Genomic DNA, 115,343 nt, shown 5'->3' with positions numbered 1-115,343 from the left:
TCACTGAAAAATGTGTTGAAGAATATGCCTGGTTAAGCTTACGGACAGAGGTTTCACCTCTATTAAAAGTCACATCTGAATTTTGACAGTGAAACACACAGGTTTACAAGGATCGATGACCCATATTTATGGGCACCCTCTTTGGCAGGGTACTCATAATTTTTTACACCAGCCAAACAGGTTTAGTTATTGTCGACGTGCCCTTTACTCCTTGAAGTTATGCCTTAACCATTCTCCTATTGTCTTTAAATCTACCCAATCATAGCCTTTTGAATGGTTAAATACGTCATCCGGCTTTTTATACTTATCTACTCTTTTTTTAGATACGGGATCAGCGCAATCAATGACCATTATGAACCTTGAGTTCAAATGATGAAAGCTGCCGTATAGCAGATATATCCTCATCAGGGGGGATTTTAGCTCGTTAAAACGCTGAAAATCTGTTATTTTTAGCGGCTTAATTTTGGGGGTGACTGTATAACCATCAAGTTTTTATTGCCAGCAAGCGCTTTATTTGCATAACCTTTGGAGCATAGATAGCCCCAGAGAAGCACTTTACGGTAATAAAAACTTGATAACATCTCGTGCGTTAACATGCCCAAATCCAACTAATGATCGGCCAAATGGAAATTAAATCATGCGTGTTGCTGTCTGTCAGTTTGCCACCAGTTTAAATGTTCAAGAGAACCTGGAAACCTGCATTCGTGTCGTGGATGAGGCGGCCATGTGCAAGCCTGATCTCATCGTGCTTCCGGAGTTTTGCAATAGCCTTTCCTGGTACGTCGATCATAACCAGGCATGGCATGCAGCCTTAACAACGGACGGTATGTTTCTACAGCGCATAGGTGAGCAAGCTAAAAAACATGATTGTTATATAGTGCTCAATGTTACGTTAAGACGAGACCCGTCACGTGAACATCAAGATCCCAGGGTCAGGTCAAATATCAGTGTGACCTCGTGTTTATTTTCACCGCTGGGCAAGCTCATGCTCCAAGCCGATAAGCAAACCTTGTTCGGTCATGAACATGATTTTTTTATTCCCGGCAATAAAGTCTCTGAAGTTACCGCAACACCGTTTGGAAATCTAGGCTTATTCAGCGGTTATGAAGGGATGACCTTTGAAGCACCGCGTGAACTGGCCTTAACAGGGGCGCAGTTGCTCTGTCATTCCCTGAGCACATTTGCACGCGACCAGGCCGGTTTGCATGGCCCTGCCCGGGCGTGTGAAAACAAGGTTTTTTTAGCAGCGGCAAATAAAGTCGGTCCGCTTATTCCCCCGGAACATATGAGCGCTTTTTCTGAGCAATACTTTATTCCCGAAAAATTTCTTTTTGGCGGCGGTAAAAGCCAAATCGTCTCTGCTGACGGCAAAATATTAGCAACAATTGCGCACAATGAAGAAGGCTTTGCTTTTGCTGATATAGATGTGATCCTGGCTGAAGACAAGCGCCGCCCCGATGGCAGCGAACTTTTTCAGCAACGCCGCCCTGAGCTTTACCAAGCGTTAAAACAATCGTCTAAATCCCGGGTAAGTGATGACATTAACAGCAATGTCCCGGCAAGTGTTAATGCGGCACTATTTGCGACCTATAAAACTTATGAGCAAGCCATTGAAGATGTTTGTCATTATATTGAAAATAATCTCAGTGACATTATTCAACTACCGGAGTTATTTTTCCTTGGCGATAAAGAAATCACCCATGATGTAAAACAACGCACTCAGTTAGCATACCTGAGCCGGCAGTTAATCGAGCAAATTAGCGCCAAGCTAAGGCCCTTTCAATACGTATGCACCAGTTTGGTCATTGATGATATGCATCAGGCGGTATTAATCAGTGAACATGGCCTGTTGGCCGCCCAACAGCAATTGCATTTTTGCCAACGATATCGATGGACGCCTTTGGGGGATAAGTTAAATATTATCCAGCTGCCCTTAGAGCAAGGCAATATTAATGTGGCGATGTTGACGGCAGATGACGCGAATATGCCTGAAATGGTCCAAGTGGCGGCGTTAAATAACATTCACGTGTTATTGCTGCCTTTTGATATCCAGGAAGCTGGCGAGGTTGACTATAGCCTGTTGGCTCGCGCTGCTGAAAACAGGATTTGTATCCTTGCCGCCAGTCGCGAGAAAAACTTTGCCCAGGACTCATCTGGCAAGCATAATGCCCGGATAACAGCTAAAAAATCTACCGGCTTTATTGCCAATCTAACCACGGATTTCACTTTATTTACGCCGTGGAAATCCCGAAAGTTTGATGGTTATGTCAATCAACCTGTTGTTAGGCATCAGCATGGCAAGATCACCAAAGCTTTGCTTCACCCTCTTGCCGCCGCGAATAAACTTATGGCCGTAAAAACGGGCTGATAACAGGGAAGCCCGTGTTTATCCGCTGTGCGTTAGCCAATTCAACCGTGTTGATAACTTGCACGCAGCTTTACAGAGTTAACCATTTTATCGTAGCCCTTGTATCATTGGGCTAAAGTTATCGCCGGTTGCACCCTTTTCTTTTGAAGTGCCTCCTGATTTACCATGCCCGAATGTGAATACCTCATCGCTGCCCATATATTTTGCTGATCGGCTAAGACGAGGTGTCTTTGGCTACGGATTGAATGAGTGAAATGATCTCGTCTGTCATAGCTTGAGGGTCGATCGACTCAGGAGTGAATGAAGATCTCAGCAGTGTTATTGCCGGCGTGAGCTCGCTAAGCAGATCAAGGTGTGGGTGATCGTCGCCGATTATGCGTGCGATGGCATTTCGCATATATTCGTGGCTATAACCTTCCTTGACGACTTTTTCGATACCCACATCGGAGCGCATTGCTGAAATAAGGCCCGGCACCAGATCAGGTTTTTCCGCTGAGCTGATGCACCTGGGAGCAACAATTGCCCGTAAGTCTGCCACAGGATCATCAGTTACCGGTGCCTCGGGCACGGGCATGTTCCTGATTGCTTCGATGATAAGTGATTCTTTCGTAGGCCAGCGCCGATAAATTGCACCAGTGCCTGAACCGGCACGGGTTGCTACATCCTGGATGCGGAATCGGTCAAAGCCGACCTCTAACAGTAACGAAGCCGCTGCTTTGAGTATGGCATCGGTACGGGTCGTATCGCGCTTTCGGCCCCTGGTATTATCGGGGCGTCTGGGTGTCTTTTGTGTCATGGCGCGATCTTAACAGATATTTCTTCATAGGGTAAACGTCTATTGCGGAAATATATAATTCCGAAATTGTTATATGGAAATGTTGACTTCCGGAATTAAAGGTTCCACAATGCCGGCTCACCGTTTATGAAAAACATTGGAGAAAACGAATGACTCTTGAATTAACATTAAAATCTGACACCTTGCTTGATTTTGCTTTTGGAAAAGTGATTAAAGGCAAAGAAATGCAGGTATTCGGGGAGTATTTCCCTATCGTCGCACCTGTACTGGAAGAATGTGGCATCCAATCTCTGCGCTCTTTTGCCGTGCTTGCCACCAACAACCCTGGCATGGTGCCGGAACAAGGGGCACTAACCCAGATCCCAAATACGGAAAGCTTCGACAAATTTCATCATGATCCGCGTTTCATTGAGGCAAAACCCCTGCGTGATGATGCGATGGAATTTCTTACCGACGGCAATTTTTTCAAGCCGTCGGAGCAGGTTGTTATATTGGAAGCACAGACGGACTATGCACTGACCATCACAGAGGACAATCCCCTGGAGACAAACCCGTTATTGGAAATTCCGGCAGCAGAAGACAGCCCGAAACAAACCTATTGCGGTAAAATGATGAGACTTCACCTATGGAATGATGAGGCAGAGAAGCTGATGAGTGCCTCTTCTGGCGAAGTCGTGGTGTTTCGTATTCGCTTTTTTCCATCCGGTGATTAAACCGATGAATCTGCTGAATTAAGCTTAAAGTGCTATGTACCTGGTCAAGAAATAAAGATGCCGCTATTAAAACTTGATGGCGGCACTGTCGTTTGGCTGCTGTAAAAAGAGGAACTTGTCGCTAGTCTGAGATCTACCAGATCCTCTAATTTCTGTTACAGGCACATGTTCTGTCATGTAAGTCTCCTGAATTGACGATATCTCTTTCTGTCTTTTTAAAACGTAATGTTGGCATATTTCTTAAGTGAGTGTGATTACCAAGGAAAACTGACGTTCTTAGAACCTGAGTTGAGTGATTTTTGTTCAAAATTTTATCTGCATTATCCTGAATGACTTTTGCCGTATCGGCCTTTGCCTTGTCGCTTAGTCAGCTAAGCAATGAAACATCATCATCGCTGGCATGGTATTTTCTATCCGCGCAATGGTTGAAAATGCCTTTAAAGGCAGGTGGTTACCTTTGTGTTGTGCTTGTTCATCGAGCTCAAATGCCAATATTCTCCCCATAATCTATACTCTATAGTTAACGATTTATCGGATCGGACGTTCAATTAGCTTTTAGTTTATGCATCGACGGATTGAGTAACAAACTCAGAGTGATGTCCCTTCATAACTGGAGTAAAGCCATGGTGAAGAATGTTTTAGTGATTGCGGATATCAAAGATGATGAAACCTTTGCATTGGAAAAGGCTTATGATCTCAGCCTGCCAATAGGTACCAGATTGGAAATCATTAAATTCATTCATTGTGGAGATGACTCACAATTTACTGTTGCACAGCAAATGGATCAAGCCAGAGAGTTACTGGCGAATAATATTCAAAAAATTTTTCAGGATGTTAGTGAGATCACCAGTAAAGTGGTTAACAGCGATAATATTGCCGACTGGGTGCTCGAACATTGCCGGCAAAAAAACGTAGACCTTGTGGTTAAAACCCGTCACCGCACTGAGTCCCTGTTTCATACCCCGACCGACTGGCAGTTGCTGCGCCAATTATCCTGTCCTATTTTGATCGCCTCTCATATCAAATGGAAACCTGAGGCCAATATTTTATTGTCCCTGGATTTATCAACCGATGAAAGTCAGCACCAGCAACTGAACAAGTCGGTACTGGGCTGGGGAAATTTCTGGTCATTAGCTTATGATCATCAGCTACATGCCGCATACAGTATTCCCATTGCCAAACCTTTGCTGGAGTTAGAGCTGGTGGACAGGCACGAAATCGAGCAGAAAAAATCCCCAAAAGCAAAAGAGAAAATGGCTGCGTTATTGGCCGAGTTTGAGATGGATACAGTTCCCGGGCATATCGGCTCGGGACCTCCGGAAAAAACCATTCCCCATCTAGCCGGAGAGTTACACTGTGACTTGGTGATCATGGGCTGTATGGGTCATCATGGGATCAGTAGTTATTTTCACGGTAATACCACAGAAAAAGTCCTGCATAATCTGCGCGCCGATTGTTTGGTGGTCAAGCTGGAACAAGATTAAAGCCGGTTGTTTTATCGATCGGCTAACAGCCGACAGATCACATAGAGAATAACTTTATGCGTTATACCTTTAGTTTATTTTTGCTATTGCTCGCTTTTTGGGCATCTAATTCAGAGATTCATACCGGGTTACTGTTTTTCCTGGGCTTTGTGTCGATTATGCTGGTGTTGCTCATTACCCGGCGTATGCGTTTGCTTGACCGGGAGTCATTACCCCTGCACCTGTTCAGCCGCATTGTTCCCTTCTATGCCTGGCTGCTCAAAGAAATTGTTTACAGTAGCTTTTATGTGTTGAAGTTAATCTTTCGGGGAGAAAAAGCCTTAAGTCCGACCATCATCACCATTCCGCTTGATTTTAAAGACGATCTTAGTAAGGTTATTTTTGCCAACTCAATTACTTTAACCCCCGGCACCTTAAGCCTGCACCTTGATCGGGACTCGATTCAGGTGCATGCCCTTACCCGGGAGTTGGCCGAGGCGTTATTAAACGGTGAAATGGCCAAGCGTATCAAAGAGCTGGAAAGCTAATGTTGTTGGCGTCTATCCTGGCCATTTTTATTATTATGTTTCTTGCCCTGTTGCGCGCTTATATCGGGCCGAGCCTTTATGACCGGATTTTGGCGGCTAACCTGTTTGGTACTAAAACCGTGTTACTCATTGCTGTGCTGGGATTTTTATCCGGGCACTCCTATTTTCTCGATATTGCCATGCTTTACGCTTTGCTGAATTTTGTCAGCATTGTCGGCGTCTTGCGTTTTGTTGAATACCAGCAACCGGCACAGGAACAAGAAAGGGATAGGGAAAAGCGATGACAGAGATTTTTAATACCCTGAGCTTTATTTGTTTATTGCTCGGCAGCCTTTGTAACCTGATTGTCGGCATTGGTCTTTTCCGTTTTCCTGACTTTTATAGCCGTATGCATGCAACGGGCATTACCGATAGCCTGGGTACAGCCTTTATTTTAGTGGGTTTAATGCTGCAAAGCGGCTGGGATATCAGTTTGACCAAATTAATCCTGATCTTGGTCTTTATCCTGCTTACCGGACCGACCATCACTTACAGTCTGGCAAATGCCGCCAAACAGGAAGGCCTGGCGGCCAAATTAACCAAAACAGCGGGCACGGCAGCAAGCAATAACGGAGAAGCCTCATCGAATCATTAATCCATATTGTTTTATTATGCTTTTTACTGCTTACTGTGTTTGCCATTGTCCGCATGCACGACTTGTTCGCGATCGTGATGTTATTAAGCATTTATGGGTTTTTATGTGCCAGTTTTTTTATGGTGATGGACGCGGTCGATGTTGCTTTCACCGAGGCGGCGGTGGGGATCGGCATTTCGACTTTATTATTGCTTTCGGCATTAACCCTAACGGGGCGTTTTGAAAAAAAGCAGCGTCATAAGCCGCTATTGGCAGTTTTCTCTGTAGCTATAACAGCAAGTTTATTGATTTACGGCACCTTGCAAATGCCTCCTTTTGGCTCGGCTTACGCCCCTGCGCATCAGCACATAGCAACGCACTATATTACCCAATCGCTCGGTGAAACCGGCATTATCAATATCGTGACCAGCGTATTAGCCAGCTACCGGGGCTATGATACCCTGGGAGAGCTGATCGTTATTTTTACCGCCGGTATGGGAGTATTGGTGTTATTAAGGGGAGCAACATCACCAGCCAAGGACAGCGAGGGTAAAAGCAAACGGGTAACAAGCAAGCAACCGGTGCCGATGAAGCAACATGCTATCTTACGCATTGTCTCCAAGATGCTTATTCCCCTGATTTTATTATTCGCCTTATATGTACAGTTTCATGCGGATTTTGGCCCCGGCGGCGGCTTCCAGGCGGGGGTGATTTTCGCTTCGGTGATCATCCTCTATGTCATGATTTTCGGACTCAGGGCAACCCAAAAAACCATCAGTCTTGCCTGGCTGGAATTTTTGTCGGCGCTGGGGGTGTTGATTTTCGGCAGTGTCGGTCTGCTTTCGCTTTTGTTTGGCGAAAATTTTCTCGATTACAATATGTTGTCATCCGATCCCGTGCAGGCCCAGCACCTGGGCATTTTTGTGGTTGAGATCGGGGTGGGTATTACCGTGGCGGCGACCATTATATTGATTTTTATGACCTTTACCGGACGCATGGCAGATCGGGGAGGTCAGCAATGAATTTTTTTGAGCTCTTTAATTACTGGGTGGTGATGTTGCTGATGATGACCGGCTTATATATCTTGATCGCCCACGGTAACTTCGTAAAAAAAATTATCGGCCTGAGCATTTTCCAGACTTCCCTTTATATTTTTTACATCAGCATGGCCAAAGTTACCGGGGCAATCGCACCTATTATCCAACAGGGAGTTGAACTTTATTCCAACCCCCTGCCCCATGTGTTGATCTTAACCGCCATAGTCGTCGGCATTTCCACAACAGCCCTTGCGCTTGCTTTAGTGATCCGCATTAAACAAGCCTACGGTACGATTGAAGAAGACGAAATACAGGCTATGGATGAAGAGCCGTGATCGCACAATTACCTATTTTACAGGTCATTGTGCCGTTGCTGGCGGCCCCCTGTTGCCTGCTGGTTGGCCGCAGCAAATTGCTATGGTTTTTTGCCTTGCTGGCAAGCGCAATGACCTTTGTCATCAGCTTGGTTTTACTGCAGCAAGTGCAAGAAAGCGGCACTATCCACTACAGCCTTGGCGGCTGGAGTGCTCCCTTTGGCATTGAGTATCGGATAGATCTGCTTAATGCCTACCTGCTGTTGATCGTATCCAGTATTACCAGCATTATTTTGCTGACCGCCCATGCCAGTATTACCGCTGAATTAAATGAAAATAAGCACAAGTTATTTTACGTCGTTTTTTTATTATGCCTGGCGGGTATGTTGGGCATAATTGCCACCGGCGATGCTTTTAACTTATTTGTTTTTTTAGAGATTTCTGCACTCTCCTCTTACACCTTGATCGCTCTGGGGCAAAAACGCCAGGCGTTAACCGCGGCGTTTCGTTATTTACTGGTGGGTACCCTGGGAGCCAGTTTTATTTTGATCGGCATTGGCCTGATGTATATGGTTACCGGTACCCTGAACATGTTTGATTTGTCCGAGCGTTTGCCCCAAGTAGAAGAATCCCGAACTGTGGTGACCGCCTTTTCTTTTCTTATCCTTGGGGTTTGCCTGAAACTAGCATTGTTTCCACTGCACTGGTGGCTGCCAAATGCCTATGCCTATGCGCCTTCTGTGGTCAGCGCGCTGCTTGCGGCAACGGCTACTAAAGTGGCGATTTATATTTTGCTGCGTTTTATATTTACTGTTTTTGGCGGGGAGTTTTCTTTTACTACCCTGCCCCTTCAGGAAATTTTATCTGTGCTCGGTATTGCCGGTGTTTTGACTGCTTCAGTGATGGCCATCTACCAGCAAAATGTCAAACAACTCTTTGCTTATTCCAGTGTCGCGCAAATTGCCTACATGATGTTGGCACTTGCCATGAACAGTACCAATGGTTTGATCGCGACCTTATTACATCTTTTCAATCATGCTTTGATGAAAGGGGCGCTTTTTTTAGCTTTGGCCGGAGTCATGTACCGGCTGGGCAGCGTCGAGTTAACGCAATTTGCCGGTCTGGGTAAACGTATGCCCTGGACGATGGCAGCGATAGTGATCGGCGGTTTAAGTTTAATTGGCCTTCCGCTCACCGTTGGCTTTATCAGTAAATGGTATCTTTTACGTGCCGCTTTGGAAAACGGTTGGTGGCCGCTGGCTATCTTTATTCTACTTGGCTCGCTATTGGCCGTGGTTTATGTCTGGCGCATCGTAGAAACGGCTTACTTTTCCCCGGCTAAAGCCGGGCATAACCAGATTAAAGAGGCGCCGTTACGCTTATTGCTGCCCACCTGGATCCTGGTGTTGGCTAACCTGTATTTTGGCTGTGATGCCAGTTTCACCATAGCGGTAACAGAATTAACGGCGCAAGCTTTACTTGGAGGTGCGCCATGATAACAGGCAATGTATTATCGGCCTTTATCAGTAATGAATGGCAGCTGCAACTCACCATTTTATTGCCTTTAGCCGCTACTTTGGCCATTCGCCTGGCACATAAGCGTCCCAACGTCCGCGAAGCCATTTCCCTGGTCACCAGCGCTATGCTGGTGCTGCTTAGCTATAGCCTGTACCGTAATCTCAGCCTGGGGTTTGAGTTAAAGCTTGTCTGGTTTGAAGTTATTCCCGGGCTGGAGTTAAGTTTTACTACCGAACCTTTGGCTTTGTTATTTGCGTTAATGGCGAGTTTTTTATGGCTGGTGACCAGTATTTATTCGATAGGTTATATGAGAGGGCTGAGAGAATCAGGACAAACCCGGTTTTATCAGTTTTTTGCCATCGCTATTGCCACCGTGATGGGCATAGCCTTTGCTGCCAACCTTTTTACCCTGTTCGTTTTTTATGAATTGTTAACCTTGTCGACCTATCCCCTGGTCACCCATGCAGGTGATGATAAGGCTAAAAGTGGCGGACGTACTTATCTGGCGCTATTACTTTCAACCTCGTTTATCTTTTTTATGCTCGCCATTATGGGTACCTGGTTAGTTGCCGGAACCCTGGATTTTGCCCCGGGAGGTATCTTTGGCCACCAGGCTGCCCCCGGCACTTGTGCTGTGCTTCTGGTGTTGTTTATTTTGGGCATAGGTAAAGCAGCTGTTGTGCCCTTTCACCGCTGGTTGCCGGCGGCCATGGTCGCCCCTACCCCGGTCAGTGCGCTGTTACATGCGGTGGCTGTGGTAAAAGGCGGTGTCTTTACCATATTAAAAGTGTGCAGCTATATTTTTGGATTGGAATTAATGCCGGACCTGGTCAGTAGCCAGGCGCTGCTCTATCTGGCCGGTGCGTCTGTTTTTCTGGCCTCATTGGTGGCGATGCGCCAGGATAACCTTAAAAAGCGCCTGGCTTATTCAACCATCAGCCAGCTGGGCTATGTCACCATAGCAGCACTGCTGGCCAATAATGCCGGTGTTATTGCCGGGGGCATGCATATGGTCATTCATGCCTTTGGTAAAATTACCTTGTTTTTTTGCGCCGGAGCCATTGTGATAAGAACCGGAAAAAAGCAAATCAGTCAGATGGCGGGCCTTGGCCGGCAGATGCCTTTTACCATGGTCGCCTTTTTTATTGCCAGTTTGGCCATTATCGGTCTCCCGCCGACAGCGGGTGTATGGAGTAAATGGTTTTTATTGCAGGGGGTGTTAGATGCTCAGCAATGGTTGCTACTGCTGGTATTATGTTTGAGCTCCTTGATGAGTATTTTTTATTTATTGGCGATCCCGGTGCGCGCTTTTTTCCCGGGTAGTGAACCCGGCCCCAGAAGTTCGGTGCGCCAGGAAGCGCCTTTACCGGTTTTAATCGCCATAGGTATTTCAACCCTGGCGTGTTTGCTGTTGTTCTTATTCCCACAACCGCTGTTTGACCTGGCTGCTGCTGTCACTACCACGCAAGGAGGAGAGGTAAGATGACACAGAAAAAAGCTATGCCGTCAAAGGTCGGGGCGCAAGAGAAAAAGTACCTTTTTGATAAGCCGGAAAATGTCAGGCGGGTGATTGGTTTGCTAGCTGGCATTTGTATACTTCTATTTGCCCTGGACTTTGTTTTGCATCGCCATAGCAGTCATCCCTGGGAGCATATACCGGGTTTTTATGCGTTTTACGGTTTTATCGGTTGTGTGTTATTGGTGATCGTTGCCAAGTGGATGCGGATATTTTTAAAACGTCCGCCGGATTATTACCTCAAAGAAAAGCAAGGTGATGAGACAAACCCGGAGCAAACGGGTAAGGCAGGAGGAAAAGATGTGGCTCCCTGAACTTCCTCCGTTTATGCCTTTTATGATCATAGCCTTGTTTGTTTTTTTTAGCAGGGGGCCCTTGGTAACTGTGTTAATGTTAGCGGCTCCATTGTGGGGGGCGCTAAATTTATGGCAACTCGAGCAAGGCCTGCTCTGGCAAGTTACTTTAGTCGACTTGCAGCTGATGCCGTTAAGAGTTGATAAGCTCAGCACCTTTTTTGGCTATCTTTTTCATCTTGCCTCTTTTTTCTGCATTGTTTATGCGCTGCATGTGCGTGATAAGGTGCAGCAGCTTGCCTGTTTGCTTTATACCGCAGCGGCGCTGGGAGCGGTCTTTTCCGGTGATTTATTGTCCCTGTTTATTTTTTGGGAAATGATGGCGCTTTCTTCTGTTTTTCTTATCTGGGCGCGGCGCAGTGCCGATTCATATGCCAGCGGATTACGCTACCTGGCTTATCAGGTCATCTCAGGTTTGTTGCTTTTGCTCGGTACGCTCTTTTACTGGCAAGAGCACGGCAGCTTAGCTTTTACTTATATGTCATTGCAGGGTACAGGCGCCTGGTTGATATTTTTCGCTTTCGGTATCAAATGCGCTTTTCCTATGCTGCACACCTGGCTTACTGACGGCTACCCGAATGCAACTGCCAGCGGTACCGTTTTTTTAAGCGCCTTTACCACTAAAGTGGCGGTTTATGGGTTGGCCAGAGGCTTTCCCGGCAGTGAGATCCTGATCTATATCGGCGCGGTGATGACCTGTTTTCCTATCTTTTATGCGGTGATTGAAAATGACCTGCGCCAGGTGTTGGCCTACAGTTTGATCAACCAACTCGGTTTTATGGTGGTGGGGATCGGTATAGGCACTGAACTTGCCCTCAATGGCGCCGTAGCCCATGCCTTTAATGATGTGCTGTTTAAAGGCCTGTTGTTTATGTCTATGGGGGCGGTGCTGCAGATGACAGGACGTATCAACGGCTCTGAACTGGGGGGCTTGTATAAAACCATGCCGAAAACCACCTTGCTGTGCCTGGTCGGCGCGGCATCAATTTCCGCTTTTCCTTTGTTTAACGGTTTTGTCAGCAAGTCTATGGTGATGACTGCTGCGCTCAATCAGGGCCACGAGTGGATTTGGCTGGCGCTGCTTTTTGCATCGGCGGGGGTCTTTCATCATGCCGGGATCAAGATCCCCTATTTTGCCTTTTTTGCCCACGATAGCGGTATCCGTAGCCAGGATCCGCCAAATAATATGCTGCTGGCCATGGTTATTGCCGCCACCTTATGCCTGGCAATCGGCATTTATCCGAATTTGTTGTATCAGCTACTGCCCTTTACTAGCGCGTACCAGCCTTATGATGTCTCCCATGTCTTGGCACAAACGCAACTGCTGTGTTTTGCTGCCCTGGCTTTTCTCTGGTTAAATCTCAAGGGGCTTTATCCGCCAGAATTACCTTCGGTAAACCTGGATGTCGATTGGTTCTATCGGCGTCTGCTGGCTAATGTTTGGTCAAAGTTAAGCAATATAATTTGGCAAACAGATCAGCATATCCGGCAAGTCTTTCTCGCTAAACTCAAACAGCTGTTAGCCCTGGTAGCTAAATATCACAGGCCGAGCGGCATTTTGGCGCGTGCGCAAACGGTAGGCAATATGGCGTTATGGATTGCCATTTTACTGGCATGCTCTTTAGGGCTAAGTTTTATTGGCCTTTAAGGAAGTGAAGCGGTTGAACTTCAGACTGCTCCGTGGTTTATGGTAAATAAATCAATCATTCACGTCAATAAACAATAATTGGAATCCCTCGTGGTGTGCCAAGTAAGGGAAGCAAATACAACGACTTTCCGGGCATTTTTCCCCGGTATTTAGCTCGGCTTCACATCTGCCTCCGGTGCAAACATCTTTTCTGGCAAGGTAATTCATTTCATCGCAAAAAATCACATCAAGAGCTGGCGCCAATTGCTGTGCTTGTCGGCGCCATTGATTTAATAAGTGTTCCTTGTCGGTTAATGACTCTGGCAGGGTTTGCCTGGTAACAATAAAAAAGCTTGGTTTTGATGGGGCTAAGTTGTCGTTAATAAGGTATATGCCGGTTAGTTCATATTGTTGTAAATCTTTGAGGCTGCACTTGATGATGTAGCTGATCAGATCGGGAGGCGCGTTTTCAGGCAACTCGGTGATAATATTGCCATAGATATGGGGGATATGGAGGGCATCTAACGCATTGACGAAATTTTTATCTATGCATTTATAAGCATCGCTATACAAGGTTTTTATTTTCTTTTCATATTGCGATTTCTTGCTCATATCTAACGGTTTTCCTGTTATCTAAGGCGCATTGTTGATTTCAGTCATTTGAATATTAGCAGATAACGCCCTGGCGCCTTGTAATACCGGAAAAGAGATGCCGGCAGGTGAATGTTATTTGTGCTTCTTTTACATGGTGTTAACATAAGGCTTGGTGTTGCCTGATTATTTTTCGGGTAGTGGATATTAAAAACTATATAAGGATCATTATGTTAAAAACACTATTTTCACCTCGGCTGCTCCCGCTGCTGCTGGCCTTGCCACTTGTCAGCCAGGCTGGTGTTTCCCGATTAGATCAGGTTATATCAGCTGATTTTAGCGATGGCTTTACCGGTCATGCGATGGCGATGGGGGATTTTGATGGCGACGGTATTGATGAGTACGCCTTTTACGATAAAGAAGCTAAAATATTAAAAATTAACAGCTCTCCTCATACTTATTTAAGTGACGATAAAGAAGGTCAAGCAAGTAAAAATACCAGTTTTACCTTAGCGGATCTGCCGGAGCAAGATTTTATCGCAATAACATCGGGTAACCTGGCAACTGAAGGCAGTTCATGCGGTTTTGCCAAGGGAGATAGCGCCTTATGTAAAGATGAGATCGCCATCTTACGAAACTCTACCGATGGCAGCTCTCCCAACATTATTGTTTATCAATATCAGAATAATCAGTTAATTGAAGTCAGCACTTTAAAAATTGGCGGTGGTAATTATCCCTGGGTTGATATTACTGCAGGAGATTTTAACGGCAACGGCATGGATGAGCTGGTGGTGGCGAAAAAATCCTGGTCGCAATTTATTTTGCTGGCAACGGACACCGCTACCAATAGCCTGAAAATAAAGTCGTCTAAAAATATCAGTACCGTTACCAGTGAAAATGATTGGCGCAGCCTGTCAACCGGCGATTATAACAATGACGGCAGGGACGAAGTACTGGCGGTAAGACAAGCTGTCGGTGACATGAAAGATGTGCTGATCTGGGATATATACAGTGATAACAATTGGGATTTTGATGAAATTGCCGCCTATAACCATGCCTACGGCGACAACCATTATAGCTGGCTGGATGTGGCATCCGGGGAATTTGACGGTAACCCGGACAACGGTGAAGAATTCGTACTGTTTAAAAACAGCCATAGCTATTTAATTTATTACGGTTTTGACAAGGGTGTAGTTTCCGTGCTCTACGGCGCCAATTATACCAGCGACAGCCTATATCCCTGGAACGGCATTGAGGCGGGGAATGCCATTTTAAATAATGATCGCGATGAACTTGTTTCCTTTAGAAGCGCCAGCCCGGGAAACGACGGAGATATTGTGGTTTATGCCAATAAGGACTTTTTTAGCCAAAAGATAAGCCGGGTGCAAAAAAATGGTTATATCTGGGGCAGTTATGCCCAGGGAAAAGGCTTTTTACGCACGGCAACAACAAACGGAACACAATTAGACCCGGGCTTATTGCAAACCTATATGGAAGATACCTCTCACCGGGTTTACAACTTTCTACTCTCCGACGCTTATATCAACGGCAGCAACCCATGGCAAAGCAACATTCGCGGAAGGGAATATCTGAGCTTAGTGGAATTTCTGGAACAGACTAAAAACACCGATCTTAAGGTGATGGTGACCCTGATCAACCCTAATCAGGCATATCAATATGAATATGTGGATCAAGGGGGACAAACCGTGACAAGAAAAATGCTCGAATTGGGTCCGCATAAAGGTTCGATTCCGGCTGACTCAAGCAGAACCGACTGGGATGAAACTGCTTTGTTCAGCCGCTTCAGCGATTATGGTTTTAATGAAATAAATCCCCTGGATTATACCGCCTGGTTCACCTTACTCGGGAAACTGGCTAAGCAGTATCCTAACCTCATCGCCATTAATGTTGACGATTTTTCCCATAACCCCAATGTGTTTACAGAACAATACCTGGGACAAATGCTCTCGGCTTTAAGGCATGAAAACCCGGATATCTTATTCACACCTACGGCTTATTACGACATCCTGCAAAACCATGTTGCGCAGGAGCAAAAAACCAAGGCCTATAGCCGAAATTATGTTGATGGTTTTATTTTTTATTACCGCAATGAAAAAAGCAAAGATGAGTGTGCAGGCTCATCCGGCAGCTGGAACATGCATGGTGTCGGCACCGAAGATAATTATGCCGGTGAACTTAATGACTTTAAAAACTGGTTATGGCCTCAGGCAAATAAAGCAACAGATAAATTACTGATGACAGGGATTTATGCATCATCTCACTCTACCAGCTGTGAGGCGCCTAATGCCACCACGACCGGTGATGTGATGGACCAGGCTAAAGCCAGCAGTGACGGAGTGATGATCTATACTTCGCAAACCATAGGCACAGATATCGGCAATGCGGTGCATCAACGTTTTCAGAACTGGAATTATTGATTGCTATCAGGTTAATGCTGACAGTCGTTTAGCTTTAGCTATTCGGGCGCTTGTATGAACAAGCGCCTTGTTATCAGGGATATGTTATGTGAAAGAAAATACACCGGCAGGAATATCTACAGCTCGATGTTTAAATGCCGAAGTAGAAAAGATTAATCTCCTGTTATTCCACTTCACTTTGTGCCAGCCCTAACATCAGCCCTTTCTCTAACCATAACTCCACCTTTACCCCGGCATCATAGCCATAATGGTTAGCGGGGATAACCGGCGAGTGCTGTGGCAATTTAGTCTGATAAAGGGTCATCACTTTACCTGTTTGCTTGTTTTTGATACGCAACTGAGCCGCCAGATTGCCCTGAATCGAGCAGTAGCGCCCCCCCTGCAATTCCCACTCAGACGAAGCAAAGCGCTCGGAATTAATCAGGCTGAAGTCCAGTTTAGTCAGATAATTACCGACATCTGCTAAAGTGGCAGATTTTACTTCTAGTGCTGTCTGTTTATTATGGTTATAGGCAATTTCACTGACGATTCTCTCATCTACAGAAGGCTGCAAACCGGCCCGAATACCAAGAACCAATATAAATGTCACGGCCAAGGCACTGATTGACCAGGAAAGCTTTAATGAACTTGCCTTGTCGCCTTGGTAGAAGTAGTTAAGCATTTTCACCGGCAGCTGTAGTAAGGTTTTAAACCAGGAAGCTTTGCCCTGCCCTGCCAGTTGATTATTACCGGCTTTAGCCTGTATCTGCTGCAAGCTCTCAAGCTGCTTCTGCGAAAGTTTCTTATCCCGGTAAAAATTCGCTAGATCTTGTTTAAGTGTTTTTTTCATCACCAAGTCTCCGACTTTGTTTCAAGAAAACTCGCAAACTTTGTTGTTAATCTTTGCTTAAGGCGATGAATTTTAGACAGCAATGTACCTTTAGGTTTACCCTGCATATTAGCAACCTCCTGAACTGAATATTCTTCTACCGCCCATAAAAACATTAACTCCCTTTCTTCATCATCTAATTCATTTAACAGGTGCCGGATTTGATCCTGTTCGATATAAATATCTTCCAGCGATTTAAAGGCATCCCGGTTGTCTTGGAGATCATTTTGCTTCACCAGATGCAATTTCTGGTGACGCTGCTCGTCAAAATACTGATTGCGCATCATAGTTCGCAAGTAGGCCATCGGATGTTCAATCGAAATATTTTTACTCAAGTATTTTTCCAGTGATGATTGCAGTAAATCATATGCCCGATCTTCACTTTGACACAGCGAAAGTCCGTACCGGTATAGTTTGTTAAATTGCTCGTTACTCAGCATGCGAACTATCGCTTTTTACAGTTAATAACCGCTCCAGATGTTTGGCCAAATCATCCGGCACCTCGACCGCGCGGTATTGGATCACGCCATTGATATCAATTACCAGCTGGGTCGGCGTACCCATTACTCTATAAAGTTTAGTTACTCTACGCTCAGTATCGTAGGCCACAGGATAGGTTAATGCGTGTTTTTCTATATAGTGTTTTACTTTTTTGAGTGAGTCGTTGATGCTGGTATTGATGGCCAGTACCTTGATATCGCCACCATAGCTGGCATGGATCTCTTTTAGTTTAGGGATCTCCCGCTTGCAGTTAGGACACCAGGTTGCCCAAAAAATTAGATACACCGCTTGTTTACCTTTATAGTCCGACAGCTGAAATTTACTGCCGTCAATTTCACTGATGGTAAAATCGGCCGCGGTATCACCCTTATAGGCCGTTGCTGCTGCCGGCAGGTTAACCAGAAGGCAAAAGCAAAAAATCATTAAAATCTTCATCACAATACTCCTTAAAACAGTAACATGCCCATTTGTATGAAAAAGTACTCCGCCGCGCCCAGCATCAGCAGTGCCAATAAGCGTTCTGTCCATAACATCCAGGCGCCTGACTTAGGGATTCTGGCGGCGAGGGAGGAAAAGGTGCCGATAAGGATCAAAAGCGTCCCCAAACCAAAGGCAAAGACAAATAACAACAAGCCGCCGTAGAGCAATTCTCCGCTGGTGGCGGCAAAGGTTAATAAAGTTGCCAGCACAGGCGCGGTACAGGGGCCGGCAACCAAACCGGATGCCATGCCTGCCAGTAATATTTTTCCTTTACCCAACGAAGTGTTAGTGCCGGGACTGGCCATAAATCCCAGTTGCGGCAAATTTACCCAACCCATCATCCAAGCGGCAAAAAACAGGCATAAATTGGCGACCAGGAAATAGCCCCAGGGATGAGTGGATATTTCGCCAAACAAACTGCCGGTTGCCGCTGCTAGCACGCCCAGTCCGCCATATACCAGGGCTAATCCCGCGACATAGATGACAGAATTAATGAAACCGCTAAAGCGCCTGCTGCCGCTGTTACCGCCGATCACACTGATGGTGATCGGGATCATCGGATAAACGCAGGGGGTTGCACTGGTGAGCAAGCCGCCGAGAAAGGCCAAGGCGATGGCGGCAAAAACACCGCCTTGCAAGCTGGCAGTTAATAGTTCATTGATATTTTCCATTTAACCCCCGCAAAGCTTGATAAGCCACGGACACGAAACTAATGATGGTCTTTGCCATGGTTGTGCTCCGGTGCCTGACCCACCTTGCGACTGGCAAGTGCCTTGGCAATCTTTTGATCTTCTTGCCATGCCGTCTTGGCTATCTCATCTGCATTGACTCCTTCAACCTTGATATCAGCTATTTCAATTTGGTGGGCATTTGGATATAACCAGCCGCTGATGCTGGCCTTTTTATGCAATACCGTATGATGCGCCCGGATAATGTCATGGCCTTTTTCGTTATTGACAAAACTCCACAAGGTACCGTCCGCCAGTTTTAACCCGACATCATGCAGGCTGTATAACGAACACTGGGCATTTGCCCCCGAGAGTTTCTTTAAGCTACAACCGATGCAGACCAGTTCACCTTCAATATTCATTTGCTCCATGCCTTTACTGCTGTCAAAACTACCGGCATTAGCCGTGGCAGCCAATAATAAGCCGCAGGTGAGTAACAGAGCTTTTATAGATTTCATCGCAATTTCTCTTTTGATTAATGACAAACTAATAACGTATGAGTCGGGTAATTGATTGCAGAAAAATTTAAATAACGGTGACGGGCATCAAGTAAGCCCGTTTGCGGGAAAAGCGGAAAAATGACGGGCTATGGCACAGAGCAAGAGGGGAAATAAAGAAAGAAGAAGAACTCAGGGCCAATTCGGCCCTGTGTTAAGCTAGCGTGAGATCTATCAGCTGTTTTGTCGCGCTGTTAATGTTTCTTCGATAAAATCTAACCTGTCCTGACCAAAATACATGTCATCGCCAATAAACATGGTCGGAACACCGAAAAGACCCCGGGCAACGGCCTCATCGGTTAAACGGATAAGCGTTTGTTTAATTTCATTTCCCTGGCTTAACGCCATTAAGGTGTTAACATCGATATCTCCGGCCGCCAATTCCCGGGCAAGAATATCCATATCTCCCAGATTTAAGCCCTTTTGCCAGATGGCGGTAAAAACCACTTGGCAATAACGGTCAAAACACCCTGACTTCTCTGCCGCCAGTGCGCCGCGCATTAAAGGTAAGGTATTGATGGGAAAATACGGGTTGAGTTTAAAGTCGATAACATAGCGCTTGGCGAACCTGGGCAGGTCATGTTGCATCATATAGCGGGCTTTGGCCGGGATCATAGCCGGTGAGGCATTCTCTGTCTGCTTAAAAATACCTCCCAGCAATACAGGCTTATAGTGTATTTGGGCTGAATATTTTCGGCTAAGTTGTTGCAGGCGGTAATAGGCTAAATAGGACGTGGGACTGCCGAAGTCAAAATAAAAATCAATTGCTGTATTCATTATTTTTTCCTTTAATATTAACGATGTTATCCAAATATCCTGGCCTGTTAAGCCTGCTGTTTTTGCAGAATAAAAAAGTGATTTTTATTCTGCAAGGCTAATGAGAGTACTGGCTTGAACTAATCGCTGTCAAGATTGCGCCGGGGTAAAAAATCAAATTAATCTACTTGTCTACAGTTGTGGCTGAAAACTTTCGCGCAAAGCCACAAATTTATAGGCTCACCAAGGAGTCGTTTCGCTGATTGGGATGAATTTCATACCATTTCTATACAAAAAAAGTACAAATTTGTTGGTTGAGGGCTTGCTTGTGGCGAATAACCTCTATAGGATAATTGTTAATTCTTTGATGCAAGCATGTTATAGCAGGCACCAAGAATTACAGGGATGAGTGCTTTACACAAGCACTGTGATGCACAAGGAACAGTGCGTTAAGCTAGATACGCTTACTTACTCTTCTTAAAATCTGCCGCCCCATTCCTGGCAAAAAAACAACAATAATAATAAAAAGAAGTAAGTGTATTAGATGTATAAATTTAATCCTATTTTAAGCCGAATAGTTATATTCGCTTTGCTGCCAATAGTACTCTTCGTTTGTTATATCTATTTTCATATGGCTGAAAGTTTACCTCAGCTGTCTGGGGAAACCTCGGTAACCGGGATCCAGGCAAAGGTTGCCATAGCAAGAAGTCCAAGCGGTATTGTCAATATTAGCGCGCAAAGTGATAACGATGCCTATTTCGGCCTGGGTTACGCACATGCTCAAGATCGCTTGTGGCAATTGGAGGTTCAGCGACGAATCGTCCAGGGAAGACTAAGTGAAGTTTTCGGAAAAAGTAGTGTTAACCGGGATATCTGGTTTAGAACCTTATCACTTTATGAAAAAGCCGCCGATGACTGGCAGGTGTTAACCCCCAAAGCCCAACAAGCCCTTATTGCCTACTCTGACGGCATAAATGCCTGGCTGAACCAGACCGGGATACTTCCGCCGGAGTTTGCATTGCTCGATATTCAACCTGAGCCCTGGACTCCGCAAGATTCGTTGGCGTGGATCAAGGTCTTTGCCCTGAATTTAAGCGGCAATTTCAGAAAGGAAATCAGCCGCCATTTAGCCTCACAACAATTAACGCCTGAGCAAGTGGCTACCCTGTTTTCGGATTATCCCGGCAACGGGCCCGTTACCGCAGAATATGACCCCGCCGGACAGGAAAATATGGCGGCTATGCTGGAGTTGCAGCTGGACATTGAACAGCATCTGCAAATCGGCGGCAAATACGTGGGCACTAATGTCTGGGCGGTTTCCGGCCAACATTCGGCAAATGGCGGGGCTATCTTGGCCAATGACCCTCATTTGGGATTACAAATCCCTTCTTTGTGGTATATCGCGAACCTTCGGGGGGATAAGCTGAACGCCAGTGGCATGACCTTGGTGGGGTTACCCCTAGTGATTTTCGGGCGAAATGGCCATATCGCCTGGGGTGGATCTTCCATGATGGGAGACAACCAGGATCTGTTTTTTGAGCAAATAAACCATGTCGACAACAACCTGTATCTTGCCGATGGCCAGTGGTTGCCTTTTGATGTTAAAAAAGAAATTATTCATGTTAAACAAGACTTTCCTGCCGGTTTGCGCAAGGACATACAACCGATAGAAGTCAATATTCGCACCGGCCGTCACGGACCTGTTATATCGGATGTTTTTAAAACTTCTGAGCAGGCTGTTTCCCTGCGTTGGACCGCTTTGGATGATAAGGATACTTCGTTTCAGGCCTTTTTTGACCTGAACTATGCGCAGGATTGGGCGCAATTTAACGCGGCATTAAAACAGCATGTAGCCCCAAACCTGAACATGCTCTATGCCGATACACAAGGAAACATAGGTTACCTGGGGATCGGCCATATTCCGCTTCGACAAACCGGCAAAGGCAATCTCCCGGTTCCGGGATGGGACAATCAATACCAGTGGCTCGGATATATTCCGGTTGATGAATGGCCGAGCAGCTATAACCCTCCCGAAGGCTATATTATTAATGCCAACAACAAAGCGGTCTCTGCAGATTATCCCTATTTTATTTCACAAGACTGGGCGCCACCGGCCCGCGCTGTCCGCATTCAGGATATGCTTAAACAGGCGTTGCAACAAGGCAAATTAAGCGCCGAGCAAATGCAAACCATCCAGGCAGATACCCTTAATCTTTCCTCTCTGGCGTTATTGCCGGTTTTTACAAAAGTCACACCGGCAACACAAACCCAGGAAAAAGCGCTTGAATACCTGCGCAGCTGGAACGGGGATATGGCTCGGGACAGCTATGGCGCCACCCTTTACAACACCTGGCTCGGCTTTCTCAGAGAAGCGTTGTTTTCTGATGAGTTAACCATGCAATGGGGTAAAGGCGCCCGGGACAGCTTTCTGCGAACGGTGCGTGGCTTTATTTCGGTTGAGGACATCAAAGCTATCCTCGAAGCAAAGCATAGCAGCGACTATAACTGGTGTGACAAGGTTAATACCCAGGCAACGGAAAGCTGTGAGCAGATTTTACAGTCATCCCTGGTATCGGCGATATCCCGCTTGTCCAAACTTCAGGGAAGCGATACCAAGGATTGGCAATGGGGTGAAGTCCACCATACCTCATATCAGCATACCCCCTTTAGTTCCGCAAAACTGTTAGATGCAGTTTTCGAGCGCAGGATCAGCAATGGCGGTTCACCGGACTCCATTAATGTCGCGGTTTCATCTTTTGAGCAGGCGCAAGGCTACCTGCAAACTTTTGGCGCAGGCTTTCGGCAAATCATTGACTTAAGCAAAGCCGACACACGCCATCTTGTGATGAACTCCACCGGGCAGTCAGGCAATATTATGAGCCGCCACTACGACGACATGGTGAAACCGTTTCGTAATGTTGAAATGCTCGAGATGTCCGCTGAAAAACCGGTTGACACACTTGTGCTTTTGCCTGCCAAACCGGGAACTGAGAGTAAGCTGCAATGAAGTTATTTGATGCATTTATAGAAAAAGCGCCTAACCGACTTTTTATTTCCGTCATTCTTGGGGCATTGGCGGGGATCAGTTATGCCCTGATGATCCCCCTGGTGTTAAGTGCGCTCCAGGAGGAAGAGGCGCAATTTAAGCTGGTGCAACAGCCGCCGGAAATGTTGCTGGGTTTTGAAATTGCCCAAGCGCCATTTGCTCAGATGTTCCTGTTTTTATGTGCCTTTATCCTGACGGCAAGAACCCTTTCCCAGGTGATCCTGACGCGCGTGTCCATGGATGTAACCACTGAGCTGCGGATAAAAATGTACAACCGTATTGCCAGGGCACCTATTTTGGCTCTGGAAAAAATGGGCTCAGCCAAGTTGATAGCAACACTGACAACCGATGTCCCGCGTATCGTGATGGGAGCCCGCATTCTGCCTGATATCTTGGTGAATATGGTTACCCTTGCCGGCATGCTGAGCTATCTCTGGTATTTGAGCAGCGATATTTTCTGGTTTGTGGTGCAATGTATTTTTTGGGGCATGGTCACCTATCAGCTGCCAACCTGGTGGGGACGGAGTTATTTTAAAAAATCCCGTGTTCACGTCGATAAATTACACGGTGCGATACATGGCCTGATCAACGGCGCCAAAGAGCTTAAGCTTAACCAGTTAAAACGTGAAGACTTCTTTAAAGAAGAATTGATCAAAGAAGAATATCAGGTACTTGGCTATGACAAAAAAGGCCATACCATAGTGCGTGTGGCCATTAACTACAGTGATTTGATCAGCTTCTTTGTGATTGGCGCCGTCAGTTTTATCTTTGTTAATTACAATGCCATTTCCAGCCAGGACCTGATAGGCGTGATCATGGTGTTGTTATACATCACCGGCCCTATCGCCATCATTCTCGGTTATTTCCCGCAATTATCTGTCGCCAGGGTTTCCCTGGGCCGGGTGAATAAACTGTTTAGGGATTTGCCTGAAGAACAGGTTAACCGGGCACAAACCAGCATCAAAAACTGGCAGCAACTGCACCTTAAAGACGTGGTATACACATACAGCAAACAGCCGGGAAGCTTTGCTGTGGGTCCGCTTAACCTGACGATTAACCGCGGCGAGATCACTTTTATCATCGGCGGCAACGGTTCAGGGAAATCGACCCTATCTAAGCTTATCACTCAGCATTATGTGCCCAGCTCAGGTGAAATTTGTTTTGATGATGTCAAAGTCAACGAGAGTACCCTTAACGCGGTTCGCCAATGTATCGGAGCGATTTATTCTGATTATCATTTGTTTGAACGCTTGCTCGGGGCTGAGCAGCAAGGGGTCAAAGAAACGGTGGAAAGGTATTTGCTTGCCCTGGGGCTGGAAAATAAAGTCACCTTCGACGATGGCCGTTTTTCTACCCTGTCCCTTTCCGACGGGCAAAAGCGTCGGCTCGCTTTGCTGGTTGCCTGCATTGAAGATAAAGATCTTTATCTGTTTGACGAATGGGCGGCGGATCAGGACCCCACTTTTAAAGATATTTTTTACCGTAATATTCTTCCCGAATTACGGGCGCAAGGCAAAGCTGTGGTGGTGATTTCCCATGATGATCGTTATTTCGATCTTGCCGACCAGCTTGTGGTGATGAACGAAGGCCAGATTGTCAAAGACATAGGTCAGGATCATCAAAAGCTCCTTGAGACTTATGTGTCGAAAGCAACGGCAAATGCCAAACAAGTTTTCGCTGAAGAAAAGCTATCTATATAAAGCAGGGGAATGCTGTTATGTCTGCATGTCACACTTTTGGGCTGACCTTAACTCAACAAGATATCTATTTCGATCAAATCAAGCACCCCGACAACCCGCATTATAATGTCGGCGGCTGTATTAAAATGGCTGAGCTTGATATTAAAAAATTTATCTTTGCCCACCAAAAGGTCGTCAGCTCCAACCAGGCCTTTGGCATTCGCATTGTTGTCGGGGATGGCGGCGTTAGCCAATATATCAGTGAGCACCGTACCTTAGCGCTCGATTTGATTGACTTTTCCGGGCATCAAGATCCAGAAGCCGCAGCGAACCAATGGCTGAGGGAGCGCTTTGAGTCTGTTATCGACTTTCGCGGCGGCGAACTTTTTCAGGCAGCCTTGTTAAAACTTGCGGATAATAAACACTGGTACATGGGGCTGTGCCATCATTTGGCCATGGATGGTTGGGGCTTTGCCAACTGGGCCAGACAAATTGGCAAATATTACGCGGATCCTGAAGCTGATAGGGAACAGGCTACCCCATGGCAGGAAATAGCCGATAAAGATGCCTTATACCTTAAAAGTAAAAAATACCAAAAGGACAAGCAATATTGGTATCATATCCCTGAGTTAACTGCAGGGAAATTATTGCCCCCCTATTATCGCTCCCGGTTTAAAAGCCAGAGTAAGATCGCCAGCAGGCGTAAACGGTTAATACTTGATACCGGCCTGATGAAGTGCTTAAACCGCTTTGCCAAGCAAGAACAAACCGGCCCGGCGCAAATTTTTCTCGGATTGATCGCCGGGTATTTAGCCTGTACCTATCATCGCAACCACCTGGTCTTGGGGCTTCCCGCCCATAACCGTAAAAACTTTTCAGAAAAACAAATGCCTGGGGTGTTCACTAGCGTTAGTCCCATCGCGTTATCAATAGCGGGCGAGCATAGCTTTTCACAAATACTGGCACAGATAGCTCAGCGGCAAAAAAGTAATTTCCGCCACCAAAGGTTTCCGATTGGCCACATTATCAATAACATCAATCAGGGAAATGAAGAGCTTTATGACGTTTCCTTCAACTATCTGAAGCTAGACAGCCATTTCCAAATTGAAGAAAAGCCGTGTGAATTTGTTTATCTGAGCCATAACCATGAGCTGACACCATTAAACATTACCATTTGGGAATTTGGTGAAGGTGCGGACTGTGAGCTGCAAATCGACTACAGCAGCCAATATTTTTCCAATGAAGAAGCGGATCTGCTTGCCCGTCGGCTGGAGTTTTTACTGCGTCAGCTGTTAAATCATCCCGATGTCCCCCTTAAGCGCCTGGAGCGGATACCGGCTTTAGAATCGCAAGCCATGCTGAAAAATCTGACCCCTCCCCCCTCCCGGGAGCAGGCCTTTGTTTCTTTAGCGCAAGGTTTTTCGGCGCAGGCCAAACAAAGCCCAAATGCCATAGCCCTGACCTGTACCCAGAGCCATGGGCTCGACAGTCAAACGGAAAACAGTCTCACTTATGCACAACTGGATCTGCTCAGCGACAGCCTGGCATTACGGTTAATCGACCGGGGGGCTGCAGAGGAAGATCTTATTGCGGTATGCGTGGATCGTAGCCCACAGATGCTGATCAGTATCTTAGCGGTATTAAAAACGGGAGCGGCTTATGTGCCCATTGACCCAAGTTACCCTGCCGGGCGGATCCAGCATATACTGCAAGACTGCCAGGCAGAGATTTTACTGACCCAAGACAAGCTGGTTTCGCAGCTACCGCTTGATAAAATGCCCCACCTGTCCTTGCTTTTGTGTGAGCAAGAGGACACGGCGCCACTGAAAAACAAGTTTGTTTTGTCTGAGCTTGCAGCAAACTCTGCCGCGTATGTCATCTATACTTCCGGCTCGACCGGTACCCCTAAAGGGGTTGTGGTCGGCCATCAAGCCATAGCCCGGCATATCCAGGCGGCAATCGATTATTTTGGCTTTACCGGCAAAGACAAAGTCTATCAGTTTGCCTCATTTAGTTTTGACACCTTTTTAGAGCAAACTTTCGCGGCCCTGTGCTGCGGAGCCAGGCTTTACCTTCGCGGTAACCGGGTGCCGGATAGCCAGGCTTTTTTGGACTATATCAATCATCACGAAGTTACCATTACCGATTTGGCGCCAGCCTACCTGGCACAATTATTAACCCCTGAGCACAAACAGGGGTGGCGCAGCTCCTCCCTGACCCGATTGGTCGTTGGCGGGGAAGCCCTCAGCACGGAACTGGTGAGCCGCTGGTTTGATATTGTCCGGGCTGAGCAAATAAAACTTTTTAATGCCTACGGCCCCACCGAAGCCGTTATTACCGCCCTTTGCCACGAGATTACCGCCGACGATCTTGAGCAGGTTGCTATTGGCTGTGCATATCCTGGTAAACAGTTGTTTATTTTGGACAAAGATCAGCGCTTAACACCAACAGGTGTTTGCGGCGAACTTTACATCGGCGGCAAGGGGTTGGCACTTGGTTATTTAAATGCCCCGGCATTAACCCGGGAGCGTTTTGTTACTGCCCCGGCTTTAAATGTAGCCGGTCAGCGCCTGTATAAAACCGGTGATTTGGTTCGTATGTTACCCAATGGCCAACTGACCTTCTTAGGAAGGGAAGATGAACAGGTTAAAATTCGTGGCTTTAGAATTGAGTTAGCAGAAATTTCTCATCAGTTAGATACTCTGTCCCAGGTGAGAGAAAGTCTGGTTATCCCCCAAAAATGGCATGGTTCGACCCGTTTGATCGCCTATTATATTGCCGAGCTGGGACAGGAAGATGGCAGCTTTTCATCTTTGCTGCGCACTCAGTTGCAGCAAAGTTTACCTGATTATATGCTGCCGGATGTCTTCATCCGCTTAAGCGAATGGCCGCTGACCACCAACGGCAAGATAGATAGAACGGCCTTGCCAGAAGCGGATTTTTCAAGGCTGGAGGGGGAATACCTTGCTCCGCAAAACGAAACCGAAACCCTGCTCGCCGAAATTTGGGCTGATTTACTGGACCTGGAGCAGGATAAAATTGGTCGAAACAGTCACTTTTTCCATCTTGGCGGACATTCGCTGCTTGCCGTCAGGCTGATCTCCGAGTTGCGCAGCCGCGTGAATAAAGCGTTGGATATCAAACAAGTCTTTGATCACCCCTTGCTTTATCAACTGGCTTTGGTCGTGCAGCAACAAAGTGCCGTCGTTTCACCTGACTCAAAAGTGGCCATTAAAGCCAGAGACAAGCAGGATACCCTGTTGCCGCTTTCGCCGGCTCAATCCCGGTTGTGGTTTATTGATCAATATGAAGGCAGTTCGGCTCAGTACCATATGCCGGTGGCATTAAAAATAACCGGTGCTTTTGATGTTGCCAAAGCCGAAAATGCCATCGCTGAAATCATCAGGCGTCATGAGATCCTGCGTACCCGTTATATGGTTAAAGAGGGTCAAGCGTATCAGGAGATCCAAAAACCTGGCTCTTACCAGCTGCAGGTGACGGATCTGACTAGTGTAAGTACGTTGCTGCGTAGTGAAAAAATTCAACAATTTATTGAAGCAAATGCCAGCAAAGTTTTTGATCTGACTAAAGATCTTATGCTGCGCACATCTTGGCTTAAAATTGCTGAGGATGAACAAGGGATCTTGTTGCTTTGTTTGCACCATATTGCGGCAGACGGCTGGTCGCTGGGGATATTTATCCGTGAATTTATCGAACTTTATCAGTCCGGCAGCAACAAGCTGTTGGCGCCACTACCGCTGCAGTATGCTGATTATGCCCTCTGGCAAAAACAGGTTTTACGCGCTTTAACCCCTGACTACAAGGCACAAACAACAAATGAGCAGCAATTGCTCGGGCAATGGCATTATTGGCAGAACCAGCTGGCAGACTTGCCGATCGTGCATAACTTTCCCCTGGACTTTCCACGTCCGAAGCAGATGGCATTCCAAGGAGGTAAATTCACCGGGAGTATTGCCGCTGAACTTGCAGCACAAATAAACCAGAGCAGTCAGCTTTTGGGCATTACCCCCTTTATGCTGGTACATGCCGCCCTGAGTATTTTGCTGGCAAGGTACAGCGGCAGCAGTGACATCGTCATAGGTACCCCGGTCGCTAACCGCACCCGGACAGAGCTGAACCCGGTGATTGGTTGTTTTGTCAATACCTTGATACTCAGGACCCAGTTAGCGGACGATCTTGCTTTGGGCGAGTATTTGGCGCATATAAAACAAGTCAATCTTCAAGCCCAGGACAATCAGGATATTCCTTTTGATCACCTGGTTGAAAAGCTTAAGGTGCAGCGCAGCAGCGAGCACGCCCCCCTGTTTCAAATTATGCTGTCGATGGATAACAGTGAGCAAGATCAACTGGCTTTACCCGGCGTAAAAATTGAAGAAATGACGGCATTGCAAGTGGCTGCCAAATTTGATCTTGAGCTTATGGTTGAAATAAATGGTGCAGACATTAAGTTTAATTGGCTTTATGACCGGGCCTTATTTAAACCTGAAACCCCGGCACAGTTACATCAACATTTACATACCTTACTGGCAGCGATAACGCAGCAGCAGGATTGCCGCTTATCTGAGTTGTCTATGTTATCCGGGCAGGAAATTCATCATTTATTGGTGGAGCTCAACGATAACCAGTGCAGTTATGACGCGGATGCCCTGCTGCATCAGCCTTTTGTTCAACAGGCATCAAAAGTCCCCGACAAGCTGGCTCTGGTGTGTGCAAACCAAAAATACAGCTATGGCCAATTAGATCTGGCGTCCAATCAGCTGGCCCATTATTTACGCGAACATGGGGTAACCGACGGAACCCTGGTGGGTATTTCGATGCAACGAAATGCCGATATGATCATCGCCTTGCTGGCCATACTGAAGGCCGGAGCCGCTTATGTGCCGCTCGACCCCTCCTACCCTGCGTCCAGGATTCAGTTTATCGCGGGTGATCTTGCGTTGGAATATCTGATTGGCCAGGGAGCCGTGATTGAAAAATTATTTGCGGCAAAAGCTGGCGGCGACCACAAAATTAGTCATTTGTTGGCGCTGGACTCGCCTAAGTTGAAACAAAATCTCAGCCATTACAGCGATGCTCCCGTGATGGCTGCGGCCGGGAAGTCGTCGGATGAACTGGCGTATATCATCTACACTTCCGGCTCAACCGGCACCCCTAAAGGGGTGGCCGTTACTCATAAAAACTTTGCCGCCTTGCTGCACTGGGCCCGCTCTGTCTTTAGCCCGGCTGAATTGAGTAAAACCTTGGCCAGCACATCGCTGAATTTCGATTTATCCGTGTTCGAAATTTTTGTGCCTTTGAGTTTAGGTCATCAAGTGGTGTTGGTTGCTAATGCGCTTGCCCTGTTAGAAAATCAACTGGATATCACCCTGATCAATACCGTGCCTTCGGCTATAGAGGCCCTGTTAGCGCAAGAGGCGCTGCCGCCAGGCACTAAACTAGTGAATTTAGCCGGGGAACCTTTGCCTGCCAGGGTGGTAAATCAGCTGCTGCAAGGCAATGAGTCACTGCGTGTCTGTAATCTGTACGGGCCGTCAGAAGATACCACCTATTCCACCTGGGCATCCTTTAGCCAGCCGGTTTCCACCGTACCAGCAATTGGCCGGGTTATTGATAACAGCCAGGCCTATATTCTTTCACCGCGACAGGAGCTGGTACCAAAAGGCAGTGTCGGTGAGTTGTATTTAGGCGGTGACGGTGTGACGCAAGGTTACTACCAACGGCCTGAATTGACCGGGCAGAAGTATATAAGCAGTCCCTTTGCTCTGCTTGCCAACAGGCCGGCGGGAGATCGCCTTTATCGCACCGGCGACCTGGTGCGCTATCTCGATAACGGTGAAATGGAGTTTATCGGCCGGGCCGATGATCAGGTCAAACTGCATGGTTTTCGTATCGAACTCGGTGAAATTGAATATCAGCTTGCTTCCTCGGCCAGGGTTGCCAAGGCTGTGGTCATGGTACGTGCCCTTGATGACATTCAAGAGGCCGGAGCCAGGCACTTGCTGGCTTACGTTGTACCAGAAGCAAATAGCGGAGCTTACCAGGCGGAGCAATTAGCTCAAGAGCTCAATTTGTACCTGACGGATCGCTTGCCGGTTTACATGGTGCCAAAAGCCATCATTGTGATGGAACAGTTTCCACTGACAGCAAATGGCAAAATCGATAAAAAGCGTCTGCCGTCTCCTGATTTTTCCACGGCTCAGGGGTTATACCTGGCGCCTGAGACTAAAACCGAGCTGGTGTTGACCGAGATTTGGCAGAAACTGTTGCCTGTCACCGGGGCGATAGGGGCAAGAGATAACTTTTTTGATTTGGGCGGACACTCGCTGTTGATTGTCAAACTGGTGGCGGAAATTCGCAACATATTTGCCAAACACATCACTATGAAACAGGTGTTTGAAGCTCCGGTATTAGCGGACTTAGCAGTAATTATCGATGAGCTGCCGCATGAGAGTGAAGCAAACCAGATCCGGGCCAGGCAAGTACCGGGGGGGGTATTCCCACTCTCCCATGCCCAGCAAAGACTTTGGTTTTTGGAGCAAATGCAGCCCGGCTCTAATCAGTTCAATATGTCGAAAAGCTTTATTATCGAGGGCAAATTCAGTCCTTTGACTGCCGAGCAGGCGATCAGGGAAATCATTAACCGCCATAGTGCCTTGCGTACTGTTTTTATCGCCGATGAAACCGGCGCTAAGCAAGAGATCAGGCAAGAATGGCAATGGCAGCTCAAGCAAGCGGATCTTTCTGCCCTGGCCTCACCGGAGCGGGAGCAAACATTAAAGCAGTTAAAAGCGCAAGAGAATAACCGGCCATTTGATTTGACCAATGAGCTGCTGATAAGAGTTTGTTATTTTCACCTGGCGGGGGGGACAAACCCTCACGGACAGCTGCAAATCAATATTCATCATATCGCGGCCGACGGCTGGTCTGTTGATTTGTTAGTTAAAGAATTTATTCAACTCTATCAGGCTAATTTAGCTGACAGCCCGGCGCATCTGCCACAACTTAGCATTGACTATGTGGACTTTGCACTTTGGCAACATGAGTTGCCGGCACAGGCCCGGGAGCAAAAGCTAAGCTACTGGCAAGAACTGCTGCTAGATGCTCCCGCCTGCCACGCTTTACCTCTGGACTACCCGAGAGAGAATCACCCAGATCAGCCAAGGAAAGGGGAAGTGGTTAACCGGGCAATGACATCGTCCTGGTTAACGCAAGCGCAAGCGCTGTTAAAAGCATGCGACAGCACCTTGTTTATGCTGATGCAAACGGCCCTGGCCCTGCATATCGGCCGCCTGAGTTATGAAACGGATGTGATCTTGGGGGCGCCGGTTGTCGGCAGAAGCCAGCCCCAGACACAAGAGCTGATCGGCTTATTTTTAAATACCCAGGTCTATCGGACTGAATTTGCTGACAACCCTGATCTGAAAACCTTATTGCAAAGAAGCAAAGCCCAGCATCTTGCCTCTATGGCGCATAGTGATGCACCTTTTGAAGCCATAGTCGAGCGCATTAACCCCGCCAGAAACCTGCTGCATTCGCCGCTATTCCAGGTGATGATAAACCTTAACAACAATGCCGATACTGAGTTTAGCCTGGAAGGGGTGAATATTTTCCCGGCAGAAAATGAAGCGATCGACAATAAATACGATATCACCCTTTATATCAAAGAGCCGGATAGCCGGGACAAACCTTTGGCGCTGACTTGGGTCTATGACTGCCGGTTATTTAGCCGGGAAACCATCGCCAGGTTTGCAGATGAATTCAACCACTTGCTGGAGCAAATTATTGCCTGTCCGGAAAAACCTGTGCTCGAGTATAGCTGGCTGAGCGCACCGAAATGGCAGCAAATCAGCGAAAGTTCAACTAATAGCGGCCATTCGCCTTCGATTGCCGGTTATATTGAACACCTGGCGGCGACCAGGCCTGAAGATACTGCCCTGGCCTACAGGCAGCAAACTTGGAATTATCAGCAGCTGAATAAGGAAGTGAACCAGTTGGCGCACTTACTGATGGGGCAATATCAAATTGACCTGAATAAACGTGTGACCCTGGCAATTTCCCGTTCCCCGCTGCGCATCAAGGCGATACTTGCCCTCTTAAAAATAGGGGCTTGCTACGTGCCTTTAAGCGAAGAGCTGCCCGGCGCCAGAAGTGAGCTAATGGCCAGTATTGCCGGTGCCGATTTGGTGCTCAGTGATCGTCAGTTTATACAGGATAATGCCTGGGTATCGGATCTGGAGCCTTTACAGCTGGACAGTCAGGACTCGCTGCGCCAGCTTGGTGCTCAACAGAGTGCTGATCCGGCACAAATGGTGATCCCCGATGATGCCCCGGCTCACATTATTTTTACTTCCGGTTCCACTGGTACCCCCAAAGGCGTAGCAGGCACCTATGGTGCGACTAAAAACCGCATTCGCTGGATGCTGGACAAGATACCGTTCGAAGCAAATGAAGCCATGGCGCATATTACTTCTATGGCATTTATCCGCGCCGTGTGGGAGCTGTTGGTACCATTATGCGGTGGTGCCAAATTGCTGCTGCTTGACCGTGATACGGTAAAAGACAGCCATCAATTACAACGACAGCTTGCCAGTAAGAAAATAACACGCCTGGTCACCGCCCCCTCTTTAATGAAAGCACTGTCGGAATTGGACTCGGAACCAGCATTGACATTAAAGCATTGGTTTGTCAGCGGCGAGCCTTTGCTGACGGCCAGTGCAGCGAAACTCTTGCAGCGTTTTCCACAGGTAAAACTTTACAACCTCTATGGCTCAACCGAAGTTATGTCCGATGTGGTTTGCCATCAATTGGCACCAGCGGGCAGTGAAAGCCTTTATGCGCCAATAGGCAAGGCCATAGATAATACCCGGGTTATTGTTGTTGACCGTTTTATGCAGCCGGTTCCCGAGGGCATGACCGGAGAGCTGGCGGTGCTGGGCAGCTCACTTGCCAATGGCTATATCAATGCCGATCAAAAGTCCGCCGCTAACTTTGTCAAGACGCCGGCAGGCAGAGCCTACAGAACCGGGGACTTAGGCCGGGTAAATCCAGAAGGCGAATTAGAATGCCTGGGCAGATGTGACGATCAAATTAAGATCCGCGGCTATCGGGTTGAGCCGGGGGAAGTTGCGCGGCAATTGCTCAAACAAGATGCCGTTGCTTCTGCCGTGGTGCTGGTCCGCCGGCTGGCAAATAATCAAGATGCCCTGGCCGCCTACGTGGTTTTGCATTCACCGGCTGATTGCGATCTGCTGTGCCGGAAAACCGAGCAGGAATTATATGCCGCCTTACGTGTTTGCTTGCCTCAGTACATGTTGCCTGCGGCTATTTGCATCGTCCCGGAAATACCGCTGCGTCCCAACGGTAAAGTGAATAAACAGGCATTGCCGGATATTGTGCAAGTCGTACGAAATTCCGCCGACATTAGCCATGCCGAAACCGAACTGGAAAAAGAGCTGGCGGTTATTTGGGGGGAGCTGCTTGGCCTGGCGCCGGATGAAATCGGCATAGATGGACATTTTTTCGATTTAGGCGGGCATTCCCTCTTGGTTACCCAGTTGCTGCAACGTATTAAGGCCCGTCACGGTTTACTGCTTAATTACCGGGAATTCTTTGAAAAAAGCACCATTCGTCATCTGGCCAAAACCATGGAAAAGGCCTTATTGGTGAAACAGGTAACCAGTAAAAACAGTCAGAAGAAATCGCGCATTGTTATCTAGTGGAGATAGTATGGACTTTGAAACGCTTATCACAAATAACCGCGCCTGTTCAGCCTCATTCGCTGAGTTAGGTGAAGTACTGCTTAATAATCCTCAACTTCAGCAGCGTCCTTTTGGATATAAGTCTGAAAATATGGAGCCCTTTATGCACTTCTATGATGAAGAGCACAGGGTCAGCCCGTGGGCATGTATCATAGATAAAACCAAGGTGCAGGAAATGACCGGGCTGGTTAAAACCCTGCCGGGCATCATAGACAAAGCGCTAAGGCGTTTGCTCAGGGACGGTGAAGCAGCCTTTTGCGACTATTTGAACGTCACGGAGATCGTTGCCGATTTGTTTAAAAATACGCAGTTTAATGCTGCGGATCTGTCGCTGCGTTTTGACGCCGTTGTTCATAACCAGGAATTTAAAATCGTGGAATCGAACAGCGGGGCTTCGCTGGGGGGCTGGCAAATGGACTTTTTGCAAAAAGAGGTGATGAGTGCTTTTAAGGAAAGCCAACAGCTAAATCAACTCAATATCAAGCATCATAATGTCTGTGAAAGCCTGTTCAGGGCTTTAAATCAATGTATGACCCGGATAAAAGGCATTAGATCTAAGGGGAACGTTTTGTTTTTCCTTTCAAATGAAGAACCCCAAACCCGGGCAAATCTGGAAGAGAATTTCCAGAAGGCTTACACCAGCTCCAAGTCACGGCATCACCGGGATGGGAAGATCTATTTTATCGATAAACTCGAAGATATGGAGGTCACGCCCGAGGGCCGGGTTTATTGCCACGGGCAGGAAATGGACGCTGTCCTGCTCACGACTCAGGAAGAAAACGAAGTGCCGGATAATATACTTAATATCCTGGAAGCGGCGGCATTAAACGGGCATTTTTATTATCCCGACCTCTCCAGCCTGACCTTGCAGGGCAATAAATTGATTTTTGCCCTGCTGCACGAACCTTATATGCAAGCCTACCTGAGCGATAGCGAACGCGAACTGGTCAACAGGCATATTCCCTGGTCCAGTCGCATCGTCAACGAACGTGTCAACTGGCAGGGAAAAACGCTGGCCATGACCGAGCTGCTATCAAACCACAAACAAGTGTTATTGCTTAAGAAAGCCCATTCGATGCAAGGCAAAGACGTATTGATGGGACATAGCTGTACGCCTGAACAATGGCAACAGCATATCGATAAAGTCAAATCGGATCCCGACTGGATAGTGCAAAGCTACTTTGACCCCGATCCTGTGCTGTGCAGCGACCCGGTCAACAAAATCAATGCATATCGCATGGTGTGGGGATTTTTCTCCTTCGGCGGCAATTATGGCGGGTGTTTCTTACGTGGTGTGCCCGCAGTCACCGACTCGAGTGTGATCAATTCTGCCAATGGTGCGGTCGAATTCCTCATCTTCGAGGAGCAGAAAAAGAAAATGCTTTTATAACAATAAAATAACTAGATACCTCTAGCAAAAATAATAAAACAAGCAAGGCAAGGATATTGGAGCCGTAGATATGACGATTGAAGTAATACTTGAAAAATGCGCTGAACAAGCAGTTGAACTGTATGTTGAAGATGAACAACTGCAAGTACTGTTTGATGAAACACCGGACGACGAGTTAATCGCTCTGTTGAGGGAAAATAAGCAGCAATTACTGGGGTATTTGTCACAACAACAAGCACACCTGGTGCAAATGCCGCCGGTGATCAGATCTCATCAGCAAACGGCGCCGCTTTCCCATAGCCAAAAACGGCTATGGTTCCTTGACCAGCTTGAAAATGGCAGCAGCCAATACAATATGCCCCTGGCACTGCGTTTACAGGGAGATGTCAACACCGCTTTATTGCAGCAAACCCTGCAAAGGATTGTTCAGCGGCATGAAATATTGCGCACCGTATATGATAAATTCGAGCAGGTGCAAGAGGTCAAAAGCGATGTCAGCCTTGATACTGCAACGGTTGACCTCAGTCACAACCAAAACGGGCAGGATGCTGAATTGGCAAAACTGATCTCTGAACAAGCTTCCACCCCGTTTGATTTGCAGCAGGATGTGATGATGCGGGCGAAACTGGTGAAGCTTGCCGAAAAGTCTTATGTTTTGCTGCTGACCCTGCATCACATTGCCTGTGACGGCTGGTCCACCGGCGTGCTGGTTAAAGATTTTGTTGATATTTACTCGGCGCTATCCGGCGATAAAGCTGCCGACTTGCCCGAGCTGAGCGTGCAATACAGTGATTATGCCCTATGGCAACAACAGCAGGAAAACTCCGAACAAATTGACAACCAGTTGGGCTATTGGCTGGAGCAGCTCAACGCTTTACCTGCGGTGCACAGTTTTCCTTTAGATCATGTCCGCCCGGCCCATCAGGATTTTGAAGGTCATACCCTTAGCCGGACAGTTAGCCAGTCAACACTTGAAACCGCCAGAAATTTTTGCCGCGAGCATGACGTGACCTTGTTTATGCTGATGCAAACTGTGTTCAGTTTGATCTTGGGGCGGTGGAGTAACGAGCAAGATATCGTGATGGGCACTCCTATTGCCGGACGCAGCGATAAAGTGTTAGAGCCTTTGATCGGTTTTTTTGCCAATACCCTGGTTTTACGCGCGACTTTGGATGAGAAGCATTCTTTTGCCCGGATGCTTGAACTGAACAAGCAAGTCTTGCTTGATGCCTACCAACACCAGGATATTCCCTTTGAAACGTTAGTGGACAGGTTACAGCCCGAACGCAGCCTGGCATTTTCGCCTTTATTTCAGATCCTGTTTTCATTCCATAATCACGATGGCGGCAACTTGTCACTGCCGGGGCTGGAGATCACAGACATCACCGAAAAGGCGCCATTGGCCAAATTTGATATGGAGTTGTCGATATTGGAGCAAGACGATTCTCTGCTGGTGCAGTGGAATTATGCAAAAAGTCTGTTCTTGCAGGATACCGTAGAGAGAGTGGCTGCCAGCTTTGAACATTTGCTAGCCCAGGTGCTTGCTGATGCCGGAAAATCCATTTACGCCTACGATATTTTGCCTGTGCAGGATGAGGCAAAGCTTGTCCAGTACTCAGGCATGGATAAGCCGGCGGGTGACTCTCCCGCCAATATACTTGAGTTATTCAGGCAACAGGTGGCAAGATATCCTCAGGCGCGTGCATTAGTGTTCAAAGACAGGGAGTTGACTTTTGCGCAACTGGATCAAGCGTCAAACCGCCTCGCCCATTATCTGTTGCAGCAAGGGGTTGTTGCCAACCAAACCGTAGGTTTGATGATCCCCCCCGGCCCGGAAATGGTTACCGGTCTGCTGGGCATTCTAAAATCCGGCGCCGCTTACCTGCCGCTGGAAGCCAGCTACCCGCAAAGTCGCCTGGACGATATGCTCAGCGATAGTCGTACCGCCCTGGTCTTGGATGAAACACATTTGTCGGAGCAGGCATTGGCGGGTTATGCCATAGACGATAGCGGATTGCCTGCTATCTCGGCGCAGCAACTTGCCTATGTGATCTATACCTCAGGTTCAACCGGCAAACCCAAGGGGGTTATGATCAGCCATGGTAATGTCAGCCATTTTATCAAGGCGATGTCGCTGCATTTGCCGGTACAAGCGGGTGAAGACATTCGCTGGCTCGCGGTTACAGGCATTTCCTTTGATATCTCGGTACTGGAAATCTTTGGCACCCTGGTCAATGGCGCACAAGTTATCCTGGCAGAAGACACGAAGCCAGCTGCCCTGGAGGCAGGACAAAGTCAGTCAAGTCAGGGCATAAGCGAATTAATCGCCAGGCATCAGGTGACACATATTCAGTGTACGCCTGCCTTTGCCCAGATACATCTTGTCGGGGCTAAAGCCGGACAACTTGATTCCCTGGAGAAAATTTTCCTCGGCGGGGAAGCCTTGCCGCCAGGCCTGGTGCAGCAGTTACAAGAACACACCTGCGCGGCCATTACCAATATGTATGGCCCAACCGAAGCCACTGTCTGGGCGACCTGCTATGAGCTTCAAGGTCAGGAGTCGCAGATCCCCATCGGCAGACCCTTGGCAGGCTATAGCTGTTATGTGCTCGACAGGCAGGGCAACCGGCAACCCATAGGTTGCCCGGGAGAGTTGTTTATCGGCGGCGCCGGTGTTAGTCAGGGTTATTACAATCGCCCCGAGTTAACCCGGGAAAAGTTTGTTGATAGTCCTGTCCCAGGCAGCGGCCTGCTTTATGGCACAGGGGATCGCGCCAGCTGGGGAAGAGACGGTCAGCTGAGATTTCATGGCCGTCTCGATCAACAGGTAAAACTGCGCGGTTTTCGTATCGAACCCGGCGAGATAGAACATCAGCTGGGAAAATTCGAGCAGGTGCGCGATGTCGCGGTTGCCGCCCGTGAATTTCAACCCGGAGATCTGCGTCTGGTTGCCTGGATAGTGTTAACCGGCGATCCCGAGGTGGATAGTAAGGAGAAAACAGGGCAGTTAAAGCAGGCATTATCGGATTATCTGCCCGAGCACATGATCCCCGCCCACTTTGTCTTTTTAGGCGGGCTGCCAAGAACCCTCAACGGCAAGTTAGATCGCAAGCAGCTTCCGGCGCCCGAGTATACGGGAGCAGCAGAGAATGAGCCGCTGAAAACCGACACCGAACATCAGTTGGCACAGATATGGAAAACCCTGCTTGCCATTGAAAATAGCGAGCTTAGCCGTCAGGACAGTTTCTTTGCCATAGGCGGTAATTCTTTGTTGATCTCACGCCTGCTGGCACAGCTGCAAGGCCATTTCCAGATTGAACTGACCATACGTGAACTTTTTGAACACTCGATTTTATCTGCCATGGCACAAGTGATTGATAACGCCTTAAAAGCACGCGCGGAGCAGGATAAATATGCGCAATTGACCACTACCGACAGCTCGCAAACAGAGGAGTTCTTGCTATGAATATGGAGCAATTCATTGACTGGTGTATCGAAAAGTCGATCAGCTTCTCGCTGCAGGACGGGCAAATAAAAGTCCATGCCAAACCGGGGGCACTGACACCGCAAGTGATGACTGAGCTAAAAGCCCGGCAGGGGCAATTGCTGGCCTGGCTTAAAGAGCAAGATGCCGGACAAAGCCAAAACAAGGGCATCCGTCCCCGCCCAGAGGCGGGCTCGCCAACGCCATTGTCCTGGTCACAGCAACGTTTGTGGGTTATAGATCAGCTCGAACAGGGCAGTGCCCACTACAACATGCTTAAAGCTTTCGAGGTCGAGGGAGAGCTGGAGGAAGCGTGGATCGAAAAGGCGTTTGCCACTATTGTCCAAAGGCATGAAGTGCTGCACAGCGTGTTTGAAAACGGGGCGGATGGCGCGGTACAAGTGCCTCAGCAAGATACCCTTTTTAGGATCACCTGCGTTGACATCAGCGATAAAAGTGACGCCGGGCAAACCCTTTATTTGCAGCAATTAACGGATGAGGAATCACGTTACAATTTTAACCTGGCGCAGGAAGTTCCCCTCAGGGTTTTCTGTATCCGGCGTTCGGACCACCATGCCCTGCTGCTGATCAATATGCATCACATTGCCTCCGATGGCTGGTCGATGTCGCTGTTGTTTAAAGAATTTCTCCAGATTTATCGGGCGTGCAGGGAAAATATCCAGGATTTGCATTCGGTGCTTCCCCGCCTGCCGATCCAATATGCGGACTATGCCCTGTGGCAGCGTCAGCAGCTTGAAGGGGACAAATTTGTCCAGGAACTTGATTTTTGGAGAAATTATTTACGCAATGTACCGCAATTGCATAACTTGCCGTTGGATAAGCCAAGACCGGCCCGGCAAAGTTATGCGGCGGATGTGCACTGGCTGGTGCTGGATAACAGTCGTTATCAGGCCCTGCTAACCCTGGCCGAGCAGCAAAACGTCACCCTGTTTATGTTACTGCAAACGGCTTTTGCCCTGCTCTTGTCCCGTTATAGCGGAGAAAGCGATATTGTGATGGGGGTGCCCAATGCCGGGCGTAACCAAAGGGAATTAGAGTCCCTGATTGGTTTTTTCATCAATACCCTGCCCTTTAGAACCGAGCTGACCGGCAACCCAAGTTTTGAACAACTGTTAAAGCGCAATAAAGAACAAACCCTGGAAATTTTTTCCCACCAGTCTTTACCCTTTGAATTATTGGTTGAAGAACTCAAGCTCTCCCGGGAGTTATCTTTTAATCCCTTATGCCAGGTGAAATTCTTGCTCGAGAGCCGGGATAATGAAGATTATGGCACCCAGGGACTGGATATTAAGCCCGTCAATGCCGGTGACTTGCATATACGTTTCGATTTAGACCTGACCATCATAGAACAACAAGATGCCCTGCAAATGAGCTGGTGCTTTAAGACCGATTTGTTCACCAAGTCCAGCATTGAAGGCATGGCCTTAGGATTTGAGCAGCTGTTGACCAGCATCTTGCAAAATCCGGCAACGCCGGTAAACGAGTTGTCGCTACTCGATGACAGTGCCCGTCAGGCCCTGCTTGCGCTGGGAAGTGGCAAACCTTACTCGAAGAACCAGGCGCAAACCTTGCTGGAGCTGTTCGGGCAGCAGGTCATAACTAACCCGGATGCCATTGCGGCGGCAGATGCCCGGACCCGTCTCAGTTATGCGAGGCTCAATCAAAAAGCAAACCGTTTAGCTGATTTTCTCCTGGAGCAGGATGTCGAACCGGGCGAAAATATTGCCATCTTCCTGGAGCGGACACCGGCGTTGCTGGTTGCCATGCTTGGCGTATTAAAGGCGGGTGCCGCCTATATTCCACTGGATCCGAACAACAGTGCCACCCGGGTCAGACATATTTTGGACGATGCCGGGATTGAATTTGTCCTGACGACAGAAAACCTGCTCGGCGAGCTGCCAATCGGCGGCTTAGATGTTATCACCTTAGATGGCTGGCAGCAGGACGGCTGGCACCAGGCTTATGCCGATAGCAACCCGGATGTTGAACTGAGCGCACAAGGTAACGCCTATCTGATTTATACCTCGGGCTCTACCGGTCTGCCTAACGGCGTGCCTGTGGGCCACGCGGGACTGCTCGATTATTGCCTGTTCGCTTTACGCCATTACTACGACAAAGCTCTCTCCGGTTCAACCCTGGTCACCTCACACAGCTTTGATATTTCGGTGCCGAGCCTCTTTTTACCCCTGCTGACGGGAGATAGTGTCCAGTTTTTACGCTGTGGTGAAGAATTGGAAGATTTGGCCCAAAGACTGCCCGATAGCGTTTCGCCTCAGCTGTTTCGCATGACCCCCATGCATGTTAAAGCTTTGCTGGTTTTACTGGCAGACAACTTCCAGAGCCAGCTTGCACATGTGTTTGTCATCGGCGGAGAAAGCTTTCCCGTATCCCTTGCCCGTCAACTGCAGCAGTGCTTTCCCGCCAGCCAGATTTATAACCATTATGGCCCGACGGAAGCCGTTGTTGGCTGCAGCATCTATGACGTAACCGCTAATATCGGCAAAGTAGATCAGGTATTGCCGATCGGCAAACCTATGGACAATCACCAGCTTTACCTGCTGGACGAACACCGGCAGCCGGTCCCCGGGGGACTGAGCGGTGAACTTTATATCGGCGGCGCAGGTGTGGTCGCCGGTTATTTAAATCGCCCCGAGCTCAACAGCAAAAGGTTTATTGGCAACCCGTTTGGCCCCGGCAAGCTTTACGCCACCGGCGACAGGGCGAGATGGAACCGGGACGGTCAGCTGGAATTTATTGGCCGTTGTGATGATCAGGTTAAAATCCGCGGTTTCCGTGTCGAGCCCGGCGAAATCGAATCGGCCCTTAAAGCCGTCGACGGGGTAAATGAAGCCGTTGTTACCGCCAATTATGAAGCAGAGCTTGGCTACCTGGTTGCTTATGTCGTGCTTGAGGACAAACACGTTAGCGTCCCCGACAGCGAGCAGCTGCGCCGTGTCCTTAAGGTATCGTTGCCGGATTATATGGTGCCTGCCGCGTTTGTGCCTGTGCAGGCTCTGCCCCTTAATGCCAACGGTAAAATTGATAAAAAAGCCCTGCCGGAAGTGGATATCTCGGCCCGGGTTAAACAGCAATACCTGGCCCCGAGATCCGATCTTGAACGGACCCTGGTGAATATCTGGCAGGATATTTTACGCAGCGAAAAAATCGGTATCGAAGACAACTTCTTCGCCTCAGGCGGCGACTCGATTCTTTCTATCCAAACCGTTGCCAAAGCCAGCAAGCAGGGGTTGCACTTTACTACCCGGCAATTATTTGAATATCAAACCATTGCCGAGCTTGCTCCCCATGTGCAGCTGGCATCGAATAAGCAAGCCATTCAAGAAGCCAGCACCGGCAGCCTGGCACTGTTACCGGTCCAGCGCCGTTTTTTACGCGAGAGTGACCGGCCTCATCATTACAATCAGTCGGTGCTGCTGAAGGTGCCCGAGGCTTTGGATCTTGCAAGCCTTAAACTTATGCTGCGACAACTGATAAAGCGACATGACGGACTGCGCTTAAAGTTTTCAGCAGATAAGGTTAGCGATGCCTTTTTTGAAGACGACCTGGATAAACTGGTTGGCGAAACAGTTACCAGCTGTCAGGTGGCAGAGATCAGTGACCGGCATATCGAAGAAGTGGCCAATAAGGTACAGGCTGCTATGCATATCAGCCGCGGCCCTTTGATGCAATTGGCGCTGATTTCATCGAATAGTGAAACCCGGTTATTGTGGGTATGTCATCATTTGTTGGTTGATGGCATTTCCTGGCGGATTTTAATCGATGATCTGCACAGCTTATGGCAGCAAAGCCGGCAAGAACAGCCACTGGCGCTGCCGGCGAAAACCTCGTCCTTACAGCAATGGAGTGAGTTTTTAGCTGATTACGCCAACAGTGATGATTTAGCCCGCGAACTTGATTTCTGGCAGCAGCAAAGCAGGCAAATCAAACCCTTGTTTGCAACGAACCAGGCAAGTGAAAAACAGACCTTCGCTAATTTGTCGATCGAATGGGATACCCGGCTGACAGAAAAATTATTGGCAAGTGCCACCCGGGCTTATCAATTGCACATTAATGAATTGTTGTTGTCGGGTTTTCTGCTTGGTTTTAACCGCTGGCAGCTGGCACAAGGGAATAACATAGCGCAGCAAAGCGCAGAACTTTCGTTATTAATGGAAGGTCATGGCCGGGAAGCCCTGTGCGAAACATTGGACTTAAGCCAGACCGTTGGCTGGTTTACCAGTAAATATCCGCTGTACCTGCAAGCTGAAACCGGCAGCATTAGCCGCTTAGTGAAAGCCGTCAAAGAACAATGCCGCGGCGTGCCTGCCAATGGCATAGGTTTTGGCATACTGTCCGAGCTTAGGCCGGATGCCGAACTGCTCGGGCAAACCCCGGATATAGTGTTTAACTACCTGGGACAGTTTGATCAGCTCACGCAGCAAGTCTCCGATATCGCTGTCGCCAGCGAGCCGACCGGCAACAATATTGCTGATGACTGCATCAGATCTGCAAGCTTGTTGCTCAACGGCCTGGTGAATGAAGGCAAACTGCGCTTTGAAATGAGTTTCGACAGTCAGGTATTGCCGCATGTGCAAGGGAGGGCACTGGCGGATGCAATTCATTCGGGGTTAACTGAGGTCATTGAGCACTGCTGCCAAATACAGGGCAGACATTTTACCCCGAGTGATTTCCCGCTGGCTCAAGTGGAACAGGGTCAGCTAGAGGAGCTTGAAGCGCGCTACCGGCTGGCAGATATTTATCCGGCCACGGGAATGCAAAGTGGTTTACTTTATCACTCAGAGCTCTCTCCGGGTGCCTATACCAACCAAATGCTGCTACAACTTAAAGGCCTGGATATCTCCTTATTTTACAGGACCTGGCAACTTATCATCGCGCGCCATGATATCCTGCGAACCGCCTTTACCGGCTCATTAGGGTCTGACCCGGGGTCGAGCGAGTCCGGATACCTGCAAGTGGTGGTGCAAGAGGCAGGACAAACCCTTGGCTGGCAGGAGCATGATTTACGCCATTTACCTAAAGCGCAGCAGCTGCAACAGATTGAACAGCTCAGGGGGGAAGATAAACAAGCCGGTTTTGATATCTGTCAGCCGCCTTTGATGCGTTTTACCCTGTTCAGGCTGGATGACGAAACCTATCAGATTTTGTGGTCGCATCATCATGCCCTCTGGGACGGCTGGTGTACTTCCCTGCTCTTTGGCGAAGTCTGGACTTTGTATCAGCACTTGATTGAAAACACCGAAGCGGCAGCAGAAAATGCCCTGGCGATATTGCCCCCTGTTACCGGGTTTAAACATTATCTTAAATGGCTGGGGCAACAGCCGGCAGAAAAGGCCCGGGCCTTCTGGCTTAATTATCTGGCGCCGGTCGAAGAGGCTTGCCATCTGCCCCTGGCTTTACCCGGGCAACCTCTGTGCCAGGGACAATACCATATGAGTATTGACCCCGGCTTGACCGCCAGACTCGAACAAATGGCCCGGGACCAGCACACCACAGTCAATGTACTTTTACAGCTAGCCTGGGCCTATCTGTTAAGACGATACTGCAACAGCGAACAGGTGGTCTTTGGCAGCGTGGTTTCCGGTCGTCCCGCCAACTTGCCGGGAGTCGATACCATGCTGGGGCTGTTTATCAATACCTTACCTGTGGTAGTGGATTTCGCTGCTCATGGGGAGTCACAGTCAAGCGTCAGCCAATCTGCTGCGGATTTACATAAACAACAGGTACAAGCCGATGAGTTTGCCTACCTGCCGTTATCGCAAATTCAAAAATGCAGTACATTATCCGCTGATTTGTTTGATACCTTGTTTGTGTTTGAGAACTACCCGGCCAGCGAAGAAGTTGGCCGCCAGGCCAAAAATACCGCATTAGTATTGGACAGTATCGAAGTCTTTGAAGGCACCAACTATCCTGTAACGCTTGTGGTACAGCCAATGGAAGCCAGCGGGGAGCAGCCTGCGCAAATCCAGTTGACGTTAAATACCCGGGGGGAGTTTGCCCAGTCTCTGGCCGCAGATCTCTTGCCGCATTTGCTGAATATTCTCACGGCGATGACAGACAGTCCCGAAGTTGCTATGGCACAGCTTCCTATGATAGCGGCTTCACAACAACAGCAAAATGTTGCCGAGGTAAATGCGCCGGACTACCGCTACCCGACCGGGTTTAAAACCGGGCCGGCCCACCGCCTGTTCGAGCAGCAGGCGCAGCATAACCCTGCGAGGCAGGCCTGTGTTTTTGAAAATAATGTCCTGAGTTATCAGCAGCTCAATCAAGAGGCCAACCGGCTTGCCCATGAGCTGATCGCCAAAGGGGTAACCCCGGGCACCTTAGTGGGTCTTAGCCTGGAACGTTCTTTAGAGATGGCAGTGGCGATTCTGGCTATTTTAAAAGCCGGTGGCGCTTATGTGCCGCTGGATCCAAGCTATCCCCAGGATAGATTGGATTACATGATTGCGGACTCAGATATTCGTTTTCTGGTTACCCAGCAAAGCCTGGAAGCTAGGATGTCTAAAGCTAAATTGCAGTTGGTTTATCCGCGATTAAGCCAAAGTGGCGAGGTTGAGTCAGGGCATGGCAATATTCATAACCCTGAGTTAGTACTTGCTGATAACGCTCTGGCATATGTGATCTACACCTCAGGGTCAACCGGCAAACCCAAAGGGGTATTGCAATCCCATGCCAACATTGTCCGTTTGTTTGCCACCACAGATGGCGATTTTGCCTTTAACGAAGAAGATGTCTGGCTGCTGTTCCATTCAATATCCTTTGATTTTAGCGTGTGGGAATTCTGGGGAGCCCTTTTGTTCGGCGGTAAACTGGTCATTCCCGACTACGCCTGCACCAGGGATCCCGAGCAAGTCGCAGCGCTTTGCCAGCAGCAGGCAGTATCTGTGCTCAACCAGACACCGGGCGCGTTTAAATCCTTTAGTCAAAGTGTATTGCAAAACGGGTTCGCCCTTGAAGCACTGCGTTGTGTAGTTTTTGGCGGAGAAGCTTTGCAAATTAGCAGCTTACTGCCATGGTGGGATAGCTTTAACGAGCACCGCCCTCGCCTGGTTAATATGTACGGGATCACGGAAACAACGGTACATGCCAGTTATAAACCCGTGTGCCGCGCCGACGACCATGGCATGTCGGTTATTGGTCAAGGGTTGGGGGATCAGGTTATTTATCTGCTCGACAGTGATTTAAAGCCTGTTCCAACCGGCTGTGTCGGTGAGATCTATGTCGGCGGCGCAGGACTGGCTGTGGGTTATCTTAACCGTGAGCTGTTAACCCGTGAACGTTTTATCGACAATCCCTTTGTTACCGCTAAGATGCTTAACCTGGGCCATACCCGGCTGTATAAAACCGGCGATCTCGCGCGGCAGAGCGAAAGCGGAGAGCTGTTCTATCTCGGCCGTAATGATGCCCAGATAAAATTACGCGGTTTCAGGATTGAAACCGGCGAGGTAGAAAGGGCGATCATAAATTGTCCTCTGGTTGAAAATGTTGCCATTGTACTGCACAGCGATGAAAGTCAACGGCAGCAACTGGTGGCTTATATAGTGCCGGAAAATAAGGATGAAGAGCCAGGCGGATTTTGTCAGCAGGTGAAGCAGCAAATTAGCGCTTCATTGCCGGAATATATGGTGCCGGGAATTTTTGTTGCCATCGACAGTTTGCCCTTAACCGTCAACGGCAAACTGGACAAGAGCGCTTTGCCTGCGCCGGTCACCCGCCAGGTTGCAAGCCATTATGTGGCGCCATCGACAGACAAGCAGCAAGCGCTGTCAGAAATTTGGGCTGAGTTGCTGAAAATTCCTGCCGGGGAAATCAGTATCGAGAGTAACTTTTTTGAGCTCGGCGGTGATTCTATTTTGTCTATTCAGGTGATTTCCCGGGCCAGACGGGCCGGCATCCACCTGACGGTCAGGCAGCTTTTTGAAAACCCGACCATAGCCGCGTTAGCCGAGCTTGAGCAAAAACAGGTGTTACCGGCTTCCCAGACGCCGTCGCAAGGGGAACAAGTGCTGCTGCCCATTCAGCAATGGTTTTTCGGGCATCAGCAAAATAATAGCCACTATAACCAGGCAGTTCTGCTGGTGCCGCCGTCAGATATAACGCGCCCTCAGCTTAGCGCTATGGTTGAACAGCTGCTGTTGCGTCACGATGTTCTCAGATTAGCCTTTGACTATGACGGCAATAGCGCCACAGCCCGTTACCGGGAGCTGACCCCGGATCATGTGCAATCGGCGCTTGTCTGGCATGACAGTGATGATAGCGATTTGCAGCAGATCTGTAATCGATACCAGCAGTCACTGGATATCAAGAGCGGACCTTTATTTAAGGCGGTCTACATAAGGGGCACTGAGGATGAGCAAGCGCGACTGCTGCTGGTTTGTCATCACCTGGCGGTAGACGGTGTGTCCTGGCGTATATTGCTTAGTGATCTGCAAAACCTGTGGTCGCAAGTAAAACAGGGAGCTAAGTTGCAGCTGGGCCCGAAAACCAGCTCCTACCAGCAATGGGCTCAGACATTACTGGCATATGCGGATTCAGAGCATGTGACGGTGCAAAAAGCCTTCTGGCTGGGACAGCTGAAACTAAGAGAGTCTGCGGCCCGCCTTCCCGCTTGTGCCGCCGGCCATTATGCAACGACACAAACCGCCAGCTGTGAACTGAGCAGACAAAGCACCGGTCAATTGCTCAGCCAGTGTAACCGGGCATACCGCACGAAAATAGATGAATTGTTATTGTCGGCCCTGTATCTGGGGATGCACAGCTGGAACGGCAGTGCCACTTTAAGTGTTGAACTGGAGTACCATGGGCGGGAAGATATCAAGGCGGATCTGGATCTTTCCGAAACCTTAGGCTGGTTCACCAACCTTCATCCCCTGGTGATTGAAAGCCGGCAACAAGATCCCGCGGCTGTTATCAAACAGGTGAAGGAAAGCCTCAGGGCAATTCCAGACAAGGGATTAGGTTACGGCCTGATGCACTACCTTAAAGGCGATGAGGAGCTGTTGGCGGCGGAGCAAGCATCGAGCTCTGCCCTGACGGTCTTGTTTAATTATCTTGGCCAGCTGGATCAGGCTTTGGCCGCAGACGGAGACTTTAGCCTGGCAAATGAGGCCCCGGGGCAAGTGATTGCCAGCCACGCCACCAGGGAAAGACCGCTTGCCCTCAGCTGTAAAGTGCTCAACGGCCAATTGCTGGTCGACCTGCATTACAGCAGTGAAGCATTTACTGCAAATGAGATGAACTCCCTGGTGCAGGCCATAGAACTCGCCCTGCAGGCAATAATAGACCACTGCCTGGGGCTGGAAAAAACCGAGTATACCGTCAGTGACTTTCCTATGGCCCGGATCAGCACACAAGAGTTAGATCAGTGGCAACAGCAATTTGATATTGCCGACATCTACCCCGCGACCCCGATGCAAACGGGTATGTTGTATCACAGCCTGTTAGAAGATGGTGCTTATGTGGTGCAGATATGCCCTGTGCTGAGCGGCGCTTTGCAACTTGATACCTTTAAAAAAGCATGGCAGCAGGTTATCGCGCGCTACGACATCTTCAGGACCTTATTTGTCGAGAATGAGCAAGGTTTACATCAGCTGGTGGTCAATAAAGCAATGCTGCAGTGGTACCAGGAAGATATCAGCGATTTGAGCGAGCAAGAGCAGCAAGCGCATTTTGAAGCGTTTCGCCGCGAAGATGAAGCCAGGGGCTTTGATATGCAAAGTGCACCTTTGACCCGGGTGGCGATATTCCAGCTGGGCAAGGACAGGTACCAGTTACTGTGGAACTTCCATCATATGCTGTTAGACGGCTGGTGTACGCCGATTGTTTTTAATGATGTTATGGCCTTTTACCGGGGTCTGCTGGCAGACGTTGACGTTAAAGCCGGGCAACTGTTGCCGGCCCCGGCAAATTACCGGGATTATATCAGCTGGCTGGAACAGCAGGATATGGAAGCAGCGCGTCAATATTGGCGGGATTTGCTGGTGGATGTGAGCGCACCTACCCCGTTAATAGTAGACAAGCTGCCGACAGAGGATGATCAGGCAGGCTACCGGCAAAGCAGCATAATGCTCGATGAAAGTCAGACCAATATTATTAAACAATTTGCACGCGAACACGGCACAACCCTCAACACTTTAGTGCAGCTGGCCTGGGCCTACCTGTTATACCGTTATAGCGGCGAACAGCAGGTGGTTTTTGGCAACATTATTTCCGGGCGCTCGACGGAAGTTGAAAATGTTGAAAGCATGGTGGGACTGTTTATCAATACCATTCCGCTGAAAGTGTCTTTTGGGCAAGAACAAAATCTTGCTGACAGCCTGAAAAGTATCCATAGACAGTTTATGCAAAGCAATGAATATGGTTATTTATCCTTATTGGAAATCCAGAGAGCCAGCGAGCTGCCCACCAATACCGGTTTGTTCGACAGCTTGCTTGTGTTCGAGAATTATCCGGTTGAAGAAGGGAGTGGCGATGCCGCCTCCGGCATTGAGATAGAGGCTTCTTCCATTGTCGAGCGGACAAATTACCCGCTGACCTTGCTTGCCATGGAAAATGATGGCCTGAGGTTACGTTTGGACTATCTGCTTGAGCAGTTTAGTGAACTGACGATAGAGCGTATTCTTGGTCACCTTAAAAATACCCTGCTGGCCATGCCCGGCGTTTCACGTATGGCTGATATTGCGATTTTAAGCGAGAACGAACAGCTGCAAATCAGCCAATGGAATAATACCCGGGTTGACTATCCGATCGAGCAGACCCTGCAACAATTATTTTTAAAAAGTGTTGTTAAAAACCCGGATGCCGTCGCGATAAAAGATCAACACGGGCAAATGAGTTATGGTGAATTGTTTGTCCATGCTTTCGCCGTTTGCAAAAAGCTGTGTCAGCTAGAGGTACAAACCGGGGAGCTGGTAGCGGTACGCCTGCCTAAAGGACGAAAGCAGGTGGTGGCAACCTTAGGTATCATGATGGCCGGTGGCGCCTATCTGCCGCTGGAAAGCAAATGGCCGCAAGAGCGCTGTGAAAATGTCGTTAAAAAGGCAGGCTGTCGTTATACCTTATTAGATAATCCAGATGACGCTATCAATAACACCGAGCCGTTAGATCTGTGTGATATTGAAGTGATTCCGGTAGATATACAACAGGAGGCCGCCAATTTTGAGAACCGGCAAAAACCGACAGATTTGGCGTATGTTATTTTCACCTCAGGCTCCACCGGACAGCCTAAGGGAGTGGCCATTGAACACCGTTCGGCGGTCAACACCCTGCTCGATATCAATGCCCGGTATGATGTTACCGACAAAGACAAGGTGTTGGCGGTTTCGGCGCTCAGTTTTGATTTATCGGTATATGATATCTTTGGCCTCCTGGCCGCCGGCGGCCAGGTTATTTTCCCACATGACGAACTTGCCACAGACCCCGGACACTGGCTGGAACTGACCGAAGCCGAGCAGGTTACGGTTTGGGATACGGTGCCGGTATCAGCCGCTTTACTGGTGGAGCAACTGGATATGCAAAAACGCATCAGCAGTGCTCCTTTAAAGCTGGTGATGATGAGTGGCGACTGGATTGACCCTGGCCTGCCGAAACGTTTATGGGATGCTTTCCCCGGCGTGGTGACTTATAGCCTGGGAGGGGCAACGGAAGGTTCCATCTGGTCCATCAATTACCCCATCACGGAAGATACCGGTGGCCGTAAGTCTGTGCCTTATGGCAAGCCGTTATCTAATCAAAGATTTTATATCGTCAATCAGGACTTGCAGCTAAGCCCGGTTGGCGTTCCCGGTGAGTTATGTATCGCAGGCGATGGCGTTGCCCGCTGTTATTACGGCGATGAAACCTTATCCGCTGAACGCTTTGTCTATCACCATGAGTTGGGGCAAAAGCTTTACCGTACCGGTGATTTGGGCAGGTACCTCAGCGATGGCAATATCGAATTTATCGGACGTGCCGATCATCAAATTAAGATCCGTGGTTTCCGCATCGAGTTAGGAGAAATCGAGCAGCAGATAACCGCCTGTAAGGAAGTCGAGTCTTGTGTTGTCGCCGCCCGCACCGATAGCGGCGGAGAGAAGTACCTGGTTGCCTGGGTGATTGAAGATAACCAGGAAAGCAGTCCCGAGCAATCAGGCAAGGGGGAGCCGGCAGAACAAGACCCCGGACAAAGACAGCAATTCCTGGCCCGGCAGCTGCGTTCGCAGCTGCAGCAAAACTTGCCGGAATACATGTTACCCACTTTTTTCGTGTTTACAAAACGCTGGCCGTTAACCGCCAACGGCAAAGTTGACATGAAATCCTTGCCCGGTTCGGAGCATTATGTGATGCCCGCCTTATATCAGGCGCCAGAAACCGAAGAAGAGCAGCAACTGTTGGAGATCTGGGCCGAACTGTTGGATATCCCAGCAAAAAAAATAAGTATTGCCGCTAACTTCTTCGAACTGGGGGGACATTCGTTACTTGCAATACGTATGGTCAGCCGGATGGAGGATGTGTTCGGACAAAAATTAGCCCTGCGTCAAGTTTATAACAATAACACTATCAAAGCGCTTGCACAGATAATTACCAGACAAAAAGCCCTGCAGCTTGTGAGCGATTCCTTTGAATCAATGGATGAAGATGAAATAGAGGAATTTTCATTATGATGAAGATAGAACAACTGATCGATTTGCTTTTAGAAAAGAAGATCCTGCTTAATGCCAACAATGGTGAGCTGTCAATTAAAGCGGCCAAAGGCGCGTTAACCACAGAGATCAAAAGCTTACTAAAAGAAAACAAGCAGGCGCTGTTGGCCTATCTAACGGATGAAATCGCGACACCGGCTGCCAGGCAAAGTGACATTGAAAAGCTGCCCCGCTCACCAGAAGCGGGTATGGCGCTGTCATTTGCACAAGAGCGGCTTTGGCTGCGGGAGCGGGTATTGGGATCGGCCTCGCAAAACAAGCTGCAAGCTGCGTTTAGGGTCAAGGGGGTCTTTGATCTTGATGTCGCCGAAAAGGTCTTTACCGCCATCATAAAGCGCCATGAACCGCTGCGCACTGTGTTTAAAGAAGAGCTCAGTGAGCCGTTGCAATATGTCCGGGAGCGCTTTGATTTCTCGATAGAACGCCATGATCTCTTGTCCCTGTCCGGCAAGCAACAGGAGCAGGCCGTCGGCGAGCTAATCAGCAATAACGGTAAAATCCCCTTTGATTTAAGCTCGGATTTAATGCTGCGCATAGCCCATATTGCCTTGGCAAAAGATGAAGCCGTGCTGCTGTTTAATATGCATCACATTGCCTCCGACGGCTGGTCGGTGGGCATCTTGGTCAAAGAATTTATTGAAGGCTACCAGGGGCTTGTTTCCTCTACTCTGTTTGCCCCGGCTGAGCTGGATATTCAATATGCCGATTTTGCCCATTGGCAAAGACAATGGAGCCAGAGTGAAGCAGCGGCCAAACAGCTTGACTACTGGCAGCATCAGCTGGCAGATGCCCCTGAGCTTCATGCCCTGCCCATGGATTTTGCCCGTAAGGACAAACGCCTGGATAGCGGCAGAACGCTGTCACACAAGCTATCGCCTGAGATCAGTAACACCCTGAGTAAGCTGGCGAAAGAGCACAATACTTCACTGTTTGTGCTCTTGCATGCCATGTTCAGCCTGTTGCTGTCAAAACAAAGCAATTGCGATGATATCGTGCTTGGCACCCGTAGTGCCAACCGCACCCGTAAAGAACTTGAGCCCCTGATAGGTTTCTTTATCAATACCCTGGTGCTGCGCACGCACAACCGGTTTGAGACCTTTGCCGAGCTTGTTGCGCATGTTAAACAGGTCAACCTGGATGCCCAGAGCAACCAGGATGTTCAGTTTGAGCAATTAATCGAACGCCTGGCTATTAACCGTAGCTCAAGTTACGATCCCCTGGTACAAATCCTGTTTACCATGAACACCAATGAGGTCGATGATTTGTCCCTGCCGGGTATCGCATTTTCGCCGCTGGCATCCGGGGAGCCTTTGGGGCGTTATGATTTAAAAATCAATGCCAGCGAAGAAGCTGATGGTATATTGATTAGCTGGGTGTACGACTCGGCCTTGTTCTTAGCCGAAAGTATCCAGGCCCTGCATCAGCGCTTTGAGCGCTTAGTTGCAGCCGTTACCGAGCCGAAGGAAGCATCGCTGGCGGATATAAACCTGCTAAGCGAAGATGAATTGCATCATTGGCTGCATACGGTCAACGATACCCGGGAAGACTACCCTAAGCAGCAACTGTTGCATGAGCTTATCCGCTCACAGGCGGAGAAAACCCCGGATAACATCGCCTTAAGCTGCGGAGAGGACACGCTGTCATACCGCCGGCTAATGTCGGTTAGTCAGCGTCTGGCCGGGTTTTTATTGGAAGAAGAGCTGGGTGATGGTCAACGTATCGGTTTGCTGTTGCCCCCCGGCGTGGAAATTGTTGCAGCTATGCTTGGCTGCCTGCAGGCTGGTGCCTGTTATGTGCCTTTGCTGGCCAATCAGGGGCAGGACAGATTGGAGCAGATCATCAAGGATGCCGGGATAGAATTGGTGATGACCAGCGAGCGCCAGCTTGCCCAATTGCCTTTATCCGGGGTCGAAGTGATGTTGTTGGACGATCTGGCAAGCAAGCTGTCATGGTTATCCGGTTATGAAGAGACTTTTGACGAGTTGGCCGGCGATATCAAGCTGGATTTACAGTCTTCTGCTTATATTATTTATACCTCAGGTTCAACCGGCACCCCCAAAGGGGTTGATGTCAGCCATCTTGGCTTGCTCGATTATTGCCAGTTTGCCAGACAGCATTATTACGGCGATGTCCAGGGCTCAATTGTTGCCACGCAACCGGCTTTTGATATCACAGTCCCCGCCTTATACCTGCCGTTATTAACGGGAGGAAATGTCCAGCTGCCGGGGGATGAAGAGCCCCTTACGGTGCTGGCAAATGCGCTTCAGGCCCAAGAGGGCAAAAATTACCTGCTGCGGCTAACCCCTATGCATGTGCAGGCTTTGCTTGAGCTGTTGCCGCCAGATAACCGGACTGAGCAACATGTGTTTGTTATCGGGGGGGAAAGTTTTGCCCCCGACACCGCCAGAGCGCTGCAAAGCCGTTTCCCTGAGAGTCAGGTTTATAACCACTACGGTCCATCGGAAACCGTGGTGGGCTGTACCTTGTTTGACGTAACCGCCAATATCGGAGAGTTAACCGATATTATCCCCATCGGCCGTCCCATGAAAAATACCTGCGTATATGTGCTGGACGAGCAGATGCAAGCTGTCCCTCCCGGCGTCCCCGGAGAGCTGTTTATCGGCGGTAACGGTGTGGCCAAAGGCTACCTGGGCCAGGCTGAGCTTACCGCCGAGAAATTTATCCCCAACCCTTTCGCCCCGGAAACTTTCCCGCGCCTTTATCGCAGCGGCGACCTGGTGCGCTGGAACCGATGTGGCCAGCTGGAATATCTGCAACGTAAAGATAACCAGGTAAAAATAAGCGGATACCGGATTGAACTGGGGGAGATACAACATCATTTGCTGCAACACCAGGCTGTGAAGTCGGCATTTGTCGCCCTAACGCCGACACAAGGCAATACCGCCCCTGCCATTGCCGCCTGGGTTGTGCCCGGGGATAAAAATAGCCTGGAAACTCCGCAAGAGTTAATACACGAGCTTAAACAAATACTTAAAGGTAAGCTGCCCGATTATATGCAGCCTGCTTATATGATGGCTTTACCAAGTCTGCCGCTCAGTGCTAATGGTAAAGTCGCGGTCAAAGCCCTGCCCCGGCCCGGCAATGAAAACACCGACGACCTTGCTGCCCTGAAACCGGCAAGCAAAGTGGAGCATTTTGTTCATGATATTTGGCAAAAGGTGCTTAATAAACCGGTTATCAGCAGGCAAGATAACTTCTTTGAAATCGGCGGTAATTCGCTGTTGGCAATCCGGGTCATTAACCAGATCCAGCAAGCAATGGATGAAATTATCCATTTGGTGGTGATGTTTGACCAGCCGACGTTAGCAGACTTTTCCTGCTACCTTGAAAGCCAGTATCCGGATGCCCTGCTGCGTCTAAACCTGTTGAGCGGGCATAACACAGAAACCGGGCAGCCAAGTGCTGACTTTAATGTGACCCTGGAGAGTCCGGATTTTATCCAAAAACTGATGCCTGTGGTGCCGACACCACCGCCGCCGGGACGGGGTAAAAACCCCAAAGCGGTATTTTTACTGTCTCCGCCAAGATCAGGCTCTACCCTGTTGCGTATCATGCTGGCGGGACATCCTGAGCTTTTGGCGCCGCCGGAATTGGAGCTGTTACACTTTGATACCCTGGCGCAGCGCCGGCAGGCCTTCTCCGGCCGCTATAAATTCCGCCTTGAAGGTACAATCCGGACCCTGATGGAGATCAAGGGCATAGATCTGTCCCGGGCGCAGGCGATGATGGCAGAATTTGAAGCCTCAGGCATGACAGTGCAGGACTTCTATCAGTATCTCCAACAGTCGGTATCACCGGCGCTGCTGATTGATAAAACCCCTTATTATAGCTATCACCCGGCATTTCTTCAGCAGGCGGAAGACTTGTTTGAGGATGCCCTGTATATCCACCTGACCCGTCATCCTTACGGTATGATCAGCAGTTTTGAGAAAGCGCAGATGGATCAGGTGTTATTTATTAACGAGCATGATTATTCTACCCGTCAACTGGGTGAATTGTTCTGGCTCAATTCACACCAGAATATCAGCAACTTTTTGCAGGGCATACCAAAAGAGCGGCAAATTCATGTCTCTTATGAATCCCTGGTATCAAGTCCTGAACCTGTGATGCAGCAGTTATGTGACTTCCTCAAGGTGGACTTTCACCAGGCATTGCTCAGCCCCTATGATCAAAGCAGCAAACGTATGACGGACGGTGTGCATCAGGTGTCCCGTATGCTCGGGGATGTGAAATTCCACGGCCATAAACAGATCGACAGCCGCTCGACCCATGCCTGGAAAGAGAAACTCGATCACGATTATTTAAGCGATACCGTATGGCAGCTAGCCGAGTCCCTCGGTTATAAACGCCTTGAGCAAGGGGAACTTTCTAAGACAGGTAAAAACAAAAACCGGCAAGTTATTGCTGCTGTTGATAAAGCCGAACGTTTGCCCTTGTCGTATTCGCAGCAACGCCTCTGGTTTATCGACAAGCTTCACGGTGCCAGTCCCCAATACAATATTCCGCATGCTTTGCGGATACAGGGCAAGTTTGAGCCACAAGTTGCCGAGCAGGCGATAGCGGCGCTGATCCAGCGACACGCCATCTTGCGCACCGTGTTTTTGGAAGATGAACAAGGCCCGAAACAGGAAATCAGAGAACAAGTTGCTTTCACACTCGGCTGTCACGATTTGTCGACCCTGCCCCGGGATAAGCAAATTGCTGAAGTCGAGCAATTGGTTGCCGCGGATGCCCGCAAGGCATTTGATTTATCCGGTGATCTTATGGTTCGGGCAAGCTTTGCCCGTCTGGCCCCGGACGATGGCGTACTGTACTTGTGCATTCACCACATCGCCTGTGACGGCTGGTCGATGAGAATTCTTATTAATGAATTCTCAGTCCTCTATCAAAGCCTGTTACAGGACAAGCCTTCTCCCCTGCCCGAACTGCCCATAGGTTATGCCGATTTTGCTGCCTGGCAAAGGGCGAGGTTACAGGGAGAGCGCTTTGACAACATGTTGCAGTATTGGGATCAACAACTCGCCGATATCCCCAATTTACATAGCCTGCCTCTGGACTTTACCCGTGGCAAAGAGAAAAGCATACAAGGGGACATAGTGCGTCAAACCTTGCCCAGTGAAACGGCAAAGTCGCTGCAGAAACTGGCGCAGGATCACGAAATGACCAGTTTCATGCTGTTACAGGGCATGCTCAGCCTGGTATTGTCCCGTCATGCAAATAATCACGATATTGTTCTGGGCACATCGGTTGCCAACCGTATTCATACCGAGCTTGAGCCCCTGATCGGTTTCTTCATCAATACCTTAGTGCTGAGAGTCAATACAGAGCACAAAAGCCTGGGGCAGTATTTGGCCCATGTCAGAAAAGTTAATTTAGACGCACAGGCCAACCAGGAAGTGCCTTTTGATCAATTGGTGGACCGGTTAAACCTGGAGCGAAACCCTGCCTACAATCCTATTGCGCAGATTGTGTTTTCAATGAATACCCTGCAAGAAAGTGAACTGGCATTGACCGGGCTGAAAATTTCCTCTTTTGGCGAGCAGGATCCGCTGTCAAAGTCAGATATCCGTATCCGCGCCTTTATCGGCGAATCCGGCCTGGAAATCAGTTGGCTCTACGATAGCTCTTTGTTCACCCGCGAGCATATTAAACAGCTGAGTCGGCATTACTGTACGCTGTTGCAAAGCCTGACAGAAGTGACACAGCCAATTAATGCCTTGCCTTGCGACGAGCTAATCATGATGACGGAGCAAGAGCAAAAGGCCCTGGTCAGGGATTTTAACGCCACCGAGCTTGAGTTTGACGATAAGCGTATGTTGCCGCAGGCAATCGCGGCACAAATTGCATCGGCGCCCGGGCAAATTGCCGCCAGCTGCAACGGTCAATCCCTGAGTTATCAAAAATTGGGTGTGCTTAGTGCAAGAATAGCCAACTATATGCGCGAACATGGCATCACGGCAAATGACAAAGTGGCTATCCTGTTACCGGGCAATATCGATATGCTGGTGGCCATGGTTGCTGTTTTACAATCCGGCGCCTGTTATGTGCCTTTGCTGCAATCGCAGGGACAAGCCCGGTTAAACAGCATTATCAGCGACGCCGATATCAAGTTAGTGATCACAGACACAGACTTTCGTGCCGATCAGGTAAAAGTTTTGCCTATGAGCAATGCTGTCAGCCAAGACGACTGGTTAGCAGGTTATGGCGACACATACGATGCCGCTGCGGTGGCGCCGGACGCCGGTGCTTATATTATTTATACCTCGGGTTCAACGGGCACACCCAAAGGGGTTGAAGTAACGCATCGTGGTTTACACGACTATTGTCAGTTTGCCTTGACCAGCTATTATCACCAGGCAAACGGCTCCCTGGTGGCGACATCACCCGCCTTTGATATTACAGTACCCAGCCTGTTTCTGCCGCTGATGACCGGCAGCATGGTTAATTTGTTCGATCAGCAACAGCCGATTTCCGCCATCGCCGGCAAATTGATGGATGACAGTACCAAGCACTGGCTATTGCGCATGACCCCCATGCATGTCAAAGCCTTGCTGGAGCTGTTTACCGGTGACTTATGTGCCGGAAAACACACTTTTGTTATCGGCGGGGAAAAATTTGAGGCCGATTTGGCACAAGCATTACAGAGCAAGTTCCCCAACAGCCAGATATATAACCACTATGGACCGTCTGAAACCGTTGTCGGATGTACCTTGTTTGATGTTACCGCCAATATTGACCAGCTTAACGATGTTTTGCCCATAGGCCGGCCAATGGCCAATACCCAGGTTTATGTGATGACTAAGCAGGGGCGACTCGCGCCTAAAGGGGCGGTAGGTGAACTCTACATTGGCGGACATGGCGTGGCCAAAGGTTATGTCAATCAGCCGGGCCTAACCGCTGAAAAGTTTGTCGCCGATCCGTTTAAGCAAAGTATCACCGGCAAGTTATACCGCAGCGGCGATCTGGCTTGCTGGAATGAAAAGGGCGAGCTTTTATATAAAGGGCGTATCGATGAACAAATCAAACTGCGGGGTTTTCGTATCGAACCCGGTGAAATCGAACACGGCATAAAAGAGCACCCGTCAATTAGAGATACTGTGGTGGTGGTTAAAGCCGATGGCGAAGGTATCTCACAGCTGGTGGCTTATTTGGTAATAAAGCCGGGTCAGGCGTCAGCTGCTGATGTTACCACCGCAGTTAAGCACAGCTTAACGGAAACTTTGCCCGACTACATGGTACCGACATGTTTTGTGCCGCTGGAGGCTTTGCCGTTAAGTGCTAACGGTAAAGTGAATAAACGTGCGTTACCGGAGCCTGATGCTGCGTTGCAAGACCAAACGGTTAATGAGTTGCCGCGCAATCCGCTTGAGCAATTTGTTTATGAAGTCTGGCAGAAAGTACTGCGCAAAAAAGAGATCAGTATCAACAGCAATTTCTTTGAGCTGGGGGGGCACTCCCTGCTCGCTATTCAGGTTATCAGCCAAACGCAAAAATTATTGGGGGAAATTGTCCATGTGGCGATTATTTTTGATCATCCGGTACTGGCGGATTACACCGCTTACTTGCAGAAGCACTATAGACAAGCTTTGCTCGATAAAGGTTTGATGACGGCAGAAGATGCTGCAAAACAGACAAGCGAAGAGAAGGGCTTTGTGCTGGAGCAGACCATACTGGATCATTTCAGGACATTAATCCCGTCAACGCCGACCTTAACATCCCCTGCTAAAAAGCCGGGTAAAGCGGTCTTTTTGCTGTCCTCTCCCCGCTCCGGCTCAACCCTGCTGCGGGTCATGCTGGCAGGCAACTCGCAATTGTTTGCGCCGCCGGAGTTGGAATTACTGCAATACGATACCCTGGCCGACTGGCGGGCGGGTTTTGACGGGCGCTTTAAGTTTAGAACCGAGGGGGTATTGCGTGCTGTGATGGCTGCCAAAGGTGTCGACCTTGAACAGGCCCAAGCCCTGGTGAGTGAGATGGAGCAAAAAGGCATGAGTGTCGGTGAATTTTATTGCCAGCTCCAGGACTGGATCCCGGGGCGCATCCTGGTGGATAAAACCCCTTTTTATTCTTACCATCCGGACATCCTGCAACAGGCGGAACAGCTGTTTGAAGAGGCGCATTATATTCATTTGACCAGGCATCCGTATGCCATGATCAACTCCTTTGAAAAAGCGCAAATGGATCAGATCCTGCACTTGAAGCAACATGACTATACTACCCGTCAACTGGCGGAAATTGTCTGGACAAACTCGCAGCAAAACATTCTCTCTTTCCTTGAAACCATACCCGGGGAAAGGCAACATCAAATTGCTTATGAGGGCATGCTGGCTTCACCGCAGCAAGAAATGCGCAAACTGTGCGATTTTATCGGGGTACCTTATGAGCCGGCCATGACCAACCCTTATGCAGAGGACGCCGGCCGGCAAAGAATGACCGACGGGGTGCACTCGACGTCACGTATGATAGGTGATGTTAAATTCCACACTCACAAGGGCATAGACACAAAAGCGGCTAGTGCCTGGAAGCAGGTATATCAGGAAGACTTCCTCAGCACGCAAACCTGGGGTACGGCAAATGCCCTGGGTTATGAAAACGAACTGGCGGGTGAAAGCACGAAAACAAGGGCAAGCGATAAGGATTTGGTTATCAGGCCGGTGACTGATCGCACAAAGCTGCCGCTCTCTTTTGCCCAGCAGCGTTTATGGTTTATCGATAATATGCTCAACGGCAGCCCTCACTATACCAACTTTAAAGTATTAAAGGTTAAAGGAGACTTTAACCTTGATGCGGCAGAAACGGCAATGGCGCGCATTATCCAACGCCATGAGTCGTTAAGAACCGTTTATAAAGAAACCAGTGAAGGGCCTGTACAGCTGATCAGTGACAAGGTGGCATTTGCCATCGAAAGACATGATGTCGAAAATCTCACTGCAGACGAACAAAAAGTACATATCAAGGCACTGCTTAAACAAGCCGGTCAGCGGGTGTACGACCTGTCGAAAGATTTGCTGCTTAATATGGGCTATATCCGCTTAAGCGATAATGAAGGCATACTCTGGTTAAGCAACCACCATATTACCTCCGACGGCTGGTCGGTAGGGGTACTGATCAAGGAATTTGTTGCCCAGTACCAGGCAGCAAAACAGCATCAAGGAGATCCCCTGCCGCCACTTGAAGTGCAATACGCAGATTTCGCCCATTGGCAGCGCAATTATCTTAAGGGAGAAATCCTGGAGCGGCAGTTGGCCTATTGGCTCGAGCAATTAGCCGATATCCCGGAGCAACATGCTATCCCGTTGGATAAACCAAGGCCCCAAGTGAAAAACCACAATGGCGACAATGTGCAAAGTCAGTTGCCGCCGGCGTTATGTTCGGGGTTGAAGCAATTGGCACAGCAGCAGGGGTTAACCTTGTTTATGCTGCTGCAAGGTGCATTGGCACTGATGTTATCCCGTAACAGCACCAGCAAGGACATTGTTATCGGTTCGCCTATGGCTAACCGCACCCATGCCCAGATAGAGCCCTTGATCGGCTTTTTCGTCAATACCCTGGTGCTCAGGACCAATACCGATTTTGATAATCTGGATGACTACTTGCAGCATGTCAGAAAAGTGAACCTGGATGCGCAAAATCATCAGGATATTCCTTTTGATTATCTGGTTGAGCACCTCAGTGTCGGCCGTAACCTGTCTTACACCCCGGTGTTTCAAATCGTCTTTAATATGGGCGCCAATGAGAAAAAAGATATCGACATTCCCGGTCTGCAATTCTCCAACCTGGGGCGTGATGACACTTATGTTAAGTTTGATCTGCAAATTATCGCCCAGGAAGGCGATGAGGGGTTGTTTATCTCCTGGTTATACGATACCGCCATTTTTAACCGGGACAGAATAGAGAATTTCAGCCAGCAGTTTGAACACTTGCTTGCCCGTATGGTTGAAGCACCGCAAGCACCATTGCGGCAAATCACCGCCCTTGGAGCAGCGCAAGTTAAGCAACTGCTTAGTGATTTCGCCCCCGGGCCTATGGCTACAACCCAAGCGTGCTTTTTACATCGTCACTTTGAAACCCGGGCGCAGATAAACCCGCAAGCCACCGCCGTGATATGTCAGGGGCAGAGACTCACCTTTGGTGAGCTCAATGCTGCTGCAAACCGCCTGGCACATTATCTTTGCGCCGAATTTGGCAAAACAAGTGCCGCAAACCCTGTTAATGTCGGGGGGGGAGCGGACTTCCCACGTCTTGGTTTGCTGCTCGAGCGCAGTATCGATACCCTGGTCGCTATCTTAGCCGCACTTAAAACCGGTATTGCTTATGTGCCGGTAGATGTAAATGATCCCAAGTTACGCCAGCAGCAAATCTTTGCCGATGCGGATATTAAGCTTTTGCTTATCCATAGCAGCCAGGCAGATAAAACCGCCGGCACCGGGGTGGCTAAGCTGGTCTTGGATGATGAAAATACCCGTCGTCGTTTGTTGGAGTATTCAAGCGATAACCTTATGGACGTGGAAAACAGCAAAGACCAGCCTGCCTATATCATTTATACCTCAGGCTCCACAGGCAAGCCTAAAGGTGTCGTTAATAGCCAGGGTAATTTGCGTCATTTCTACCACGGCTTTAGCGAGCAGCTGTCTCATTTTGAGTCAGTACAGCAAAGCCCCTGGTTGTGGAATGCCTCATATGCTTTTGATGCCTCTATAAAAAGCTTGGTTGCCTTGGCAAGCGGCCGCCAGCTGGTGCTGGCCAGCCAGGATGAAGTCAAAGACCCCGGGGCTTTGGCGGGGTTAATTGCCCGGCACCAAATCCAGGTCTTTAACGCCCAGCCCCTGCTAATGGAATATATCCTGCCCAAGCTCGAGGAACTGGGGTTAAATATCAATCTGATTGTCAGCGGCGACAAGGTCAGCCCTGAACTTTGGCAACGAATTGGCAATTACTGCACGCAAAGCGGCACGCAAGCCATTAACGCTTATGGCCCGACCGAAACGACGGTTAATGCCAGCTATGCCCTTATTGATTCACGACAAAGTGTCAACATCGGCCGTCCTATGCTCAATACCCGGGCTTTCGTCCTGGATCAGGCGTTGCAGTGTGTACCAAAAGGCGCCGTGGGTGAGCTGTATGTCGCCGGTGACGGTGTTGCGCTAGGTTACCTCAATCGTGAGCAATTAACCGATGACAAGTTTCCCCTTTTAACTGTGGCAGAGAAGGTTCGTGCTTTTGCTACCGGCGATCTGGTTCGTTACTTAGCGGACGGAACTCTGGAGTTTATCGGCCGTGTTGATAATCAGGTCAAGATCCGCGGTTATCGCATAGAAGTGGATGAAATCACCTCAGTGCTCAATAGCCTGAGCCAGGTTGAAACCGCTCTGGTGTTGCCTGGCCTGGAGCAGGATGTCACCCGTAAGCTGGTTGCTTACCTGGTATTGACTGAGCCTCAGAGCCGGGCGGAGCAGTTGGCTGGCATTCAATCCGAGCTCGCAAGCCGCTTGCCTGATTTTATGTTACCGGCACAATACCTGGTCTTACCTGAAATGCCTGTGACCGCAGGCGGTAAACCAGATGTCCGGGCCCTTTCCCAGACTAAGCCTGAAGTCTTGGCATTATCCTCTGAGAATGCTGGCACAAGCACGGCGAAGCCGATGGCAGAACAGGTGAATACGGCTGCAGAGGGCAGTGATGACGTCGAACAGCAGCTTGGGGAAATCTGGTGTGCCATTTTGAATATTCCGTCTGTGGCTGCAAAAGACGACTTCTTTAAATTGGGAGGTCATTCTTTGCTGGCCATGAAACTGCTGACAGAAATTGACAGCAATTTCGGGCTTCGCCTCAGCGTACTTGAGTTGTTTGATAATATCACCCTGGGGGCTCAGGCCGGACTGATCCGCGCCAAAATGCCGCAACTTGCAGGGCAAGAGCCGGCAGCTCAGACAGACTCAGCCGATAAAGAGACCATCACCGTTGAAATAAGAAAAATCTGGCAACAGCTGCTGCAGCTGGAACAGATATCGGTGGAGGATAATTTCTTCAAAGTCGGAGGTCATTCCCTGCTTGGCATGAAGTTGATGCGCGAGCTCAGTCAATGCTTCCAGGTCTCGCTGGTGGTCAGGGACCTGTACCTGAATTTGACCCTGGGGGGTCAAGTTGACTTGATCATGGAAAAATTATCACAGCAACAAATCTCACCGGTGCAAGCACTTGATGATGGCTTTACCCGGGCGGTTAAACAAGCGGGTAACTGTATCCTTAAACTCAATGAATCCGGAGGGCAGCGCAATATCTTCTGTTTGCATTCCCGTTTGGGCAGCGCCCTGGTTTATTCAGATCTGGCGGGTGAGCTAAGCGATATTGCCAGCTGTTATGGCTTACAGCCTCCCTACATCTATACGGATGACTACCCGACCAGTTTCACTGAGCTTGCTGCCTTCTACATTCGTTTAATGAAACAGGTTCAGCCTGCCGGGAAATATTACCTGCTGGGTTATTCACTTGGCGGCAGTCTTGCCTATGAAATTGCCGCGCAACTGCAGGCCCGGGGAGATGAGGTGGCCTACCTGGGGATTTTGGATACCACGCCGGGTAAAAAAGGCAATCTCGCCCTGAACGACCCCTGGTATTTGCCGCTGCAAAAAGCCCACCGTGACTTTGCCGACTTTAGCTTCGACAACTGGGAACTGTTGGCGAAGTTTAATGAAGAACAAGGTATAGAGGCGCTTGAACGTGAGCTGATAAACCAGGCTGTGGTGATTGAAGGTATAGAAGCACACCAGCTTAAACGTTACCTGAAGTATTTCTGTGAAATCGCCCGGGTGCGCAGCAGACATGTGCCGCCAAAAACCGGCATCGACATAGATTTATACCAGGCAGAAACAAGGGAACAGGGAGCCCGTGAAAACCGCAGCGAACTGTTGGACTGGGATCTGGTGACATCCGGAGAGATACGTTTGACCTTGGCCCGGGGCAATCACAGCAGCATCCTGATGCCACCAAATTGCCAGACACTGGCCAAAGAAATAGCACAACAAATATTAAAAGGGGAAGCAAATGAGCACAGCTGAAATGACTGACGCGATCGAGATCAAGCGGTTTTGTGGACTGGATATGCTGGTTCAGGTTGAACAAACCGGCATCAAGCCGCTTGATTGGGCTCAAGAGCACGGTGAGGCCATCGAGCAATGGTTGCAAAGTAAAGGCGCACTGCTGATCCGGGGGCTTGATCTTGCCAGCAGCCGTCAGTTTGGCAAGTTGCTCAGCCAGCTGTTTTCAGGGGAGCTGCTTTCCTATAATTTGCGCTCAACCCCCAGGACAGAGTTGCGCGGCAATATCTATACCGCGACTGAGTACCATAGCGATCAGCTCATTGTACAACACAATGAGCAAGCCTATACCAATGTCTGGCCTATGCGCCTGGGGTTTTTCTGCATGTTGCCGTCGGCTGAAGGCGGAGAAACCCCCATTGCCGACAGCCGGATAATTTTAAGCAAAATTCCACGGGAAATTCGTGAAAAATTCGCTGCCAAAGGCATTATGTATGTGCGTAACTTTTCTGATATCGACCTGCCATGGCAGGAGGTTTTTAACACTCAAGACAGGCAGGAGGTTGAAGCCTACTGCCACGAACATGATATTGAATTTCAGTGGTTAGACAACGGCGATTTGCGCACAAGGCAGATACTTCCCGCTATCTGTAAACATCCAGTTACCGGGGAGGAATTGTGGTTTAACCAGGCGCATTTGTTTCATGTTTCCACCCTGGAGCCGGCCATTCAGAAAGAGTTGCTGAGTTCGCGTGGTAAAGAGGGACTGCCCCGCAATACTTACTTCGGCGACGGCAGCGAAATTCCCGATGAAACCGTAAAAATGATCCGCGACATTTATCAAGAAAACAAAATCGCTTTTGTGTGGCAAAAAGGCGACATCCTGTTATTGGATAACATGCTCTACAGTCACGGCCGGGAGCCGTTTAGCGGCGAACGCAAAATCCTGGTGGGGATGGCGCACGCATTCCAGAACAAGGGATAAGGAAGACAAATGAATTATTTCTCCGCATTTATTACTGAGCTCGATTATGCCTATAACAATGTGCCTTTTTACCACAAAAAACTGACTGAGTTGGGCATAGTACCCGGAAACATTAAAACCGAGCAGGATTTGGCCAGGTTACCCTTTACCACGAAAACGGATTTTAGAAAGAATTTTCCCAAAGGTATTTTAGCCGAGGGTTTTACCTTGAATCATCCTATGGTGGTTTCCAGTCGCAGCTCGGGCACTACCGGGGAGCGGTTGATCACCATTGAATTGGGGATGTTTTTATTGCAACGGGCTTTGCAATGCGCGCAAGTCAATCCGGCCATTCTCTCGGCCTTTAGCAAAGAGGGGCGAAAAATTGCCCGCTTTGCCGCCCCCAACTGTTCGGATGTTGAATGCGCCAACCCCAACAGCAGCATAGAAGACAGGATTTTAGCCGATAATACTTTGGTCTTGCCTGTTTATCATGATCTGCTGACTACGTCTGAGGCCATGATAGATAGGGCTATTGAGGAAATTTCCAGTTATCAGCCGGATATGTTTTATGTTGATCCGACACATTTTGCCTTTCTGTTAAGGCAGTATCAAAAACGCGGCTTAACGCCGCCAGATATTCCCTGTATGACCTCATATACGGCAGCCAGCCATATCAGCCGAAGACAAATAAAGGCCTTTTACCCGCACCAGTCCCATTATGGTGAATTGCTCTCTTCTACCGAGTTTGGCTGGATTGCCATGACCTGTCCCCACGGCAATATGCACCTCAATCAAAGCAGTTTCTTTTTTGAATATCTGCCGGTAGCGCTTAACTGCGCCGAAGACAATGCATTAGTTGAACTTTGCATTTCCAGTTTAGATCAGGGGGCTTCCCCCCACCTGCGTTATCGCACCGGCGATATTGTCAGCCTGGTCGACGGGACTTGTCCGTGCGGCAGTGCTCATCAGTCGATAAACATGCACGGCAAAGCCTGCCATTTTTTAAGTTATAACCAGCAACCGCTGCTCTCGCCAAGGCAGGTGGACGACCTGCTCGGGGACGCCCCCTGGCTGGACTTGTATCAACTGGATCAACGAACAGATACTGAGTATTTCTTCAAAATGATCGTTAACAGCCGTTATCAGGCGGGCATGGAAGCGGATTTCCTGGAGGCATTCAGGGCCGCGGCAGGCATTGATTTGCAAATAGAGGTCAGTGTGGTGGATTACATAGCCACGGAGCGTTCGGGTAAATTCCAGACGGTCAGGCGAGCACAATAAAGGCGAGAAACTATGATAAAGGATATAAAAATGAAGCATGAAGACAATCTGGCGCCCTTGCCTGGAGTGAAAACCAGCCTGTTAAGCGAAACTGAGTTCCCTCTGGTTATCGAATCAGCATCCGGCGATGTAGATATTCATACCTGGCTCGACAACAACAAAGCCTTGCTGGATAAATACCTGCTCAGCTACGGCGCCTTGTTGTTTCGCGGCTTTAATTTGGGGGAAGTTGACAGGTTTGAGTCGTTTGCGAATAAGGCCAGCACCAGGCTTATTGGCAAATATGCCGATTTACCGGAAGAAAGAGGCACTGACTTCGTATATAAATCAACACCCTACCCTGATGATAAAACCATCTTTTATCATAATGAAAGTTCACATATGAAGCAGTGGCCAACCAGGCAGTTTTTTGCCTGCGTGCTTCCTTCCGTTGAAGGCGGTCAAACGCCGATTATCGACAGTCGTTTGTTTTATAACAAGTTACCAGAGGACTTTCGTGTTAAATGCGAGCAGTGGGGGTTAACCTATATCCGTAACTTTATTCCCGGGCTGGATGTGAGTTGGCAGGATTTCTTCAAAACCACAGAGAAAGAAGCCGTTGAAGCCCACTGCCTGGCTGACGGCCTGGAATGTGAATGGTTATCCCACGGCAAGCTGCGAATTTCGAAAACCGTGGAGGCGATAAAAAACCATCCGAAAACGGGGGAGAAAATCTTCTTCAACCAGGTGCAGTTACATCACCCTTTTTTCCTTGATGAGATGGAGCGGGATGCGCTACTGGAACTTTTTGGTGTCGACGGCTTACCGCGTAACGTGACTTTCGGTGACCGCTCTGAGATTTCAGATGCCCAGGCCCAGGCCCTGCTTAATATCTGTGAGCAAAACAGCATTAAATTTTACTGGCAAAAAGGCGATCTGCTGATGGTGGATAACATGCTGATCGCACATGCGCGTTTACCGTTTAAAGGTGACCGTAAGATTCTCGTTGCCATGGGGGATATGATGGAATTAGACCAAGAAGCGGCTATCGCCTAAACAGGGAAGGTTAATCAGATGACAAATAATAAATATGTATTGGATGTTGCCGAAGATTTTCCGGCCATAGGGCTGGAACTTGACGGCACCAAAGTGACCTACCTGGACAATGCGGCCACGACTTTAAAACCTAAAGTCATGGTTGATGCCGTCAATGAATATTACCTGGGCATTTCTTCCAATGTCCACCGCGGTAAAAACTATAGCCTGGAGCTGGTTTCCAACCGTTATGAGCAAACCCGTTATCAAGTTGCCGATTTATTATCCTGTGCGGGTAACGAAGTGGTGTTTGTACGTAATACCACCGAGGGGATCAATCTTGTCGCCCACGGACTGGAATTAAGCAAGGAAGATAAGGTGGTGGTGTTTAGCGATGCCCACCACTCAAATCTGCTGCCCTGGATGGAGAAAGCTACTACCCATGCGGTAAGGACCCGGGCAGACGGCGGCCTGGATTTAGCGCATTATCATGAGTTGTTAAAACTCAGGCCTAAGGTGGTGGCGCTGAGCCACTGCTCCAATGTCACCGGTGTTTATAGCCCGCTCGATGATCTGGTTAAAGCTGCCAAAGCCATTGGCGCCATAGTGGTTGTTGATGCCGCCCAGTCACTGCCCCATCGCCGGGTCAATATGAAGCAGCTGGATATCGATTTTCTTGTCTGCTCTGCCCATAAAATGCTCGGTCCCACCGGTATCGGCATATTAGCGGGTAAAGGCGAGATGCTAGAGCGGCTTAAACCCATGCTGTTAGGCGGCGGTATGGTGGACTGGGTTGAGTTAGATAACTACCGGCTGCGTAAAATCCCCCACAGGTTTGAGGCGGGTACCCCGAATATCGCCGGGGCATATGGACTTGGCGCAGCCATAGATTATTTACATCATGTCGGCTTTGATAATATCGCCGGCCACGATCAAGCCATGGGCCGGTTGATGCTGGATATGGCGCAGCAAAGGGATTACCTGCAGGTCATAAATAGCGACACCAAGGCCGATCGCGGTGCGGTATTGAGCCTTACGGTGCCGGGGACGCCCAATTTAGACGATGTTGCCAGAACCTTAAGCGACTCTTACGGCATTATGTGCCGCAACGGTCACTTGTGCGCCCAGCCTTATGTCTCTGAACAAGCCGACAGGCAAGTGTTGCGAATATCTGCTTACCTGTACAACACGGATCAGGACATCAAACTTTTCTTTGATGCCCTGGACGAACTGGCAAGTTTCATGTTCCGATAAAATAAATCTTTCTTATTGAATTAGTTAAATAATTCTCTTTGTTGGGAGGCAGAATAAGTGAATCATGTTATTAAATGTTTGTCGCATCAATTGCGTCGGGCAATTTGTTTTATTACTGCAGACAGTGCTATTGTGGCTGTTCATTGCGGGCAAAAAATCAAGCGCTTGTTTGTAGCAGTGAGTGATCACTGGAATATGCAAAGTGAATGCTTAACAGAAGTTAAAGGATGATGTTTCCATGGATTTTGTAAAACAGAAAAAAGAGCCTCAAAAGAAACACTATTATCAATGGGGTGGCTTGTTTGGTGTTGCGGTTTTGATGGTTTGGCTTTTTGTTCAACCTTCAAGTTCGCAAAAAGTTTTCAAAGAAAATGTAACCTTCGGAGAAATTAAAAAAGGCGATTTACAGCTGCAAATTGAAGGTTACGGCGTACTTCGTTCCAACAGGCAAAAGCTGGTTACCGCCTACTCGGGTGGTACGGTGGAAGAAATCCTGCTTAAACCCGGGGCGGCGGTCACACCCGAAAGTATCATTTTGACCTTAAGTAACCCGGCCCTTGAGCAGGAAGTTGAAACCAGCAGGCAGGAGTTGGAGCAGCAGCAAGCCAACCTTCGTCAGATCCAGCTGAACAACAAGCGGGAGTTTTTATCCGAAAGAGAGCGTTACGCTGCAATTGAAGCGGATTATGAAATTGCCAAAGTTAACCGGGATGCCCAGGAGAAACTTGCCGCCCAGGGCATAGTGTCGGCGATTAATCTCAGGGAAGCCAAGATAGAAGAACTGCAGCTGGAAAAGCGTCTTGCTATTTTGCAAGAGCGTATCCACCACCTGGAAAAAGTGCACCAGGAAGCGGTTGTGGTCCAGGGGCAAATTATTAAACAACACCAGGGCAGGCTCAATGCCCTGGTTTTGCAGCTGGAGAAATTATCTGTTAAGGCCAACCTTGCCGGTGTCCTGCAAAGAATGCCGGTTGAATTGGGGCAAAATGTCAGCGCCGGGGAGCAGTTGGCGGTGATTGGTTCGACTAAAGATCTGGTGGCCATGCTGCAAGTACCGCAGACCCAGATCTCTGCCATAAAACTGGGCCAGGTGGCTGTCATCGATACCCGCCAAGATATCATTAAGGGCCAAGTTAAACGCATTGATCCTGCGGTGGAAGAAGGCAATGTTACGGTTGAAATTGCCCTGCTTGATACCCTGCCCGACAGTGCCAGGCCGGAGCTTGATATTGACGGTACTATTATCACCGACGTGATCAATAATACCTATTATATCGAGCGTCCGGTGAACACCCGGGAGCATTCTACCGCCACCATCTTTAAGGTCAATGAAGACAAAAGCCAGGCACAGGCCACGCAAATCACATATGGGGTGGGCACTGAGCGCTTTATCCAAATTTTGTCGGGTGTTAATGACGGCGATATCGTCATTTTATCGGACATGAGTTCATACCAGCAGCATTCACAACTGAGCATCAACGGTTAGTTTATATAAAGGATTTAACATGGAAAATAAAAATAATAGCCAAATAAGCATGCAGGGCATAACCAAAGTTTTTAGCACGGCGGAAGTGGAAACCCACGCGGTAAGCGACATTAACCTCAGCATCGCCAAGGGGGAATATGTCTCTATTTCCGGCCCGTCAGGCAGTGGCAAATCTACCTTGCTCTCTATTCTTGGTTTGCTGGACCAGCCAACGAGCGGCAGTTATATCATTGAAGGGCAAGACGTCAGCCGCCTGACGCTGAAACAGGCGGCGGCGGTGCGCAACCAGAAGTTGGGTTTTGTGTTCCAGCAATTTAACCTTATCGACGAATTAAGCGTGTTTGATAATATTGCCTTGCCTCTGCGTTATGCTCCTGTGCCCGTGGGGGTTGAAGATGCCCATCAGCTTGTCCAGGCTTGCCTGGCAAAAGTGGATATGAGCCACCGCATGCACCATAAGCCGAATCAGCTATCCGGCGGGCAGCAGCAACGTATCGCCATTGCCCGGTCACTGGTTTCCAATCCCGCCGTTTTGCTGGTGGATGAGCCAACCGGGAATCTGGACAGTAAAAATGGCGACATGGTGATGGATATGCTGCAAAAGCTCAATGATGAGGGCACCACCATTTGTATGGTGACCCATGATCCCCGTTATGCCGACCTGGCAAAACGGCAATTGCATCTTCGCGACGGTAAGCTGCTTGATGAGGCTATGACCTCGATGCAGGAGGCGGTATGAGGAACTGGCTGACTAATTTGAGCTATGCATGGCAAAATCTCAAGCTCACCCCGGGCTTTATCGTTATTGTCGCCTCCATATTGGGATTAACCATAGGGACTCTGATCGCGGTATTTAAGCTGAATTACCTCTTGTTTGCCAAACCTTTGCCGTATCCGGATCAAGAGCGGCTGTTTAAGCTCGAATATGTGATCCACAACGAGCATCATCAGGGGGTTTGGGGCGGACATACCTACCCGGGTTCGATAAAAATGTACGAAGACAATGATGTGCTCGAACAAGTTGGCCTGGTTTACCGGGATACGCAAATGCTCACCAGCCATGGTGAGCAACCGACAGTTGATACCAGCTTCGTCACCCCGGAATATTTTTCCATGACCAATGCTTCTGCGCGTCTGGGGCGGGTTTTGCATCAAAGTGAAGCCCTGAAAACCCATAAGAAAGTGGCGGTGATAAGCTACCGGGCCTGGCAGGAACTCTTTGGCGGAAATGAAAATATCCTCAACGAAAAACTCTCTCTCAACGGCTCCCAGTATGCCATTATCGGGGTATTAAAAAAGGACTATTTGGAGCCGGAAATAGGTCCCGTGGGGCTAAAAACAGATATCTTTTTACCCTGGGATATGAACACGGCCGTGAGCCGGGTAACGCGGGCATGGGACGGATTCTTGTCAAGAATTAACGTTTTTGCCAAGGTGAAAGAAGGGGTTTCGGTGAATCATGCCCAGGATAGGTTGTCGGCGCTGATCAACCCCCATTTTAAGCAAAATACCATGCAGGAGCCGTCTTTTAAAAGCTATTATGCCCGTTATCAGCTGATCCCGCTTAAGTCGGCTATTACCGGAGACAGCGGAAAAATTTCTCTGCTCTTGCTTGCCGGGGTCCTTATTCTGGTTACCATGGCGGCCACTAATATCCTGAATCTGTTTTTATCGCGTGTGGTGCACCGGCAAAGGGCATTGGCGATCCATGCCGCACTTGGCGCAAACTCTGTGCACCTGTTTAAGAGCCTGTTTACCGAAAGCGTGATTATTATGGGGATCACCTGGATTGTGGCTCTGGTTCTGGCGCAATTGAGTTTTGTGACATTGAGAGATATCGCCTCCGAATTTTTGCCTTTCACCCAGGAGTTGAGTTTAGATTTGATCAGTGCCGCCTTCGGCCTGGCGGTGACGTTATTGCTGGCGGTGATCTTCGCCTTAATGAGTATCAAAACCATCAAGTACCGCGAATTAAACAAGGTGCTGCAATCAAGTGGCAAGGGCTCAGGTTTACAAATTTCCAAACGTACCCAGCAAATGCTGATCGCCAGTCAAATCTGTCTTGCCATCATACTCTTATTTGCCAACAGCCAGTTATTTAAGCATTCGATAGCTTCTATCAACCAGGACTTGGGCTTTGAGCCTAAAAACCTGTACTTTGTGCGCTTTGCCTCCCCTAAAGGCCGGCTCAGCCACGAAGAAGCCAAGCCCTTGGTCATAGCCATGAAGAAAAAGCTGGCAGCGCTTGATGAAGTGGAAATCGTCAGCAGTATCAGCAACCCCCCTACCCGGATCTCCGGCCGTGTGCCGTTAGCCGCCAACCAGAACTTTAAACCTGCCTTTAAACCGTCTTTTAGGGGAACAGATGAACGCCATTTTGAAACTTTGGGCATGAAAATGCTTCAGGGGCGCAATTTTACCCCGGCAGAAGCGGCCGATGGCGCCAAGGTTATTATCCTGTCGGAGTCCCTGGCAAAAGCGATAGCGGTGAATGAAAATCCGATAGGCATGACCGTTTATTCCGAAGATCATAATAAAGTATCGACCTCCTACCGGGTGATCGGTGTCGTTGAAGATATTGCCCTGCCCCACAGCAGTGAAACAATGAGGGCGTTCAGGGCGGATGGTAATTTTCACACCGGCTTTATTTTTTCCGTGCGTGAAGGTTCGGCCATTTCGTTAAACAAAATCAAAGAGGCGATCGCCTCAGTAGACGGCTCATTCAGGGTCTCGCGCTGGAACAAGATGGAAAGCGAGCATTTTAACCTGATTAAAATGGATTATGTGGTGGCTAACATTACAGCGGTATTGGCGATTTTGTCTTTGATTCTGGCGAGTATCGGTATCTACGGTATTGTCAGTTATAACACTAAATTGAAGCAATATGAGTTGGGCGTGAGAATGGCTTTAGGGGCAACTCCACAGCATGTTCTCTGGCAAGTATTTAGTGAAAATGGCAAGGCCGTGGGCATAGGCATTATTTTGGCCGCGGTTGTCGGCACCGCTATTTATGGTGTTGCCAGACAACATCTTGATAGCTACATTAGCTTGGACTTGTCAACGATAGCCTTTACTTTAATTTTTACTTGTTTGTTTATCCTTGTTGCAACCTATACACCGGTGCGCTCCATCATCACCAAGTGGCCTGTTGCTTCATTAAGAGCCGGCGCTGATCATTAATGGGCCGGCAGCAGTAGGTTCTGGTTAAAAAGCATTGGTGCTTAGAACAGGTTCAACTGGCACTATGCCGGCAGGTTTGAACATCCGGTCAGTTTGTTTTTAACCGTGACCTGTTACTCCTTGCCGCAAGTTTAATCCCCGCATAATTTCGCGGGGATTTTTATATAAAAAAGCTTTTACGTTGTGGTTCTTTTTCGGTGAAACTTTGTTTTTGTAAAGTAGGTTATCACTTTAATTTTATTGGTTATGGCCTAAGGTAACTAATAATAAAATGAGCCTGAATCCACAGGGGAGGTTTGTCATGAAAAACTTGCTATTGCCTTTAATATTGTTGTTTGCCTTTACACTGCAAAACAGTTTTGCAGCATCAAACTTACCGTCTTTAGCCAATGTTCAAGAATGGAAAATTAAATGGGGAGGTCGTCCCAGAGATCCTTTTGTTGCCCCTGACGGTAAAGTGTGGTTTTGCGGCCAGGCCGGTAATTATATTGGCCGACTTGATCCCAAAAGTGGGGAATTATCCCGTTTTGAAGTGCCTGAAAACAGCCATCCCCATAATTTAATAATCGATGGCCGTGGCGTGGTTTGGTATGCCGGGAACCGTAACGGTCATATAGGGAAAATTTCCCCGGGCAGCGGCGAGGTTGAAAAGTTCTTGATGCCAGAGGGAATATCTGATCCCCATACCCTGATATTTGATCAGCAAAACAATATTTGGTTTACCGCACAAAACAGCAATGCCATCGGCAAGCTTGATACCGCAACCGGCAAGGTTACCTCTGTTGCTGCAACACAAAAGCGCTCACGTCCCTATGGCATAGCCGTTGACAGTAACAATCAGCCCTGGTCGGTACTGTTTGGCACCAATAAAATAGCCAGTGTTAATCCGCGAACCTTTGTTTTGACGGAAATCAGTTTACCCCGAGAAAATGCCCGGCCCAGACGCTTGGTAATTACCCGGGATGATAATATCTGGTATGTCGATTATGCCGGCAGTTATTTAGGTCGCTATAACCCGAAAACACAAGCTTTTCATGAATGGAAAATGCCCTCATTTCCGGGCAGTAATCCTTATGGTATGGCAGTCGATAATGATGGACGTATCTGGATTGCCGAAACCGGGCAATCCCCCAATAAAATGATGGTGTTTGACAGTCAAAAGGAAGTCTTTATTTCTTCAACTCCCATACCATCCGGCGGGGCAATCCGGCATATGTATTACGATCACAAACAGGACAAAATATGGTTTGGCGTTGATACCGGTTTTATCAGTAATATCCACTTGAACCCTTAAGGGCCGGGGTCGTTATCCCTGGTTTTAGTGCCGGAAAAGCGATAAACCCCAGGTCTGCTCACGGCAAACTTTCTGTTTGTTTATGCCCGAACCGTACGTTTACTGCCAAGGCGGGAAATATTATTTATCAGGAAATAAAATCATACTGGAGTTCTTATTTTCATCGACTACATTTACTTCACTGTTTTACGGTTTATGCAGTAAATCACGACAATCGGAATGTCAAATATCCGGAGAAGTTTAGTGATGAAAAAGTTCGTTCAAATCACCGCAGTATTCGTTATGCTGCTCTTTGGCATAATGCAAACGCTTTATGCCGAAAACTACCAAGGCGTTAAAGAATCAAAACACGGCTCCTATATCGTCATGATGGAGCTTGATCCCGTCGTCAAGTACGATGGCAGTATTCAGGGCTATCCGGCGACAAAACTGGAGACGGGGAAAAAACTGAACGCCAACAGCGCCCATGTCAAAAAGTACAGTCAATACCTCAAGCAGACACATGTCAATGCCATGAAAAATGCCGGGGTCAACCGCAGGAAACAAGTGCATAGCTATTATCATGCCCTTAATGGCTTTTCCGCCTTACTCAGCTATAAGCAAGCGATAAAGGTATCGAAGCAAAAAGGCGTGGTGCGGGTCATACCCGATGAAATGCGCTATAAAACCACCGACAGTTCGCCTGACTTTTTGGGGATAACCGCTGCCGGTGGTGCCTGGTTAAAGGGTTATACCGGTGAAGGGGTTGTTGTCGGGGTTATCGATAGCGGCATCTGGCCTGAGCATCCTTCTTTTGCCGATGACGGCAGTTACAGTGTTCCCCCGGTGAGCCTAACCGGCAATAGTTGTGACTTTGGCAATAGCGCACATAACCCGTTAGATCTCGCCTTTGAATGTAACAATAAACTTATCGGTGCCCGGCAAATGCTGGAGACATATCGGGCATTACTAGGTGCCGCGCCGGATGAATATGACTCGGCGCGTGATGATGACGGCCATGGTACCCATACCGCGTCAACCGCTGCCGGCAATGCCGGGGTTGAAGCCAATATGTTTGGCATTCCCCGCGGCAGTATTTCCGGTATTGCCCACAGGGCACATATTGTTGCCTATAAAGGTTTAGGTAATCTCGGCGGTTTCAGCTCAGATCTGGCCGCCGCTATAGATCAGGCGGTAGCCGACGGTGTGGATGTGATCAACTACTCGGTTGGCGGCGGGGCCAGTTTAACCGGCGCCGATGATATCGCCTATTTATTCGCTGCCGATGCCGGGGTCTTTGTCGCCACCTCGGCAGGTAATTCTGGCCCGGAAGCAGGAACGATAGGCGGCCCGGCTTCAGTACCCTGGTTGACAACCGTGGGGGCAAGTACCCAGACCAGGATGTTCCAGGGGACGATTGTTTTAGGTGATGGCAGCACCTATACCGGTGCGTCGATAACTTCTGGTGTCGGGATTTCTTCTTTGGTTGATGCCGAGTTTGCCGGTGGCGATTTGTGTATTCCCGGTACATTGGATGCTTCCGTTGCCGGTAAAATTGTGTTGTGCCGCCGGGGGGCTATTGCCAGGGTGGCAAAAAGCGAAGCAGTTAGCCTGGCCGGCGGTGTCGGCATGATATTGTACAATAATAATGATGTTGATAACCTGAACAGCGACAATCATGCCGTGCCTTCGGTGCATATTGACCAAACCCCGGGGTTGGCCATTAAGGCTTATATTGCCGATGTTGCCGGTTCGGCTACGGCGCGCATTGGCTGTTGTGAAAACGGTGAATGGGAATCTGCGCCGTCTATGGCGATATTTTCATCGCGGGGGCCGGATCCAGTTGCACAGGATATTATCAAGCCGGATATTACCGCCCCCGGGCACATGATTTTAGCCGGCAACAGCCCGACCCCGGATCCGGGGTCTGTGCCGGGTGAATTGTTTCAGGCAATTTCCGGCACGTCCATGTCCAGTCCCCATATTGCCGGTATTTTTGCACTGATTAAACAGGCGCACCCTAACTGGAGTCCGGCGATGGCAAAATCAGCCCTGATGACAACCGCCCATCAGGATGTCCGTGATAATGATCGTGTCTCCCGGGCCGACCCCTTTGACATGGGGGCCGGGCATGTTAACGCCGGCGGCAAAGTCAATAAAGGGTCTATTTTGCAGCCGGGCCTGGCTTATGATGCCGGTTTATTGGAATACCTGGGATTTTTATGCGGCGCTGAGCCTACGGCTTTAAGCAGCCTGACGTGCCTGATCATTGATCTTATCGGCATCCCCACAGATGCCAGCGATTTAAACCTGCCCTCTATGGGGATTGCTGAATTAGCCGGTAGTCAAACCATTACCCGTACCGTGACCAGCGTAGCCAAAGAAAACGGCTGGCGTAAGTATACCGTTGAGGTCGATGCTCCGGAAGGTTATAAAGTAAAAGTCACCCCCAATAAAATTCGCCTGAAAAAAGGCCAAAGTGCCACTTATCAGGTAAAGATCACCAATATTAATGCCCCTGTCGGTGAATGGCGATTTGGTTCACTGAACTGGCGGGAGAAAAAAAATCGTTACAATGTCTACAGCCCTATTGCGGTAAAAGGCACTCTCTTTAGTGCGCCGGATCGTATCAGCGGCAACGGCGAAAGTGGTAGCAGTAACTTTGAGATTAAGTTTGGTTACAGCGGTCTTTACGCGGCAAATGCTCATGGCCTGGTGCCGGCAACAATCACTCACGATAATGTCGGGCAAGACCCGGATCAGAATTTTGACCCCGGTGACGGTTATGCTAATGCGCATGTGATTCCCGCCCTGGGGGCGGCGGTGCTGCGCATTGCCATACCGCCGGAGGCAACTGAAGCTGATGCCGATTTGGATGTCTTTGTTTACGATCCCACCAATACTTTAGTTGCCAGCAGTACTTTAGGCGGCACCGATGAAGTGATTGAAATTTCCCTGCCGATGGACGGTAACTGGACCGTTTATGTGCATGGCTGGTCTACGCCCGGAGGTGACTCTGACTACAGTATGTATAGCTGGCTGATATCCGCGACACCGGGGGGGAATTTAGTACTCGATAGTGCTCCGTCAGGGGCGACCTTAGGGGCGATAGAAACCATAGATGTCAGCTGGAGCGGTGCAAGTGCGGGCCACTGGCATTATGGCGCCGTTTCTCATGCCAGTAACCGTGGTTTGATCGGTTTGACCCTGGTTGAGGTAGATAACCGCTAAACTGTGGCATAAGTTTTTCAGCCGGTATCGGTTGATACCGGCTCCTTTACAAGGAGGCCTGATGGCCTCCATTTCTGGCCAAGGCCGTTATGGGAACAGCACCTCAATTTTCTCCCGGCTGCGCAGGTTTGCCCGGTTGCTGTCCCAGTCACCGTTGGAGTGCGCACTCTAGTCGTTGCCCTTGCCGATCCAGCTGCTGTTGAAATTGTCTATAGTATCGGCACTTGCGGCATTGGACTGGCAGCCTGCCATCAAAAGGGAGGGTAATAATTTGGTGGTGTTTTCATTTTGTTGCTCTTAATCATTATTGTTATAAGGTACGGGCAAAGACCTGCCCGTACCTTTTCCACGGTAAATTCAGCTTTTACCTTTGGCTCGGTGTGGTAAATACCCCTTCCTGAGTGCTGTCGGTATAGTTGAGCCAAACCTTAGTTTCGCCCGCTTCGTCGGCAATGCCGGCCAATACTGCATTCTCGATAGCGTTTCTGGGCACTTCAAAGTTCCAGCCGCTGCCCAGCGTCTGACAGGCCTGCTCTGCCCCGGCCCAGGTGGTACTGGTGGCAGACAGGGACCAAAGGTTATAGATCACGCTATTGTCTTTGGAGTATAGGTCTCCGCCGGTCCATTTACAGGCGGCACGGCGTGAGTTGGAGCAGGCGGCGTCATTCCAGCGATTGTCGGCATAATCGGTTCTTAATTCGGCGCAATCTTCGCCTGAGTGGGCGTCGTTGGGCTCGCCGTCATTCCAGGACCATTGGGCGTTTTCGCGGAAACGGCCGTCATCGGTGTGGACATCGTGCAGACCGATAACGCTTTTGCCGTCCTGCCAGTAACCGATCAGATCGCTGCCGGTAATATTTAAGGTAGATGAGGAGGTCGGATAGCCGTCTTTTTCCCAGACGCGCGAGCCGTTAAGGCTGCCCGGATTTTCAAAAATCCAGTCCAGCACGTTGTGGTTATCACTGCCGCTGTAGCCGGAGAAATAGATGACATAACGTTTGCCCTTATTGAGCAGGTGTTGCCGGGTCAGTTCGGATTCGGGGAAAGAAGTGGCTTTGTCGGCACCGACATTGGCGTCGCCTGGGAAGTCGTTTTTATAATCTGTGGGCGTGTAAATATGCTCGGCGCCGACGCGGCTATTCAGCTGATTTCTCAGATCTGTGTAATACTCACTGTCTTCAAGATCGCTTTCAATATAAATAACTGCGGTTCGGGTAGTGTTTTGCTCATTCATTTCCTCGGCCCATTCCCTGAGATCATCAAGTATCGAATGGGAATTAACCGAGTCCAGGTAGCAGAATTCGCCGTGGCAAAAATTGAGATCGAGTCCAGTGGTCCACACGTGATGCACATCAAGTTCGATCCATTCCACCCCCTCGTTCATCTGGCCCTTCACCGTCATTTCCTGCTGGGGCCAAAGATCTATGTTGTACGCCTCGGAGTTATAGGAGTTGTGCGTACCTAAAAAGCTGGTGTAATAAATCGGTACATCCAGCATCAAGCGTCTTTGCAGCTCCATCGCATACTTGGCCTGGGGATCGGAAGTGTTGTTGATGTCATACTCCAGGCCAAATTGCTGGAGCATAGCACCGGCATCCGTTGCCGCCGTAGCCGACTGAACACTGGTACCGGCAACGGCCATGGCGATCAGTAATTTTAACGCCCCGGCGCCTGTTGTTGCCGGTTTTTGTTTTATCTTCGAAAAGTAATTTAATATATTCATAACTATCCTTTTGCTCTATTTATTATCATTAATTTGACCATTTGAGTGTTTTACAAAAACAGTCACTCCTTGCTGCCATTGCCGGTAGCTGAGCATTTAGCATTGCTGTCAGCTGGCAGTAAAGCCGGATCGGTAAAGATGAACCGCCATCAAGCGGTGTTCATCCATACGAATTTTTCTGCTTAATCCATGTGTGTTCTTTATATTCAATAGTCTTATTAACTGAGCGAGTGCCGGCTTTATTAAAGGTAAATAGGCTGTAAAGGCTTAATCGGGAAGAAGCTGCACTTATTGGCGCTATGCGGCAAATAACCTTGTTCGAGAGGGCCAGTAAAAGGGGAATATCAGGACAGGCCGCGATTTTATCCAAGTGCGCATGTGTACCGACAAGCCAGGTCCCTTTTAGCGAATATGCCAGGTGCTGATGGTATTTCTCTATTTTATGTTTACATACCTGTTTGCATAAGAAATACACATTGCTAAGCCCGTAAAAAGGGAAAATGTATACTGGTGATCTTTCCATGATTCATATACCTGGTTGTTATTCGTTTTATGGGCGTATATTTTTTGCCGGCACTTGGCTATATGCATAGCCTGCCTGTTTTACCTGGTATAAGAGGGGGGGTTCTACCTGGTCCGTTGATGAAGCGGTTTATCTGGACGATACTTAATCAATTAAGCCTTGTCTAGCTTTTTTGTATCTATTAATAGGAAATTTTCATTCGGTAAAATTTACCGGCTAATTTTGAGTTGAATTTACTATTGCACTTGTATTTTCTGTATCGATTAAGCCTTGTTGGGGAAATAAAGAAACGAGAATATATGGCTTTTTAAAACGCCGGCATTGCACTGGCATAAGCAATCACTCAGTCCCGGGGGCTTTGATTAAAAGTGCAATTAACAAGGTCTGCACTAGTTTATTGTCTGTGGGTTATGAAAAGATGAAATTATCCAGGAGAGCAAAATGATGGGCAAAGCCGCATAACAGCAGAGGCTCCCATTATCCCGCCTTGCTGTACCCAGGCTTTAACTGACAGCCTCAAAGGTGGAGTCCTGGCTGTAGCAGAGAACTTAATGCCCTGCCCCGGTTTACTGGCTACTGGCTATTTTGCCAGCACCAGATAATTGGTAGTCGAATCAACCCTGGAGCTGTTTTGATAATAACATTTGTTATGATCGACAAATAAATATCCGAAAAAATATTGGAGGCTGAGCTGCCGACCGATGCCGTGCGGATGGCCTATCCAAGCAAACGGCTAGGATAAACGAATAAAATCATCACCTTATTCTCTCCAATATCATTTCACTATTGATGGAGACTAAAAAGCCGAGAATGCAAATGAGTAAACCGCAAACTTCAACCCAGTTGATATTTTTTGCCTGCAGCAGGGCAAATTGTAAAATAATTGCCATGACTAAGGCTCCCAATTTGGCATAGACAGACATCGCCGGATAACTGAAATATTCGACTCCCCTGCCGTAAAACATGGTGTAGCCTGTGGTGGCGACAATGGTCACAGGTAAAGTGAGCAGGGTTATTTTTAATGCCTTTAACACTGTGAGTGTCTCGCCATTTGCTTGTGCCTGTATGCCTAAAATATTTGGTACTTGTACCGCAAGGGTTGCTACTACAAGCCAAAAAAAACAAATCATCATAGTTGCGCTTTCATCCGCTTTTGAATAAGCCGTAATTTGCTTATTGTTATTTTTTATGTTTATTGAACTGCCGCCGGCTTTAGAAATTCCCCCGGATCTGCCGGGCTATGTGCTATCAGCTGCTATAGAGCACTTGTGAATTATTTCTCCCGGTGGCTCGTTTAACAGGTTGGTAACTAAAAGGGGAAATTTGTTTTGCATTAAAGAGTGATTTGTCCCGGCGTGGGCAGGTTTGATGAACCGGAAAGACCCCTGACTGTCCCGAGTAAGAGCAAGCCAGGGGAAATAAATGGCTATTGGCCAATTCAAAAAAGCAAGTTGCCTGTGGCCGTTTATCCGGGAGTATCAGTTGATCGACTGGCATATGAAGTAAATCCGCTACTGCCCGGTATTTGCTGGTGGTGAAACTTTATCCTGATCTGTCTGGCGGGAAAATATTCCCGCAGATATGTCCGTTGCCACCAGTTAGACGTTTGCGCTCGTTCCTCTGGGGTCGTGAATCGGTACTGGTAGAGTTTGCCCCGGACAAATTTGGGCGGCGCCCCGGCAAAGGGGTTATGTGAAAACAGGGACAATACCGGAGCTGAGTCGAGCAATAAACCGTAGATAATGCCATCGATCCAGGGGGGGATATGGGGGGCCTTAAGTGCGGCAAACCACAATTGCCAGTCAAGGCGGGGTTGGTGGGGAGTTGCCCATACCGGGGCCCTGGCAATATCACCCGCCTGGTAAGGTAACTGGTAGGCTTGCCAGTGAATGCCGTCGTTTGAGCCTTCAAAGATGATCTCCAGCCGCTCAGTGGTCATCACTGCAAAGACCCCGTAGCTATTTGCCAGGTGAAACGGGGCGCTCCAGCTTAATAAATTAAGGATTTTAGGTGGCAAATCAGCAAAACGCCCGGTGTAGGCCAAATACAGTGAGCTTTGCAGCAGATAAATTAAGGCAACAATGCTGGCCAGTGATTTTCCAGCTTTGTTGAGCTTAATGACTTTTTTGCTGACGCTATCCTTGCTTATGCTAAATACCGCTTTCGCTGTATTTTGGGACCTGGCAAAGAGGTGACATAAGCGATGTAAAAACTGGTCGTCGAGCAGGAGCAGGCACAAGCTCAGGGTGAGCAAGTTAAAAAAGTTATAATTGCCGGTGGCGATAATGCCCAGTTGCAACAAACTGATGGCAATAAAAGCAATTAACCTTGGTCGGCGCGGCATCAGGATCAGCAAGGGGATGACTAATTCTACGACAAAGGTGAACAGCACTCCCGCCCTGAGCAGGATCTCCGGCAACTGATGTGCATACCAGGCAAAAATGGTTGGCAAGGGCTGGGTTTGAAAGTGAAATTCCAGTGCGGTCAGCTGTTGCCAGTTAGGATCGTCGCTCAACAGTTTTACCAGACCGGATTGCAGCATAAAACGCAGCAATAACCAGCGATATAACCAGATAAAAAGCCAGGGACGCAGCGCTAAAAAAATGGCCAGGAAGCCGGTTTCCAGCAATAGGATATCCCACTGGTAGGCCATAAAGATCTGTCCGGCACTTACTAATGAAAGATAACACAGGTACAGTAACAACAGGCTTAAAGCGGGCAAGATATTAAACAGCAACAGCAGGGACAGCAGCACACCGGCCCAGGAGACGGCCAATATGCTGATATCGCTGTCGCTCAACCAAAAAATACTCGGCAACAGCCAGTATTTTTCCCGTCCCAGGCTTTGGCTGACTGCCTCGAAGTGATCTGCCAGCGGTAATATGCCTTCTACCCCGATTAAGCCGGGGGCCTGCACCGCAAAGGAGCTAAACGCTGCCAGGTAGATCAAGGCCAACAGCCGCAAAAATACGGCTATGGTGAGCGTGTAAACCTGAGGCTGAAGTGAGGATCCGAACAGATATCTGCACAAGCGATAACAACCGTTTCTATGCTTTGCTACCAGACGATAGAGGCTTTCGCTAAGCCAGGCAAACAGGGAAAGATTACGGTAGCACCAAAAGTAAAATGTTGAATAACCGCCAAGTGACAGGGTTTTAAACGCGGCTTCGGCGCCGGTGAGGCGCTTGCCGCCTGGCAGCAATAACTGGATGGCTGCTTGAAACTCGGTTTCGCTGATCCCGGGGTAGTCTTGCTGAACCTCTTGGTAGGGACGGTAATGGATGCGATCGCCTGTGCACAGCCGGGCATAATCCACACAATACCGGCAAAAGGCGCAGTCGCCGTCGTAGATCAATACAGGTATTTTATCCGGGCTAAACTCAGGCATAGTATTGACTGTAAAAGTAAAGTAAAACCGGACAATCACCAGATTATACCGGCGTAGATGATGTATTAAGTTAAGCCGATATTGGCCATGAAAGGTAATTTATCCTAAGGTAAACTTTAGTGAGTGTTCATGGATATTTTAAGGATAGTGGACAAGAAGCTGTTATGTCAGAGAAAGGTTTTTTTATCAAGTTGATTGAGATAGAGCTGATGATCCCCTGTGCCCGGTCCCTGAAGGAAAAGCGCAGTAAATTGCAGGGGCTAAAAGAACACATTCGGCAAAAGCATAATGCCTCGGTGGCGGAAATAGGCTACCAGGATAAGTGGCAACGAGCCGCTCTTGCGGTTTGTCTGGTGGGGACGGATAAACGGCAACTGATGTCTGTTGGTGACAGGATCCACACCTTGTGCGAGCAAGGGCGTGATATTGAATTACTGGACTTTTCCCATCACTGGCTTTGATACCAATAAACCGTTTGTTGTGCCTGTTTTTTGTATTCAGGCATCCTTGGTTTTATAAAGCCGGTCTCCGGCATCTCCCAAGCCCGGCAGTAAATGGCCCTTCGCGTTTAAATCCCGCTCTTTACTGAGGGCGATGATTTTAACGTCGGGATGAAAATGATGCAGTTTTTCCACCCCTTGCTCTGATACCAGAATGCACAGCATAGTGATCTTGCCGACCCCGTATTGTTTCAAGCGGTCGACACAGGCAATGGCGGTATCTCCCGTGGCCAGCAAGGGGTCGGCCAGCAGCACCTGTTTGCCGGCAGAGGTTTTCGGGAGGCGGAAGTAATATTCCACGGTATTTTGAATAAACCTGTCCCGGTAGATGCCTATGTGTCCGGCACCGGCAAAGGGCAGCATGTTCAGTAAGCCGTCAAGCATGCCATTGCCGGCGCGCATAATGGAAACGATAATTGGCGAGTCTTTCACTTCCTGCCCCTGCATTTTTTCCAGCGGGGTCTCGATATCGACTGGCTGCAGTGCCAGCTCACTGGTGCTTTCATAAGCCAGCAGGCCGCTGATCTCATTGAGTAGCCTGCGAAACTCAGATGACTTGGTCTGTTTGTTTCTCAGCAAGGTTAATTTATGCTGTAGCACCGGGTGACGTATTATTGTTAGATTTTCCATGGTCTCAATTACCCTGCTTTGCTTATTATTACTTTGGGGTGGCTGTTGGTTGGGCATATTTAAAAAACGGTGCCGTCGCTGTCGAGTTTGAGTGGTGGCGAGCCGTCGCTCCTTAACGCTTTGGCGGCTTTTCTGCCCGCGTGCCAGGTTCCGCCTTCCAATACTTTTGCCAGCGGCAACTCGGCGGCGGATAAATGCAGTTTTTCCCGTATTTGCCCGGCGATTTTATCCAGCAATACCAGGGTTAATGCGCGCCATTCTATGATGAGTTCACTGTCGGGGCTGTGTAGCAGCTTGGCCTGGCTTTTATATTTTAGCTCGATTAATCCCCTGTCCAGCAGCAGGCCACCATTGCGATATTCTGCCAGTCCGGTGAGGTTTTCTACACCGCTCACTTTTATGCCGGCCTCTGTTATAGGTTCAATTAACGAGTAAGTCAGCCACTGGGACAGTTTATGGAAAGGCACCAGGGCGGAAAGAGGATCCTGGCTTTGCAATAACGGATATTCCCAGACATCCCCCAGGCAGGTATCGCCTATGCTGATCCTGCCGGGCCAGATCTCACCAAAACCGCTCAGTACCAGGCTGAGAATATGTTCTGCACTGATGTTTTTACCATGTAAGCGGATTAAGGCATCTACTAAATTCCCCGGCCGCTGCTGGTGAAAGATTTCTGCTTTGTTACTCAGGGCCCGGCCCAGGGCGCGCAGTAAATTGACCCGGCCGTCGATGCCGGTTAACGGATTGTTGTCACTTACCTGAAAACCTGTGATTAATTGCTCACGGCTAAAGGCGGATAATGTTTTGGCATCTGCCTGAAAAGGCTTGTTGGGGTTACTGGAGAAGGCGCCGGATATAAACATATCGAAACTGGCAATGGCGAGCCCTTCGGAGCGGCTGAATGCTTTAGCGCTTTGCGCCTCTTTATAGTGCCACTGCTCCCCTGCCCCGGCATCGAGCAGCACCGAGATCAACACCAGATCTATTTTTGCCCGGGCCTGGTCCGGGGCGGACAAGGCTTTTATTTTCTCGTTTAACACCTCGGTGCGCTTGATGCCGCCGGCGTTGAAATGAGACCAGCGGGAATGAAAAGGGATATTGAGGTCCGGATAATTCTCTTTCATTTCAGCAAGCACGTAATCGGCAACCTCAGTCAGGCGATCAAGTTTGATGTTGAAATTGCCATGTCCGTCCAGGCTGAGCTGGTAGATTTGCCAGCACCGGCTTCTGATCGCTTGTGGCGTCAGTAAGTCTTCAACCCGGTTTATCGCCTGCTCTTCGCCGCTCATGATAGGTCCCGCCCTTTGACTTTTTCCAGTTCTTCTGCGGTTAACGCCTCATCTGCGGTAAAATACCCGGCAGCTTTTTTCGCTTCAATTTCTACCTGGGCATCGTCGGGGATCAATTCATCGGGTATAGAGATCCTATGCTTTACTTCGATGCCGGATTTGATGATGGCGTTGTATTTCATGTTGCTCATGGACACCAGGCGGTCGATTTTTTTGATCCCGAACCAGTGCAGCACATCCGGCATAAATTCCTGAAAGCGGGCGTCCTGGACGCCGGCTACGCATTCGGTGCGCTCAAAATAGGTGGCGGCGCTGTCACCGCCTTTTTGTCGTTTCCTGGCATTGTAAACCAGTAATTTGGTAACCTCTCCCAGGGCACGGCCTTCTTTGCGAAAATAAACAATCAGGCCAACGCCTCCCTGCTGGGCGGTTCTTACCGCCTCTTCTATGCCGTGCATCAGGTAGGGACGGCAGGTACAAATGTCAGAGCCAAACACATCCGAGCCGTTACATTCATCATGGACCCGGCAGGTTAATTCCTTACTTTTATCGGCAAGGTCGTCAATATCGCCGAAAATATAGGCGGTGGTACTGCCAATGGGTGGTAACAGTATTTTTAAGTCCGGCCGGGTGACCAGCTCGGGGAACATGCCGCCGGTTTCCTGAAACAGAATTTTTCTCAGCTCTCCTTCGGCAATGCCAAAACGTTTGGCGATACCGGGTAAATACCAGACCGGCTCTATCGCCACTTTAGTGACAAAGACATCTTTGTTGCTTTTAACAATTTTATCGTCCGGTTTCAGGCGCCCCTTGTCAACGGCATCATAAATTTCCGGCAAGGTCAGATGGGCCTGGGTAATGGCAATGGAAGGCTGGATGTTATAACCCTGCTCCAGTTCGGGGCGGAAAACATCATCTATGCTGGCGCCCCAGGGGTCGAGGGAGATAATTTTGTCGCCGTCAAACCAGGAAGCTTTGGGCGTGATATTCACCGTTGGACTGGTGTTGGTCAGATCCGGGATATGATCCTGGGCAAAGGAGCCGGAAGCAATCGACAGTGCCCGGTAAACAGTATAACTGCCGCTGTGGGAACCGATGGCATTGCGTTTTGCCTTGCTGGAAATCGTGGCGATAACGGCGCCGCGCTCCCTCGGATCTTCGGCGCCCCAGTTGACCGGAGCCGACTCTTTAAATACCTGGTTGGCATGGGAAGTCAGGACGACATGCGCCGGTTTGCTATATTTTTTCATGGGATCTTCCTCAGGTACCAAAATACCTGTCGCCAAAATCACCACATCCGGGCACGATATATTTTTTGTCATCCAAAATCGGATCAACAACTTCGGTATATACCTGCACTTGTGGAAATTCCTGCTGCAGCTTGTTGACGGCTTCCAAAGCACAAAAAACAGCAATGATCTGTATATTATTTAAATTATAGCCCTGTTGTTTGAGCATCCCCAGGCTATAACACATGGTACCTGCGGTGGCGATCATCGGTTCGAGGATAATAAATTTTGCCTGTTCGCTCACTTGCGGCGGTACCTTAAACAGATAAGGCTCGGGCATGGCGGTTTCTTCGTTGCGTTTTACCCCGATGGAGCATAACCGGGAATTCTCGATGCGCTTCATAAAAACGGGTAACAGGCTTAAACCGGCCCGGAATATGGGGGGTAAAATGACCTCTTGTTCGATATATTGCAGCGCCATGTCATCGGCAATCAAATTAAACAATTTGTCGGCGTTTTTGCGAAATTCCTGGTAGGGAAGCGCCCTGTCCCTCAGCTGTTCAAGGCATAAGGCGCGTTCACTGCCTGCGGCATTCTCCGTACGTGCAAAGCAGGTGACATTGGCAGGTAAATCAAAATGAGGGTTTTGATCATTGGCTTGATCGTCCATAAATAGTTCCCTGAATATTTGTTATGATTAAAAACTATTATTATTCAAAGATTAATAGAGCATTTGGGTTTCAACAAGTTTCTGGAAAAATATATTGCTCAGTGTTTGGAATAAAAGCGCTTGAGGCAGATAACTGTCTTTGCCTTTAAAATATAGAAGAGGAAACCAACATCAGCCGTGAACAGTCGATTGATGCTATTGAGCTTGCCGTATTTTTATGAGGCTCTTATCGCGGCTTGAGGGGAAAGTATGGCAAAGTTGCTATTGGTATTGTGTTGCTTTTTTATTTCGCCTCTCTCTTGCGGCGAAGCTTTCAGGATAGCTTTGATCCAAAATACACCGGATCAAAAAGTTGCGGCACAAGTGCTCAAGGTGATTTATCAGCGATTAGGCATTGCGGTAACATTTGTTGAATTGCCGGGAAAAAGGGCCCTGGTCGAATCCAGTAGCGGTCAGCTGGATGCGGAAGCCCAGAGAATTTACCGGATCGGCGAGCTATATCCTGATCTGTTACGTGTACCTACCTCTTATATGACCTGGGGAGTATCGGTCTTCTCAAAAAAACACAACTTCAAGCTCACCGGATGGCTTTCCCTCAAAGGCTATACTGTCGCTATGGTCAGGGGGATGAAATATGCTGAAATCGGCCTAAGGGATGCGCAGGTGGATAATGTGGTTACGCTCGATGATGTCGGCGAAATGATGAAAATCCTGGCGGCTAACCGTGTTGATTTTGCTATTGCTTCGAGCTTCAATGGTGCTCTTCAATTGAAGGTGTTGGGCATTGAAGATATCGGGCCCTTATCTCCCGAGCTAAGTCAATTAAAGCTTTATCATTATCTTCATAAGAAGCACCGCCAGCTATTGTCAAAAATTGATGCCGTGATTAAGTCGATGAAAAGGACGGGAGAGCTGAAAAAGTTACAGCAGAAATTTATCAACGAGCTGTTGAATAATGAAGGAGCATGACGGTAAATCCGGATTAAGGAACGAATACTTGTAGCACTTGTGTCTTGATACCCTTACTTATCTGAACAATATTTCGCGCAAAGGCAGCTTTCAATTTTAGAATTCAGAAATTTCTGGTAGCTATGCGCCCAGGACAGTAAACTGGCCGAATAATCTCTAATCCTTCCCGAAAAAGAATATGAAGAAAATAATGTTTTTCTCCCTGGCTTTGCTTAGCGCCGCTGTCGGTGCTAATACGTTTCCGTCTTTGCCTGAACCCGTTAGTAATAATGCCGTAGCTAAAGTAGAGACAGAGGATAGCCGGTATTTGCTCAGTTTTATGGGCTTAGGGCCGGGAAAAGATCATCTGGCGGTTCATAATAAAGTGTGGGCATTAAAGCTTGGCCAGGAACAATGGCAGGAAAAAAGCCCTGTGCCCGGCAGTATTGAACCTGTAGGCCGCCTGGCTGCTGTCGCCGTTGGCGTAGGCCGGTTTGCTTACCTCTTTGGCGGTTATACCGTTGAAAAGTCGGGCCATGAAGTCTCTTCTCCCGATGTTTATCGTTATGATGTTCAAACCGATAGTTACCAGCGGCTTGCCCCTATGCCGGTACCTGTGGATGACAGCGTCGCCCTGGTCTATCAAAACCGTTATATTTATCTGGTCAGTGGCTGGCATAATGACGGCAATGTTAACCTGGTTCAGGTATATGATATTGAGGAAAATCGCTGGCAGCAGGCATCGCCTTTTTTAGGGCTGCCGGTTTTTGGACAGGCGGCAGCGATTTCCGGCAACACTATGTTGGTATGCGACGGTGTGGCAATCGTGGCGCATTTGAATAAACGCCGCAGTTATAAAGGTATTGCCCAATGTCTTAAAGGAATGATTAATCCTGAAAATCCAGCGAAAATCGATTGGCGGGTGATCAAACATCCCACGGGGAAAGGCCGTTACCGTATGGCGGCGACATCAACAGGCGAAGATATCGTTTTTATCGGCGGCAGTACCAATCCCTATAATTACAATGGTATAGGTTATGATGGCCGGGCATCTGCAGCAACAGATGCTATTTGGCTTTTTAATGCCGAAAATGATCGCTGGCAAATCTTGAAGTCTGGCGATAAAACTATGGATCACCGGGGTCTGCTGGAACTTGACGGTAAACTGATCACCCTTGGCGGTATGGATAATCATCAGCAGGTGCTTAAAAAAGTCACGGTGCATGTAACATCGTCAGCACAGCTTAAAGTGAACTATTAATTGCCTGAGTGCAGACCAAGGGCTGTAACACTTGTCCCCTGGTCTGTATTAATAGCGAACTATGGCTCAGAAATTAAACGCCGGCAATAAAGTGTTAACCACTTCTTCGGCAATCACGCTATGGGCCTTGGTTGTCGGGTGGGTAACGCCCCAAAACAGATAGCTGTCTGAGCCGTAGGTGGCACAGTCCGGGCGTAAGGAATGGCTGAGCAAATAATCAATCGATGAACTGCGGTTGATATCCAGACAGGAGTCGGTCGCATTGCGCAGGCCATAATCTTGTGGCGCCTTGATCACATTATCGAATAATGTACTGGTATCATATAGGCCGATATTATAACCCTGTGCCTGATAGCGGGCGACTTCTTCGCCGATAAAGGCATTAAAGGCGGCTATTTTTGCCTGCACTTCTTCGGCTTTGCCTGCTTCGGCATATTTAAATTGCGGTGCCTTGGATGCGTCGGGTAAATTCAGGATCACCATGTTTTCTATGCCGCTGGCGGTTAACCTCTGTAGCGCTTCGGCAAAATCATCGCTGACTTCGGCTACGGTGCGGTCATCGTTGACAAAATCATTTAAGCCGAATTCCAGCGTGAGCAAAGTATCCTTGGGATCATAATTTTTCGCCAGCTGCATATATTCCAGATAGGAATCGATTTGACCGCCAATACCGGTTAATACGCCGTAGCTGTCTTCACCCTCGGCACCGCCGATAGCCCAGGTATATACCGGTATGTTTTTCGCCTGTCCCAGGTATTCCGTCCATACCAGGCCGTTAGAAAAATGCCCCAGGAACCAGGAGTTATCATTCGGGAACAACCATTGTGAGGCGTTATAGATATTGCCCGTGTCTGAGATACTATCACCGATACTTACTATTTTGTTGATTTTACTCTGGTTATCATTGTTGCTGCTGGTGTCGTTGGTCCAGATGGTATGGTTAAAGGAAAAGCGGTTGTCGGCGGCAAAAAAAATGACATCCGCCGCTTTCGCGTCAACACCCAAGGTTTTTTCACAACGCTCCATTATCGTGGCATTGTCGGTATTGGTATAGAACATGTTTTTCCAGGAGATGCTGGAATACCAGTAACCGGATAATTTGTAATAGCTGCCATTATCGTTTCGTGCCCATTCCCAGTCGGTTGCACTTTGATCGTGATTTTCTGATGGACGGTACCAGCACCTGACATAAGTGGTGGTGGTATCGCTTTGCAGCTCTTTGATCTTACTGGCTGATAATTGGTCAACATCCGCAAAGCTGTAGAATGGTAGGAGGAGTAGTGAGGTTAATAGGTATTTTTTCATTATTATTTCCATCTTTTTCTCTACAGGGATAAATAAAACCTTCATCCCTGAACAATATAACCACTTGTTATATATATTGTTTTAGATATACATCATGATATATCCCCAACCGGTTTAATCAGATGCTGAGCAAATGCGCTGTCAGCTTCTTTTACACCGGGTCGGGCAAATTAACATCAAATAGCAGGAAAATCATACAAAAGAAACGTAAAGATTGTGTAAAGATTTACACCGGTTGTTACCTTAATTTCGCTGGAGAACGTGTGATTTCTGAGCTGGCAGCTGTTTTCACTCGTGATAATTTCGGCAAGCATTTTCAGTTTTAAATTGCTCTCATGGCAATTTACGGATAAAAACAGACAAAAATGTCCGGAAAAATTCAACTTTAAGGTTCCGAGCGGTTAACTGAATGATCCTTCAGCCCCTCTTTGCTTTAAAATGCGTCTGATGTTTGCTACGCCGGTCTTAAATTGTTCGGAGAGCTGAGGTAGGGTTTTACCGGCATCTTTTTCCTGACAGATGCTGATATTGCGGTATTTCATTAACAGGGCTTTTGGTACCCAGATATCGCCGCAGCCGAAGTGCTCAACCAGTTTTATGGCCGGGGCCAAACCTATCGCATTAATGATTGCTTTGCTTGGTGCTCGTGCCGGTATGTACAGATAACTGGCACTAAAGGCCCGTTCAAGTCGGAGTGTGGCGTCAACGCCGATAACATCAATAAGTTCTTGCTCACATACCCGGTGGTTATTTTTCACTTGATTCATTGCTAACATAATTTTCCTTAATCAGGGGATGTATATAAACAGCGGCTGTCATTCATTGGCTTACTGAGTGATTGTTTTTAAAGATAAACAAATCACAATAAAGTTGAGAGGTCTAAACATTATTGTGTGAACATCCGAAAAGTACAATTATAACAGTGCCTTGTTATTTCAGTTTTTTACAGGAACTGCTGTTTTTTAATGATGGGAAGTTTACATTCCTAAACTAAACTTGTCCAGGTAAAAGTTTAGAGTTTTAAACTTTGTTTAGAGTTTAGTATCTTGTTTTAAATCAGACATGGCTTGTACACTTAGAGATACCTGCACTTTTTGTTAATTTTCATCAAGATGATGGCATCACAAATTTAAATGAAATTTGTTAACTTCAATCGCATATGTTCAAATGATATTCGAACATAAGCTTATATGCATACAGATAAAAAGGAGAAGATTTATGCCAGCAGCTGATAAGATCAATTATGTTGAATTTCCGTCACGAGACTTAGCCGCAACCAAGGCTTTTTTTGAAACTGTATTTGGCTGGGCTTTCCAGGATTTTGGTCCAGACTATAGCGCTTTCACCAATGAAGGATTAGACGGCGGTTTCTTTAAATCCGAGTTGATTTCTTCCAGTGGTCAGGGCGCGCCTCTGGTTGTTTTATTCAGTAATGATCTTGAGGCGAGCTTGCTAAAAGTAGCAGCTGGAGGCGGTACTATCAGCAAGGAGATCTTTTCTTTTCCCGGGGGGCGGCGTTTTCATTTTACCGAGCCCGGCGGCAATGAATTAGCGGTATGGTCTGATGGCGAATAAGCATACCGGTAATAATTAAAATGGGCTAAAATTTAGATAAAAACTACAGTAATATTAACTTTTAGCGGACGATGCAGCTTAATTGTCAAAAATTCACGAGAATCAACAAATGGGATAGTTGAAATGACAGCAGCAAATAACATTGTCAGCGTAAAATTTTCTGTAGGAGATCTGGTACACCATAAGCTCTTTAATTATCGTGGCGTTATTGTCGATGTCGATCACAATTTTCAGGCGACTGATGACTGGTATGAAACCGTTGCCAAAAGCCGTCCGCCAAAGGACAAGCCCTGGTATCATGTGCTGGTGCACCAAAGTGCCAGCTCCACCTATGTTGCAGAGCGAAACCTTAGTGGAGACTCAAGTTCTGAGCCCATCATGCATCCTATGCTTGAACATTTCTTTAGCACCTTTGATAATGGCAAATATGTCAGAAATGAACCGGTTAACTAGCTGATAAGCTAAATGCCACAGACGGTGGGGATCTTGATGCCTGCCGCTAATGCCTACCCTGGCCAGATAAGGATAATAATGAAAAAAAATATTTTGGCACATGTCACCGCACTCTCTTTGTTTATTGGCGCGTTTAGTGCCAGCGCTGAAGTGTTACTGCTAGCACAAACGGGATTTATTATTGAAAATAAAATACAAGTAAGTGCCGACCGGGAAACAGCCTGGCGGGTGTTTACCCGGGATGTCGGTCAATGGTGGCCGTCGGATCATACCTGGTGGGGGGATGCCAAGGCCTTGTCGATAGACAGCTTTGCCGGCGGGTGTTTTTGTGAAAAAAGCGCCGGAAAATCAGCCGAGCATATGCGTATCTCTTTTGTTGACCCGACACATCTTATGCGTATGACGGGAGGTTTAGGTCCTTTGCAAGGCATGGGCATGTATGGCGCGCTGGAATGGGGGTTTAAAAGCCAGGGGCCTGTGACTGAAGTCACCATGACCTACAAGGTGAACGGTATCAGTCCTGATGGCTTTGAAAAGCTGGCGCCTGTGGTGGATAAGGTGCAGGCATTACAACTGGGCGGATTAAAAAAACGCCTGCAAAGCCTTTAAATCCCGTCAGTTTTCCCGTGATGGCTTTTGCATCAACGGGTTATTATTCACTGCCGGTGTCCTGGGTGATGGTATTCGCCATCCCCTGAATGCCGGCATAAAAAACCATGATTTCTGCCGGGCTGTTACCCTGATTGACACCATAGTGCCATTTGCCAATGACCTCGACTATGGGATCTCCGGTTTTTAACTGCAATGTTTCCCCTTTTTCGGTGATCACGGTTAACTCCCCTTTGAGCAATACCCCGGCGTTGATCACGCCATGTTGATGTAGCGGCAGCCTGGTATTCGGTGCTATGGTGATTTTAAGGATGCTGATCTCCGGTTGCCCCGACGGGTAATGTGGCAAAGTTTGCCCGTCCCAGCTCAAACTGCCCTTCGTCAGTACTTCTACCTGAATATCTTTTTGCGATTCGTGGGCTAAGACAGATGTTGATAATAAAGAGAGCAGGCAGATAAGTTTTTTCACAGTTACGTCCGGTATGGTTTGCTATAAGCGTGGCGGGAGTATAACGTCTATGCCGGGGGAAATATTGTATCTTTTGGTCTGATCAGTATCGCCCTGGTTAGCTCAGCAAAGCTGAAGCAGCCACTCACGCAGCCGATAGCTGTGGAGTTAAGCAGACTTTAGCTATTCAAGTCTGCTTTGTTCAGGACACACCAGACCCGACCATAACCCTGTTGTGAGGCACTGCTGAAAACCTGTCCGGATATTGCTTTAAAGTTCACTAGCCTATAGGGGCACACCAATCAAGAAGCGGTCAGCCGGCTAAACTAAAGTATTTGTTGATGCCTTAAGACTGTGGGGAGATGAATCAATAGCGGCTAAAGTACGATCATCTGTATTTTTTTCTGGTTATACATGTAATAACAAGGCCTTGTAAGGCGCTGTAATATTTTTATCAATTGCTGCATCCGAAATAAACTTCTCTGCGTATCTCTTTATACCCTTTGCTCTAGTTAATCGGGTATAACCCGGAGGAGAAAATGTTATGAAGGGAAGAACTTGGTGTATCGAATTTCTGGATACTGCAACTAAAGATGGTGATGTCCAGGTCAAATACAAGGTCACAGGTGCTGACGGCAAACCGCGTGATATTAATGGTGTCTGGGAAGGTTATAAGAAGGGAGACAGCCCGGATAAAAAAGCCAGCCGCTTTTTTAATGCCCTTAATTCGCCGCCGTATAACCGCTTGGTTAATGTTGTGCGCGCCGGGAAGACTGTTTGCTTCCAGTTAAAGGACAATGCGCCTTATCAGGACATTAATGGTTTTGAAGTTGGCGACCAGTCGGGGCAAACCTTTAATATCTATGATGATAAGCCGGATAACAATGACGGTGATAATGAAGAGTTCCTTGAGACTGTCCGCTTCAGGATCGACGGTATTCCTGCCTCAGCAGATGGCATGGTTCGCCTTGGCCTCGGCCAGGTGGCCCCTTTGGCACAGGTGGCCACCCATAAGAAGAATACCGCATTATCTGTGGAATGCATTCTTCAGGAGTTGGTATCGGTATTTAACCATATCTATCAGTCCCTTGGATTCCAGGCAAGTATCGAGCATGATACGGTTGTTATCCCTAAGGTTCCGTGTACTTTGGGAGCTCGAGGTGGCAGCGACGACAGCGGACTGGAGTATTGGCTTTCTATGCTGGATCCCGATCTGGGAGAATTTCCGCGCATTTTTGATAAACCAGGAACTTTGCAGGACAGTATAAGGTTGATCAATGCCCGGCTAGATTTAGTTAATATCCCTGATGTTATTTTTACTGATGCAGATCTCTTGTGCTTTGCTCCGGAAGATGCTGCTCCGCTACTGAAAAATAACTGTCAAACGGCGATAAAGATCAACAGCTTTCCGGGACGGATCAAGGCGGGAACTAAAACTATTGATCTCAAGATCACTTACACTGCACAGCTTGCGGGAACGCCGCCAATGGCAGTCACAGACCCCGTGATCAACATTGTGGTCGAGCGGATTGATAATGCCCTGGGGAAAGTGGTAGATCAAAAACTGACCTCTGTTGCTATTACCAGCCCTGCAAAAGATAAGCAGATCACGGCAACAGCCAATTGTGACATGAATTTGGCATTAGGAAACGGTGTGAGGATCACAGCCACACTTGTCTCAAATGAATGTCCGGCCGTTACCGACGGGCCAAAACTAGCTTCGGTAAATTAATAATAAAGCGTTAAGTCCCTTATATGCAGGAAGTTAATTTCTTGCATAAAGGGGCTTATTTTCTTCTTTAGGAGAAGGAATTTAGAGGTTAAACCTGGCCACAGCGCCCAAATAACGACATTTGGGCAATATTATTAACAGATCTGACAAATTTTCATTGATTGCGGAGAATTTATTCCCTAGTATTCGATAACAACAAAAACAACTATGGAACAAAAAACATGAACAAAGGTGAATTAGTAGAAAAAATCGCTGAAGGTGCAGATATCTCAAAAGCAGCGGCAGCACGTTCGTTAGACAGCTTGATCCAATCGGTAACAGATGAGTTGGCCAGCGGTGGTGAAGTAGCTCTTGTTGGTTTTGGTACTTTTAAAGTTTCGGATCGTGCAGCGCGCACTGGCCGTAACCCTCAAACTGGTGCTGAAATCCAAATCGCAGCAGCGAAAGTACCAGGTTTTAAAGCTGGTAAAGGCTTAAAAGACAGCTGTAACGCCTAATAGCTATAACGACAGCCGAAATCGCCAAAATCAGCTATGGCTGATTCTTTGGCGATTCTACCTCTTCTTTATCTATCTCTATTTCTAACTCAATGTCTTCTGTATCCATCCTGGGCCAGAATCTGTCTGCTAGCTTCATGATCAATATTGAGATAAGCGAAACGAATACCCCATAAAGGGCTAATGCGATGACTGCATTCATTAAGATGGAATCTGTAAAATTGAACATCCTTATTCCGTACGGCATTGGTTAACTTCCTATTTTTACAGTATAGACGGCTTCAAGGATAAGAAAAGCCAGCTTTTATAGGCCAAGCCCCTTCTGTTCGCTTGTGGTAAGATAAAGTTCACCTTGCATTGTAGAGACGAACAAATTTTAAAGGCAACTTTCCACCCCAAAATCGCGAGTTCGAATATTAAAGGCAACTTTTTACCCCAAAGATATCGGATAGGTATTCTGAGCAAAAAGTAACACGTTACTGTAAAATTCCTTTCGTTATAATCAATTAGCAATATAGTGCTCTAAGCCGCCAGACGATAAAAGGCAACTTTTCACCCCAAAGGTTATCTTTGATCGGGGCAACCAACAGCTAAAGGCAACTTTTTACCCCAATACTGGCAAGAGATAAATGCTGCTGACGGGCTAGTTGCTACCTTGCTCTCACTTGCTGTCCCAGGCTTTGGCGCTGGTAGTCTATGGAGAACCTCCACATAGCCTAAACAGGGAAATTAATAGCAGAAGACAGGTGAAAGGCAACTTTCCCCCCCAAAGGTTTTGCTTAAAAATAGCAAAAGGCAACTTTTCACCCCATAAATCTTGATTGAATCCAGATAATAAAGGCAACTTTTTACCCCAATATAATGCACCTGTGATACCAGGGCGGCAGCAATAGCTCTATAAAAGGCAACTTTTAACCCCATTGATGTTCCCGGATATCGAGTCGCGGTCTGGAAAAGCAACTTTTTGCCCCATAAACAGGCGGGGAAATGGAGAATATTCATTTAAAGGCAACTTCTCACCCCATTGCGGGCCAGAAATGCATGGTGAATGCTGCCGAAAAGCAACTTTTTACCCCATAGCCTGATAGTAATACAACAGCAGCGATAATGTCTGATGCTGAAAAGCAACTTCTGACCCCCATGGACAGCAGTGAAGTATCAAAGGCAACTTTCCACCCCATTTAAAGAGTCAACTTGGGGTAAATACTTGTTCATAGTGCTGTTTCTCCCTGTCCAAGCAGGCCTCACAGGGAATTTAAGCAGGATATTTGCAGTAAAAGGCAACTTTTCACCCCATAAAATACCATTTTGGTATTATTTAGCCCAGACAGCTGTTGCCTGAAGGGGATGGGCTATTAGTTTTTGAAATGTAAAAGCAACTTATCACCCCATTGCTGAAGGGTAACTTCGATACTTTACTAAAAGGCAACTTTCCACCCCAATGCAGAGAGATTTCTTCAAAGCAGTGATATTCGTTGATAGAAAAGGCAACTTTTTACCCCAATAGAATTGGTGACTTTTACGCGATTTAAGTGAAAAGGCAACTTTTTGCCCCATTTGTAAGGTTATGATTTATAAAGGATAGTTGTTAAAGGCAACTTTTTACCCCAAAAAAATAGTAAATTCTGTCTGAAAAGGCAAAATAACGGTTGACTTCTTTCCTGCTAAAGGCAACTATAGCCAAAAAAGTTGCCTAATATAACTAAAATGAGCGTAAAAGGAATGGCACGGAATAATAAAGCACTTAAAGAATCAAGAATTCATCACAGTCAAGAGTTAGTCGATGCGGCTTATACCTTAACCCGTGATCAAAAAAGGATTTTATGGTTATTCCTGGCCGATATTGAAGACAGTGAGAAGGTAGGGGTTAAAGTCGATGCCGAAAAGGGCACCTTGGAGTTTAACCTGCAGGCTTATGAAAGCATCTACAATGTCTCCCCTCATGAAGCCTCGCGTGATGTACGTGAAGCCCTGACTGGCTTTAAAGACAGGGAGGTAAAGTTATATTTACCGGAAGAGTCGTCCAAAACCGAAATGGCTACCGATGAACTTCCCTGGTTAGGTAAAAAGTCCTACCGTCCAAAACGTGGTTCCTACACGGTTTATTTTAACCCCTATCTGATCCCTTTCTTAGGTAATATCAAAGAGAGTGTTGCCCCCAGGTTTAAAACCTTAGAACAGCTCTCCAACCCGCTACACGTCAGGATGTACACCAAACTGATAGAAAGTGACTCATACAAACAATGTGAGCTGGAAGTGAGTTGGATGATAGAACGTTATGAGTTGCCTAAAACCTACAGTCGCTACTCCAATTTCAAGCAAAAATTCCTTAGTCCGTGTATTGAAAAGATACGAAAATTAGAGGGCATGGGCAATTTAGAATATAAAGAGCTCAAAAATAATCCGGAAAGGAAGCGCGCGGTTTCCACAATAGTGTTTACCTGGTAAATCTTTATTTTTCAAAACATTGGGGTGGAAAGTTGCCTTTCAGATTATTTGGGGGGCGCAAAGTTGCCTTTGGGATCTTTTCCTTGATCCTTTAAAAATTAGATCATAAAGTCTACGCATCAGAGGGAATTCTGATGGCAACAGCTTAAAATAGGGACTTTTGAGAGTATTCTCGGTGAAGGTGTTGCTTAGCTATTTAGATCCGGATCAGTAATTAAAAAATTGCCGGTGGGGATCTCTATTTAAGGATCTGTTTTTCAGCCCTTAAAAAAAGAAAATCCCGAAAGCCAGTCGCCAAACTATAACTTTCGAGATTTTTTGCTTTACGACAAGCAAGAAGAAGTATACCGATATTTAGCGGTTAAGTGCAACTGATAAATATAACAGGTGCTGCCTTGTCCGCAGACTTGTGCCCGTCTTATACCCTTTTTGCTTTGAAAACAATAACCCATGATAAGCAAAGAGGTTCTCATGAACTCATATAATCACATTCGTTATAAGCTGCTAGAGCTCTGCTCTTTTGTGGTTGTCTTACGATAATTTAATACTGCGTTACAGCGATATTTAAGCTCTGTACCTGGCTTTAAGTCTTAGGTACGGCGGGAGTTTGCCTGCGCAAAATGAATATGAGTCAATTATCACACCTGAGTCCGGCATTTTCAGCCGAGCAGGAAATCATGAGTGCTATCTGGCATAACGCGCCTTATGCGCCGTTTTGCTCGGATAATAAAACTGTGGGCAGCCAGTTACCCCGGCGCGAAGCGTTCAAGCGGCCTTATATCCAGTTAAATCCTCCTTGCAACATCAAGTTTTTTATTATCGATATCGATCACGAAGACGAAGGGCTTTGGAATAATGCCGAGATGCCGGCACCCAATGCCATTATCCGTAATAAAAATAATAAAAAGTGTCATCTGTTATTTCGTGTCGACGATATCCTGGTTAAATCAGTTAATGAGAATGTCGAAGTCAGATCTGAACCTATCCTTTATGCCAACGCCGTTTATTATGGCCTGTGCAACAAGTTTAAAGCGGATCGGGCGGCGTTTAATAACCTGGTGTCAAAAAATCCTTTTCATCCCGACTTTAATACCGAGTTTATCCACTCCCGGGTTTATAAATTAAAAGAGCTGGCTGAATTTGCCGAGCCTGACTGGTCAGTTTACCAGCGGGGGGAGAAGGAGAACCCTAATCCTGATTCCCGGCATTTATCCCTGTTTCATAAAGTACGTCATTTAGCTTACCAGCAGGTGAATCAATATCGCCTGGGCAGCGACTTGGAAAGTTTTTATCAAGTGGTGCTTAAGGAATGCATGGCGGGCAATCGGTTTAAAGGTGTTGGTTTTCGTGAAGATGAGAACTTGTCGGCTAGTTCGGTAAAGGCAATTGCCAAATCGATAGCGACCTGGACCTGGAATAACTACACCGGCACAAGCTGCAACCGCGGCATTATGAAATTACCTCATGATATGGAGCAAAGGCAGAAACAGCAAAAGGCTGCCCGTTATGTTGCTGATCTTAAACGTGAACGGACACTTGAGCGTTTAAAGCAGGCGTTTAAAAAGCTTTTGGCTGAAGACCTTAAACCGACACAGGTAAAGGTTGCCCAGGAGGCAGAGGTCTCCCTCAGTACTGCTAAACGTTATTGGCATGAGCTAAAAGCTAAATCAAGTCCAGTTAAGGTTGCTGTTATTCAATCTAAAAAAGATTCGTTAGCTATACATAAGGTTTCTTCCCCGCGCGATCTTAAGGCCCCTGCCCTGGATATGGCTTATCGTTATCAGTTAAGCTCATTCCTTGTTAAGCCGCATAGTTCAGTTTTATCCCTTGATTTATCATTGTTTAATCAGGAGTTTTTAACTTGTACTTCTCATTACAGTTTTCAATCTCATTCTGGACGTTTAGTCGAATCTTCATCAAGTCATTTTAATGTTCAAACTTTACCTAAAAAGATCCGTGAGTCTGTGTTTAAAGGTTGGTATGAAATTGATTTGATTTTCTCACACGGACAAATGTTGTTGGATGTGATGTCTGCTTATATCGATGATGTCTTAATACCAAAGCAAGTCCACTCCCCTGGTTTTTGGCAAAGTCTTGAAGTTGATTCTTGGATGCAACTTGTTGATCATTATGCAGACTTTTTAAATAACCTCGATAACAGGCTTTCTTCTTGGCAAACGTTGTCAGGTCTGTCCCCTAAGGCGTTAAAAGTTGCGCTAGTTTCTTATTTACACGGTGCAGGTAATTCCAAATTAAACAATTTACTCTCAGGTAAGTTATCGTTATTAATGTCTGATAAACGATTTTTTAAGTTGTTGAAAACTTTTGAACTTTGCCGAAAGAGTATTAAGTTTTTATCCGTTAAATTAAATAGGTGTGAAGCTGAAGTCTTTAAACCCTACTGGGGGCAATTGTTAGTTATTCATGATGGTATTCTGGTACAAGATTTTACTTTAGCTGAGCGGATTAGCCGTTCAATTGGTTATCACCATACTATGAGTTTAATTTCTTAATTTGTCTCTGGTATTTATAGAAACAGTTTGTTAGTTAAAGTTTCATAAAGAAAGGGATCATTTTGTATATCTCTAATTGGGCTGGATTGGTGAAGAACCAAATGGCTCTGTACTGACAAAGAGTATTATGAAGTTTGTAGTGCAAACAGCTCATATTTTTTGTCTGTTAGAGCATTATTTTCCAGCAAAACTAATTTAGTAAACTTCCGTCTTCAGATGCTTTGTGGGCATTTAACAATGAATGTAAGAATTTTTATATTGTTCAAGTACTCATATTTGGTGTTTGGCCGGTAAGTAACTGTCTGCTTTTTCAAATAAAACTGAAGGGGAAATCAATAGTGGAATCATCTAAAGTAGCCACGGCGCTTGGAGTTATTCATAGTAACGGAAAGACGAGTATTCATGACTTTGGCAAAATTCATAACTTATTAGTCGCTAACTTCAAAAATGCCAAGCAAATAATATCAAATAGTCAAAATTCTTTACCTAACTCCTCAGCAGTACCTATTAATAATCCGTATGATCAAGCAAAACTAAATACGTTTACTGCTATTGGAATTGCCGGTCAAGAAGCAAACATAGAGGTTTTGGACAATGCTATGTTAGCGTTAGCTATTCACCGTAGTTTGACTGATACAAAAATGCCAGCTAATGCTGAATTTAAATCAGAGAAAGCAAACCGATTAAATGTAACTTGTAGCAAACCAGATCCTCAAACTATAGAAAATGCCCTGAGTAATTGTGTAGAGATAAGTAATTTAATTGAATCCAAAGGTAAGCTTGGAGCTCACACTTTACATGATGCCGAGTTAAACTTGGTTACTCTGAAAAGTTTATCTGAGGCTGGTGTTAAGTTTGATCCACAAATTTTAAAAAGAGCCGAGTTAAATTTAGCAACAATACGTAATTCACTTAAAGAGGATGACAGAGCAATTACTGAGAAGAAATTATCGAGTAATGATGATAGCGTCGTTCTGGATGATAAAAAGAGCATAAAAGCCAGGGCTAATGAAAGATCTATTGAATCACGCTTGAGGGATGAGTTGCATGATAAAGTTCATGTTCAAGAACTTAAGCCATCTGATATAAAGAAACAGAAGAAAGCGCAAAGGCAGTTGGAGCCTGATAGTAAAGATAAGCAAATCAAGGAGTCTCAGTTAAACGAAGTAACAGATGAAGTAAAAATAGAGCAGTTAGCTAAAGAGGATGAACAAAAGCAAATCGAGCTGGAAAAAACTGATGGCTTGGTAATCAGTGAAGAGCTGAAGAAAAATATGTTAACTCCGCCGGCTTTTCTGTCTGCCGTTTCCAGGAAAAATGAATTGGATGAAGAAAAGGCATCCGTAGAAGCACAGCTAAGTGATCTCAGTGAAAATGGGGTGAATAATAACCCCAACATGTATATAAACCTATCAAATTATTCGGCGGCATTGAATATAGATGATGAAAATGGTTATGAAGATATTTTCGAGGATGATGATCACTACAGTGATAAATATGAACTTTAGGTTCGCATACTAGAAGATAGAATAAGGACTTTATGTCACTAAGGTAAATCCTAAGGGGAAAGAGATGCACAGATTGCATGTAAATGCTTTGTTATCTCTATAATAAGCTTAAAGTTAGCAAGAATCTTGGCCAAATGCCTATTCCTGGGCTTGGTTTAACCTTTGTATTTAAAAGTCCACCGGTATAAATAATGCCGTTCATGAAAATGAACGGCATTATTGATTTTTAGCGCTTAATTAAAGGCTTATTCAAAAACTTGGTCGACAGCTAAAATCTCAACATTATCGGTTGAGATTTCCAGCGGATAGTCCTGAATAATCTTGTCTTCCTCAAGCAGTTCAGCCGGCTTTTCGCTGTTGTACTTCAAGGTAGAACGAGACTCTTTCACCAGACGCTCTTTCATGTCTTTGGCGTCACCGGAAATATACACATAATGGATATCGTCGGTTTGCAGATTTTCCTTGATCACACGGTTTACGTCAGTAAGTGTTAACTTACCCAGCTGCTCGCGAACATAGGTGACGAAGTCTTTAGTGTTATAGAACTCACTGTCTAACGCGTAACCCAGCTGTTTATCCTGGCTGGATACTAACTGAGGTACATAGTTAAGCAGGAAGTTACGCGTTGCTTCAAAGTCTTTTTCCTTCATACCGTTTTTAATTAACTTATCCAGTTCGAACAAGGCGGCGCGTGTTGCGAAATGGGCATCGTTATTTGAGCGCAGTGGACGTAACCAAACCTGGAAGATTTGGCTGGAACGGCCTAAGTTGGCGTCGGGCTTGGTTTGAAACATGCCTCTTGGGAAATATTCAATATAAGAATAATCGCCATAGTTCATGCCGCGGCTTTGGCGAATTTGCTGATACAGATAGCTGTTTGAACTTCTGTGCTCACCAAAGTAAGAGCGTACTAACCATAAAGCTGCCCAGTCTTTATCGCTGCGTAAGGTTTCGATAGGGAAACCGAAAGAAACAGCGGTAGATTTTGCCGACTTTTCAACAATTGTGGCATGGTGACCTTTAAGTTTTGGTGCTTTGGCTACCGATAAGCGCTTTTCTTCGCCTTGTGGCAGCTGCGTCAAATCAGCAATTAACTGCTCTTTTACCGCTTTTGGCAGTGCTCCGGTAATGCCTAAGTGTAACTTAGCCTGGGTAAGTTGCTCTTTATAAAAGGTTTTAACATCTTCTAATGTCAGGGATTCCAGATCTGAAATATCCCCGTAGTTATAACTTTCATAACTGTGGCCTGGATATAACTTGGTATATAATACTTCTTTACCCAGCTCTTCATCATTTGAGGCCTTTAAACCTGACTTGATGCTGTCGATTAGCTCTTTTTTCAGGCGTTTAAAGTCATCTTCACGCCATCCAGGATTAAGTAACTGATCACTAATTAAGGCATACCAGGCTGCGGCATTATCTTTATGTACCCTGCCGCTAAAGGACATCATTTCTTTATCCAGCTGCCCGCTGAAGCTGCCGGCCAATGGATAAAGGCCTTTTTTGATTTCCTGGTAGCTGCGAGTTTGTGAACCGCCTTCGGTGAGCATGCTGGCCATTAACGCCGCTACCCCTTTCTTGCCTGCCGGATCAGCAGCGGCGCCGGTATAGAATAAGAAGTTAACGTCTACCAGAGGCGAGTCGTTACTGTTATCCAGGATGGAGAAACCTACTTTACCGGGTTTTGCAGATAGTTTTGCTACCGCAGCACTCAGATCTACTTCTTGTTCAAAGCCGTCGATTTTCTCTAGCGCCGACATGGTTACTGTGGTGCGGTTGCTATCGATGAAATACTTGTTGGCAATCGTTTTGATGTCTTCAGGGCTGATATTATCAAAGCTTTGATAAAGCTGGTTGATCACTTCAGGATCCCGGGTGAAGTGCATATAAGAGGCTAATGTGCTGGCAATAGCTTCTGATGAATCTAAACCGTTGATAAAGCTGTATTTGAGATTGGATTTTAAATTATCCAGCTTTTCCCCTGCTACCGTTTCAGTGCGTGCCTGGGCATAGGTGCGGTTGATGGCGTCGCGGACAAGTGTCAGGTTTTTTTCATCGTCGACTTTTACGAAAACATGACGTAAACCGGCGTCTTTTGTTTCCGGGTTATAAACAAACATCTGGCTGGCAAGCTGCTTATCAACAACCAGTTCCTGGTATAGCGCCGAATTGTCAGAGAAATACAGTTCAGAGATCAAGTCTAATGCCGCGCGGTCTTTTTTCGTCGGCTGCATGTCGGTCCCTTTAAAAGAGACTAATAACCAATGGCCGGGTAAGCCTTCAAAAACTTCATGCTGGTATCTTGGCGCCGCTTGTTTTGGCTCGGCAGGTACTTGTGATTTGAAATCTCCCTGTTGCCATTCACCCCAGTATTTTTTCACCATCGCCAATGTCGCTTTGGGCTCGACATCACCAACAATAATCAGAGATACATTTTCCGGTTTATAGAAACGATCGAAGAACTGTTTGCCATAGTCCATTTGATCCGGCATGGCTTCGATATCTTCGAAAAAGCCCATAGTAGTATGTTTGTAAGTATGGGTGTCGTAAGCGGTTTTGCGCACGGCCGATAACAGTTTACGGATCGGGCTGGCATTGTTTTTCAGGTATTCCCCTTTAACCGTTAACGCCTCGGTACGGAACTGGGCTTCGGTATACTCCAGGTTTTGGAAGTGATCTGCTTGTATTTCCAATACTTTTTCTAAATGTTCTTTAGAAAAGTCAAGGTGATAGTTGGTGTAGTCGTTAGTGGTATAGGCGCCATTATCAACACCGGCATTTTTGAATATGTCGGCATATTCGGCTTGCGGGAATTTTTTCGAACCTTTAAACATCATGTGTTCGAAAAAGTGGGCGAAGCCAGTTTTACCCTCTTCTACTTCGTCCCTGGAGCCGGTCGAAACAGGAATTTGTAACGATACCAGATCTGGGTAATCGGTTTTTACTATCATTATCCGCAGGCCGTTATCCAGTTCTTCTAACAGGTAATCCTGGCTAAATACTTTATTTTCGCCTTGAGCGGCGACACTTTGTGGCATGTTTTGATGCTGAGCCGTTAAGGTACCACAGGCGCTTATGGATAAAGCTGTGGCGATCACGACGGCAAGTTGTTTTAATTTCATATTTTTGTTCTCGGTAATTTGACCCGGTTATTATGCGAAACTACGGGGCATTTTTCTAGCACAGTGTGGCAAGCCAGCCCTGCAAAATTAACTAAAATGTAACACTATGTATCCATATCAATGTTGTGATTTGAACGGGGATTATTTTGTTTCATCTGTTTCTTCTCCAAGAAAAGCCCTGATGATCTCTGCCCTGCCCCGCGCTTGTACCAGTTTTTCAGGTGTTTTCATCTGTGCACGGGCTTGCCAGCCCTGGGTGAAGGCTTTTTCCAGTACCTGTTGCAACATTTTCTGCTCCGGGGCCGGCAAGCGTAATCTGAATAAATAAAGCCAGCTCTCATCTGTCAGTTCCGGGAGGAGCTGTGGCTGTTCTTTATCCTGGGCCAGGGCGGTTAAATGCTGTTGAACACTGGCCTGTTCATCGGGGGAAGTTAAGTAATAGAGGAGATTGTCCAGGCCACCATCGATCCCCTGTCCCGGCTCTTGTAATCCTAAACGCGAAGCAATCGGTTTTAGCCTGGCCAATGTTTCTGCCGACACCGAAACATTTTTACGGCCATGGCGTAATTTATAACAATAGGCCCGGTAAGCATCACATAGTTTTGTAAATGCCGCCGGGGTCATCACCGCTTTGAGGCGGGGTTTTGCGCTTGCGAAACTTTGTCCTGCCATCTTGCAGATAAAAATGTCTATGTCTTCAAATTCCGCTGGCGGTTGCTGCCGAAAATTTTCTGCCACCAGGCGTTTTTTAAAAGCTGGTTTGCGGATATAGTTTTGCCACAGGTTGACCACTTCATTTGTGTTATTATTTTTCATATTCGCGACTCTGATGTGCATCACCATTATTATATGTGTTTTAGCCGTGATATGTCACGGTTGTATTTTTTATTATTTTGGGTGTCATGATACGTTACTTTTAAAGGAGTGACGCCTGATTCGTCGATTTAAAATACTGATCCCCGGGGATCAGATCATTACAGTTCACCACTTGTCGCAGTAAGTGATTTCATATACTAAGCGGCCTAGCCTGTTTCTGTATTCAAAATTACTGACTTGAATTTAGTTTAGTTGGCGCCCTACCCTGCTTTCGTATTTTAAATTACTAACTTGAATTTAGTTGGTGCCCTGCCCTGCTTATCCTGACGGAGGCTTTTTGCTCTTAGGCTGATGTTTGGTAAGTTTATTTTTTGAGGGAAAATAATAAGGCGATCCCGCGTAAGGCAAGGTCGCCATCATGAAGAGTTATTGAAGTTTACTTGTTAATATAACCTTTAATGACCTGCTCTATTTCGCTGAGTAAATCACCGGGAACCCCAGCAGGAATACTTATTTTAGTATGCCCTTTTGTATTTTGAACCAGGGATATTTTATGTTTGCCTACCATAAAGTTTTTATCTTCAGTTTGGCTAACGGTTCCCATAAATTCAGTAATGTAGGCTATCAGTTTGTCGGCGCTGGCAAATTGCTTGTTGGCTAATTTTGCTTTTAGCGCCTCGGTATCAAGTGCCGGATCACCCAGGATAGATTTTACCTTGATGCCTTTTCTTAATCCCCAGGTATAAGTGTCTTGTACCGGGGTTTGGATCCACTCCGGCAACTCGGCCAGTTTCAGTTTTTCGTTCATTGTTTGCCGGGATACTTTTTTATCCTGCATCTCGGCAAAAATGGTGACTGTCAGGCTGTCATCTTCCCGCTTCATATTGTCATAGACAAATTTCAGGTAGCGGCAATCGGTTAAAAAGTCCGGCTCGGTCCGGCCGTTATTTTCATTATCGGCCAAATATTTGGCCTCGCTGTCATCAACATCCACCAGATCAACCGTCAGTAACTCCCCTGCTTCGATACAGCTCAAGCGTCTGCGGCAACCGGCGATAACTTCTATCTCTATACCATTTTCATCCGGTACCGACAGTTTTCTTGCATATACAGGTGTCAGATTACCTTTGCCTTTTTTGATCAGTGGCACCAGATCTGATATATCAACTACCAAGGCAAAATTTCGCGGGTTGCCCGACCATAAACGGGTTTTTGTCGGATCTACCTGGATGGTGGTCTTTTTAACTTGTCTGCTGGCCAAAGTTAAGAAGGATTCTGTCTCAGTAGTTTTTTCTTCCACTTCTGACGGATATTTAGCGCCGAGTGCCGCCTTTTCTAATAGATCTATATTGAGGTCCATAACGGCTCCTAGCAAGTTGTGTCAGACGTGTCTGACACCGTTTGAGTTTCACGTTTATATTCCACTTCCCGCATACCGTCTATTTCATCTAACAGTAAATCGAACTGGGCGCGTTTGGCATGGGCGGTATACTTATATTCACCGGTTCCCGCGACGGCATCTGACAAGGTTAAGCCCTTGTCCTGAATTTTCTTGATGGCTTTTACCTGGGGAATGGCCACGCCGGAAATCGACGCATATGAGAGTAATTGTACACAGACCCTTTTCGCTTCCTGGAACAGGTCCCGTGATGTATGATCAACCATAGTCAACAGCAGTCTCGGATCTACTCTAAAGTCTGGGTCAACACCATCCTGGACATTTTCTTCTATTTGTTTAATGACAAATAAGGTTGGGATCAACTGCTCTAAATCCACCTGGCTTGGCTGGAATGGCAGATAAATCATGTCTGAAACCGGCACCGAACTTTTAAAGGCGCGGTTTTCATAACCGCCGGTATCTACCAGCACATAGTCATATAGTTCATCCAGTGCTTTTAAATCCCGGGTTAAGGTATCGTCAGGTTTTCTTAATTCACATTTGATAAAAGGCAGTTCATCAAGACCTTGTTTGACAAGCTCCTGGCTGTAGTTTTCTCTGCGTCGGATATAATTCACTACCGATTCATTGGTATCGGCATCAACAATACAAACGGTGGTCTTTGTTAGTGTGCCGCGCCTTTTGGCTTTGGCTATGATGGCACCGGCCAGGTTAATGGCAGTAATCGACTTGCCAACGCCGCCTTTTTTATTGCCAAATAAAATGATCATTATTATTCGCCCTGTAAGTGATTAATTTATTTTTAATTAATCTTTGTTAATTCGTCTGACAAATAAAAAGTAACGTAAAAAGACCTATAAGGCAAGGGTGTCAGACGCGTCTGACACCCTTTTTTGATAATAAATTGAAAATAATTTTTTTTTGCTGGTTTTAGCTGCAATTTCAGGGCTAAACAACAAGTTGGCTGGCTGATATCAACATTAAGTTAAGGTTATTTCTGATGCTGTAAAATCATCTCTTTGGCCACCAGGGCAGCCGAAGGTAAAAACATAGTGGAAACAATTCGGCTGTCGATGATGACTTGGTGCTTATCTTTTAAGGTTTTTTTATTCTGGGCGATAGCACCATTTTTATTTAGCTGGCTTTCTACCATAAAGGGAAGCAAGCTGCCCTGCTTGGCCCATGATTTGGTTTTTTCCGTCGAATCGGGAAAGCCGGCAACTTTTTTGTTTTTTACTAAAAACTCCCCGTTGGCTAAGCGCACATTGGCAAAAGCCCCTGCCCCATGGCCGCCGCTGCCGATAATGCCTCCGTCCTGGTAAATTTCGGCCATGACCGCTAAAAGCTCGGGATCAGTGGCTACATCAAATAAAGGGCCATAACCGCCGCCTATATATACTCCCCAATAATCGTCCGGGTTGACCTTAGCTGCCGGAAGGGAACGGTTAGTTTTTTCCTGGAAGCCTTCGTATTTGATGGCGTAGCTGCTGATACCTACGGGATCCATCATAAACTCAAGTTTTCCACCTCTAGGAGAGGCAAAGTCGACTTCATAACCGTGACTGACAAAAACATGGTATGGCGGTGCGACTTCCCAGAGGTTGTTGCGCGCATCGTGTTTTTCCGCATCCCCCATATCTGTGACATTGGAAGCAATAATAAGTATTTTCTTTGCTTCTTGTGCGTGAATATTGGCTGAAAAGACAAAAGCAAGTGTGAGTATTACAGGATAAAGATAGCTCATAAGTTTTTTAGCTCTAGTGGTTTAAGTTCAATTGTTTTGTGATTAGATGAAGGAAATGAGCAATAGGTTTAAATTAAAGATCTGATTATGAAAAATTCATAGAACATGATCAGGTTTGAGCTGTTAACTAGAATGCTGATGAAAAAGGCGATGATGTTTAGGTGTAGAGAAGGGGAGGCGGGCAAAACAGCCTGTTACTTGCTTTGCCCGTAAGTTATCTTTTATCAGGAGGATAAAATGCTTTATTGTAAGAGCATTATTCGTTTTCTTCTGTACCTATATAATGTTCCAGTTTAGCCACCGAATTGTCATGCGTTAAAATTTTCATCTGGTGGATAGCTATCTGGTTGAGCTTCTGCAACCGTTCGGCCTGTGGCATACCTTCGTTAATAAAAACCGCATTGAGGTTTTCCAGGTTAGATAAACACACCAGCTGGGATACATTGGCCATATCTCTGAGGTTGCCCTTTTGCTTGGGGTTGGCTTTACGCCAATGTTGGGCGGTTTGTCCGAATAAGGCCATGTTCAGCAGATCCGCTTCCGAGGCGTAAACATACTTTATCTGGGACTTGCTCAGGCTTTCCGGGATCAGGTTCTCTTTAATGGCAGCGGTATGTATGCCGTAATTGAGTTTGGTGAGGTTGCGCTTAATATCCCAGCCAAGCTGTTTCTGTTCTTCATCTTTTAACCGCTGAAATTCCTTGATCAGGTAAATTTTAAATTGCGGTGAAACCCAGGAGGCAAATTCAAAGGCGATATCTTTATGGGCATAGGTACCGCCATAACGGCCGGCTTTGGCAAAAATTCCCATGGCATTGGTTTTACTGATCCACTGTTTCACCGAGAGCACAAACCGGTTAAGACCCGCCTGATTTTTAATTCCCTCGAATTCGGGGGAATTAAAATCCGGGTTATAAATGTCTTCCCAGATCCCTAAAAATTCGATGGTATTTTTATTACGCAGCCAATTCTCTATCAGTGATGAACCGTTTTCGATATCCCGTACCATATCGGTCAGGGAAATAAAGTCGTGTTCTTGTTGTGCCACAATCGATACTTCGACGCCTTGTACATCAAGCTTACTTTTGGTCATTATGGTTTAGGTGTTCCCTGTGGCTAAGTCTATATTTCTTGATGAATTCTACACGTAACGGGAGCAACAGGAATAGCTTTTTTTCATTGGGGCTGTTTAAACGCTTGAAATAAAAACTAGCACCGACTAGTTATGCTTTGGTCTGTTATGAACTCTTTATTTAATGGTGTTAACGGCAGATAAAGGTATGAAAGCGTGATATTTGAATATTGTTACTCCAGTAATCTGCCTGCCAGCCGCCCTTTTCTTTTAATGCCCGAACAAAGGCTTCAGCTGTGGGCAATTTTTGCCACACAGAGGGCAAAAATACCGCATGTAACTGCTTTTCTCTAAACACTAGGCCATCAATACCAACTTTTAGCTGGTCGATTAGTGCTTGCTCCCCTGTGTTTGTCATCGGCACCATAGGCGATAGAATCGATATTTCAAAACGGGCATCTGCTAATTCTTCTTCGGTTAATGAATCAAAGCGGTAATCTTCAAAAGCACTGCTAAAACCGTGGCGGCAGGCATCGCGCCACAGGGGGTCTTTTGCCGTGGTAGTGCCGATACAACCCCTTAGCTGATCGTTTACATAGAGTGTGACAAAGCTGGCAGCAACTTGCAGCAGGGCATCTGATTCCGGCTCCGGCGGGAAGAAAAAAAGCTGCTCCTTAACTCCCTGTCTGAGTACCTGCCAGATCAGTGCCTTAAGCTGTGACTGGTCATCGCTATCTAGTTCAATAGAGGATAAAGCTGGCATAGCCCACCACTTTACTTTTATCACCGCTGGTGTCGCCGGAATTTCCGTGTTCCAATAACTTAATACGCCAGTCTTCCCGATGAGCGAAATCGAGCAAACCGTTTACCGCATGACAACCGCAGGCATCGTATGGTTGTATATCAAGGTTAAATGCCAATATCGCCTCTATGGTTTTTTGATCTAATAGCCGTGCCTCTTTGTCGCTGTGATAATGGCTCATATCACTGCTAACCACGATGATATTTTCAGGATTGCCCGAAAAGACATCCAAGATTTTACTGACTTCTTGTGGTGAAGCTTCACCGACGACTATCGGCACAAGCTGAAAATCATCCAGGCAAGTTTGTAAGAAGGGCAGTTGTACCTCCAGCGAGTGTTCTAAGGCGTGAGGCTGGTCTTGCTGAACCAACAATCCCGCCTCAACTAATTGCCGGCAAGCTTGCTCATCAACGCGGACTTTGCCAAGCGGAGTGGAAAAGAATTCATAATGGGGCACGGCACAGCCTTGTAGGTATACTCGGTGGCTTGGCCCCAGTAAAATAACCCGTTTAATCGTATCTTTGAAATGCTTTAGTGTTGCATAGCCACTGGCGGCTATACTGCCTGAATAACAGTAACCGGCATGGGGAACAATCAATCCCTTGGGGAAAGTTTCAGATAAAGGGAAAGGGGCCAGCATTTGACTAAGATCTTGCTTTAGTTCCTGGGGAGACTCGGGGTAAAAGCTGCCTGCAACAACGGGATTTCTGTCTTTCATGGTTTTCACCAAAGCGCTTGGTTTAAAGCGCTGTTAATTACCGTTAAATGTGTGTGCTGTACGCGGTTTCTACTCATCAATTGACTACACTTATAGCATAGCTTTAATTCGGAAAATATTGCCATGAATGCCCCTGATTTTGAGCGTTTTCCCACTAAGTATTGGCAAAAACTCGATGATGGCCGGGTAAGATGCGATATGTGCCCGCAGCACTGTACTTTAAGGGAAGGAAAGCGGGGCACTTGCTTTATTCGTATGCACCACCAGGGAGAGATTGTCCTGACCAGCTACGGCCGCTCGTCCGGGTTTTGTATCGATCCGGTAGAGAAAAAACCTTTAAACCACTTTTATCCCGGCTCCAGTGTCTTGTCCTTCGGTACCGCAGGATGCAACTTGGGCTGTAAGTTTTGCCAGAACTGGGATATCAGTAAATCCCGGGAAATTGATACTTTATGCGGTAGCGCTATGCCGGAGCAACTTGCTCTGGCGGCAAAAAGAAAAGGCTGCAAAAGTATTGCCTTTACCTACAATGATCCGGTGATCTTTTTCGAATATGCCATTGATGCTGCCAAAGCTGCCCATGAGAATAACTTAAAAAGTATAGCAGTATCAGCAGGTTATATTTGTGACGAACCTCGTGTTGAATTTTATCGCTATATGGATGCTGCCAATATCGATCTAAAAGGCTTTACCGAACATTTCTACCACAAGATTTGCCATGCACATTTGCAACCTGTGCTCGATACCCTGGTTTACCTGAAAAATGAAACCCAGGTCTGGTTTGAAATTACCAACCTGGTCATCCCCGATGAAAATGACAGTGATGAAGAGTTGCATAACATGTGTCAGTGGATCGCCGAGAACTTAGGCCCGGATGTTCCGTTGCACTTTTCTGCCTTTCATCCGGACTTTAAGATGATGGATAAAGAAAGAACGCCGTTATCAACCTTATTAAGGGCAAGAAATATCGCTTTAAGTTATGGCTTACACTATGTCTACTGCGGTAATGTTTTTGACAGGGAGTCGGACAGTACCTACTGCCCCAGTTGTCGGGAAGTTGTGATAGAAAGAAACTGGTATGACTTAGGAAGCTATCATTTAGACGACACCGGGCACTGCCAGCACTGTGGCCATCAACTTTCGGGGCGATTTGGCGGACCCAAACAAAACTTCGGCAGGCAGCGTATCCCCATCCGCATTCAATAACTTAGCAAAGAAAAATCTTAAGTAGTGTTTTTTAATACCTAAACGGGACTTTTAGCATTAGCCATTGCTTATTGCTATTAAAAGTTTCGTAACAGCAATGTTTTAATCTGTTTATCTCTTCATACTAGTGAAATAGGCAATATGATCTTCCTTTGAAGTATTGTCCTCATTAATAGTAAGAACAACTTTTGAGCGCCTGTAACTACTAATACTGGCTAGGGGAATAGTTTTTTTAAATAAGTTAAAAAAAGTGTTGACCCCAGCAAAAAAATCTCTAAAATGCGCATCCACTTCCACGGGGCAGCCCAACGAAGTGTTTTGATAAGTTTAGTTGATGGAAACCTTAACTAAACGGTCAACAAAACTTTGAAAAAAGATGTTGACATCAAAACTGAGAAGCGTATCATGCGCATCTCGCTTGAGACAAGGTCTTAAGCGGCAACGGTTAACGAATGCGATTAATCGTTTCATCTTCTTTCGAAGATGAGTTCTTTAAAAATTAGTTATCATGCAATTTGTGTGGGCACTCACGTTAATGTTGATTTTACATAGCTACTTCGGTAGCAAATAAAATACTTAATGATGAATGACACACAAAACTATTATTCATAGTTTTACGTTTATTTTCACTTTTTAAAAGTGA

The 115,343-nt window shown here is 47.5% G+C and carries 68 protein-coding genes (1 of these 68 running past the window's edge); 42 read left to right on the top strand and 26 right to left on the bottom strand.

Translation table 11 applies throughout. From position 1 onward, the window contains the following. Both QL234_RS27675 and QL234_RS27670 read left to right on the top strand, forming a co-directional pair. On the top strand, positions 1–36 hold the final stretch of the coding sequence (locus tag QL234_RS27675; RefSeq protein ID WP_281560994.1) for a hypothetical protein. Its footprint begins 1,863 nt before the window's first position; the window shows 36 of its 1,899 coding nt (coding positions 1,864–1,899); the start codon falls outside the window, past its left edge; it ends in the stop codon at positions 34–36. Between the two features lie 601 nt (positions 37–637). Continuing rightward, a complete protein-coding gene (locus QL234_RS27670; protein WP_281560993.1) occupies positions 638–2,368 on the top strand; it encodes a nitrilase-related carbon-nitrogen hydrolase in 1,731 nt (576 codons plus the stop codon). A gap of 214 nt (positions 2,369–2,582) precedes the next feature. On the opposite strand, the gene QL234_RS27665 is transcribed toward QL234_RS27670, so the two are convergent. Beyond that, positions 2,583–2,936, bottom strand: coding sequence for a hypothetical protein (locus QL234_RS27665; protein WP_281560992.1), 354 nt, complete (start codon positions 2,934–2,936; stop codon positions 2,583–2,585). A gap of 377 nt (positions 2,937–3,313) precedes the next feature. Between QL234_RS27665 and QL234_RS27660 the strand changes: the two genes are divergently transcribed. The 11 genes from QL234_RS27660 to QL234_RS27610 all read left to right on the top strand — a co-directional run bounded on the left by QL234_RS27660 (position 3,314) and on the right by QL234_RS27610 (position 12,887). Then, positions 3,314–3,877: a hypothetical protein gene (locus QL234_RS27660; RefSeq protein WP_281560991.1), complete on the top strand. Its 564-nt coding sequence runs from the start codon at positions 3,314–3,316 to the stop codon at positions 3,875–3,877. Positions 3,878–4,500: 623 nt separating this feature from the next. Then, positions 4,501–5,361 carry a universal stress protein gene (locus QL234_RS27655; RefSeq protein WP_281560990.1) on the top strand — a complete coding sequence of 287 codons (861 nt, stop codon included), beginning with the start codon at positions 4,501–4,503 and terminating at the stop codon, positions 5,359–5,361. 56 nt (positions 5,362–5,417) lie between these two features. Beyond that, a complete protein-coding gene (locus QL234_RS27650; protein WP_281560989.1) occupies positions 5,418–5,888 on the top strand; it encodes a Na+/H+ antiporter subunit E in 471 nt (156 codons plus the stop codon). Beyond that, the gene (locus QL234_RS27645) at positions 5,888–6,172 is read left to right on the top strand and encodes a monovalent cation/H+ antiporter complex subunit F (protein ID WP_281560988.1); all 285 of its coding nucleotides are present in this window, start codon (positions 5,888–5,890) and stop codon (positions 6,170–6,172) included. Before QL234_RS27650 ends, QL234_RS27645 begins: the two co-directional genes overlap by 1 nt. Next, positions 6,169–6,522, top strand: a complete 354-nt coding sequence (gene mnhG, locus QL234_RS27640) for a monovalent cation/H(+) antiporter subunit G (RefSeq protein WP_281560987.1) — start codon at positions 6,169–6,171, stop codon at positions 6,520–6,522. Before QL234_RS27645 ends, mnhG begins: the two co-directional genes overlap by 4 nt. Next, positions 6,510–7,523 (top strand): DUF4040 domain-containing protein, encoded by a 1,014-nt coding sequence (locus QL234_RS27635; RefSeq protein WP_281561027.1) that lies wholly within the window; start codon positions 6,510–6,512, stop codon positions 7,521–7,523. Before mnhG ends, QL234_RS27635 begins: the two co-directional genes overlap by 13 nt. Continuing rightward, positions 7,520–7,873: a cation:proton antiporter subunit C gene (locus QL234_RS27630; RefSeq protein WP_281560986.1), complete on the top strand. Its 354-nt coding sequence runs from the start codon at positions 7,520–7,522 to the stop codon at positions 7,871–7,873. The genes QL234_RS27635 and QL234_RS27630 overlap by 4 nt, the downstream gene beginning before the upstream one ends. Continuing rightward, positions 7,870–9,348 (top strand): monovalent cation/H+ antiporter subunit D family protein, encoded by a 1,479-nt coding sequence (locus QL234_RS27625; protein WP_281560985.1) that lies wholly within the window; start codon positions 7,870–7,872, stop codon positions 9,346–9,348. Before QL234_RS27630 ends, QL234_RS27625 begins: the two co-directional genes overlap by 4 nt. Next, positions 9,345–10,856 (top strand): proton-conducting transporter membrane subunit, encoded by a 1,512-nt coding sequence (locus QL234_RS27620; RefSeq protein WP_281560984.1) that lies wholly within the window; start codon positions 9,345–9,347, stop codon positions 10,854–10,856. Before QL234_RS27625 ends, QL234_RS27620 begins: the two co-directional genes overlap by 4 nt. Beyond that, the gene (locus QL234_RS27615) at positions 10,853–11,200 is read left to right on the top strand and encodes a hypothetical protein (protein ID WP_281560983.1); all 348 of its coding nucleotides are present in this window, start codon (positions 10,853–10,855) and stop codon (positions 11,198–11,200) included. The genes QL234_RS27620 and QL234_RS27615 overlap by 4 nt, the downstream gene beginning before the upstream one ends. Beyond that, positions 11,145–12,887 (top strand): Na(+)/H(+) antiporter subunit D, encoded by a 1,743-nt coding sequence (locus QL234_RS27610; RefSeq protein WP_348650741.1) that lies wholly within the window; start codon positions 11,145–11,147, stop codon positions 12,885–12,887. The genes QL234_RS27615 and QL234_RS27610 overlap by 56 nt, the downstream gene beginning before the upstream one ends. A gap of 51 nt (positions 12,888–12,938) precedes the next feature. Here QL234_RS27610 and QL234_RS27605 read toward each other — a convergent pair whose 3' ends face one another. Continuing rightward, positions 12,939–13,478 (bottom strand): hypothetical protein, encoded by a 540-nt coding sequence (locus tag QL234_RS27605; RefSeq protein ID WP_281560981.1) that lies wholly within the window; start codon positions 13,476–13,478, stop codon positions 12,939–12,941. A gap of 209 nt (positions 13,479–13,687) precedes the next feature. Between QL234_RS27605 and QL234_RS27600 the strand changes: the two genes are divergently transcribed. After that, positions 13,688–15,895 (top strand): VCBS repeat-containing protein, encoded by a 2,208-nt coding sequence (locus tag QL234_RS27600; protein WP_281560980.1) that lies wholly within the window; start codon positions 13,688–13,690, stop codon positions 15,893–15,895. A gap of 163 nt (positions 15,896–16,058) precedes the next feature. Here QL234_RS27600 and QL234_RS27595 read toward each other — a convergent pair whose 3' ends face one another. The 6 genes from QL234_RS27595 to QL234_RS27570 all read right to left on the bottom strand — a co-directional run bounded on the left by QL234_RS27595 (position 16,059) and on the right by QL234_RS27570 (position 19,746). Next, a complete protein-coding gene (locus QL234_RS27595) occupies positions 16,059–16,724 on the bottom strand; it encodes a hypothetical protein (RefSeq protein ID WP_281560979.1) in 666 nt (221 codons plus the stop codon). Next, positions 16,724–17,203 carry a sigma-70 family RNA polymerase sigma factor gene (locus tag QL234_RS27590; protein WP_281560978.1) on the bottom strand — a complete coding sequence of 160 codons (480 nt, stop codon included), beginning with the start codon at positions 17,201–17,203 and terminating at the stop codon, positions 16,724–16,726. Before QL234_RS27590 ends, QL234_RS27595 begins: the two co-directional genes overlap by 1 nt. Further along, positions 17,193–17,699 carry a TlpA disulfide reductase family protein gene (locus QL234_RS27585; protein WP_281560977.1) on the bottom strand — a complete coding sequence of 169 codons (507 nt, stop codon included), beginning with the start codon at positions 17,697–17,699 and terminating at the stop codon, positions 17,193–17,195. The genes QL234_RS27590 and QL234_RS27585 overlap by 11 nt, the downstream gene beginning before the upstream one ends. Before the next feature lie 11 nt (positions 17,700–17,710). Then, on the bottom strand, positions 17,711–18,415 hold the full coding sequence (locus QL234_RS27580) for a cytochrome c biogenesis protein CcdA (protein WP_281560976.1): 705 nt from the start codon (positions 18,413–18,415) through the stop codon (positions 17,711–17,713). 38 nt (positions 18,416–18,453) lie between these two features. Continuing rightward, a complete protein-coding gene (locus QL234_RS27575; RefSeq protein WP_281560975.1) occupies positions 18,454–18,930 on the bottom strand; it encodes a hypothetical protein in 477 nt (158 codons plus the stop codon). A gap of 213 nt (positions 18,931–19,143) precedes the next feature. Continuing rightward, entirely contained in the window at positions 19,144–19,746 is a 603-nt protein-coding gene (locus tag QL234_RS27570; protein WP_281560974.1) for a 2-hydroxychromene-2-carboxylate isomerase, read from the bottom strand. A gap of 610 nt (positions 19,747–20,356) precedes the next feature. Between QL234_RS27570 and QL234_RS27565 the strand changes: the two genes are divergently transcribed. The 16 genes from QL234_RS27565 to QL234_RS27490 all read left to right on the top strand — a co-directional run bounded on the left by QL234_RS27565 (position 20,357) and on the right by QL234_RS27490 (position 78,572). After that, complete coding sequence (locus QL234_RS27565) at positions 20,357–22,732, top strand: penicillin acylase family protein (protein ID WP_281560973.1); 2,376 nt, start codon at positions 20,357–20,359, stop codon at positions 22,730–22,732. After that, positions 22,729–24,471, top strand: coding sequence for a cyclic peptide export ABC transporter (locus QL234_RS27560; protein ID WP_281560972.1), 1,743 nt, complete (start codon positions 22,729–22,731; stop codon positions 24,469–24,471). The genes QL234_RS27565 and QL234_RS27560 overlap by 4 nt, the downstream gene beginning before the upstream one ends. Before the next feature lie 17 nt (positions 24,472–24,488). After that, on the top strand, positions 24,489–34,187 hold the full coding sequence (locus tag QL234_RS27555; protein WP_281560971.1) for a non-ribosomal peptide synthetase: 9,699 nt from the start codon (positions 24,489–24,491) through the stop codon (positions 34,185–34,187). 10 nt (positions 34,188–34,197) lie between these two features. Then, positions 34,198–35,619, top strand: a complete 1,422-nt coding sequence (locus tag QL234_RS27550) for a hypothetical protein (protein ID WP_281560970.1) — start codon at positions 34,198–34,200, stop codon at positions 35,617–35,619. A 70-nt stretch (positions 35,620–35,689) separates the two neighbouring features. Continuing rightward, on the top strand, positions 35,690–39,085 hold the full coding sequence (locus QL234_RS27545) for an amino acid adenylation domain-containing protein (protein WP_281560969.1): 3,396 nt from the start codon (positions 35,690–35,692) through the stop codon (positions 39,083–39,085). Continuing rightward, the gene (locus tag QL234_RS27540) at positions 39,082–51,789 is read left to right on the top strand and encodes a non-ribosomal peptide synthetase (RefSeq protein WP_281560968.1); all 12,708 of its coding nucleotides are present in this window, start codon (positions 39,082–39,084) and stop codon (positions 51,787–51,789) included. The genes QL234_RS27545 and QL234_RS27540 overlap by 4 nt, the downstream gene beginning before the upstream one ends. Next, positions 51,786–64,907 (top strand): non-ribosomal peptide synthetase, encoded by a 13,122-nt coding sequence (locus tag QL234_RS27535; protein WP_281560967.1) that lies wholly within the window; start codon positions 51,786–51,788, stop codon positions 64,905–64,907. Before QL234_RS27540 ends, QL234_RS27535 begins: the two co-directional genes overlap by 4 nt. Next, entirely contained in the window at positions 64,894–65,871 is a 978-nt protein-coding gene (locus tag QL234_RS27530) for a TauD/TfdA family dioxygenase (protein ID WP_281560966.1), read from the top strand. The genes QL234_RS27535 and QL234_RS27530 overlap by 14 nt, the downstream gene beginning before the upstream one ends. Before the next feature lie 9 nt (positions 65,872–65,880). Then, the gene (locus QL234_RS27525) at positions 65,881–67,134 is read left to right on the top strand and encodes a hypothetical protein (RefSeq protein ID WP_281560965.1); all 1,254 of its coding nucleotides are present in this window, start codon (positions 65,881–65,883) and stop codon (positions 67,132–67,134) included. Between the two features lie 30 nt (positions 67,135–67,164). Continuing rightward, a complete protein-coding gene (locus tag QL234_RS27520; protein ID WP_281560964.1) occupies positions 67,165–68,169 on the top strand; it encodes a TauD/TfdA family dioxygenase in 1,005 nt (334 codons plus the stop codon). 18 nt (positions 68,170–68,187) lie between these two features. After that, positions 68,188–69,402, top strand: coding sequence for an aminotransferase class V-fold PLP-dependent enzyme (locus QL234_RS27515; protein WP_281560963.1), 1,215 nt, complete (start codon positions 68,188–68,190; stop codon positions 69,400–69,402). A 238-nt stretch (positions 69,403–69,640) separates the two neighbouring features. Beyond that, the gene (locus tag QL234_RS27510; RefSeq protein WP_281560962.1) at positions 69,641–70,888 is read left to right on the top strand and encodes an HlyD family efflux transporter periplasmic adaptor subunit; all 1,248 of its coding nucleotides are present in this window, start codon (positions 69,641–69,643) and stop codon (positions 70,886–70,888) included. Between the two features lie 19 nt (positions 70,889–70,907). Next, the gene (locus tag QL234_RS27505) at positions 70,908–71,627 is read left to right on the top strand and encodes an ABC transporter ATP-binding protein (RefSeq protein WP_281560961.1); all 720 of its coding nucleotides are present in this window, start codon (positions 70,908–70,910) and stop codon (positions 71,625–71,627) included. Continuing rightward, positions 71,624–74,068, top strand: coding sequence for an ABC transporter permease (locus tag QL234_RS27500; protein ID WP_281560960.1), 2,445 nt, complete (start codon positions 71,624–71,626; stop codon positions 74,066–74,068). The genes QL234_RS27505 and QL234_RS27500 overlap by 4 nt, the downstream gene beginning before the upstream one ends. 301 nt (positions 74,069–74,369) lie before the next feature. After that, positions 74,370–75,362, top strand: coding sequence for a lyase (locus QL234_RS27495; RefSeq protein WP_281560959.1), 993 nt, complete (start codon positions 74,370–74,372; stop codon positions 75,360–75,362). 246 nt (positions 75,363–75,608) lie between these two features. Continuing rightward, positions 75,609–78,572 (top strand): S8 family peptidase, encoded by a 2,964-nt coding sequence (locus QL234_RS27490; RefSeq protein ID WP_281560958.1) that lies wholly within the window; start codon positions 75,609–75,611, stop codon positions 78,570–78,572. A 364-nt stretch (positions 78,573–78,936) separates the two neighbouring features. Here the strand turns inward: QL234_RS27490 and QL234_RS27485 are convergent, their stop codons facing one another. From QL234_RS27485 to QL234_RS27475, 3 genes are all read right to left on the bottom strand, one after another. Next, on the bottom strand, positions 78,937–80,295 hold the full coding sequence (locus tag QL234_RS27485; RefSeq protein ID WP_281560957.1) for a lectin-like protein: 1,359 nt from the start codon (positions 80,293–80,295) through the stop codon (positions 78,937–78,939). 1,278 nt (positions 80,296–81,573) lie between these two features. Then, a complete protein-coding gene (locus QL234_RS27480) occupies positions 81,574–81,951 on the bottom strand; it encodes a hypothetical protein (protein ID WP_281560956.1) in 378 nt (125 codons plus the stop codon). A gap of 332 nt (positions 81,952–82,283) precedes the next feature. Continuing rightward, positions 82,284–84,206 (bottom strand): lipase maturation factor family protein, encoded by a 1,923-nt coding sequence (locus QL234_RS27475; RefSeq protein WP_281560955.1) that lies wholly within the window; start codon positions 84,204–84,206, stop codon positions 82,284–82,286. Between the two features lie 164 nt (positions 84,207–84,370). Here QL234_RS27475 and QL234_RS27470 point away from each other — a divergent pair, with 164 nt between their 5' ends. Beyond that, positions 84,371–84,667 carry a DUF503 domain-containing protein gene (locus QL234_RS27470; protein ID WP_281560954.1) on the top strand — a complete coding sequence of 99 codons (297 nt, stop codon included), beginning with the start codon at positions 84,371–84,373 and terminating at the stop codon, positions 84,665–84,667. A gap of 36 nt (positions 84,668–84,703) precedes the next feature. Here QL234_RS27470 and upp (QL234_RS27465) read toward each other — a convergent pair whose 3' ends face one another. From upp (QL234_RS27465) to upp (QL234_RS27450), 4 genes are read right to left on the bottom strand one after another with little or no spacing between them, the layout of a single operon-like run. Then, a complete protein-coding gene (gene upp / locus QL234_RS27465; protein ID WP_044835687.1) occupies positions 84,704–85,336 on the bottom strand; it encodes a uracil phosphoribosyltransferase in 633 nt (210 codons plus the stop codon). A gap of 59 nt (positions 85,337–85,395) precedes the next feature. Further along, on the bottom strand, positions 85,396–86,625 hold the full coding sequence (locus tag QL234_RS27460; protein WP_281560953.1) for a URC4/urg3 family protein: 1,230 nt from the start codon (positions 86,623–86,625) through the stop codon (positions 85,396–85,398). Further along, on the bottom strand, positions 86,622–87,875 hold the full coding sequence (locus tag QL234_RS27455) for a GTP cyclohydrolase II (RefSeq protein ID WP_281560952.1): 1,254 nt from the start codon (positions 87,873–87,875) through the stop codon (positions 86,622–86,624). The genes QL234_RS27460 and QL234_RS27455 overlap by 4 nt, the downstream gene beginning before the upstream one ends. Positions 87,876–87,885: 10 nt before the next feature. Next, complete coding sequence (upp, locus tag QL234_RS27450) at positions 87,886–88,524, bottom strand: uracil phosphoribosyltransferase (RefSeq protein ID WP_281560951.1); 639 nt, start codon at positions 88,522–88,524, stop codon at positions 87,886–87,888. A gap of 324 nt (positions 88,525–88,848) precedes the next feature. Here upp (QL234_RS27450) and QL234_RS27445 point away from each other — a divergent pair, with 324 nt between their 5' ends. Next, positions 88,849–89,493, top strand: a complete 645-nt coding sequence (locus tag QL234_RS27445) for a transporter substrate-binding domain-containing protein (RefSeq protein WP_281560950.1) — start codon at positions 88,849–88,851, stop codon at positions 89,491–89,493. Between the two features lie 190 nt (positions 89,494–89,683). Further along, positions 89,684–90,733 carry a kelch repeat-containing protein gene (locus QL234_RS27440; RefSeq protein ID WP_281561026.1) on the top strand — a complete coding sequence of 350 codons (1,050 nt, stop codon included), beginning with the start codon at positions 89,684–89,686 and terminating at the stop codon, positions 90,731–90,733. 66 nt (positions 90,734–90,799) lie between these two features. On the opposite strand, the gene QL234_RS27435 is transcribed toward QL234_RS27440, so the two are convergent. Further along, positions 90,800–92,038, bottom strand: a complete 1,239-nt coding sequence (locus QL234_RS27435; RefSeq protein ID WP_281560949.1) for an SGNH/GDSL hydrolase family protein — start codon at positions 92,036–92,038, stop codon at positions 90,800–90,802. A 401-nt stretch (positions 92,039–92,439) separates the two neighbouring features. Next, on the bottom strand, positions 92,440–92,814 hold the full coding sequence (locus tag QL234_RS27430) for a hypothetical protein (protein ID WP_281560948.1): 375 nt from the start codon (positions 92,812–92,814) through the stop codon (positions 92,440–92,442). 442 nt (positions 92,815–93,256) lie between these two features. Here QL234_RS27430 and QL234_RS27425 point away from each other — a divergent pair, with 442 nt between their 5' ends. The 3 genes from QL234_RS27425 to QL234_RS27415 all read left to right on the top strand — a co-directional run bounded on the left by QL234_RS27425 (position 93,257) and on the right by QL234_RS27415 (position 94,675). Next, a complete protein-coding gene (locus tag QL234_RS27425) occupies positions 93,257–93,613 on the top strand; it encodes a VOC family protein (RefSeq protein ID WP_281560947.1) in 357 nt (118 codons plus the stop codon). 123 nt (positions 93,614–93,736) lie between these two features. After that, complete coding sequence (gene hspQ / locus QL234_RS27420; RefSeq protein ID WP_281560946.1) at positions 93,737–94,066, top strand: heat shock protein HspQ; 330 nt, start codon at positions 93,737–93,739, stop codon at positions 94,064–94,066. Between the two features lie 78 nt (positions 94,067–94,144). Continuing rightward, positions 94,145–94,675, top strand: a complete 531-nt coding sequence (locus QL234_RS27415; protein WP_281560945.1) for an SRPBCC domain-containing protein — start codon at positions 94,145–94,147, stop codon at positions 94,673–94,675. A 43-nt stretch (positions 94,676–94,718) separates the two neighbouring features. On the opposite strand, the gene QL234_RS27410 is transcribed toward QL234_RS27415, so the two are convergent. Then, the gene (locus tag QL234_RS27410; RefSeq protein WP_281560944.1) at positions 94,719–95,144 is read right to left on the bottom strand and encodes a cupin domain-containing protein; all 426 of its coding nucleotides are present in this window, start codon (positions 95,142–95,144) and stop codon (positions 94,719–94,721) included. 523 nt (positions 95,145–95,667) lie between these two features. Here QL234_RS27410 and QL234_RS27405 point away from each other — a divergent pair. The 5 genes from QL234_RS27405 to QL234_RS27385 all read left to right on the top strand — a co-directional run bounded on the left by QL234_RS27405 (position 95,668) and on the right by QL234_RS27385 (position 103,821). After that, the gene (locus QL234_RS27405) at positions 95,668–96,855 is read left to right on the top strand and encodes a hypothetical protein (RefSeq protein ID WP_281560943.1); all 1,188 of its coding nucleotides are present in this window, start codon (positions 95,668–95,670) and stop codon (positions 96,853–96,855) included. Positions 96,856–97,076: 221 nt separating this feature from the next. Then, entirely contained in the window at positions 97,077–97,352 is a 276-nt protein-coding gene (locus QL234_RS27400) for an HU family DNA-binding protein (protein ID WP_044835713.1), read from the top strand. A 1,722-nt stretch (positions 97,353–99,074) separates the two neighbouring features. Beyond that, on the top strand, positions 99,075–99,800 hold the full coding sequence (locus tag QL234_RS27395) for a RepB family plasmid replication initiator protein (RefSeq protein ID WP_044835711.1): 726 nt from the start codon (positions 99,075–99,077) through the stop codon (positions 99,798–99,800). Between the two features lie 620 nt (positions 99,801–100,420). Beyond that, positions 100,421–102,313, top strand: coding sequence for a replication initiation protein (locus QL234_RS27390; RefSeq protein ID WP_348650740.1), 1,893 nt, complete (start codon positions 100,421–100,423; stop codon positions 102,311–102,313). A gap of 338 nt (positions 102,314–102,651) precedes the next feature. Beyond that, positions 102,652–103,821 (top strand): hypothetical protein, encoded by a 1,170-nt coding sequence (locus tag QL234_RS27385; RefSeq protein WP_281560942.1) that lies wholly within the window; start codon positions 102,652–102,654, stop codon positions 103,819–103,821. A gap of 245 nt (positions 103,822–104,066) precedes the next feature. On the opposite strand, the gene QL234_RS27380 is transcribed toward QL234_RS27385, so the two are convergent. The 8 genes from QL234_RS27380 to amrB all read right to left on the bottom strand — a co-directional run bounded on the left by QL234_RS27380 (position 104,067) and on the right by amrB (position 113,494). Then, positions 104,067–106,943, bottom strand: a complete 2,877-nt coding sequence (locus tag QL234_RS27380) for a pitrilysin family protein (RefSeq protein WP_281560941.1) — start codon at positions 106,941–106,943, stop codon at positions 104,067–104,069. A gap of 141 nt (positions 106,944–107,084) precedes the next feature. Beyond that, positions 107,085–107,759: a hypothetical protein gene (locus QL234_RS27375; RefSeq protein ID WP_281560940.1), complete on the bottom strand. Its 675-nt coding sequence runs from the start codon at positions 107,757–107,759 to the stop codon at positions 107,085–107,087. A gap of 436 nt (positions 107,760–108,195) precedes the next feature. Beyond that, positions 108,196–109,119: a ParB N-terminal domain-containing protein gene (locus QL234_RS27370; RefSeq protein WP_281560939.1), complete on the bottom strand. Its 924-nt coding sequence runs from the start codon at positions 109,117–109,119 to the stop codon at positions 108,196–108,198. An 8-nt stretch (positions 109,120–109,127) separates the two neighbouring features. Further along, positions 109,128–109,928 (bottom strand): ParA family protein, encoded by an 801-nt coding sequence (locus QL234_RS27365; RefSeq protein ID WP_281560938.1) that lies wholly within the window; start codon positions 109,926–109,928, stop codon positions 109,128–109,130. A 221-nt stretch (positions 109,929–110,149) separates the two neighbouring features. Next, the gene (locus QL234_RS27360) at positions 110,150–110,902 is read right to left on the bottom strand and encodes a type 1 glutamine amidotransferase domain-containing protein (protein WP_281560937.1); all 753 of its coding nucleotides are present in this window, start codon (positions 110,900–110,902) and stop codon (positions 110,150–110,152) included. Between the two features lie 256 nt (positions 110,903–111,158). Further along, the gene (locus QL234_RS27355; RefSeq protein ID WP_281560936.1) at positions 111,159–111,995 is read right to left on the bottom strand and encodes a KilA-N domain-containing protein; all 837 of its coding nucleotides are present in this window, start codon (positions 111,993–111,995) and stop codon (positions 111,159–111,161) included. A gap of 169 nt (positions 111,996–112,164) precedes the next feature. Further along, the gene (gene amrA, locus QL234_RS27350; RefSeq protein WP_281560935.1) at positions 112,165–112,737 is read right to left on the bottom strand and encodes an AmmeMemoRadiSam system protein A; all 573 of its coding nucleotides are present in this window, start codon (positions 112,735–112,737) and stop codon (positions 112,165–112,167) included. Further along, the gene (gene amrB / locus QL234_RS27345; RefSeq protein ID WP_281560934.1) at positions 112,715–113,494 is read right to left on the bottom strand and encodes an AmmeMemoRadiSam system protein B; all 780 of its coding nucleotides are present in this window, start codon (positions 113,492–113,494) and stop codon (positions 112,715–112,717) included. The genes amrA and amrB overlap by 23 nt, the downstream gene beginning before the upstream one ends. 123 nt (positions 113,495–113,617) lie before the next feature. Between amrB and amrS the strand changes: the two genes are divergently transcribed. Further along, the gene (amrS, locus tag QL234_RS27340) at positions 113,618–114,700 is read left to right on the top strand and encodes an AmmeMemoRadiSam system radical SAM enzyme (RefSeq protein ID WP_281560933.1); all 1,083 of its coding nucleotides are present in this window, start codon (positions 113,618–113,620) and stop codon (positions 114,698–114,700) included. The last annotated feature ends 643 nt before the right edge of the window (positions 114,701–115,343 follow it).

It is taken from the genome of Thalassomonas sp. RHCl1 (assembly GCF_947387555.1).
GTDB lineage: Bacteria > Pseudomonadota > Gammaproteobacteria > Enterobacterales > Alteromonadaceae > Thalassomonas.
This window is presented reverse-complemented; position numbering and strand designations above follow the sequence as displayed.

Coding starts and splice junctions, on each gene's coding strand:
- QL234_RS27670 (WP_281560993.1), top strand. CDS start 638: ATGCGTGTTGCTGTCTGTCAGTTTGCCACCAGTTTAAATGTTCAAGAG.
- QL234_RS27660 (WP_281560991.1), top strand. CDS start 3,314: ATGACTCTTGAATTAACATTAAAATCTGACACCTTGCTTGATTTTGCT.
- QL234_RS27655 (WP_281560990.1), top strand. CDS start 4,501: ATGGTGAAGAATGTTTTAGTGATTGCGGATATCAAAGATGATGAAACC.
- QL234_RS27650 (WP_281560989.1), top strand. CDS start 5,418: ATGCGTTATACCTTTAGTTTATTTTTGCTATTGCTCGCTTTTTGGGCA.
- QL234_RS27645 (WP_281560988.1), top strand. CDS start 5,888: ATGTTGTTGGCGTCTATCCTGGCCATTTTTATTATTATGTTTCTTGCC.
- mnhG (WP_281560987.1), top strand. CDS start 6,169: ATGACAGAGATTTTTAATACCCTGAGCTTTATTTGTTTATTGCTCGGC.
- QL234_RS27630 (WP_281560986.1), top strand. CDS start 7,520: ATGAATTTTTTTGAGCTCTTTAATTACTGGGTGGTGATGTTGCTGATG.
- QL234_RS27620 (WP_281560984.1), top strand. CDS start 9,345: ATGATAACAGGCAATGTATTATCGGCCTTTATCAGTAATGAATGGCAG.
- QL234_RS27615 (WP_281560983.1), top strand. CDS start 10,853: ATGACACAGAAAAAAGCTATGCCGTCAAAGGTCGGGGCGCAAGAGAAA.
- QL234_RS27610 (WP_348650741.1), top strand. CDS start 11,145: ATGAGACAAACCCGGAGCAAACGGGTAAGGCAGGAGGAAAAGATGTGG.
- QL234_RS27605 (WP_281560981.1), bottom strand. CDS start 13,478: ATGAGCAAGAAATCGCAATATGAAAAGAAAATAAAAACCTTGTATAGC.
- QL234_RS27600 (WP_281560980.1), top strand. CDS start 13,688: ATGTTAAAAACACTATTTTCACCTCGGCTGCTCCCGCTGCTGCTGGCC.
- QL234_RS27595 (WP_281560979.1), bottom strand. CDS start 16,724: ATGAAAAAAACACTTAAACAAGATCTAGCGAATTTTTACCGGGATAAG.
- QL234_RS27590 (WP_281560978.1), bottom strand. CDS start 17,203: ATGCTGAGTAACGAGCAATTTAACAAACTATACCGGTACGGACTTTCG.
- QL234_RS27585 (WP_281560977.1), bottom strand. CDS start 17,699: ATGAAGATTTTAATGATTTTTTGCTTTTGCCTTCTGGTTAACCTGCCG.
- QL234_RS27580 (WP_281560976.1), bottom strand. CDS start 18,415: ATGGAAAATATCAATGAACTATTAACTGCCAGCTTGCAAGGCGGTGTT.
- QL234_RS27575 (WP_281560975.1), bottom strand. CDS start 18,930: ATGAAATCTATAAAAGCTCTGTTACTCACCTGCGGCTTATTATTGGCT.
- QL234_RS27570 (WP_281560974.1), bottom strand. CDS start 19,746: ATGAATACAGCAATTGATTTTTATTTTGACTTCGGCAGTCCCACGTCC.
- QL234_RS27565 (WP_281560973.1), top strand. CDS start 20,357: ATGGCTGAAAGTTTACCTCAGCTGTCTGGGGAAACCTCGGTAACCGGG.
- QL234_RS27560 (WP_281560972.1), top strand. CDS start 22,729: ATGAAGTTATTTGATGCATTTATAGAAAAAGCGCCTAACCGACTTTTT.
- QL234_RS27555 (WP_281560971.1), top strand. CDS start 24,489: ATGTCTGCATGTCACACTTTTGGGCTGACCTTAACTCAACAAGATATC.
- QL234_RS27550 (WP_281560970.1), top strand. CDS start 34,198: ATGGACTTTGAAACGCTTATCACAAATAACCGCGCCTGTTCAGCCTCA.
- QL234_RS27545 (WP_281560969.1), top strand. CDS start 35,690: ATGACGATTGAAGTAATACTTGAAAAATGCGCTGAACAAGCAGTTGAA.
- QL234_RS27540 (WP_281560968.1), top strand. CDS start 39,082: ATGAATATGGAGCAATTCATTGACTGGTGTATCGAAAAGTCGATCAGC.
- QL234_RS27535 (WP_281560967.1), top strand. CDS start 51,786: ATGATGAAGATAGAACAACTGATCGATTTGCTTTTAGAAAAGAAGATC.
- QL234_RS27530 (WP_281560966.1), top strand. CDS start 64,894: ATGAGCACAGCTGAAATGACTGACGCGATCGAGATCAAGCGGTTTTGT.
- QL234_RS27525 (WP_281560965.1), top strand. CDS start 65,881: ATGAATTATTTCTCCGCATTTATTACTGAGCTCGATTATGCCTATAAC.
- QL234_RS27520 (WP_281560964.1), top strand. CDS start 67,165: ATGAAGCATGAAGACAATCTGGCGCCCTTGCCTGGAGTGAAAACCAGC.
- QL234_RS27515 (WP_281560963.1), top strand. CDS start 68,188: ATGACAAATAATAAATATGTATTGGATGTTGCCGAAGATTTTCCGGCC.
- QL234_RS27510 (WP_281560962.1), top strand. CDS start 69,641: ATGGATTTTGTAAAACAGAAAAAAGAGCCTCAAAAGAAACACTATTAT.
- QL234_RS27505 (WP_281560961.1), top strand. CDS start 70,908: ATGGAAAATAAAAATAATAGCCAAATAAGCATGCAGGGCATAACCAAA.
- QL234_RS27500 (WP_281560960.1), top strand. CDS start 71,624: ATGAGGAACTGGCTGACTAATTTGAGCTATGCATGGCAAAATCTCAAG.
- QL234_RS27495 (WP_281560959.1), top strand. CDS start 74,370: ATGAAAAACTTGCTATTGCCTTTAATATTGTTGTTTGCCTTTACACTG.
- QL234_RS27490 (WP_281560958.1), top strand. CDS start 75,609: ATGAAAAAGTTCGTTCAAATCACCGCAGTATTCGTTATGCTGCTCTTT.
- QL234_RS27485 (WP_281560957.1), bottom strand. CDS start 80,295: ATGAATATATTAAATTACTTTTCGAAGATAAAACAAAAACCGGCAACA.
- QL234_RS27480 (WP_281560956.1), bottom strand. CDS start 81,951: ATGATGATTTGTTTTTTTTGGCTTGTAGTAGCAACCCTTGCGGTACAA.
- QL234_RS27475 (WP_281560955.1), bottom strand. CDS start 84,206: ATGCCTGAGTTTAGCCCGGATAAAATACCTGTATTGATCTACGACGGC.
- QL234_RS27470 (WP_281560954.1), top strand. CDS start 84,371: ATGTCAGAGAAAGGTTTTTTTATCAAGTTGATTGAGATAGAGCTGATG.
- upp (WP_044835687.1), bottom strand. CDS start 85,336: ATGGAAAATCTAACAATAATACGTCACCCGGTGCTACAGCATAAATTA.
- QL234_RS27460 (WP_281560953.1), bottom strand. CDS start 86,625: ATGAGCGGCGAAGAGCAGGCGATAAACCGGGTTGAAGACTTACTGACG.
- QL234_RS27455 (WP_281560952.1), bottom strand. CDS start 87,875: ATGAAAAAATATAGCAAACCGGCGCATGTCGTCCTGACTTCCCATGCC.
- upp (WP_281560951.1), bottom strand. CDS start 88,524: ATGGACGATCAAGCCAATGATCAAAACCCTCATTTTGATTTACCTGCC.
- QL234_RS27440 (WP_281561026.1), top strand. CDS start 89,684: ATGTTTTTCTCCCTGGCTTTGCTTAGCGCCGCTGTCGGTGCTAATACG.
- QL234_RS27435 (WP_281560949.1), bottom strand. CDS start 92,038: ATGAAAAAATACCTATTAACCTCACTACTCCTCCTACCATTCTACAGC.
- QL234_RS27430 (WP_281560948.1), bottom strand. CDS start 92,814: ATGTTAGCAATGAATCAAGTGAAAAATAACCACCGGGTATGTGAGCAA.
- QL234_RS27425 (WP_281560947.1), top strand. CDS start 93,257: ATGCCAGCAGCTGATAAGATCAATTATGTTGAATTTCCGTCACGAGAC.
- hspQ (WP_281560946.1), top strand. CDS start 93,737: ATGACAGCAGCAAATAACATTGTCAGCGTAAAATTTTCTGTAGGAGAT.
- QL234_RS27415 (WP_281560945.1), top strand. CDS start 94,145: ATGAAAAAAAATATTTTGGCACATGTCACCGCACTCTCTTTGTTTATT.
- QL234_RS27405 (WP_281560943.1), top strand. CDS start 95,668: ATGAAGGGAAGAACTTGGTGTATCGAATTTCTGGATACTGCAACTAAA.
- QL234_RS27400 (WP_044835713.1), top strand. CDS start 97,077: ATGAACAAAGGTGAATTAGTAGAAAAAATCGCTGAAGGTGCAGATATC.
- QL234_RS27395 (WP_044835711.1), top strand. CDS start 99,075: ATGGCACGGAATAATAAAGCACTTAAAGAATCAAGAATTCATCACAGT.
- QL234_RS27390 (WP_348650740.1), top strand. CDS start 100,421: ATGAATATGAGTCAATTATCACACCTGAGTCCGGCATTTTCAGCCGAG.
- QL234_RS27380 (WP_281560941.1), bottom strand. CDS start 106,943: ATGAAATTAAAACAACTTGCCGTCGTGATCGCCACAGCTTTATCCATA.
- QL234_RS27375 (WP_281560940.1), bottom strand. CDS start 107,759: ATGAAAAATAATAACACAAATGAAGTGGTCAACCTGTGGCAAAACTAT.
- QL234_RS27370 (WP_281560939.1), bottom strand. CDS start 109,119: ATGGACCTCAATATAGATCTATTAGAAAAGGCGGCACTCGGCGCTAAA.
- QL234_RS27365 (WP_281560938.1), bottom strand. CDS start 109,928: ATGATCATTTTATTTGGCAATAAAAAAGGCGGCGTTGGCAAGTCGATT.
- QL234_RS27360 (WP_281560937.1), bottom strand. CDS start 110,902: ATGAGCTATCTTTATCCTGTAATACTCACACTTGCTTTTGTCTTTTCA.
- QL234_RS27355 (WP_281560936.1), bottom strand. CDS start 111,995: ATGACCAAAAGTAAGCTTGATGTACAAGGCGTCGAAGTATCGATTGTG.
- amrA (WP_281560935.1), bottom strand. CDS start 112,737: ATGCCAGCTTTATCCTCTATTGAACTAGATAGCGATGACCAGTCACAG.
- amrB (WP_281560934.1), bottom strand. CDS start 113,494: ATGAAAGACAGAAATCCCGTTGTTGCAGGCAGCTTTTACCCCGAGTCT.
- amrS (WP_281560933.1), top strand. CDS start 113,618: ATGAATGCCCCTGATTTTGAGCGTTTTCCCACTAAGTATTGGCAAAAA.